The sequence below is a fragment of the Salinivibrio sp. ML290 genome, from assembly GCF_001995695.1.
Taxonomy (GTDB): Bacteria; Pseudomonadota; Gammaproteobacteria; order Enterobacterales; family Vibrionaceae; genus Salinivibrio; species Salinivibrio siamensis.
In genome coordinates, this window is record NZ_MUEY01000007.1 from 1 (window position 1) to 115343 (window position 115343).

100 protein-coding genes (1 of these 100 running past the window's edge) are annotated in these 115343 nt (G+C 49.7%); 63 read left to right on the forward strand and 37 right to left on the reverse strand.

The genetic code is table 11. From position 1 onward, the window contains the following. Window positions 1-203: 203 nt before the first annotated feature. The 7 genes from BZG23_RS07610 to BZG23_RS07640 all read right to left on the reverse strand — a co-directional run bounded on the left by BZG23_RS07610 (window position 204) and on the right by BZG23_RS07640 (window position 10509). Complete coding sequence (locus BZG23_RS07610) at window positions 204-1559, reverse strand: diguanylate cyclase domain-containing protein (protein WP_077606561.1); 1356 nt, start codon at window positions 1557-1559, stop codon at window positions 204-206. Window positions 1560-1632: 73 nt separating this feature from the next. Continuing rightward, on the reverse strand, window positions 1633-2364 hold the full coding sequence (locus BZG23_RS07615) for a substrate-binding periplasmic protein (protein WP_077606562.1): 732 nt from the start codon (window positions 2362-2364) through the stop codon (window positions 1633-1635). Between the two features lie 27 nt (window positions 2365-2391). Next, complete coding sequence (locus BZG23_RS07620) at window positions 2392-3942, reverse strand: methyl-accepting chemotaxis protein (protein ID WP_046075781.1); 1551 nt, start codon at window positions 3940-3942, stop codon at window positions 2392-2394. 65 nt (window positions 3943-4007) lie between these two features. Then, window positions 4008-4742, reverse strand: coding sequence for a substrate-binding periplasmic protein (locus BZG23_RS07625; RefSeq protein WP_046075782.1), 735 nt, complete (start codon window positions 4740-4742; stop codon window positions 4008-4010). Window positions 4743-5012: 270 nt separating this feature from the next. Continuing rightward, window positions 5013-6842: a M4 family metallopeptidase gene (locus BZG23_RS07630; protein WP_077606563.1), complete on the reverse strand. Its 1830-nt coding sequence runs from the start codon at window positions 6840-6842 to the stop codon at window positions 5013-5015. A gap of 382 nt (window positions 6843-7224) precedes the next feature. Next, window positions 7225-8334, reverse strand: coding sequence for a M23 family metallopeptidase (locus BZG23_RS16855; RefSeq protein ID WP_077606564.1), 1110 nt, complete (start codon window positions 8332-8334; stop codon window positions 7225-7227). Between the two features lie 171 nt (window positions 8335-8505). Next, window positions 8506-10509, reverse strand: a complete 2004-nt coding sequence (locus BZG23_RS07640) for a hypothetical protein (RefSeq protein ID WP_077606565.1) — start codon at window positions 10507-10509, stop codon at window positions 8506-8508. A gap of 258 nt (window positions 10510-10767) precedes the next feature. Between BZG23_RS07640 and BZG23_RS07645 the strand changes: the two genes are divergently transcribed. The 12 genes from BZG23_RS07645 to BZG23_RS07700 all read left to right on the forward strand — a co-directional run bounded on the left by BZG23_RS07645 (window position 10768) and on the right by BZG23_RS07700 (window position 31899). Then, window positions 10768-11247: a GNAT family N-acetyltransferase gene (locus tag BZG23_RS07645; RefSeq protein ID WP_077579087.1), complete on the forward strand. Its 480-nt coding sequence runs from the start codon at window positions 10768-10770 to the stop codon at window positions 11245-11247. Continuing rightward, window positions 11238-11573: a hypothetical protein gene (locus BZG23_RS07650; protein WP_046075785.1), complete on the forward strand. Its 336-nt coding sequence runs from the start codon at window positions 11238-11240 to the stop codon at window positions 11571-11573. Before BZG23_RS07645 ends, BZG23_RS07650 begins: the two co-directional genes overlap by 10 nt. Before the next feature lie 136 nt (window positions 11574-11709). After that, on the forward strand, window positions 11710-12459 hold the full coding sequence (locus tag BZG23_RS07655; RefSeq protein ID WP_077606566.1) for a 4'-phosphopantetheinyl transferase family protein: 750 nt from the start codon (window positions 11710-11712) through the stop codon (window positions 12457-12459). A 70-nt stretch (window positions 12460-12529) separates the two neighbouring features. Next, a complete protein-coding gene (locus BZG23_RS07660) occupies window positions 12530-13759 on the forward strand; it encodes an MFS transporter (RefSeq protein WP_158011364.1) in 1230 nt (409 codons plus the stop codon). A 235-nt stretch (window positions 13760-13994) separates the two neighbouring features. Beyond that, entirely contained in the window at window positions 13995-15929 is a 1935-nt protein-coding gene (locus tag BZG23_RS07665) for a TonB-dependent receptor domain-containing protein (protein ID WP_241829531.1), read from the forward strand. A gap of 179 nt (window positions 15930-16108) precedes the next feature. After that, on the forward strand, window positions 16109-17326 hold the full coding sequence (locus BZG23_RS07670) for an isochorismate synthase (RefSeq protein ID WP_077606567.1): 1218 nt from the start codon (window positions 16109-16111) through the stop codon (window positions 17324-17326). Beyond that, window positions 17323-19008: a (2,3-dihydroxybenzoyl)adenylate synthase gene (locus BZG23_RS07675; protein WP_077606568.1), complete on the forward strand. Its 1686-nt coding sequence runs from the start codon at window positions 17323-17325 to the stop codon at window positions 19006-19008. Before BZG23_RS07670 ends, BZG23_RS07675 begins: the two co-directional genes overlap by 4 nt. After that, window positions 19005-19916 (forward strand): isochorismatase family protein, encoded by a 912-nt coding sequence (locus BZG23_RS07680; RefSeq protein ID WP_077606569.1) that lies wholly within the window; start codon window positions 19005-19007, stop codon window positions 19914-19916. Before BZG23_RS07675 ends, BZG23_RS07680 begins: the two co-directional genes overlap by 4 nt. Next, window positions 19913-23041, forward strand: coding sequence for a non-ribosomal peptide synthetase (locus tag BZG23_RS07685; protein ID WP_077606570.1), 3129 nt, complete (start codon window positions 19913-19915; stop codon window positions 23039-23041). Before BZG23_RS07680 ends, BZG23_RS07685 begins: the two co-directional genes overlap by 4 nt. 5 nt (window positions 23042-23046) lie before the next feature. Beyond that, complete coding sequence (gene dhbA, locus BZG23_RS07690) at window positions 23047-23838, forward strand: 2,3-dihydro-2,3-dihydroxybenzoate dehydrogenase (protein WP_241828613.1); 792 nt, start codon at window positions 23047-23049, stop codon at window positions 23836-23838. Between the two features lie 29 nt (window positions 23839-23867). After that, window positions 23868-30386 carry a non-ribosomal peptide synthetase gene (locus BZG23_RS07695; protein ID WP_077606571.1) on the forward strand — a complete coding sequence of 2173 codons (6519 nt, stop codon included), beginning with the start codon at window positions 23868-23870 and terminating at the stop codon, window positions 30384-30386. After that, window positions 30373-31899 (forward strand): amino acid adenylation domain-containing protein, encoded by a 1527-nt coding sequence (locus BZG23_RS07700; protein ID WP_108743718.1) that lies wholly within the window; start codon window positions 30373-30375, stop codon window positions 31897-31899. Before BZG23_RS07695 ends, BZG23_RS07700 begins: the two co-directional genes overlap by 14 nt. Window positions 31900-31957: 58 nt before the next feature. On the opposite strand, the gene BZG23_RS07705 is transcribed toward BZG23_RS07700, so the two are convergent. After that, window positions 31958-32890, reverse strand: a complete 933-nt coding sequence (locus tag BZG23_RS07705; RefSeq protein ID WP_241837192.1) for an ABC transporter substrate-binding protein — start codon at window positions 32888-32890, stop codon at window positions 31958-31960. A 154-nt stretch (window positions 32891-33044) separates the two neighbouring features. Between BZG23_RS07705 and BZG23_RS07710 the strand changes: the two genes are divergently transcribed. The 3 genes from BZG23_RS07710 (at window position 33045) to BZG23_RS07720 (ending at window position 35979) form a co-directional block, all read left to right on the forward strand. Beyond that, window positions 33045-34073 (forward strand): FecCD family ABC transporter permease, encoded by a 1029-nt coding sequence (locus tag BZG23_RS07710; RefSeq protein WP_274532369.1) that lies wholly within the window; start codon window positions 33045-33047, stop codon window positions 34071-34073. 161 nt (window positions 34074-34234) lie between these two features. Beyond that, window positions 34235-35185, forward strand: a complete 951-nt coding sequence (locus tag BZG23_RS07715) for a FecCD family ABC transporter permease (RefSeq protein WP_274532370.1) — start codon at window positions 34235-34237, stop codon at window positions 35183-35185. Further along, complete coding sequence (locus tag BZG23_RS07720) at window positions 35185-35979, forward strand: ABC transporter ATP-binding protein (protein ID WP_077579094.1); 795 nt, start codon at window positions 35185-35187, stop codon at window positions 35977-35979. The genes BZG23_RS07715 and BZG23_RS07720 overlap by 1 nt, the downstream gene beginning before the upstream one ends. 98 nt (window positions 35980-36077) lie before the next feature. On the opposite strand, the gene BZG23_RS07725 is transcribed toward BZG23_RS07720, so the two are convergent. Further along, complete coding sequence (locus BZG23_RS07725; RefSeq protein WP_077606572.1) at window positions 36078-37157, reverse strand: 3-deoxy-7-phosphoheptulonate synthase; 1080 nt, start codon at window positions 37155-37157, stop codon at window positions 36078-36080. 711 nt (window positions 37158-37868) lie between these two features. Here BZG23_RS07725 and BZG23_RS07730 point away from each other — a divergent pair. The 3 genes from BZG23_RS07730 to BZG23_RS07740 all read left to right on the forward strand — a co-directional run bounded on the left by BZG23_RS07730 (window position 37869) and on the right by BZG23_RS07740 (window position 39351). Further along, window positions 37869-38228, forward strand: a complete 360-nt coding sequence (locus tag BZG23_RS07730) for a hypothetical protein (RefSeq protein ID WP_077606573.1) — start codon at window positions 37869-37871, stop codon at window positions 38226-38228. Window positions 38229-38348: 120 nt separating this feature from the next. Continuing rightward, complete coding sequence (locus BZG23_RS07735; protein WP_077606574.1) at window positions 38349-38768, forward strand: hypothetical protein; 420 nt, start codon at window positions 38349-38351, stop codon at window positions 38766-38768. A gap of 61 nt (window positions 38769-38829) precedes the next feature. Beyond that, window positions 38830-39351, forward strand: a complete 522-nt coding sequence (locus BZG23_RS07740) for a GNAT family N-acetyltransferase (protein ID WP_077606575.1) — start codon at window positions 38830-38832, stop codon at window positions 39349-39351. 38 nt (window positions 39352-39389) lie between these two features. Here BZG23_RS07740 and BZG23_RS07745 read toward each other — a convergent pair whose 3' ends face one another. Further along, a complete protein-coding gene (locus tag BZG23_RS07745) occupies window positions 39390-40814 on the reverse strand; it encodes a sensor domain-containing diguanylate cyclase (protein ID WP_158011365.1) in 1425 nt (474 codons plus the stop codon). Between the two features lie 220 nt (window positions 40815-41034). Continuing rightward, window positions 41035-42666: a glycoside hydrolase family 13 protein gene (locus BZG23_RS07750; protein WP_077606577.1), complete on the reverse strand. Its 1632-nt coding sequence runs from the start codon at window positions 42664-42666 to the stop codon at window positions 41035-41037. Window positions 42667-42889: 223 nt separating this feature from the next. Between BZG23_RS07750 and BZG23_RS07755 the strand changes: the two genes are divergently transcribed. The 7 genes from BZG23_RS07755 (at window position 42890) to BZG23_RS07785 (ending at window position 49389) form a co-directional block, all read left to right on the forward strand. Beyond that, on the forward strand, window positions 42890-43813 hold the full coding sequence (locus BZG23_RS07755) for a LysR family transcriptional regulator (RefSeq protein WP_077606578.1): 924 nt from the start codon (window positions 42890-42892) through the stop codon (window positions 43811-43813). A 221-nt stretch (window positions 43814-44034) separates the two neighbouring features. Next, window positions 44035-45537 carry a glucose-6-phosphate dehydrogenase gene (gene zwf / locus BZG23_RS07760; protein WP_046075800.1) on the forward strand — a complete coding sequence of 501 codons (1503 nt, stop codon included), beginning with the start codon at window positions 44035-44037 and terminating at the stop codon, window positions 45535-45537. Continuing rightward, window positions 45534-46259: a 6-phosphogluconolactonase gene (pgl, locus tag BZG23_RS07765; protein ID WP_077606579.1), complete on the forward strand. Its 726-nt coding sequence runs from the start codon at window positions 45534-45536 to the stop codon at window positions 46257-46259. The genes zwf and pgl overlap by 4 nt, the downstream gene beginning before the upstream one ends. An 11-nt stretch (window positions 46260-46270) precedes the next feature. After that, entirely contained in the window at window positions 46271-47719 is a 1449-nt protein-coding gene (gene gnd / locus BZG23_RS07770) for a decarboxylating NADP(+)-dependent phosphogluconate dehydrogenase (protein ID WP_077606580.1), read from the forward strand. Window positions 47720-47846: 127 nt separating this feature from the next. Beyond that, a complete protein-coding gene (locus BZG23_RS07775) occupies window positions 47847-48134 on the forward strand; it encodes a DUF134 domain-containing protein (protein ID WP_074214694.1) in 288 nt (95 codons plus the stop codon). Between the two features lie 333 nt (window positions 48135-48467). Beyond that, window positions 48468-48977 carry a NifB/NifX family molybdenum-iron cluster-binding protein gene (locus BZG23_RS07780; RefSeq protein ID WP_077606581.1) on the forward strand — a complete coding sequence of 170 codons (510 nt, stop codon included), beginning with the start codon at window positions 48468-48470 and terminating at the stop codon, window positions 48975-48977. Then, a complete protein-coding gene (locus BZG23_RS07785; RefSeq protein WP_077579107.1) occupies window positions 48970-49389 on the forward strand; it encodes a PaaI family thioesterase in 420 nt (139 codons plus the stop codon). Before BZG23_RS07780 ends, BZG23_RS07785 begins: the two co-directional genes overlap by 8 nt. On the opposite strand, the gene BZG23_RS07790 is transcribed toward BZG23_RS07785, so the two are convergent. The 3 genes from BZG23_RS07790 to BZG23_RS07800 are packed head-to-tail and all read right to left on the reverse strand — an operon-like array spanning window position 49382 to window position 54176. Continuing rightward, the gene (locus tag BZG23_RS07790; RefSeq protein ID WP_077606582.1) at window positions 49382-50353 is read right to left on the reverse strand and encodes an L-threonylcarbamoyladenylate synthase; all 972 of its coding nucleotides are present in this window, start codon (window positions 50351-50353) and stop codon (window positions 49382-49384) included. The two genes, BZG23_RS07785 and BZG23_RS07790, sit on opposite strands and share 8 nt — an antisense overlap. Window positions 50354-50361: 8 nt before the next feature. Next, window positions 50362-52809 (reverse strand): DUF2309 domain-containing protein, encoded by a 2448-nt coding sequence (locus BZG23_RS07795; RefSeq protein WP_077606583.1) that lies wholly within the window; start codon window positions 52807-52809, stop codon window positions 50362-50364. Then, entirely contained in the window at window positions 52809-54176 is a 1368-nt protein-coding gene (locus BZG23_RS07800) for an NADH-quinone oxidoreductase subunit L (RefSeq protein ID WP_077606584.1), read from the reverse strand. The genes BZG23_RS07795 and BZG23_RS07800 overlap by 1 nt, the downstream gene beginning before the upstream one ends. A 99-nt stretch (window positions 54177-54275) precedes the next feature. Here BZG23_RS07800 and BZG23_RS07805 point away from each other — a divergent pair, with 99 nt between their 5' ends. Next, a complete protein-coding gene (locus tag BZG23_RS07805; protein WP_046075806.1) occupies window positions 54276-55208 on the forward strand; it encodes a LysR family transcriptional regulator in 933 nt (310 codons plus the stop codon). On the opposite strand, the gene BZG23_RS07810 is transcribed toward BZG23_RS07805, so the two are convergent. Both BZG23_RS07810 and BZG23_RS07815 read right to left on the reverse strand, forming a co-directional pair. Next, on the reverse strand, window positions 55144-55305 hold the full coding sequence (locus tag BZG23_RS07810; protein ID WP_077606585.1) for a DUF2256 domain-containing protein: 162 nt from the start codon (window positions 55303-55305) through the stop codon (window positions 55144-55146). The genes BZG23_RS07805 and BZG23_RS07810 overlap by 65 nt on opposite strands. Continuing rightward, window positions 55295-56851 (reverse strand): FAD-binding domain-containing protein, encoded by a 1557-nt coding sequence (locus tag BZG23_RS07815; RefSeq protein WP_077606586.1) that lies wholly within the window; start codon window positions 56849-56851, stop codon window positions 55295-55297. The genes BZG23_RS07810 and BZG23_RS07815 overlap by 11 nt, the downstream gene beginning before the upstream one ends. A 239-nt stretch (window positions 56852-57090) precedes the next feature. Here BZG23_RS07815 and BZG23_RS07820 point away from each other — a divergent pair, with 239 nt between their 5' ends. The 4 genes from BZG23_RS07820 (at window position 57091) to BZG23_RS07835 (ending at window position 61516) form a co-directional block, all read left to right on the forward strand. Further along, window positions 57091-57870 (forward strand): ABC transporter ATP-binding protein, encoded by a 780-nt coding sequence (locus tag BZG23_RS07820; RefSeq protein ID WP_021023558.1) that lies wholly within the window; start codon window positions 57091-57093, stop codon window positions 57868-57870. Further along, window positions 57867-58730: an iron-siderophore ABC transporter substrate-binding protein gene (locus BZG23_RS07825; protein WP_077606587.1), complete on the forward strand. Its 864-nt coding sequence runs from the start codon at window positions 57867-57869 to the stop codon at window positions 58728-58730. The genes BZG23_RS07820 and BZG23_RS07825 overlap by 4 nt, the downstream gene beginning before the upstream one ends. Then, window positions 58727-60694, forward strand: coding sequence for a Fe(3+)-hydroxamate ABC transporter permease FhuB (fhuB, locus tag BZG23_RS07830; protein WP_077606588.1), 1968 nt, complete (start codon window positions 58727-58729; stop codon window positions 60692-60694). The genes BZG23_RS07825 and fhuB overlap by 4 nt, the downstream gene beginning before the upstream one ends. 87 nt (window positions 60695-60781) lie before the next feature. Further along, window positions 60782-61516 (forward strand): SDR family NAD(P)-dependent oxidoreductase, encoded by a 735-nt coding sequence (locus tag BZG23_RS07835; protein WP_077606589.1) that lies wholly within the window; start codon window positions 60782-60784, stop codon window positions 61514-61516. Window positions 61517-61534: 18 nt separating this feature from the next. Here BZG23_RS07835 and BZG23_RS07840 read toward each other — a convergent pair whose 3' ends face one another. Beyond that, complete coding sequence (locus BZG23_RS07840) at window positions 61535-61840, reverse strand: DUF6482 family protein (protein WP_069586487.1); 306 nt, start codon at window positions 61838-61840, stop codon at window positions 61535-61537. 221 nt (window positions 61841-62061) lie between these two features. Between BZG23_RS07840 and phhA the strand changes: the two genes are divergently transcribed. Together phhA and BZG23_RS07850 are read left to right on the forward strand one after the other, a co-directional pair. Next, a complete protein-coding gene (gene phhA / locus BZG23_RS07845; protein WP_077606590.1) occupies window positions 62062-62934 on the forward strand; it encodes a phenylalanine 4-monooxygenase in 873 nt (290 codons plus the stop codon). Then, window positions 62927-63268, forward strand: a complete 342-nt coding sequence (locus BZG23_RS07850; RefSeq protein WP_069586485.1) for a 4a-hydroxytetrahydrobiopterin dehydratase — start codon at window positions 62927-62929, stop codon at window positions 63266-63268. The genes phhA and BZG23_RS07850 overlap by 8 nt, the downstream gene beginning before the upstream one ends. Before the next feature lie 170 nt (window positions 63269-63438). Here BZG23_RS07850 and BZG23_RS07855 read toward each other — a convergent pair whose 3' ends face one another. After that, window positions 63439-63627 carry a hypothetical protein gene (locus BZG23_RS07855; RefSeq protein ID WP_077606591.1) on the reverse strand — a complete coding sequence of 63 codons (189 nt, stop codon included), beginning with the start codon at window positions 63625-63627 and terminating at the stop codon, window positions 63439-63441. A gap of 182 nt (window positions 63628-63809) precedes the next feature. Here BZG23_RS07855 and BZG23_RS07860 point away from each other — a divergent pair, with 182 nt between their 5' ends. The 5 genes from BZG23_RS07860 (at window position 63810) to BZG23_RS07880 (ending at window position 73694) form a co-directional block, all read left to right on the forward strand. Further along, window positions 63810-65018, forward strand: a complete 1209-nt coding sequence (locus BZG23_RS07860; RefSeq protein WP_046075813.1) for an EAL and HDOD domain-containing protein — start codon at window positions 63810-63812, stop codon at window positions 65016-65018. Between the two features lie 2 nt (window positions 65019-65020). Beyond that, a complete protein-coding gene (locus tag BZG23_RS07865) occupies window positions 65021-68380 on the forward strand; it encodes an ATP-binding protein (RefSeq protein WP_241837194.1) in 3360 nt (1119 codons plus the stop codon). A gap of 123 nt (window positions 68381-68503) precedes the next feature. Continuing rightward, window positions 68504-69541, forward strand: coding sequence for an efflux RND transporter periplasmic adaptor subunit (locus BZG23_RS07870; protein WP_046075814.1), 1038 nt, complete (start codon window positions 68504-68506; stop codon window positions 69539-69541). Further along, window positions 69538-70632, forward strand: coding sequence for an efflux RND transporter periplasmic adaptor subunit (locus BZG23_RS07875; RefSeq protein ID WP_158011366.1), 1095 nt, complete (start codon window positions 69538-69540; stop codon window positions 70630-70632). Before BZG23_RS07870 ends, BZG23_RS07875 begins: the two co-directional genes overlap by 4 nt. Further along, on the forward strand, window positions 70629-73694 hold the full coding sequence (locus BZG23_RS07880) for an efflux RND transporter permease subunit (protein ID WP_077606593.1): 3066 nt from the start codon (window positions 70629-70631) through the stop codon (window positions 73692-73694). Before BZG23_RS07875 ends, BZG23_RS07880 begins: the two co-directional genes overlap by 4 nt. Window positions 73695-74004: 310 nt before the next feature. Here the strand turns inward: BZG23_RS07880 and BZG23_RS07885 are convergent, their stop codons facing one another. Both BZG23_RS07885 and BZG23_RS07890 read right to left on the reverse strand, forming a co-directional pair. Next, window positions 74005-74487 (reverse strand): PaaI family thioesterase, encoded by a 483-nt coding sequence (locus tag BZG23_RS07885; RefSeq protein WP_046075817.1) that lies wholly within the window; start codon window positions 74485-74487, stop codon window positions 74005-74007. A 106-nt stretch (window positions 74488-74593) separates the two neighbouring features. Further along, a complete protein-coding gene (locus BZG23_RS07890) occupies window positions 74594-75124 on the reverse strand; it encodes an NUDIX hydrolase (RefSeq protein ID WP_158011367.1) in 531 nt (176 codons plus the stop codon). 133 nt (window positions 75125-75257) lie between these two features. Between BZG23_RS07890 and BZG23_RS07895 the strand changes: the two genes are divergently transcribed. Then, on the forward strand, window positions 75258-76577 hold the full coding sequence (locus tag BZG23_RS07895; RefSeq protein ID WP_046076061.1) for a DEAD/DEAH box helicase: 1320 nt from the start codon (window positions 75258-75260) through the stop codon (window positions 76575-76577). A 662-nt stretch (window positions 76578-77239) separates the two neighbouring features. On the opposite strand, the gene BZG23_RS07900 is transcribed toward BZG23_RS07895, so the two are convergent. Together BZG23_RS07900 and BZG23_RS07905 are read right to left on the reverse strand one after the other, a co-directional pair. Beyond that, complete coding sequence (locus BZG23_RS07900) at window positions 77240-77437, reverse strand: hypothetical protein (protein WP_131825352.1); 198 nt, start codon at window positions 77435-77437, stop codon at window positions 77240-77242. 200 nt (window positions 77438-77637) lie between these two features. Continuing rightward, window positions 77638-78177, reverse strand: coding sequence for a hypothetical protein (locus BZG23_RS07905; RefSeq protein WP_241837195.1), 540 nt, complete (start codon window positions 78175-78177; stop codon window positions 77638-77640). Between the two features lie 276 nt (window positions 78178-78453). On the opposite strand from BZG23_RS07905, the gene aroG reads away from it, so the two are divergent. Further along, window positions 78454-79536, forward strand: coding sequence for a 3-deoxy-7-phosphoheptulonate synthase AroG (aroG, locus tag BZG23_RS07910; RefSeq protein WP_077579119.1), 1083 nt, complete (start codon window positions 78454-78456; stop codon window positions 79534-79536). 77 nt (window positions 79537-79613) lie between these two features. Here aroG and BZG23_RS07915 read toward each other — a convergent pair whose 3' ends face one another. Next, complete coding sequence (locus tag BZG23_RS07915) at window positions 79614-80039, reverse strand: DUF3069 domain-containing protein (RefSeq protein WP_046075822.1); 426 nt, start codon at window positions 80037-80039, stop codon at window positions 79614-79616. Between the two features lie 12 nt (window positions 80040-80051). Next, the gene (locus BZG23_RS07920; protein WP_046075823.1) at window positions 80052-80492 is read right to left on the reverse strand and encodes a bactofilin family protein; all 441 of its coding nucleotides are present in this window, start codon (window positions 80490-80492) and stop codon (window positions 80052-80054) included. A 219-nt stretch (window positions 80493-80711) separates the two neighbouring features. Between BZG23_RS07920 and BZG23_RS07925 the strand changes: the two genes are divergently transcribed. Beyond that, complete coding sequence (locus tag BZG23_RS07925) at window positions 80712-81350, forward strand: YceH family protein (RefSeq protein WP_077606596.1); 639 nt, start codon at window positions 80712-80714, stop codon at window positions 81348-81350. Window positions 81351-81355: 5 nt separating this feature from the next. Continuing rightward, on the forward strand, window positions 81356-81634 hold the full coding sequence (locus tag BZG23_RS07930) for a GIY-YIG nuclease family protein (RefSeq protein ID WP_077579121.1): 279 nt from the start codon (window positions 81356-81358) through the stop codon (window positions 81632-81634). On the opposite strand, the gene BZG23_RS07935 is transcribed toward BZG23_RS07930, so the two are convergent. Next, on the reverse strand, window positions 81631-83874 hold the full coding sequence (locus BZG23_RS07935) for a putative bifunctional diguanylate cyclase/phosphodiesterase (protein WP_077606597.1): 2244 nt from the start codon (window positions 83872-83874) through the stop codon (window positions 81631-81633). The genes BZG23_RS07930 and BZG23_RS07935 overlap by 4 nt on opposite strands. Before the next feature lie 278 nt (window positions 83875-84152). On the opposite strand from BZG23_RS07935, the gene BZG23_RS07940 reads away from it, so the two are divergent. Genes BZG23_RS07940 through BZG23_RS07990 form a run of 11 tightly spaced genes read left to right on the forward strand, consistent with a single transcriptional unit; the run spans window position 84153 to window position 93365 of the window. Next, a complete protein-coding gene (locus tag BZG23_RS07940; protein ID WP_077579123.1) occupies window positions 84153-85106 on the forward strand; it encodes a YbgA family protein in 954 nt (317 codons plus the stop codon). Then, window positions 85096-85926, forward strand: coding sequence for a MerR family transcriptional regulator (locus BZG23_RS07945; protein WP_077606598.1), 831 nt, complete (start codon window positions 85096-85098; stop codon window positions 85924-85926). The genes BZG23_RS07940 and BZG23_RS07945 overlap by 11 nt, the downstream gene beginning before the upstream one ends. Beyond that, the gene (gene phrB, locus BZG23_RS07950) at window positions 85917-87359 is read left to right on the forward strand and encodes a deoxyribodipyrimidine photo-lyase (RefSeq protein WP_077606599.1); all 1443 of its coding nucleotides are present in this window, start codon (window positions 85917-85919) and stop codon (window positions 87357-87359) included. The genes BZG23_RS07945 and phrB overlap by 10 nt, the downstream gene beginning before the upstream one ends. After that, window positions 87356-87796 (forward strand): nuclear transport factor 2 family protein, encoded by a 441-nt coding sequence (locus tag BZG23_RS07955; RefSeq protein WP_074214723.1) that lies wholly within the window; start codon window positions 87356-87358, stop codon window positions 87794-87796. The genes phrB and BZG23_RS07955 overlap by 4 nt, the downstream gene beginning before the upstream one ends. Next, the gene (locus BZG23_RS07960) at window positions 87793-88518 is read left to right on the forward strand and encodes an SDR family NAD(P)-dependent oxidoreductase (protein WP_077579126.1); all 726 of its coding nucleotides are present in this window, start codon (window positions 87793-87795) and stop codon (window positions 88516-88518) included. Before BZG23_RS07955 ends, BZG23_RS07960 begins: the two co-directional genes overlap by 4 nt. 3 nt (window positions 88519-88521) lie before the next feature. Then, window positions 88522-89781 carry an NAD(P)/FAD-dependent oxidoreductase gene (locus BZG23_RS07965; protein ID WP_046075830.1) on the forward strand — a complete coding sequence of 420 codons (1260 nt, stop codon included), beginning with the start codon at window positions 88522-88524 and terminating at the stop codon, window positions 89779-89781. After that, the gene (locus tag BZG23_RS07970; RefSeq protein WP_046075831.1) at window positions 89778-90524 is read left to right on the forward strand and encodes a DUF1365 domain-containing protein; all 747 of its coding nucleotides are present in this window, start codon (window positions 89778-89780) and stop codon (window positions 90522-90524) included. Before BZG23_RS07965 ends, BZG23_RS07970 begins: the two co-directional genes overlap by 4 nt. 2 nt (window positions 90525-90526) lie before the next feature. Beyond that, window positions 90527-91768, forward strand: coding sequence for an SAM-dependent methyltransferase (locus tag BZG23_RS07975; RefSeq protein WP_077606600.1), 1242 nt, complete (start codon window positions 90527-90529; stop codon window positions 91766-91768). 3 nt (window positions 91769-91771) lie between these two features. Then, window positions 91772-92290, forward strand: a complete 519-nt coding sequence (locus BZG23_RS07980; RefSeq protein WP_077606601.1) for a DUF2878 family protein — start codon at window positions 91772-91774, stop codon at window positions 92288-92290. Then, window positions 92287-92820 carry a hypothetical protein gene (locus tag BZG23_RS07985; RefSeq protein WP_077579131.1) on the forward strand — a complete coding sequence of 178 codons (534 nt, stop codon included), beginning with the start codon at window positions 92287-92289 and terminating at the stop codon, window positions 92818-92820. Before BZG23_RS07980 ends, BZG23_RS07985 begins: the two co-directional genes overlap by 4 nt. Next, window positions 92817-93365: a DUF3833 domain-containing protein gene (locus tag BZG23_RS07990; protein WP_108743720.1), complete on the forward strand. Its 549-nt coding sequence runs from the start codon at window positions 92817-92819 to the stop codon at window positions 93363-93365. The genes BZG23_RS07985 and BZG23_RS07990 overlap by 4 nt, the downstream gene beginning before the upstream one ends. 26 nt (window positions 93366-93391) lie before the next feature. Here BZG23_RS07990 and BZG23_RS07995 read toward each other — a convergent pair whose 3' ends face one another. Beyond that, entirely contained in the window at window positions 93392-95023 is a 1632-nt protein-coding gene (locus BZG23_RS07995; RefSeq protein ID WP_077606602.1) for a DUF2813 domain-containing protein, read from the reverse strand. A 200-nt stretch (window positions 95024-95223) separates the two neighbouring features. On the opposite strand from BZG23_RS07995, the gene BZG23_RS08000 reads away from it, so the two are divergent. Further along, on the forward strand, window positions 95224-96144 hold the full coding sequence (locus BZG23_RS08000) for a LysR family transcriptional regulator (RefSeq protein ID WP_046075835.1): 921 nt from the start codon (window positions 95224-95226) through the stop codon (window positions 96142-96144). An 84-nt stretch (window positions 96145-96228) separates the two neighbouring features. Here the strand turns inward: BZG23_RS08000 and BZG23_RS08005 are convergent, their stop codons facing one another. Then, window positions 96229-98934, reverse strand: a complete 2706-nt coding sequence (locus tag BZG23_RS08005; protein WP_077606603.1) for a bifunctional acetate--CoA ligase family protein/GNAT family N-acetyltransferase — start codon at window positions 98932-98934, stop codon at window positions 96229-96231. A gap of 283 nt (window positions 98935-99217) precedes the next feature. On the opposite strand from BZG23_RS08005, the gene BZG23_RS08010 reads away from it, so the two are divergent. After that, a complete protein-coding gene (locus BZG23_RS08010; protein ID WP_198532123.1) occupies window positions 99218-99703 on the forward strand; it encodes an SPOR domain-containing protein in 486 nt (161 codons plus the stop codon). A gap of 229 nt (window positions 99704-99932) precedes the next feature. Next, complete coding sequence (locus BZG23_RS08015; protein ID WP_077606604.1) at window positions 99933-100937, forward strand: D-alanine--D-alanine ligase; 1005 nt, start codon at window positions 99933-99935, stop codon at window positions 100935-100937. Here BZG23_RS08015 and BZG23_RS08020 read toward each other — a convergent pair whose 3' ends face one another. After that, a complete protein-coding gene (locus tag BZG23_RS08020) occupies window positions 100938-101891 on the reverse strand; it encodes a tyrosine-type recombinase/integrase (protein ID WP_077606605.1) in 954 nt (317 codons plus the stop codon). Between the two features lie 214 nt (window positions 101892-102105). Between BZG23_RS08020 and BZG23_RS08025 the strand changes: the two genes are divergently transcribed. Together BZG23_RS08025 and yciH are read left to right on the forward strand one after the other, a co-directional pair. Beyond that, window positions 102106-102474 (forward strand): DUF3319 domain-containing protein, encoded by a 369-nt coding sequence (locus BZG23_RS08025; RefSeq protein ID WP_077606606.1) that lies wholly within the window; start codon window positions 102106-102108, stop codon window positions 102472-102474. Between the two features lie 94 nt (window positions 102475-102568). Beyond that, on the forward strand, window positions 102569-102892 hold the full coding sequence (yciH, locus tag BZG23_RS08030; RefSeq protein ID WP_046075840.1) for a stress response translation initiation inhibitor YciH: 324 nt from the start codon (window positions 102569-102571) through the stop codon (window positions 102890-102892). Between the two features lie 69 nt (window positions 102893-102961). Here yciH and BZG23_RS08035 read toward each other — a convergent pair whose 3' ends face one another. After that, the gene (locus tag BZG23_RS08035) at window positions 102962-103852 is read right to left on the reverse strand and encodes a TPR end-of-group domain-containing protein (protein WP_077579138.1); all 891 of its coding nucleotides are present in this window, start codon (window positions 103850-103852) and stop codon (window positions 102962-102964) included. 232 nt (window positions 103853-104084) lie between these two features. Here BZG23_RS08035 and BZG23_RS08040 point away from each other — a divergent pair, with 232 nt between their 5' ends. Both BZG23_RS08040 and BZG23_RS08045 read left to right on the forward strand, forming a co-directional pair. After that, window positions 104085-104447 carry a hypothetical protein gene (locus BZG23_RS08040; RefSeq protein ID WP_046075841.1) on the forward strand — a complete coding sequence of 121 codons (363 nt, stop codon included), beginning with the start codon at window positions 104085-104087 and terminating at the stop codon, window positions 104445-104447. Then, window positions 104440-104991: an RES family NAD+ phosphorylase gene (locus tag BZG23_RS08045; RefSeq protein WP_077606607.1), complete on the forward strand. Its 552-nt coding sequence runs from the start codon at window positions 104440-104442 to the stop codon at window positions 104989-104991. The genes BZG23_RS08040 and BZG23_RS08045 overlap by 8 nt, the downstream gene beginning before the upstream one ends. A 304-nt stretch (window positions 104992-105295) precedes the next feature. Here BZG23_RS08045 and BZG23_RS08050 read toward each other — a convergent pair whose 3' ends face one another. Continuing rightward, complete coding sequence (locus BZG23_RS08050; protein ID WP_241837196.1) at window positions 105296-106018, reverse strand: RES family NAD+ phosphorylase; 723 nt, start codon at window positions 106016-106018, stop codon at window positions 105296-105298. After that, window positions 105984-106388 (reverse strand): antitoxin Xre-like helix-turn-helix domain-containing protein, encoded by a 405-nt coding sequence (locus tag BZG23_RS08055; RefSeq protein ID WP_046076072.1) that lies wholly within the window; start codon window positions 106386-106388, stop codon window positions 105984-105986. The genes BZG23_RS08050 and BZG23_RS08055 overlap by 35 nt, the downstream gene beginning before the upstream one ends. Before the next feature lie 284 nt (window positions 106389-106672). On the opposite strand from BZG23_RS08055, the gene BZG23_RS08065 reads away from it, so the two are divergent. Continuing rightward, a complete protein-coding gene (locus BZG23_RS08065) occupies window positions 106673-107707 on the forward strand; it encodes a Gfo/Idh/MocA family oxidoreductase (protein WP_077606610.1) in 1035 nt (344 codons plus the stop codon). Window positions 107708-107846: 139 nt separating this feature from the next. Here the strand turns inward: BZG23_RS08065 and chrA are convergent, their stop codons facing one another. Further along, a complete protein-coding gene (gene chrA / locus BZG23_RS08070; protein ID WP_077606611.1) occupies window positions 107847-108992 on the reverse strand; it encodes a chromate efflux transporter in 1146 nt (381 codons plus the stop codon). Between the two features lie 461 nt (window positions 108993-109453). On the opposite strand from chrA, the gene BZG23_RS08075 reads away from it, so the two are divergent. Further along, window positions 109454-110368 carry a LysR family transcriptional regulator gene (locus tag BZG23_RS08075; protein ID WP_046075863.1) on the forward strand — a complete coding sequence of 305 codons (915 nt, stop codon included), beginning with the start codon at window positions 109454-109456 and terminating at the stop codon, window positions 110366-110368. Window positions 110369-110383: 15 nt separating this feature from the next. On the opposite strand, the gene BZG23_RS08080 is transcribed toward BZG23_RS08075, so the two are convergent. After that, window positions 110384-111544, reverse strand: coding sequence for a lysophospholipid acyltransferase family protein (locus tag BZG23_RS08080; protein WP_077606612.1), 1161 nt, complete (start codon window positions 111542-111544; stop codon window positions 110384-110386). Window positions 111545-111738: 194 nt separating this feature from the next. Between BZG23_RS08080 and BZG23_RS08085 the strand changes: the two genes are divergently transcribed. Beyond that, window positions 111739-112410, forward strand: coding sequence for a hypothetical protein (locus tag BZG23_RS08085; RefSeq protein WP_077606613.1), 672 nt, complete (start codon window positions 111739-111741; stop codon window positions 112408-112410). 34 nt (window positions 112411-112444) lie between these two features. On the opposite strand, the gene BZG23_RS08090 is transcribed toward BZG23_RS08085, so the two are convergent. Next, a complete protein-coding gene (locus BZG23_RS08090) occupies window positions 112445-112963 on the reverse strand; it encodes a nicotinate-nicotinamide nucleotide adenylyltransferase (RefSeq protein ID WP_046075865.1) in 519 nt (172 codons plus the stop codon). 198 nt (window positions 112964-113161) lie between these two features. On the opposite strand from BZG23_RS08090, the gene nadE reads away from it, so the two are divergent. Continuing rightward, window positions 113162-114001, forward strand: a complete 840-nt coding sequence (gene nadE / locus BZG23_RS08095; protein ID WP_077606614.1) for an ammonia-dependent NAD(+) synthetase — start codon at window positions 113162-113164, stop codon at window positions 113999-114001. A gap of 49 nt (window positions 114002-114050) precedes the next feature. Here nadE and BZG23_RS08100 read toward each other — a convergent pair whose 3' ends face one another. The 3 genes from BZG23_RS08100 to traF all read right to left on the reverse strand — a co-directional run. Further along, entirely contained in the window at window positions 114051-114605 is a 555-nt protein-coding gene (locus BZG23_RS08100; protein ID WP_046075867.1) for an HD domain-containing protein, read from the reverse strand. An 85-nt stretch (window positions 114606-114690) separates the two neighbouring features. After that, on the reverse strand, window positions 114691-114849 hold the full coding sequence (locus tag BZG23_RS08105; RefSeq protein WP_077579155.1) for a YoaH family protein: 159 nt from the start codon (window positions 114847-114849) through the stop codon (window positions 114691-114693). An 86-nt stretch (window positions 114850-114935) separates the two neighbouring features. After that, window positions 114936-115343, reverse strand: the end of a protein-coding gene (traF, locus tag BZG23_RS08110) for a conjugal transfer protein TraF (RefSeq protein WP_077606615.1). Its footprint extends 723 nt past the window's final position; 408 of the gene's 1131 nt are visible here — the last part of the coding sequence; its start codon lies beyond the right edge, outside the window — the gene reads right to left on this strand; its stop codon occupies window positions 114936-114938.

A 115343-nucleotide genomic window follows, 5' to 3' on the forward strand; every position in this document is an offset into this window, starting at 1 on the left:
GTCTATTCTCGATACTTATATGTCTATTCTCGATACTTATATTAAATAAATGGTTATTTAAAAATAAAAAAAAAAGAGGTGATGCGTCACCTCTTTTTTATTGTTGATAAATATTGTAGTAGAAAGACCAACAGACAGTCGTTTTAATAGTTGGGTGTAAACCCAGTCTATAGCATGAAAAAATGGTTTGCGCTCTCTTTCGATCAACCGATGGCGTTAATGGATAGTCCGGATGTGTTTTTCTCTGATTTTGCTTTGTACATATCTTGATCTGCCGAGGCCATCAGTTCATCTAAATCACGAGGGGACCGATGGTTAAAGAGGGCACAGCCAATACTGAGCGATGGGTAGATATGATAGCGCTGCCATCGACATGCGGAGGCCTCGACCGTTTCTTTTAGGCTTTTTAGCACTTTGTTGACATCGCTAGGGTGTACATCTCGCAATACAACAATAAACTCGTCACCGCCCATTCTTGCGACCAAGTCTGATGAGCGGGTGCTTTGGTTTAGTGCTGAGGCGACATGGCTAAGCAATGCATCGCCAGCTTCATGACCGTATGCGTCGTTAACCTTCTTAAAATCATTTAAGTCGATATTGAGCAGCGCAAAGGACTCTTTTTTCTCTTGTGTGAGTGAATCAAGTTTTTCGATCGCGAACCGCCGGTTAGGAAGTTGGGTTAACTCGTCGACGAGTGCTTGTTTTTTCGCGATAAGAAAACTGCGATAGAAAAGTAATATCAGGCCATAAATAACGATAAATATGCCCGCGCTGATCACGTAAATCATGATACCTAGGCGCACGATTTCGGGCGAGCGTTTAAGTGTGTATTCGACGGCGAGAGACCATTCGCCGCTAGGTAAAGAAATCGGGACTGTAAAGTCGGCATTGACAACTGTCGATTGGGAGCCATAAAAGTAAGCCAGTGTGTCACTGTTTTTGATGGCTACATTGGCGCCACTGAGATCGTATAATCCGACTTCACCGAGCATCTTGATATGGTCAATGACAACACTGACTCCTCCCCAATAGTCCGATGTATCTGTCGGGGAGGAGAAGATAGGAAACCGTGCAATGATCGCTTGACCACCTTGAACGAGGTTAACGGGTCCGGCGATGTAAACGTCACCAAGATTTCGTGCTTTTAATACCGCACGGTACTGGTCTGGCCGGGTGCGAAAGTCTAATCCGATGGCAGCTTGGTTCCCTTCGAGAGGATACACATGACTGATAATATTATCGGGCGCTAAACCCACATTGCGGACATAATCTGCCTTGTCTAGGAGTTTTTGCGCCACACTGTCCCAATTGGCCATGGCGAATTCCGGATCAATGGTGACCACGGTCGCCAAGCTATCAGCGACATAGGTATCATGATATATCGCCGCCTCAATCCGGGACCGTATCAAGGAGGCTTTACGATTAATGTCCTCTTGCTCTTCTTGGATGACTCGGTTGACGATAGTGTCGCCAATGAGAGCCGTCACGCCTACTGCAGCACCTAGGTACGCGAGCGTGAAAAGGATAAACCAAGTTTTAAGGCGGCGAGGTAAAACCATATTGCTCCAAGCTAAAAAAGGGGAAAAGAGCCATTCTCTTCCCCTTAAGCATACTCAATATTTCTGTATGCGATCAGTTTATGCCATATTTTTTCAGGATTTTTTCAAATGTACCATCTGCTTTTATCGTATTAAGCCCTTTATTGTAGGCATTGATAAACATCTGGCTATCGGGGTTGGCTTTGCCACTCGTGACATGTAAAGGGTTGGTTGAGAGCGCCTGGTCAGTAAAGGCAAACTGGTTACTATCAAGCCCTTCTTCTTGCATCACTGATTGGGCGACGATCTTGTCTTCCAAGGTCAGGTCAATACGGTCGGCGAGCAGCTTTTTCAAATTGGTTGCTAAGTTATTGGCAGCGGGTTTATCAAAATGCGTCGCCTCCAAAAACGCATCACCATAGCCGTAATCGCGCACAATACCAACCACTTTTCCCTGTAAGTCATTCAAACTCGAGAACTGAAAAACGTCATCTGCACGTTTAATAAACGTTAGCTGATTGCTCATATAAGGGTTGCTGTAACGCAGGAACTCAGTGCGTGCTTCAGTGTGCCAAGTGGCGGGAAGCAAGTCGATATTCCCTTTGCTGACAGCATCGAGGGCGCGAGCCCATGGCATGTTTTTAAACTCGACTTCATAGCCTTGGGTGGCCATCGCAGCTTTAACAAGCTCGACAGAAATCCCCGGCCGATCGGGATCTGTAGTCACAAAGGGTGGCCACGGATCCTGAGCCGCTGTCAGCGTTCTTGCCATCGCACTAGGTACCAGTAATAGTATTGCCAAGCTAACGGTAAACAGCTTTTTCATGTTCTCTCCTTGTTATTATTCCTTTGATTACGTTTTAAATTTCCCCATTTGTGCTTTGATGTCTTCACTTAGAGTGAGCACTTTGTCGGTGCGTGCTGCGTTTTCTTGTGCACCTTCAGTCACGTAATTGGTTGCTTCTGAGGCTTCATTGATTGCTTGACTCACTTCATCAATGGCTTGACGTTGCTCGTCAGTGGCTTGCGAGATTTGTCCACTACGCTCGGAAATATCCGTGATGGTCTCGCGTACCTGACTGACAGACTCTTGCGACTCAGAGACACGACCGGCGGTGTTTTCTAAGATACTACCAATGCGTTTTATCTCTTTTTCTACCGACTCAGTCGCTTCACTCAACGACTTGATGTTGGATTGAATTTGCTCGGTGGACTCACTGGTTTTGACTGAAAGACTACGTACTTCGTCAGCCACCACCGCAAAGCCTCGGCCTTGTTCACCCGCACGCGCCGCCTCAATCGCAGCGTTCAGCGCCAAGAGGTTGGTTTGTTCAGAGATATCATTGATGACGTTCACGACATCTGAAATTTTCTCGCCTTCCTCAAGCAGTTTATGCATTTCAGCATTCACGTTCTCCATCTCTGAACGCATATTGATGATTTCAGAGGCTGAACTCTCAATGGTGCCGTACACTTGGTTAACCAGATCAGTGGCCCCCGCTGCACGTGTGGCGGCATCGTTCGCCGTATCCGCAACGGTGGCAATGGATTGATTCATCTGCGTRGCGGCGGCAGCAACGGTAGAGAGGCTTTGTTTCTGYTGCTCCAAGCGTTCCGCRTTSGTGCGMGCCATTTGCCCACTCTCTGCCGAAACTTCAGCGAGATTGATAGATGCTTGAGTCACTTCATTGACGATTTCACGTAACGAAGCGGTGAAGTGGTTAATATGCTCGGTGATCTGGGCGAATTCTTTGTATTTCGGTGCTGGTATAACGGTAGAGAGATCGCCATCACCACTGGCGAGTTCTCGGACGCGCCCAGTTAAATCGTTGAGCGGTTTAACGACGGTGGCAGTTAAGGCCAAAATTAAGAATACGATGATCACAAGATCGAGCACTAGCAGCTCAATGAGGCTTCGAGTGAGGGTCTCGGATAACTCCGCCTCTAGCCTGTCGGTATTGTAGAATACCTGAAGTGTCCCCACTTTGTTGGTTTCACCATACTCGGTAAATGAAAGCTCACTTTCTTCGTTGGGCATGGACTCGTACATCGATTTTTCGCCGTCGCCAATGTCTTTCGGCTGGCGTTGCCCTTCGTCATTGGGTGGCCCGAGGCGCAGAAAGACGATGGCAGACCCTTGATTATCCAGTATTCGCACCGCTTTGATATCGGGTGCTTTTAATTCGGCAGAAATCGAGAGTTTGGCCGCTTCCAGGTCGAAGTCCCAAATGGCTTTGGGCAAACTGAGATTCATACGATTGGTGGCATTTTCCACTGTGGTCTCAAGCGCGCTATTCAGTTCCTGTTTGGTATTTTGATAATCAATATAACTTGATATCCCTAATACCACAGAAACAGCAATAACCACTTGAGTGACAAATATTGCTTTTAGACTCTTAAACATAGCGCTACTCTTCCATTTACATTGTCATGCGACCTGACTGCGGCCACTTTCCCCTCGAGTGTTCATTATTCACCCAGGTGTTCTTTCATTATCTGTTCAATATTGATTTTCTTTAGTCCTTGGTTGACGATGTCACGCCATTTTTGCCCTTCGGCATTGTCGGCAAACGCAATGTAGAGTTTTTTATCAACCAAGAGTTTTTTGTTCATTTGTAGATTGGCTTTAACGGCACTGAGAGCAGGGTCATTCTCTTTGAGATAGTCCAGCACATTGGCATCCACGACGGCTAGCGGGATACGTTCACGTCCTACTTTTTGTAAATTTTGTGTGTCACTGGTGACCGCAGACGACTTGAGTGTGCCATTCGCAATGCGCTCATCTAGTTCTGGTGTGTTGACATAGCCACGCACCACACCAATGGTATGTTGAGTAAGATCATCAAGGGTTGACCACTCGATAGGCTTATTGACGTTTTCAACGAACCCGAGCGGGCCTGTGCCTATGGGGTCAGAGAAGATCAGTTCGTCTGTTTCGTAGTGATATTCTGGGAAATAGCCAGCGTACTGCGCATCATTCTTTACCAAATACACAGTGCGCGACCACGGGTAAAATTCGACGTTAAGTTCGTGCCCCATGGCTTGTACGGCTGCACGCACAACCGCAACGGATGCGCCCTGATCAGGCAAATTTTTGCCAGAATAAGGCGGCCATTCGAGCGATGGCATGGTGAGAACATCGGCTCGAGCTGGTGTTGCTAGAAGAAGGGCCGAGAAAACGATGGCGAACAGATGCTTGAGCATAATGCCTCCAATTTATCCATAATTCTCTTAAGCGTAGACGAGATAAAAATAGGTGGGTGCAGTGATCGTTTATTTGTCGAAAGATATGCGTTTTTTATTGTCATAATGTGATGAAAATAAACAATTTTCTGGTCGGGCCAACAGAAGAGAAGACGATGACTAGCCGGAAATACAGGGGGGATTTCTGGCTTTGTCTATAAACCTGGCCGTTTTTGTCTTTGAGTTAGACAAAAAAGCCGCTGCTTTAAACAGCGGCTTGTTAGTGAGCGATTAATCACGCTCAAGGCTGACGTTAGAGTAGCTACGGTAGCCACGTACCATTACATGGTACTCGGTACCTTCTTTTGCACTGATACGACAGGTCTCATCGTTGCCATAGTCATAAGGACGACAGTCCCAGTTGTTAGTAGTGGGTTTGCTGCCCGCTTTTACATAAAGGTCGGCATCACCCGTGCCACCGCTCATTGCCACATTCACGTTACGGCTGCTATCAACTGTGAACGTAAAAAAGGTTTCACTGCCGCTGCCACCACTTAAACCGGTAACCGGCTGGTTGGGCTGAAGCACGTTTCCACCGTTGTCACCACAACTTGCATCGACGCCTACGGTATTAAATGCATCGATAACGTCTTGCGCATTGTAAGCCAAGTCTTGCGTGGCTTTCACTACGCCGCACGCACCTTGGTCAAATGTGCTGCTGGCGGTCCAGTACAGTTGGTTCGCGGTGGTGAATACTTCGAAGCCTTTGCGAACATCCCAGTTTGCTTTGTTAGCGAGGAGGTAGAAAGCACGGTTATATACGCCGCTTGAATAGTGCACATTCATGCCATCACGGTACTGGCTGGCGTCATCAATTGATTTGCCATCGCGTGAAGGTTGGTCAAAATAGCGCAGACCACCAGTGCCTTTAAAGATGTCGGCACCGACCACCCAATCGACTTCATCATGCATGTAGTATTCTGCAGCTTCACCGGCAATATCAGAAAACGCCTCATTGATCCCGCCCGACATGTCTGCATAGATGAGACCAGAGTTTTGCTCAGTAAAGCCGTGGCTGACCTCGTGGGCACTCACGTTGATATCGACCAGTGGGTAGAACGTTGATTTGCCATCCCCGAATGTCATTGAGCTACCATTCCAGAATGCATTCTCATAGTCGTTGCCGTAGTGGACGCGCATAGTGAGCTGGAAAGTCAGAGGTGCGGTGTTCATCCAATCTTGGTACATGTCAAAAACAACGTTACCGAAATAGTGCGCATCGTTCAGTGCAGAGTAAGCGCCGTTAACATATCTTTCGTCGTTGTAGTTACTGCTATCTGTACACGGGTAGGTGAAGGCAGTGCTGCCTGTGGTACCGTTCTCTAGATCGACCGTTTTCACTTTGTCGTTTTCTAACGTACACGTGGTGCCGGTTTTGTCGATAGGGAAGCCATCATAGTCCGTGCCATAAATATATTGGCCCGTTTTTTCGTTCCCACCAGGGCCTGTTCCAACGGCAGTCGCATGATTAATACCATCCCAGTGCTTCAAGATCTCACCAGTGTCGGCATCAATCATATAAAAAGGACGGCTTGGGTCGTCACCAGCGATAAAGAAATCAACGATGTAGACGAGCTGCGCCTTCTGCTCATCATCCAGCTTGACCACCAAGCGAGTGTTCTCGTTTTCAAATGGGGCAGAGGTAATGGTTTGTTGGTTCTGCGTGAAAGCAGCCTTCGCGGCTTCCAAGGCCGCTTGGCTATTGAGCGCGGGTGAGATAGAGGTGATATCGTTCGCGACACCTTGTGCCATGGTACCGTAGACGTCGCTACGTTGACCTTGTTTTTCTGTCGCGACGACAGCCGTGTCAATAACGGGCACACCTTGATAGGTTTGCTGGTAACGCACTTTGACTTTGCCGTTTGGCAAGGTGACACGCTTCACTTCTTTAAACCCTAGTGGGTTGGCTTGTGAACCTGATGGCGCATAAACACCTGCAGGTTGGTCTAAGACCTGACTTAGCATTGCATCATCAGTGACGTTAATCAGTTCTGCACTCAGTGCCGGTGTGCTAGCGACAACGCTAGAGGCGATAAGCCATGTCAATTTAGAGAGTTTCATTTTATTGCCCTAATTGTTGTTGAAAGATTCCTTTCTTCCCAACTGCACAATAGGAAGACGAACATGTCGGTTCGCATCTTTAACGTGGCCTATCAATACAATCATTTACAAGCTCGTTACAATTAACAGTGTAAACAATAAATTACGCTATCGGCGTGTTTCAAACGTCAATGAGGTAGAAAACGCATGGTGACTAGTTTATATGACAGTTGTGCTGGTTAATCATTAATTAATGACCATAATTCTTTACAGAATAAATGACTGTTCATTTATGAGATATTTACCGCAATATTGATGAATGAGCTTGCCGCCCAAAAAAGAGGTGAAGGCCACAAATTAAGTGACCTTATTGTTATTTGTGGGGAGTGAAGCGGTCAGCTTGTTAAGGATTACTGATACGTCGCCACATACAGGTTTTGTCGCCTGTCTGGGTGTCAGTCAGCCAAGTATACTGGCAATTATCATCGTAGCTATAGCGCCCTGTCTGTACTTGAAAGCGACCTAGCTCCGTGTCTTGCAGAGACGTGAAACGACCATCTTTAAGGATTGAGAAGTGCAGGTGCGGACCTGTTGATGAACCGCCTTGGCACAAGGCGACTGTGCGTTGGCTAGCATAGGTACCGATTTTTGTGTTCTTACTGACCCACTGATTGTTGTTCACTTGAATCCCATCCATGTGGTAATAATTGGTTGCCCAACCATTATCGTGCGTGACCCGTAATTGGCAGCGAGATAGCACAGTGACATAGCCGTCATGTGCGGCTGTGACACTGTAGGTTGTCCCGCCCCAGCGAGGCCAATCGTATGAGACGTCGATGGATGAAAGTGGATAGCCTGAACCCGAGTGGGCATGTGGACCATTTGGAACCCAAGCATATCCTTGACGCCACGGCCACTGCATGAACCCAGTGGGTGGTGCAACCTGTGTTTGTAATGAATGTCGTTGTTGACCCAGTGGCTTTTGATCACTAAACCAAGCTTGATAGTGCGCTTTCCATGCTTGCCAATCACTGGGCGTATTAAGTGCGCTGACTAGCACTTGTGTCGCATGATGCGCCATTTGAGTGGTAGGTTTTTGGGACTGGTATAACAGAGAAGATAGAGTTGCCGCCGTTTGTTTAATGTCTTCGAGCAGCTTGAGTTTGCTGATCCGATCGAGGGCGATGTTTTGCGCTAAAGCAGGCTCATTTGTAATCAGCGTTGTAATCACAATACGCGGGTCGATACCAGATGCGCCGCTCCAGTGCATAACAGCTTCACTCACCGGTTGCCAGTGTGGGAGGTGTGATCCGAGAAACGCATTGATATCGAGCGGATACTGCCGTGGTCGAAAAGTCAGGTCTTCTTCCGTGACTAACTGACTATTAATGCCGACATTTTCAAGGCTTGTCACTGGGCGTGTTTGTACGTGATTTGCCATCAATGTATGTGCTTGCGATGAGATTGAAAATGCAATAGCGCAGGCTGTAGCAAGGTGGGATAAACGAATCATGCTATGCTCTCCTTTCATGGTATGAAAAGTAAGCGTGGCACGAAATGCCTTGCTTTCTAGTCATTATTGTCAGTCTGCGATTGCCTAAAAAGATTGAATGTAATGAAGAAGACACAATGATAGAAAGTGTGATACCGGCCATCCGCTGGCCGGTGATAAACGCGTTGGGTTTTATGGTGTACGGCGTTGACTTGCACTTTGCGATTTCACTGCAGGAACCGGATCTTTCGGCCAGAATAGACTAGAGGGGTGTTGTTTGATTTGTGTCAGTACCGCGGTTCTCACCGACTTAATGTCTAATTCACAGTTACGAGAGCGTAGAGCGACGAATAACGCCAAACCAAAGCTGACCCAAAGGTTAATAAAGCCGATCATTAACACAAAGAATAGGCTGGATAATACTGTCCCCCATGACTGGAAATCACTAATATGTGCGTATGCCGCGTGCGCAGATGAGAACGCCACGTGGCGTATATCTAGGGGGATCTCAATCAGGTAGCCCAAATAACTCGTCATGCCCAATAAGACACCAAAAATAAAGTTACCACCCAGTGCGCCATAATTTTCGTGAATGTAAAAAGCCGCTTTCTCACGGTGTTTAGTGGGGATGACCCGAAACAACCGATGGGCGACTAATCGATCTTTTAGCTCAATATAATCCGCTCGGTTATCTAAAATGCCGGTGATGATGCCAGATAAAAACAGCCACACACCGGCGATGCCAGCATAGAGCCAAGCCAAACCACTAAGTGGATGAATGGCTGCTTTTTGATAAGCCGCTTGTTCGCTACTCAGTAATGGGCTGTGACAAAAGTGGCTAAAAAGCAGGCTTACTAAGATGCTCACAGTGATGGCTGCAGTAATGTTTCCCCACACTGCAAACCATTGAGAGCGGTTTACATTTATTAACAGGCGCGCGAGTTTTTTACTGCGTGTCCGTCCTTGTTTGTTTTTCTCTACGTGCGCAGCAAAGTTTGCTGCAGTCATCGCGGGCTGCTTGGTGGCAATGGTAAAGTGCAAAATGTGTACGAGCATAAAGCCAACGCCGTAGTTTAGGCTGACCAATAGCGCATTATTAAGTGGCGCAAGCTGCAGGCTTTCGATATACATCTTTACCCACGCTAGTAGCGAAATAATCACCCCAGCACCACAGGCCCCGCGCAGGATTTTAAAATAATCCTTTTTGGTCTTGGCAATGTAGTGCTCGCCGTGGTTACTTTTGTTTTGGGTGACACTTTGCGCAAAGGTGCGAGTGCTTTTGCGGTAAATCGCGCGCACGCTGTTGCGCTCGGTCACCGAGGTAAGTAGTTGTCGCCAAAGGTTAAGCACGCAACGCGCTTTTTGGTGAGGATGGCGAAAATCTAAGATTTGAATCAGCAGTACCATGCGGTTCAACGTTTGATCAAGGCGCTCGAGCATATGCGAAGCGTGTGCGGAGAAACCCATTTGGCTGATGCCGCGTGCGCGGATCCGTTTTACCTGTTGTTGGCATTGTTCAATCATTACCCAAAAATGGGCTGTGTCTTGGCCAGATATGTCGTTGGCCTTGATAGCCGCGACCAAGTGGCTGGTTTCACGTTGAAGCGCAATGAACGGTGAGTCGATTTCACTCAAACGGCGGTCTATACGAAGTAGCTCAGGGTCTAGCTCTTCTGCCGCAATCCAGATAGATAGCATTTCTAGCGAATAACAAAGCTCGCTTTTGATATAAGCGCCTGTTGTGCGAATAGCCTCTGTAGGGGCGTTTTTCACCAACAGACAATAAAGCTTAAACCAACATTTATGGGAAATGGTTTTAACCCACGCTTTGTCTTCACCACCGACAAAGTAACTGAGCAAGTCATTGATATCGTTGCAGCGTTTTGGCGGCGGATTGACTTTATTGTAAAGGCGGCGAAAAATTTCGGTGACGAGCCCGTTTTTAGAAAAGATCCCCAATTGCACAAATGCGGGTGACAGTTTTATTTTCTTTGCCTCATTGCACACGCTGTTGGCGAATAATGCTGCTTGAGAAGGGGAGTTGGCTAAGGCTAAGACAAGTTGTTCAAGACGCAGCTCTGCCAGCTCGGGTTCACCTTCACGAAGATAGGTAAAAAATATATCAAGGCGCTCTGTGTCGCTGGCACAGAGTGAGAAACCGTCTATCACTTTAAAGGCCGGTGTAATTGCAGGCATATATCAATTTTCTTATCAGTAGATAGTCAACGCGCGCGTAGTCTACAAGAGGGAGTGAATAGGGGGAAGTAAAAGTGTGTTTAGATCACATCTGCAATGTTCTGACTTGGAGGCGACAAGCATGAATTTTATCTCTATCCTTGTTCGTTTAATAAAAAAAAGCTTTTTTATTAATATCTTGGATAAGATGGTATAAATGCACCATCATGAGTCGATGCTATCGGCTGAGCCAACTGAAGAGGCCTTTAAGGGGGAGCCATGATCAGAGAAATTACCCGACCTGACTTTGCGTCGTTTTGGCCAACATTCTCAGCCATTATTAAGGCAGAAGAAACCTATGCGTTGGATCCTGACATGACGCAGCAAGAGGCTTTTTCGCTTTGGTGTGAATCAACACTGGAAGCCTATGCATTGGTAGAAAATGATGTAGTTTTGGGTATTTACTACCTCAAATCTAATGGAATGGGCCCAAGTCGCCATATCTGTAATTGTGGTTATATGGTGGCCAACGAGGCGAGAGGAAGAGGCATCGCACGCCTTTTATGTGAGCATTCACAGGAGAGGGCGATCGCGTTTGGGTTTCAAGCCATGCAGTTTAATAGTGTGGTCTCGACCAACGAGGTGGCGGTAACGCTTTGGCAGAAACTCGGCTTTTCGATTGTTGGTACCATCCCTCGAGCGTACAAGCATTCGCAATTGGGGTTGGTTGACAGTTATGTGATGTACAAATGGTTATAGCATCGCTCAGTATCAGAAAGGTGAAAGCGCTCTCAGTCATTTTACTGGTCACCCAACTCGTGCTGATTGGCTTTTCTTACTACTACCGGGGCATGGCGAGTGGTGAGCTACAAAATATATCGACAGCGGCAGGTAATCATCTTGATGAGTACCTGTTTCGCTTGCAGCACTATGATCGCTTGGAGGCCCTTCTTGGTTACGCTGCGGCGGGTGTTTGGTTATTAACAGTTACTATCTTGAATGTCGGAAAAGCGACAAAGCTCGTGTGGGCACAAGTATCGATTGTTGTCCCTATGGTGATCAGCTTTTTACTGAGTTTTTTCTAGCGCCACTGAGCCGGATAGGAATAGTCTCTCCCTTCGGTTGTGGCAAGCATAGTCGCGTTAATTAGGTACGCTCCGATCAGCCTACAATAACCACTATGGACTGGAATCAGCAGACTTGTATGATGAACCCTCATCAATGACAATGATAGCCATTCTCATTAATTCTCGTTTATTAGATATGACGCAATTCGCTTTCATACAGTCACTGTGCCCTGTAGCTTTGCCTGATCCTGACACGTCAGTATTAATGGTTCAGTTTGATGTACAGCATTATTCCCCAATGCTATTTGCCAAGCTTGGTATTGAGATGCCCGAGGCGATTCGTCGGGCTGTGTGTAAGCGGCAAGCGGAGTTTTTGGCGGGTCGTTATCTGGCAAAAAAAGTACAAATGAGTCTGGGAGTGATGCCGATTGAGATAGCTATCGGTGACAGCCGCGCACCGGTTTGGCCATCAGCATGGACGGGAAGCATCAGTCACAATGATTCGTTAGCCATATGTGCGATGACGCCTCAGAGCAATGAGCATCAAGGCGTCGGTATCGATATTGAGTCATTGATTGATGTGGATAGGCTATCGGAGATGAAGGGTGTGGTCGTTACCGAAAAGGAGCTGGCGGCGCTACCCAGCAATGTACAAAATTTAAGTGGGTTGATGACTCTGTTGTTTTCGGCCAAAGAGAGCATTTTTAAAGCCTTGTACCCTCAAGTTAAACGCTATTTTGACTTTTTAGATGTCGCCTTTTTGCGGATGGACGACCAATGGTTGTACTTTGAGCTGAATACAAAGCTTTCTGACACCTTATTGCCCGGTCTGCAGGGAAAGGTGTATTACTCTAGGATGGATGAACGAGTGCTTACCTTTACGCGTTCTGAATATTTCATATGATAATAATTATCATTTATTGAGTTTGTGTTATCGGGCGGTTACAATCGATTTTTTTAGATAGGTTGTGTCCATGGATAGTAACACGCTGAATGCGAAGCCAGTTTTAAGGCTTGCGCTGCTTATTAACATGCTCTCTGTTGGAACCTTGATGATGGTGATGCCGTTGGGTCCCGATTTAGTCCGAGATATTGGCTTAAAAGGTGAGCACATCGGATACATCAGTGGCGGTGCGACGTTTGGCTCCGCAATCATTGGTTTTTTTCTCGCACCGGTATTAGACCGTTATGATCGACGAGCCGCTTTGACATTGTTTCTCCTACTTCGTTCYGCCCTGATTGCCTTGTGTGGATTAGCGACAGAGCCGAAACAGTTGTTACTTATTTTTATTGCCGCAGGCTGTTTCTCCGGCCCTCTTAGCGGCTTAATCATGGCGTCTGTCCTTGATGTAACTAACGTGGCGGAGCGAGGTAGGGCGATGGCCTTCGTTGCCAGTGGATTTTCTCTGGCGGCGATCATCATTGTGCCAGCTTCTTTGATGTTGGCGCAGTGGATGGGTTGGCAGATGACGTTCTTTTTCTTTGGTGGCATGGGAGTAATATTGGCGGTCGCCGTCAGGATCTATATGCCATCGCTGGTCCCACAGGCAAGCGCGATGACAAGTCCAACAATGCGTTCGGCAGGACTATCTAAAATGATCGGCTCCACGCCGTTTGTACTCGCGATGGCGATGATGGGGTTGACACTCTTTGGACATTTTCTATTGGTGCCAAACTTGTCGGCGTATTTCCAGTTTAACCTTGATTTCCCGCGGAACGAGATCAGTTACCTTTACCTCTTGGGTGGGGTGATGAGCATTTTAGCGATGCGTTACAGCGGCAGAATGATGGACAAAGGCTCAGGGCAACCGGTGTTATTTGGCTTAAGCGTGATTGTCGCTATGGTGGTTTATTATGGGTTTATCAGCGATAGCACGGATAAGTGGGTCTATCTGATTTTTATGATTTTGATGGCATCGAGTTCGGCGCGTAGTGCGGTCCTGGCAGCGTTTACATCAAGGGTACCACCACCACAATACCGTGCCGCCTTCATGACGTATCAATCAACAGTGTCTAATTTGGCCGCTGGTAGTGCAGGGATTGTCAGTTCCATCTATCTTGTTTCAGGGTCTGCGAATCAATTAGTAGGGCTCGATAAACTTGCCACAATGACTATCATTAGTGCGCTCGCGGTTCCTCTGCTTGTTTGCTGGTTTATCCCATCACTTAAACAGTCTCAAGCTTCACAACAAGTTCCGGGTTAATTCCCGGAGCCATCCCACTCCGTTTTCACCCTTTACCTGTACGTTTTTCGCTCGTCTTACCGGCTTGGTCGTTTTGCATTGTGAATATCTACGCAAATTTTCATGATCAAACGCAAATAATAATAAAAAAGATTATCAATTGTCTGCGGTTGGGATTGAGCGTAAAATAGAAATCATTATCATTTGCACCACCATTTATATGGAGTGGTTAATTTTTGATGGACAAGGAGATAGCGTGTTTAAGTTGACTCGCCTGAATCAGGCTTTATGTGTAGTAGGTATGGTTTCTTCATTTACGGTAATGGCAGACACGGCCAATAACGACGTTAATGAAGTGATGGTGGTGACGGCGAGTCAGACAGAGCATCCGGAGCTCACAGCGCCGGCTTCTGTCTCGTATATTACTCGCGAAGACTTGGATAACCTTGTAGTCAATGATGTTGCTGAAGCGATTGAAAAACTGCCGGGTATTCACATCAACGCGGGCACAACATACGGGCGGAATGAGATCAAAATCCGTGGATTGGATTCAGATTATACCCTGCTGCTAATCAACGGTCGTCGGATTAACTCTCGAGATGGACTCCTTAGCTCTTACGGTAACGATTTTGATCTGTCCAGCATTCCGATGTCAGCGGTCGAGCGTATCGAGGTAACCCGTGGCCCTATGTCATCTTTGTATGGTGCCGATGCGTTAGGGGGCGTAGTGAATGTGATTCTTCGCAAACCCACAGAAGAAACGCAGGGCTCTTTGGGTTACCAGTTTGATGGCATTACTGAGGGCTCTGGTGGTAATACTCATAAAATGAATGGCTACGTCAGTGGCGCCCTAGTTCCTGACACCTTATTGGGGAACCTGATCATTGAAAAAAGTGATCGTGATGCGTGGCGGTCAAACCAATCCGTTAACCCAGATACGGATGTGCTGGAGGAACGTGATGAGTTGAGCTTGTACTCCAACCTGACATGGCTGGTGAATGATCAGCAGGATATCGAGCTTGATCTTAACTACAACACAGATGACCGTGATGCGGATTGGAACAACTGGGGTAACGCCGTAAACAATGTGCAGGAAATGGAGCGTTACAACCTGGCATTGACCCATTACGGTTACTGGGAGGCGATGAACTCTCGAGTGCGTTATAACCTCGACCATTCTGAATTGCGAGATGACTCAGAGCTGAATAGTGCAGTCGGTGATATCGAGCAAACCAATAACACTATTGATGCCCAGCTTTCTGGTTATTTAGGCGATCACCTTCTCACGGGCGGCGGCGAATTTCGTGATACTAAACTGGAAAATAACCTGACGCTGACGACCGATTCAGTGCACTACAGTCAGGCGGCGATTTACCTGCAAGATGAAATTTCGCTAGGCGACTTGGCACTGACTCTGAGTGCGCGTTATGACGATCACGAGGTGTACGGCGGTGAGTTTAGCCCGCGTGCTTATGCGGTTTATACGATCACTGACAACTGGGTAATTAAAGGTGGTGTCGGGGAAGCCTTTAAAGCGCCCGGCCTGAATCAGTACAGTGATTCTTACTCGGTGCTAGCGTGTCGGGGTAAATGCCATGTGGTTGGTAACCCGGATCTAGAGGCAGAGACCTCACGGAGCTATGAGCTGGGAACCAGCTATGAAACTGCTCACTGGGGCGCCGGGTTAACCGTGTTCGAAAATGACATTGATGACATGATTGAGGCGGAAACGTGGGATCGCGTCAAAACTGAGTTGAGCTACTTCAACGTCGACGAGGCCGAGATCAAAGGGGTAGAAACATCGCTATGGGCCGACATTACCGACACGGTCAGTGTATCGGTGAATTATACCTACAGCGATGCAGAAGATAAAAGCACGCAGACCGATCTGCTCAATACGCCCGCCCATGTGGCTAATGTTCAACTCGACTGGCAGGCGAGAGACAACCTTTATGCTTACACGTCATACCAATACACAGGCTCTCAATACGCAAAAAATGGGTCGGATGTGGTGAAGCTAGATGCTTATGGCACGCTGGATCTAGGGGCTCGCTATCAACCTGTAGATGACCTGAACTTGAAGCTGGGGGTCACCAACCTTACTAACGAAGAGCGAGATGAGACCGCGATAGACCTGGATTACATCATGAAAGCACGCAGCGTCTATGCTGGCGTTTCATACGACTTCTGATAACAACATTCATCAGGACCACCTGATGCCAAAGGAGCCAACACAGGTTGGCTCCTTTTCGTACACAAAAGCAATGTGATGTCACCTTATAACAACTAAACCTACCGAGTTAATACTAAACCTGTCAGTTTGCAATTAAATGCAACAAAAACAGGCTATTGTGTAAATGGAGTTGTGACATGCAACATACCCAACGTGAGAGGCTAGGATCGACCCCCGTATTCTCACCCGACAGAGATCTTTTTTTCTCATCGGAATACAAAACGGTCAGTGGAAAGGGAATTAGCCAAACGATTACTACACCCGCTATCTATGGTGAGCAACGCCAGAGCGCGTTCCAGCAAAAAATACAACAAGCATTCGCGGACGAAAAATCTAAAGGCGTCGAAAATCCGATTTTAATGGGGTCGATTCCGTTTGATGTATCTGAACCGTCTTGTCTCTATATTCCTGAATCTGTTGAGGTGACGGAGCACAACGCGGCAATGCCCGAACCCAATGGAATACTCGCACGTGAGCCTTTACAGATATTGGCTAAACGTAGTGAACCCGATGAATCGTTGTTTAAACATGCGGTTGCAGAGGCCGTAAAAAAGTTTCAGCGCACTGAATTAGAAAAAGCCGTGTTATCTCGGGTACTGAACCTAGAGTTAAGTGATGCCATCTCCGCTGATGATGTGCTTTCACGTTTGATAAAACAAAATCCTACTGGCTTCCATTTTGCCATTCCACAGCAAGACCAATCGGTTTTACTCGGCGCTAGTCCTGAGCTTCTGATTCGGCAGCAAGGGACGTCTATTTTATCGAACCCATTAGCTGGTTCAGCGAAGCGTCAGGGTAATACGGATGCCGATCGACAGGTGAGTGATGCTCTGCTGAAATCGGTAAAAGACAGATATGAACACCGTCTGGTCATTGAAGAAATCGCTCAACAGCTGACACCGTATTGTCGCGAGCTAGACGTACCTACTGGTCCATCGCTGATTTCTACCCCGACTATGTGGCATTTGTCGACACGCATCGAAGGGCAACTTAATGGTTTGGGTGATGAACAGGGTAAGCCGTCGAACTATAACGTCCTGCAGTTAGCGTGCCTACTACACCCAACTCCGGCTGTTTGTGGTTTCCCCTTCACGTTATCACGCGATGCGATCAAAGAGCTGGAAGGCTACGAACGTGGCATGTTCACCGGCATGGTGGGTTGGTGTGATTCTCAAGGGAATGGCGAGTGGGCGGTCACGATCCGTTGTGGAAAGGTACGTGAGAACTCTGTTCGCTTATTTGCAGGAGCGGGGATTGTAGATGCCTCTTGTCCGCAGGCGGAATGGGCGGAAACCGAAGCCAAGTTAGGTACGATGCTCAATGCGTTCGGATTAGGTGAGAAGGGGGCTGCATGAGTATCGCCTTCACCTCATGGCCGCCTGAGCTTGCTGAGCATTATCGCCAGAAAGGCTATTGGACAGATGTGCCGATGACAGACATCTTAACGCGTCACCAACAGAACCCTACTGACCACCTAGCGTTGATTTGTGGCGAACGAAGCTGGACGTACCGTCAGCTTGAGCACGATGCTGAGAGGCTGGCTGCCTCCCTGTTGCAGCTTGGTGTACAACCTGGCGACACGGCGTTGGTGCACCTACCTAATGTCGCTGAGTTTTATATTACCTTTTTTGCCCTCATGAAATTGGGCGTGGTGCCAGTGAATGCGCTATTCAGTCACAACCAGCATGAACTCACTGTCTATGCTGAGCAAATCAGACCGACGCTGGCGATCGTTTCTTCAGGCCACCACTTATTCAGGCAAAGTACGTTTGCTCAAACCTTGAGTGAGCAGGTGACATCACTCAAGTTCTGCTTGGTTGATGGTGATGCGGACTTTGGCTATTCGCTCGCCGCAGCCATTGCGGGTACCTTGATGCCTTGTCATGCGTTCAGTAGTCAGGCGAAAAAAGCCGTCTCTTGGCCAGAGCTGAATGCCTCTGACGTTGCCTTTTTCCAGTTGTCTGGCGGCAGTACCGGTACCCCAAAACTGATCCCCCGAACGCATAATGACTACTACTACAGTGTCCGCGCCAGTGCAGAAATTTGTCGCTTAGACAGCGATACGGTTTATTTGTGTGCATTGCCTGCACCACACAATTACACCTTAAGCTCTCCTGGCGCGCTGGGTGTGTTTTATGCAGGGGGAACCGTGGTTTTGGCGGCAGAGCCCAGTCCAATGACCAGTTTTCCATTGATTCAATCTCATCAGATTACCATGGCTGCGTTGGTGCCCTCTGCTGTTACCTTGTGGTTGCAAGCCGCGGCAGATGATCGCTCGGCGCTTAGTAGTCTGCAATGGCTGCAGGTTGGTGGTGCGCATCTTGGTGAGAGCCTTGCCCGTCGCATTTATCCTGAGTTGGGATGTCATCTACAGCAGGTGTTCGGTATGGCCGAAGGCCTAGTGAATTATACGCGGTTTGAAGACAGTGAGTGGCACGTTCTTCATACCCAAGGGCGTCCCATCAGCGACGATGATGAAATACGGATCGTTGATGAAAACGGCGACGATGTGCCGAGAGGAACTCCGGGTGCCTTGCTCACTCGTGGGCCATATACCTTCCGGGGCTATTACAACAGCCCAGAACATAATCGCGTTGCATTTGATAAGGATGGGTTTTACCGCTCTGGTGATGTCGTCGTGATGACCGAAGACGGTTACTTGATGGTGGTGGGCCGCGACAAAGACCAGATTAATCGTGGTGGCGAAAAGGTGGCGGCCGAAGAGGTCGAAAACCAGCTGCTGGCGGTGCCGGAGATCACGCAGGCTGCGTTGGTTGCCATGCCTGATAGCGTCATGGGAGAGAAAAGTTGTGCATTTATCGTGACGACTAACCCGAAGCTAAAACCTCTTACGATCCGAAAACACCTGCGCATGCGTGGTATCGCTGACTATAAACTCCCTGATCGGATCGAAAAAGTCGATGCCTTACCTATGACCCCTGTCGGAAAAATTGACAAAAAAGCGCTGCGTCAGCGGATTGCCAACCTACTAAAAAAACAGTCACAGCCTCAGCCCGAAAAGGACGTTTTATCATGACTATTCCTGCATTACCGACTTATACCATGCCTGCCGTCGAGGCCTTTCCAACCAACAAGGTGTCCTGGACGTTTGAGCCAGCGAAAGCGGCGTTTTTGATCCACGATATGCAAACTTATTTTGTGAGCTTTTATGAGCGCGATAGCGCGCTGATGCAAACGCTGCTCGATAATTTGGTGGCCTTAAAATACTTCTGCAAATCTCACGGTATTCCAGTGATCTACACGGCTCAACCCAAAGAGCAGAACCTGGCAGATAGAGCGCTACTCAATGATATGTGGGGGCCAGGTCTTAACAAATCGCCAGAACTGCAACAAGTCGTTGAGGCGTTAGCACCAGAAGAGGGAGATATTGTTCTCGACAAATGGCGTTACTCGGCGTTTCAGCGTTCACCTTTGGAGCATACGCTCAACGAACTAGGACGTGACCAGTTATTGATTGGGGGGATTTATGGCCATATTGGTTGCCTGATGACGGCAGTGGACGCTTTTATGCGCGATATTAAACCCTTCATGATCGGTGATGCCATTGCTGACTTTTCACTCGAAGAGCATCAAATGACACTCAAGTACGTGGCAGGACGAGCAGGTATGGTGATGTCAACGGCTTCGGTGATAGGTCAGGTGGCGAAAGCCGAGCCGCACGCGTTGCCTGATGTGCTCACTCACGGTGGTTTACTCGCCCGCATCGCGAAACTGGTCGACGAAGAGGAAGACGCGTTTGACCCGGATGAGAACCTGATCGATTACGGCTTAGACTCTGTGCAAATCATGGCGTTGATCACCGAATGGCGCAAGCACGGAGTTGAGATCAATTTTGTCCAACTGGCGGAGACGCCAACCTTCAATCACTGGTGGATGTTACTGGAGCAAGCACGAAATCAAGTGAATATGGAGGGACAAGTATGACACCGCTAAATACAGCTCAACATGGGTTATGGCTTGGGCACACTCTTAATGAAGATAAAGCGCTGTTTAACACAGCCGAATGTATCGTTTTTGACGGAAAAGTCGATGCAGACCTATTAGCGAGTGCCGCACGACAAGCAGTGGCGGAGAGTGAATGCCTCTCTTGCTACTACCGTAGTGAGAATCAACAACCCTATCGGGTTTCTACATCTGAATCAGTGGTATTTGAACGCGTCCACCTTGCAGCCTCCTGCGAACAAGATACTGAAATGGCAACAGTGCGCCGTTGGGCAACCCAAGATATGAAGCAGGCGTTTGATTTGGCGCACCAGTTGCCGTGCCGCTTTACGTTACTTCATGGGGAACACCAAGACTATCTGTATCACTGTGTTCATCACATTGCGCTAGATGGTTTCGGCACGACGCTTATCTTTCAACGTATCGCCGAGATTTACTCTCAGTTAATGGAGGAGAGAGCACCCACACCATCGCCTTTCGGTTCGTTTCAGGCTGTGCTGGATGAAGACCAGCAACGCCGAGACTCCGGCGCTTATGACAAAGCCCGTCAGTTTTGGCTCGACACCCTTGCTAAAAATGTGGCGCCGTCTTCTTACCGCCATGATATCGCGCCGATTTCTGCTCAATTTCATCGAGAGAGTTGTACGTTCAATGACACGCTATGGCAACAATGCCAGAGCCTCGCTGAGCATCATCAATTAACTTGGGTGGATTTATTTCTCGCTGCACTTTGTACGCACCTGCGTCATTACAGCGACAACGAACAAGTTGTACTGGGGATGATGGTGATGAACCGTTTAGGTTCAAAATCGTTGACGGTTCCTTGTATGCAAATGAACATCGTACCGCTGGTGGTCGATGTCGTCGCTGACGATGATTTGCTAGACGTTGCCAGAAAGGTTGCGGCGCACAAAAAGAAGATGCGTCGCTTTCAGCACTATCGCTACGAAGACCTTCGTCGGGACCTGAACCGGGTCGGTGGCGGCCAGCGATTGTTTGGTGCCTTGGTGAATATCATGCCGTTCGATCATCCTTTGCATTATGGCAACGTAGCGGCTAGCACGCTAAATCTAAGTGCTGGGCCAGTAGAAGATCTGACTATTGAATTGCACAGTAAGTCAGAAGGCGTGCCAGAAGTAGACATTGATGCCAACCCTGCAGTGTATGACAAAGGTGACCTCGCTGAGTTGCAACAAGAACTGATGAGCTTACTGACACACTGGCTTGCATCGCCGACACAAACGACGAGCTGCGTACTGGCAAGCTTACATGCGCAGGCGCGGCAAGATGCTGTTATATCAGGAGAAAATGACGCACGAACTCACACCCCTGCGGAGTCTGTACTGAATCAGATTCGCCGTCATGCAGCGCAGCAACCAGATGCCATCGCCGTGGAACAGGATGGAGTAGTGTTGACCTATGAGAGTCTGGTCAATAAGGCAGACACGATCGCTAGCGCTTTACGGGCACAAGGTGTGCAATCAGGAGAGCGAGTTGGAGTGGCACTAAGCCGATCGCTGTCTTGTATCACCACAGTGTTAGGAGTCATGTTCAGTGGTGCTGTATACGTGCCGCTCGATCCAGAGCAGCCGATTGAGCGTCAGCACCTGATTGTCGATCAGGCGGCGATCCGTATGCTGATTACCGAAGCGCAGTATCAACACTCCTTATCGGCCTTGCCTGTTACTGTTCAACTGGCGGGGCGTCTGCATAGCGAACCTGTCGCACTACCGGTTGTCGAGGCTGCTGACCCAGCTTATATCATGTTCACGTCTGGTTCGACCGGACAGCCGAAAGGCGTGGTGGTTAGTCATTCGGCGATGAATCATTTCGTCGCAGCGGCAGCTAAGCGTTATGACATCGCGGCGATCGATCGCGTCCTGCAGTTTGCGCCTTTCCATTTTGATGCCAGCATCGAAGAAATCTTCGTGACGCTGGGACAAGGTGCCACACTTGTGCTCCGCACTGATGCCATGCTTGAGTCAATGGCGAGTTTTTCTGATGCGATCACCGCTGAGCGGGTCACTGTGCTGGATTTGCCGACAGCGTTCTGGAATGAGTGGGTGGTGAGTCTACGAGCTAGCACTGCGACATTACCGAATACGCTGAAAGGCGTGATCATCGGTGGTGAAGCGGTTTATCCCGAGCCGTTAGTCCAGTGGAAGACAGCCGTCGAAGAGGCAGGGTTGACCAACCGCATCCGTCTATTCAATACCTACGGCCCGACAGAAACGACCGTGGTTGCAACGTGTAGTGAGTTGCAAGACGTTGATGGTCGTCATGGTCAATTACCTATCGGTCTGCCTTTGTCCGGCATCGACGTATTGGTGCTTGATGATCAGTTGCGCCCGACAACCACAGGCGAGCTGGTGATCCTAGGCGATACACTTGCGGATGGCTACCTCGGCCAAGCGCACCCTGCTTTTATCCGCATACTCGTGGGCGGGGTTGAGCGCCGTGCATACCGTACCGGTGATCGAGTGACACTCATTGATGGCCAGCTGATTTACCTAGGTCGCATTGATAACGAGTTCAAAATCAGTGGTTATCGCATTCAGCCGGGCGAAGTTGAATCCCACCTCCTTGCGCTTGATGGCGTGGAAGAAGCCTGTGTACAGGGGATGGTATTTGATAATGGCCTCCGTCGTTTGGTGGCATTTGTCGCTGGGAAGGGTTGTCAGAATGAAGATGCACTGGCGATTAAAACCGCGCTGCAGTCGAGTCTTCCACCGGCGATGATACCGACCGATTTTCGTTTCTTTGCCAACTTGCCGAAAACCCTCAATAACAAAATTGATCGCAATGCCTTGCTGGCCAGTTATGAGGGGGACAGTGTTGAATCGGTGTTAGCGAGTGAGACTGAAAGCCGAGTCGGTGCAATCTGGCAGCAGATCCTCGGGGTCAGCCTGATTCAGTCGCAGGATAACTTTTTTGAATTAGGCGGGCAGTCACTGCAGACCATTCAAATTGTTAACCGTCTAGGCGCCGAATTTGGTGTCAGTATCAAGGTGTCCGATGTATTTGATCGCCCCGTTTTGAATGAATTTTGTCGCTATCTCGATGAGATGCAGCAGCAGAGTGAAGACGAAGTGGAGATGGTGTGGTGAAGGCCGTGAAGCAGCAAACAGCAGTGACCTCCAGTGGTCAATTTGACAGCAAAGTGGTTTGGGTTACGGGGGCGGCTCGTGGCATTGGCTACGCGGTAGCTATACATTTCCATCAACTGGGTGCTCAGGTGATTGGCTTGGATAAAGACTTTGGGGCTGGGGGCGACACGGGCGCAACGTACCCGTTTGCAACTTATCATGTGGATATTGCTCATCCAGACCAGGTTAAAGCGGTTGCTCAGCGCATCTTATCAGATGTACCGGTGATCGATGTGCTCGCCAATGTGGCGGGTACCCTACGCATGGGAAAAACCGAGGAACTGACCGAAGACGATTGGCATACCTGCCTTAATGTAAATGCCTCCGGTGCTTTTTACTTATTCCAACAGCTGATCCCTGTATTTAAGCAGCAACGTCATGGTGCCGTGGTGACGGTCAGCTCGAATGCCGCCCATGTTCCCCGTCAGCATATGACAGCCTACTGTGCCTCTAAAGCCGCACTGAGCAGTCTAGCCAATTGTGTTGCGCTAGAGCTTGCCCCCTATGGGATACGCTGCAATCTGGTATCGCCGGGATCAACCGATACGCAGATGCAGCGCTCGTTGTGGCACAGCAAAGATGCCGAGCAGCGTACTATTGCGGGATTTCCTTCGCAATTCAAACTGGGTATCCCGCTAGGAAAGATAGCCCAACCTGAGGAAGTCGCGAACGTCGTCGTGTTCCTAGCATCAGATTTAGCCAGCCACGTGACAATGCAAGACATAGTGGTGGATGGCGGCGCAATTCTCAACGCGTGAAGACGACCCGTAGTGATATAGGAAAAACCATGACAGATATGATTTCATTTTTGGCGGATCTTGAGCGCAAAGGTATTCGGTTAGCACTGAATGAAAAAGGTCAGCTGGTTTCTCAGTGCAGCAAACAAGCGATGACGCCAGAAATCGGCCAGCAGATCCGTACTCATAAAGAAGCGATTATTCGGTGCTTACGCGCCCGTCAAGCGTATGAGCAGCCTATTCCGGTGCAAGACGATAAAACAGGACCGCTTTCATTTTCGCAGAGTGGTTTGTGGTTTATCGAGCAATATGAGGACAACTCGCACTTATATAATATGCCAGTGCATTTTCGCCTCACCGGTAAACTTGATGTTAATGCACTAGAATACGCGTTTGCTGCTTTGGTGGATAAACATGCCAGCTTGCGAACTCGATTTGTGCGTAATCGCCATGGAAAAGGCGAACAACATATAGATAACCAGACCGCGCTTACTGTGACGCATCATGATTTGTCCCACCTAGACAAAAAGTCGCGTGAAGAAGCCTTACTGACAAGGATCGAGGAAGACATATACCAGTCGTTTGATCTAGAGAAAGGCGCTTTGACTCGGGTCGAATTGATTCGACTGGATGAGGAAGAGCATTTGTTGATGCTCACCCAACATCACATCATTTCAGATGGCTGGTCAGTAAAAAACATGTTTGCCGATTTTAAGCAGGCTTTTTTGGCATACCAGAATAACCAGTTAGCACCGTTGAAACCGACTGCTGTCAACTACATCGATTACGCGCACTGGCTCAACTCTCCAGCCTTTCGCGATTATCACCAAGAATTTCGCCCGTTTTGGGTAGAGCGATTGAAAGGTATTCCTGAGGTTCATGCCTTGCCACTGGATAAACCGCGGCCTGCAAATCACAACAATGATGGCGCACTGGTATTTTCGACCATTTCTTTAGCTAAGTGGCAGCAATTTCAGCGGCTATGCCAACAAAATAGTTGTTCGTATTTTATCGGCCTACATGCGGTTTTCTCGCTATTAATGGCGCGCCTAGGTGGAGAAAAGGATGTCGTCATTGGAACACCTTTGGCGTACCGAGAACGCGCGGATATTGAAGATGTCGTGGGATTCTTTGTCAATACCATTGTGTTGAGGACACAGCTTGATGAAGATGCAACCTTTATCGATTACTTGCAATATTGCCGTGAGCAGGATTTGTCAGCGTTTGACCATCAGCTGTTTCGCTTTGAATCACTGAGTGAGGCCATTGGGGCTGATCGAACCACGGCACACAACCCTATTTTCCAGATTATGCTGGTTTATCAGGCAAAGGTCGACTTTAACGATTTGATCCCAGGGTGCGATGCGGTGGAAGAGCCGTCGCCAGTATTACCGGCTAAAACTGACCTGTCACTAAAAGTGACCGAGTTGGTAGATGGTGTCCGTCTCGAGTGGCTATACAGCAAAGGGATATTCGAACATCAGACGATTACCCGCTTCGCAGATATGTTTCTGCAGCTGTTAGACGGTATTCTCGCTGCTCCCGAAACAACAGTAACGGCCTTCCCGCTTGTGGAACAGGCGCACCAAGCCCAAATGGCAAGCGCCTTGGCTCGCTTACCAGCCCACATAGAGATGCCCACGTTGACGCATGAGCAAATCAGTCGCCATGCGTCAACGTGCCCGACTCGACTCGCGGTCACTGGGGTGGACGGTCACTTAAGTTATCAAGCGTTGGAAGAGGCAGCAAATCGTTTAGCCCACTACTTATTGGCACAATCCGCCCACCGCCAAGCGTCGGATGCTGAGACTAAAATAGGTGTTGTCGCCAGTCGAACAACCCAGTATGCGGTGTCGGTACTCGCTGTTTGGAAAGCGGGTATGAGCTATGTGCCGCTCGACCCAGCGTATCCAACCGCGCGACTACAGCACTTAGTTGATGATGCGCAGCTGTCGTTGATGATTGCGCCAGATGCGGATTTTTCGCAATCTCATCCGGCACTGACTGGTTGTGAAGTCATTGATCTCTCCGAACCATCCACTACAGAGAAACTCTCACTGGCCGTACCGACGTCGCCCTCACGCGCGGTCACGGAAAAGGACTTGGCCTATGTGATTTACACCTCGGGTTCAACAGGCCTGCCGAAAGGGGTAGAAGTCGAGCATGGCGCGTTTACGAACCTGCTAACCGACCATACCGCGCGATTAGCGCTGAATCACGATAGTGTGATGCTCAACCCAATGTCTTTGGCGTTTGATGCTGGAAACATGACTGCCATTCTCCCCCTGTTTGCGGGGGCCCATCTGGTGTTTGGTACGCCAGATGACACCTTGCTTGACCAGGCGGACTCATGTCGTGCAACACATATGATCAGCGCAACGGCACTGTTTGCCGCCATGGTTCCTCGGCCACTGCGTACACTTCATACCGTCGCGTTTGGCGGTGAAGCTTGTCCGGCCACATTGGTGAGTAGTTGGCAGGGCAACCTCCGCCTGCTCAATATGTATGGCCCGACAGAGTTCACTGTAACGGCATTGGTCAAAGAGCTTGAGCCTGGTGAGCCAGTGACCATCGGTCAACCTATCGATAATACACAAGCGCTGATCATAGACGAGCGAGGACAGCTTTGCCCCGTGGGGGTGGCAGGAGAGCTTTGTCTTGCTGGTCTGGGGTTGGCTCGGGGCTATCTGAACCAACCAGATTTAACCGCAAGTGCCTTTGTAACCCTAACCGTCGCGGGACAGCGTGTACGTTGCTACCGAACGGGTGATAAGGCGCGATGGCTTAACAACGGCGACGTCGAATATCTGGGTCGGTTAGATCAACAGATCAAACTGCGTGGTTATCGAATAGAGTTGGCTGAAATTGAGAGTCAACTGGCCAAAGTCGCACCGCAACTTAATCAGGTCAGGGTCATTCTTGCCGGAGAGGGTGCGCAGTGCCAATTGGTTGCTTACGCGACACCACAACATGTGTCATGCCCCGAGCATTCGGTTGATCAAACGGGTGTGGATGTTGGTCAAATTCTGTCTGAGGCGACCCGAATCTTGCCTGAATATATGGTACCAGCAGAGCTTATTATGCTGGATGAACTGCCGCTGACGGTGAACGGTAAGTTGGACGTCAGTCGATTGCCAGCACGCCAACGGATAACACAAGCATATGCGCAGCCAGAAACAGAGATGGAAGCCGACGTACTTACTGTGTGGCGAGATGTGCTGAATACGGATCTGGGTGTGGAAGATGATTTCTTCCGTTTGGGAGGCGATTCAATTTTGAGTATACAGCTCAATACTCGTCTTCGTGATGCAGGCTTTCCTTGCACCGTAAAAGATGTTTTTGAAGCGAAAACAGTTCGTAAACTGTGCCGTACTCTTACCGCACGCGCGGTGACCGAGCAGGCCGTTGATGCCGAACAGGGGCAACTATCTGGCGAGTTTGATTTGCACCCTATTCAGCACTGGTTTGATGCTCAGCCTTTTACTCGGCCAGCGCATTGGAACCAAGCGGTAGTTTTGGCTATTCCCAACATCGATACGGGTCGTCTCAACGAGATGATGTCAATGCTATTGGCACATCATGACGCACTGCGCCTACGGGTGACTGAAGAGGGAAAGACGCGTCGCCAGCGCTACCAAGCCTCTGTCACTGTGCCCGAGCTGAAAGAGCTGGATGCGTCCACCATGACTCAAGAGTCACTTTATGATGCGCTCACCACATTGCAGTCGCAGTTTGATCTGGTTAACGGCCCCATCATGGCTTGGGCTCGGATCCGTCACTTACCTGCCCAAGGAGAGCAGGAGCCGCAAACTGGTCTGTTTTTGGCATTCCATCATTGGGTCATTGATGCCGTCTCTTGGCGGATCATCGCTGATGATCTGAGGCGCTTATCACAAGGGTTGCCGTTGGCGGATAAAACCTCCAGCTATCGACAATGGGGAGAGGCGCTTCGAGACTATGCGAACCGTCACTCGGCACAGTTTGATTTTTGGTATCGTCAGCTGGATAACATCAGAAACGGTGAAGGCAGCACCTTGCCAGCGGTTCTTAACCAAGACCCAGATGGTCGTGTCGTTCCTAGCCAGGCGATGTTACAACTCGATCAAGCCAACACAGCGCGTTTGGTTGGTCCTGCAAATACTGCCTTTAATACCGAGGTGCGTGACTTGCTGTTATCGGCTTTGAGTATCACGCTTAATGAACTGGGCTGGGGAGAGCAAGCCACCGTGATGTTAGAGGGGCATGGCCGGGAAGAGATTGACGCGCAATTGGATGTCAGTCGCACCGTGGGGTGGTTCACTAGCACCTATCCATGCCGAGTTGCGGTGAGACCAACCTTGGCAGAAACCATCAAGCACGTTAAAGAAGCACTGCGTGAGGTGCCTGATAATGGGGTGGGGTTCAACGCCTTACGTTGCTTCCACCCTCAAGGTGAGCAGCTAACTTTCTCACCGATTGTCTTGAACTACTTGGGCCGTCAGACACAAAAGCACGATCAACCGGCTGAGCAATGGCGTCCTTTACCTATTGTGCCTGGACAGACCGCCTCACCGCTTAATCCTGGCGAAGAACTGCTCAGTTTGCATGGGGGGATCGATGATGGCCAGTTAACACTACGGCAGGTTGGCGTTTTAGATCAGACGCTTAGCGAGCAATTCATGGCAGCATTTAAAGCCAACCTGGTCAAGATCGTCCATGATTGTGAGCAGCACGCGACAATATATGGGCGTAGGTTTACCCCCTCGGATTACCCGCTTGTGAGCCTTGCTCAAGGCGAGCTAGATAGACTGAGCGAGCGCTTTGATATTGAAGCGTTGCTGCCCGCATCATCACTACAGCAAAGCATGTTTGTTCACCAGCGTCGTTGCCCAGACGATGAGGCATACCTGTTGCAGACGCCGATTCGGTATCGTCAACCGGTGGATAGGGTGCGGTATCAGCAGGCTTGGCAGGCCGTTGTCTCGGCGTTTCCAGCCCTACGGACCGTGATGAGTGGCCCTTACGGCGCTGATAATCAGTTGGTACAAGTGGTTCAGCGTCAGATAGCTATGCCATTCGAATGGGTCGAACTGGCTGATGAGGAAGATCCTGCCACTCAGATTGCGTCCTATTGCCAGCAAGACCGTCAACGTGGTATCGCGCTTGATGGCGATGCTTTAATGCGTGTGCGTTGCTTCCGGCTTGCCGATGATGATATTCAAGTTATCTTCAGTTGCCACCATGCTGTCATTGATGGTTGGAGCGGTCCGCGTTTGTTTTCAGCGTTGCATCAGGCCTACGAGGCACTGAGTGAGCCCAATAATGGCCTGCCATCGGCATTGTTGCCGGCAGATGAGGCCTATATAGCGCATGCAGAGTACGCTGCGAGTGCTCGTCCTGATGCGGCGGCGTTCTGGGCGAATAAAGCATTGACGACGGCCAAAGCCGACGATTTAACCCCGCTATTCGGTCCGGACTTTGCCTCTTTACCCATGCAGCGACAACCAGAAGTGGTTAGAACAGCACTCAATGAGCAAGAGCAGGCGGCATTGCAGCATTTTGCTCGTGAGGTCGGGGTAACCCACAGTACCGTGGCGCAATTTGCGTGGCACCGTCTCGTCGCACGTGAATGCGGGCTGCCAAGCGACAAGACAACGACGATTGTTGGCAATGTTGTACCGGGTCGCGATGCGCCTGTGACGGGAATTGCTAACAGTGTTGGATTATATATCAACACGTTACCCTTGATCGTCGATTGGCAGAGTCACCTAACATTGGCTGATCAATTGCGTGCGCTGCAAGATGAAGCGATGGCACTGAATCAGCATGCGACACAGTCGCTGATCGAGTTACACGCTGGACGTCGTCGTTTGTTTGACAGTGTCTTTGTTTATGAGAATTACCCACGAGCAGAGGTGGATGATCACCAAGCGCACATGGTTCCCGGAGCTAACCTGTATCCTGAGTTTGGCGTTGCGTTTGAAAAAGTCGAGGTACCGCTCAGTTTGGTCGTCAATGAAGTAGGAGGTCAGCTGTCGCTGCGTTTCGAGTTTGATGGCGCGCAGGTCGAGCCATCCCGTGCTCGTGATGTGTTGGACCAATGGCGGGCGTCACTATTAGAAGTGTTTACCGCCGATCCGCAATACACCTTGGAACTTGACCCCGCAGAAGCTTTGCCTGAGGTATCGGTCGATATAGCGTCTCAGACAAAGCGCGATCAGCAGCCCAAAGAAGGTGTGAAGTCTGATTGTGCACAAGGCAGTCAGTATTCATCGGAAGTGGCGCGTTTGGTCAGCGAGGTGTGGCAACAAAGTACTCACCTTTGTGTCACCCCTGAGAGCCCGCATTGGTATCAGCCTTTATGCGTGTTAGGGATAAGCTCACTGGCGGCGATTGGGTTGGTGCAACGGCTCAATTATGCGCTGAACATGCACGATGTATCAGCGATGGGTGTCGCACAGCCGATAACGTTAGCGTTTTTGTATCAGCATGCGACACCAGATGCAATTTGCCGAGCACTCAGTGTGGGTCGCGCACAACCGCCAAAGAGTGAGCAACCTGTGATGGAGGCGACCGATGCAGGTGAATAATCAATTCAGTGAAGAGGCAACCTGTTTAGCACCGATGTTAGAGGCCGCCCTCATGGAGGCGGCTACCTCAGGCCTCATTGCCATTGACTTTGGCGACCAATCGATCCGCTATGATCAACTATTGGTGGCGGTCAGTCAGGTGCAGCAGCGGTTAAACCAGGCTGGATTGCAGCCTGGTGATCGCGTTGGCATACATTTAATGCGCTCGCCAACCCTGATAGCGACCTTATTTGCGTGTGTGTTTTCAGGTGTGGCCTTTGTACCGCTCGACCCGCTGTTTCCTGCTGGGCGATTAAGAGAGATCGCCGATGAGGCGAAGTTAAGCGCGGTGATAGAGGCAAACAGCGATGGGGCAGCGCCAATTGCGTTTGACTGTCCTGTTATCACCTTGAGTCTTGTTGAGGAGTGTGTAGCAAACGAAAGTGGCCTGACGCCATTGTATTTACCTTTACTGAGTCCGCAAACCACCGCCTATATTATGTTTACCTCTGGTTCAACCGGTAAGCCGAAAGGAGTGGTGATCAGCCACCAGGCAATGGCGACTTTTTTGTCTGCCGCTGTGACGCGACTCAACCTTGATGACAAGTGCCACTGGCTACTGATCACGACCATTGCGTTTGATATCTCGATATTGGAGATTTTTGCGCCTTTGTTGGTTGGTGGTCGCCTATGCCTCGCGAATAGTGAGGAGCACAAAGATCCCCATCTTGTCGCGGCGATGTTAACACGTCATCCATCGTTAAATACGCTTCAAGCAACACCGACGTTTTGGCGAATGATGATCAATACTGGTTGGAGCGGAAAGACTGGCCTAAGAGCATTGATAGGAGGGGAAGCATTAGATGCTGGATTGGCGGAACAGCTAATGGCGCGTTCGAGGATACTTTGGAACTGCTACGGTCCGACAGAAGCCACCGTGTGGTCAATGATGTCAGAAGTAAAAACCGCGCACCAGATCACCATCGGGTCTAGCCTAGTGGGATATGCCCATTGCGTGCTGGATGACGAGGGGCAGCCTGTCGATTTAGGGCATGAAGGGGAGCTATGTATCTCAGGTAATGCACTCAGCGATGGTTACTGGCAAAGGGATGACCTGACGGCGCGTCAGTTTATTATGCGCAATGATGGTCGGCGTTATTACCGTACCGGCGATATCGTTCGGCGGCTGGCGGATGACTGTTATCAATATATTGGCCGTCAGGATAGTCAGATTAAACTGCGTGGCTACCGGATTGAATTAGGAGAAATCGAAGCGCGCCTCCGCGAGTTAGATACGGTGCTTGATGCAGCGGTGAAACTAGAGGGAGAAGGTGAGAATCGTATTCTCGTTGGTTATATAGAGCAAGGAGAATGCGGCAGCGCCTACACGCCGGAGATGACGCGTCTGCAATTGCGAAAAGCACTGTCCCCTCATTTACCCGGTTATATGATCCCCACTCGTTTTGTCTGGCTGGCGAGCTTGCCGAAAACAGCAAGTGGAAAGGTTGACCGCAAACAATTAACGGCGAGCTAACTCGGCTCACGACGGAAAAAACCGCCGAAAGGCGGTTTTTCAAACGGTAACACGACGTTTATTCGCTCAGTGGCTCAGCGTTGGACTTATTGACCAATTCAGCAATATCATCCATGACTTTAAGTGCAGCGAGTGGACCACCGACTGAAGTCCACAACGAACCATCAACCGGTGCAAAGCGACCTGCTTCAATGGCGCTAAGTTGGCGGAATGCTGGGGTGCTTTCTGCTTGTTTCATCGCGTCAACCGCGTCACCAGACGCGCTGAGTGTGCCAATTACCATCCAATCACCATCTAATACATCAAGCGCTTCCAAGCTCAGTGACATGGAATGGGTATGGCCTGGATCCTGCTGGTCGCTCGGGCGCTTCATGCCAACATCGGCGATCACCTGACTGGCAAAAGAATCCCGGAACATGTACGCCGGCCCTTTCGGATTCCAGCGCACGACACTGATGGTTTGCCCCAGTTTGTCGCCAATCGCCTGTTTTGTTTTTTTCACATGGGCGTGGTAGCGCGTCATAAAGGCTTCGGCTTCGGTTTGACGGTTTAGAATAGTCGCAGTGCGCTTAAATACCTTTTTCCAATTTTCACCGTAGTCAAATGTGACCACTGTTGGTGCAATTTCGCTTAGCAGCGCAATCACTTCAGGTCGATTGGGCGCGGTTAAGATTAAATCTGGCGCGAGCTCTAGAATGCTTTCTAAGTTTGGCCGAGATAGCCCACCCACGACCTGGATTTCATCGTCAATGACAGGTTTTAAATATCGAGGTAAAGACGACTGGCCGCGGCCATTGACCGTACCAACTGGGGTGAGGCCTAACGCGAGGGTGGTATCTAAGTCGATTTCGCTTAGCGTAATGATGCGTTTAGGCTGTGCAGGGATCGCAACGCGCTCTCCATACGCATTCTCGACTGTACGGGTTTCGGCGGCACTGGCTTGGTTCACCATGCAGAACAGAGCGAGGGCCGTAAAAAGGCTTCTCAGCAAAATAATGCTCCTTATTATATGTCCAATGAAATGAATAAATTCTGGTGAATCTTACCTAATAAGGCGACTGATAACTATTTTTATTTAATTCTGTTATCAGAAAACGGGTGTTGATATCATGCCCGACATCGTTGTGATACAAGGAGTTGCAAGCGTGTCGAAATCTCACCTCGCCTGGTTAGGGGGCGGTGTTCTCAGTGTTTGTCTTTTTTCGATGATATCAATGTCGGTTGGAGCAGGGGAGTATGGTGCAGCAGACGCTTTTGCGTACTATTTGTCTGCAATCATCCCATCCTCTTCAATGCATCCGTCAGAACATATGACAATGGTGATGGACACCCTACGCTTGCCACGCACACTGTGCGCATTGTTGGTCGGTGTTAGCTTATCATTGGCGGCGTCATTACTCCAAAGCGCGACCCGTAACCCACTGGCAGAGCCAGGCTTGCTGGGTGTGAATGCCGGCGCAGTGCTAGGGTTGGTCACCGGCTTGACTTATTTTGGCGTCGAATCTGCATTGGGATATCTCGTCTGGTCTGGATTAGGCGCGTTGGCGGGCAATGTGTTGGTCTTACTTGTTAGCCAAGTGGTGGGGAAGTCCAGTCCACTCAAGCTGATTTTGGTCGGGGTCGCGATGAATGCCACCTTTGGAGGGGTATCCAATTACCTTTTACTGTCAAACCAAGTGGTCTTAGATCAGTTTCGGTTTTGGAACCTCGGCTCGCTGGCGGCTGCGGACATGACGGCGATGATGCTGATCTCTCCCTTTATGCTCGCTGCCATCGCGTTGACATTCTTACTGGCGCGTCAGCTCACCATGATGCAGCTTGGCGAGCAGCAGGCACAATCGCTTGGCATTAATACCTATTGGGTGCGAGTGGGGGTGTTACTGGCGTCTACTCTGTTTACCGCTTGCGCTATTTCTGTGGCTGGGCCGATCAGCTTTGTTGGTTTTCTAGCCGCTTATTGTGCCCGCATGGTCGAGCCCGTTCGCTTGTCTCTCCAGGTTATCTTCTCGGCGCTATTCGGTATTTGTTTTATCTTGATTGCCGATATCTTGGCGCGTTGGATCATTCAGCCTTATGAAATGCCAAGTGGCGTGTTGTTGGCAATGATAGGCGCGCCGGTGTTGATTGGTGTGGTTCGACGTGGCGGGTTTCGCGCATTGCTGGCCGTTAAGTAGGAGCAAGTAGTATGGAAAAAATGGTTACTCAGGCTCGGCAAATAGCGGACGATTCATCAAGCAATCAAACGCCGCGCCACATACCAAACGGAAAATGGCTATGGCAGTTTGGTCATTACACAATGCTTATCGAACGCCGAGCGTTGTGCATAAGCATACTAATGATGCTGATCCTTGTAGCGATGAGTTTGCTGGCTGTAAGTATTGGCTCGGCCAAGCTGACGCCCTGGCTGGCGTTTAAATCCTTATTCGGCGAGTCGAGTCGCATGGCAGAAATCATGGTGTTTAACATTCGCCTGCCGCGTGTGGTTGCGGTGTTAGTTGCTGGCGCGGCGATGGGTTTGTCGGGGTGTATGATCCAAACCTTAGTGCGCAACCGGCTTGCAACCCCTGATATGGTCGGTGTCAATGAGGGGGCGACATTAGCCATCACGTTTTTTACCCTTTATATCACATTGGGAGCTTGGCCATGGTGGGCGGCTCCCTTGGGGGCAATGTTTGCTGCATTCATGTTGTATACATTGTGCCGACACCCTGGAGAGCAAGGATACCTGTTTGTGGTGATTGGTATTGGTGTATCTGAGCTCATGCGGGCTGTGGGTGAGTTTCTGATGTCGACGGAGTCCATTGTGCATGTCAGCAGTGTATATTTTTGGACCATGGGAAACTTTGTGGGTCAGGGGTACAGTGTTAGCGTGCCGGTGGCGTGCCTATTACTATTATTGACCCCGGCCGTGATTTACTTTTCCCGACAGTTGGATGTGCTGCGGCTGGGTCTTCCTACTGCCCAGAGCCTGGGGGTAAACATCAGCCGTGTGCAGATAGCCATTCTACTGTTAGCGATTGTGACTGCCGCGTTGGGAACCGCAATTGGTGGTCCCGTGGTGTTTATCGCCATGGCAGCGCCTATTATTGCGACTTACCTACTTAAGGGGCGTGTCGTCCCACTTTGGACAGCAGCAATACTTGGCGCGCTGCTACTTTTGGTGAGCGATACATTGGTCAGGGTCTTAGCCGATCCCCACGAAGTCGCGACAGGGATCATGACCCGTATTCTAGGTGGCATCATGCTATTTGTGTTTTTACTGCGAGATAAAGGGCAGGCAGATTAATGACAGCATTATCGATGACAGGTGTCGGGTTTTCTTATGAGAAAAAAACGATCCTCAAAGATGTTTCATTCAACTTGAGTAAAGGCAAGTTGGTGGGAATTGTTGGCCCGAATGGGGGTGGCAAATCTACCTTGCTCAAGATGATGGCTAAGCACCTCGTGCCGCAGCAAGGCGTGATTACTCTGAACGGACAACCCTTGTCGGATTATTCGATGAAAGCGCTGGCCAAAGCGCTGGCATTTCTACCCCAGCAGCCGATCAGTCCGGCTGGGATCACGGTTGAACAGCTCGTGCAGTACGGGCGACATCCTCACCAAGGTTGGTTCAATCAATGGAGTGATGAAGACGCGACTCAAGTCAGCAACGCCATCGGTAAAATGAAATTGAATGGTTTGCTCACGCAACCCATGACAAGTTTATCGGGGGGGCAACGTCAACGGGCTTGGCTAGCAATGATTTTGGCGCAAAACACAGAGGTTATTCTGCTTGATGAGCCGACCAGCGCATTAGATATTGGCCATCAAATCGAAGTGATGGAGAGCATTCACCAAATGGTGGCGATGGGTAAAACCGTGGTGCTAGTTATCCATGACCTTGCGGCGGCGGCGCGTTACTGTGATGAACTGATCGCCATAGGTGATCAAGGTATTGTGGCGACAGGGCCAGTGACGGATGTGATCACTGAGCCGATGATCAACAAGCTCTACAATACCCAGGTGGATATTCTCAATGCGCCTTTCGATGATGCCCCGGTCATCGTCCCACGGCGTCAAGCCGCGTATAGCACTGATTAATTTATGTTTTCACGAGTAGATTGGCGAACAATGAAAGCCAGCTGTTGAAGCTGGCAGTGGTCAATCAAACGCGCGTTTGCGGTCGTACGGCTACGCCTCTAGCATGCGTTGGCGACTAAAGGATCCGAGTGTCTTTGACGGCGAACATTAACGGCAGTGGCGAGCATGTCTAGCATGGTCTCAGTATCTTCCCAGCCGAGACAAGCATCTGTGATTGATTGCCCAAAGGTCATTTCTTTCGATATCTCTTGCCGACCTTCAACCAGGAAACTTTCTGCCATAATAGCGTTAATGCCATGATTCCCGTTGCTAATCTGACGACATAGCTCTTCGGCGACAAGCGGCTGGCGTTGGAATTGCTTCAGACTGTTGCCGTGACTACAGTCGATCATTAAGCCTGTATTTATTCCTTTGTCTTGCAGTTGTAGCAAGGCATTGCTGATATCTGCTTCGCTGTAATTGGGGGCTTTACCACCTCGTAAAATTAAATGACAGTCGGGGTTACCGGTGCTGTTCACCGCATAAAGCTGTCCATCTTGACCTGTCGCGGTGTAACGATGGGAGTGGTTGCTGGCAATAATGGCATCCATCGCCACACCAATATTTCCGTCAGTGCCATTTTTAAACCCGATTGGACAAGGGAGTCCAGAGCTTTGCTGACGATGGGGTTGAGATTCCGTCGTTCTTGCGCCAATGGCGCCCCAGCTCACTAAATCAGCGAGGTAAGTAAAGCTGGTGGTATCGAGAAACTCCGTCGCAGTTGGTAGCCCCAGCGCATTGATATCAACCAGCAACGCTCTAGCTTGTTGAAGCCCCTTACCGATTTGATCGCTGCCATCCAAATCGGGATCAAACAGTAATCCTTTCCAACCAACAGAGGTCCGTGGCTTTTCAAAGTAGGTTCGCATCACTACAACCAATTGATCCTGGTAGCGCTCGGCATAACGAGCCAGTAGCTTGGCGTACTCTAGCGCTGCCGCTGGATCATGAATTGAGCAAGGGCCGATAACGACCAACAAACGATCATCGCGACCATGTAAAACCTCTCTTATTGTACGTCGAGAGTGATCAATGTGTTCGCTTAGTGTGTCTGGGCAGGGGATGTCGGTTGCAAGTGCAGCCGGTTTAGGCAGTGCCTGCCACGAATGGGCGCGGATCACTGAAGGGTCAATAGCCATTATTTGTTCCTTGTTTGTCATCATAAGATGACACCACTCTTGTGCTTCAAAGCGCCATTACAGACTAATGGGTAAATAATCTATATTGTTATAATTATCATCAAGATATGCTCACCGCGTTCGCGGTCTCAAACAAGTGTTACTGATGAAATGATATCTATTCGCGTTTGATTATACACAAACTCATCAGCGATAAAAGAGCAAATATTTGCCTCAGCGATGTTGCTTTCCTACATTATCCTACAGCGCTGAAGTGCCCCTTTCTTGGCAACTCTTCGCTCTAAAGCGAAAAATGCAATTCATAACAGTCAGTCGGGGATTCAACCGCGAAGTGCAACACTCTCGTTTGCAGCTAATGATAATTTTGACATTTATTGTGAGGAGTGTGTTCCGTTTTGATGATTTTTCTAGCAATGAATAGGCTGTGGTATTAGCCTTTTTATTTCTCTAGCGAAAGCAGGTGCGTGATAATTTTGATTCTAAGCCTCACTAGTATCAAGGCCTTCAGGGTATTTCACTAACTAGCGCACCTTTCATTTCTTTATATTTTAAGCTGTCTTTTATTGGTGTTGGCTCAGGTTCTCACGTTGACAGTATTTTTACTTGGAGGTATATTTCTATGCGCATAAATTCAGTGATTTATGCTTATAAATGAACGCTTCAGCCCAATGTCGTTTAATTTTTATAATACGTCTTTAGGATCTAAATAGAATGAACAAAAAAAGTCTGTATGAAAAAGGGTGTTTTTTGTTGGTGGTGAGCCTGTTTGCTAACGCTTCATATGCGCAAGAATGGTTAGAGGGTGTTTATATCAATCAAGAAAAAGACTCTCTTATGGAAGAGGTGGTCTTCTGCAAAGATGGTAAAGCATATGCAGGTATGTCACCTCGAAACTATGAAATGACGACTAAGAACGATGAAAGATTCGTTGTTCTGAAGTCAAATGGTGTGTTCACTTTTAAAGTATCTGATGACAATAAAGAGTTGTTCCCTGTCGATAGTTTCACCAAAAACTGGTTTACAGAAAAAACACTTCTTCTAGATAGTGATCGAAAAGACACTTGTAGATAGGAAAGGTTATCTTCCACGAGCCATACCAAAATATACAACCTGATCAAACACTTTGATTAGACTGTTTTTACTTCTGATAACCTTTTCGACTAAATACTTTGCTTTATTATAGGAAATATAATGACTAATGAAATTACTGAGAGTCCGATTAAAGTGGTTCAGTTCTCGCGTAAGAATTTTATCGCGCAGGTAGTGATAGGTGGACTGATGATTGCTGCAGGTATAGCCTTAAATGTCTTTGTCGCAGCTTTGGGCGGCTTGTCATTTATCTTAATGTCAGTTGCCAATAACAGCATCGATCATTTAAGGTTTTATCAAGATCGTATGGAAATAAAGCTATTAGCTCTTCGCTCTAGAGATACAATTTTTAACAAAGATATATCGGATGTGCAAGTAGAGTCCAATGTTGTGATCTTGACCGTTAAAGAGAGCGAGAAGAAAAAGACAAAGAAAATCCCCTTAGGTTATTTTTCCGAAGAGGATAAAAAAGAAATAGTCGCTTACTGCGAAGGTATAAAAAATGATGCTTTACGGGGTTAATGCCTCTCGTGCACTTTGCTCGTCAACGACAGATATTATGCATTATTAATAATGGTGAAACATGAAAATCTACCCAGAAATCGAAGTGTCGAAAGCGCAGCATGAGGCTATTGAAGCGCTTAGAAACAAGGTATTTCCTGACCATCAAGTTTCCCGTTCTTACCATAAGCAGCTTCTCCACATGCGGGCTTTGCAGTACCACGACAATCAACTGATTGGTTATATGGGGCTGGATTATAGGGTAGTGAATGTCGGTGGTGAGGTATACAAAGTGTTAGGCGTGAGTGATTTTTGCATCGACAGCGTTTGGCAAAGAAAAGGGATAGGCTCGGGTATGCTGGCGCAACTGACTGACTATGCGCGAGATAAAGATGTTGATTTCATTATTCTTATTTCTGATCTGCACGATTTTTATGTGGCCAATGGCTTTCAGCTCGTCGAGTCACATGCCTCTTGGCTACGCATCCATGAACATACAAATTATGGCGTTGCGGTTGAGTATGTTGATGAATTGTACGTTAAACCGATGAAAGATAAATCATGGCCTGCAAGGCATATGGATTGGCTTGGGTATAGGTATTAATGCCATAGGTATAAGTAGATTATGGCGAGTAAGAGGAGTTAGTCGTCTTTCGTGTTGTGTGCTGGGCGTGGCTCAAATCCCACCTGATCACGTCCATTGTTCTTGGCCCAATATAGGCGTTGATCCGCCAAGTGGACAAGATAGTCAGGCGAGATGTCTGGCGTACACTCAATGGTCGCAACCCCCAAACTAGCGGTAACATGACGAGCGGCGTTGGATCTGCCGTGGGGAATACCGAGTGCTGCGATCGACGCTTTAATCGTCATCGCAATCGATACGGCGTCTGCATGCTGGGTTTCCGGTAAAATACAACTAAATTCCTCGCCACCATATCTCGCGGCCAAATCTTGTGGACGCTTGAGGCTTTGTTGAATCACCTCGCCAACTGCCTTTAGGCATCTATCGCCTGCCAAGTGACCATAGGTGTCATTGAAGTGCTTAAAGTAATCTAAATCGATCATGATCAGCGACATAGAGGCGTTTATCCGCTTGAGCCTTTGATATTCGCCGTCGAGCACGTTATCAAAGCGGCGGCGGTTCGCTAAGCCAGTGAGGGCATCGGTAATACTCAGCGTTTCAAGCTTGTCACGAGCTATTTTGAGCTCGGAAAGGTAGTTTAATTGATCCCAATAGGTGCGAAGTGTAAATAAGGCGAGTAACCACAACACAATCAGCGCTCCCACAGCGACTCTCACCTGATGACGCCAATCCGCTTGCCAATGCTGGTCTGCTTCCCCGACTACGGCATAAAAGGGGAGCCCCTCGACTTTACGAATACTGAATAAACGTGGCACGCCATCTATTGGCGAGGTGGCGCGAAAGCTCTTGTCGGTTTGCCCGGATGTGATAAAAGCCTCAACGATAGGATCATCAATGAGTTTACCCAAGGTTTCCGGCTTAGCGGGCTTTCTTGCCAATAATCGAAGGTTTTTGTCAGTGATAGCGACCACGTCCAGGGGATCTATGGAAATATGCTCGACCCATTTAGAGAAAAAGGTGAGATCAACGCCCACCGCGGCAAACCCTTTGAAGCCTGGCTGCTCGGGCAAAAGCTCACGCGTCTGTGTGATGTTTAGTGGGCCGGTCGTACTTTTAAACGCGTTGGAGACAAATGTATCTCGATCAGGGAAGTCGCGTAGTGCTCGGCAATAGTCTCGGTGACTTCCATCCCACCCTAGTTCGTCACTATTCGCATGGGTAATGATACAGTTTTGATCAAAAAGGCCGGCGAGAATGACATTAGGGACGGTGTTCATTTTGGAGACCACAAGCGCCGTTAGTTGCTGATGTGCCTGCAAATCTTTGGGCGGATAGACGAGATCCTCAGGCTCAACATGCCCTAGTATATCTCTTAATAAATAGTCGGTGATTTGAAATGAGCCTTCGATCCATTCGGCGATCAAAAAACTCACGCCTTCGACGCGCCCACGGGCTTTATCTTCTTCTTGTTGTAACGAGCGCATTAAGCCCATTGTTGCGACTGCACCGAGAAGCAAGCAAAAAACCACACAAAAAATCAGACTGCTCTTTCGGTTGGACACTAATCACACTGCTCCTTTGTTCACAAATTTAACTATAGGAGCCGCTACTTCGGTTGTCGACAAGGCTGAATAGACGCGCGCCTGCAGCTGTCGGCAGGCGCGATCGTAGCGTCTTGATGTGATTGGTAGACTGGGCGCTCTTTTATTGCATCACCGCAAACGACTCATAAGGGGCCAGTTTGTAGATGGTGCTTAGGTGTTTAACCGGATCCATGTTGTAGCTGAGGCAAGTTAGGGGCTTATCGTGCCAGTGTTCGGGGAGGGTGATGGTTTGTTTTTGCTCGCTAAAGTTACTGACCACCAAAATACGGTGGGTATCGTCGAAGCGCTCGTAGGCGATCACGTTAGGGTGTGATTCTTCCACAGGCGCAAACTGGCCATGTACGATCACTGGGTATTGCTTGCGCAGCTTAATCAGTTCACGGTAGTGATAAAGCACTGAGCCGCTATTTTCAGTCGCCCGTGCCACATTGATGGTGGTGAAGTTAGGATTAATCGGTAACCATGGTGTTCCTTGGGTAAAGCCTGCCTGCGGTGCGTTCTCCCATTGCATCGGGGTGCGGGCGTTATCGCGACTGTTTTGGTATACCGCCTCCATCATGGTGTCTGAATCCACGCCTTCTGCAACACGCAAGTCGTAAAAATTGCGGGTTTCGATGTCTTGATAATCGTCGATAGACGGGAAGGCGACATTGGTCATCGCAATCTCTTCCCCTTGGTAGATGTAGGGCGTGCCTTTCATCAAGTGCAAGGTGGTGGCGAGCATTTTTGCCGAGCGGGTCCGATATTGGCCGTCGTGACCGAACTTGGACACCGCGCGAGGCAAATCGTGATTGTTCCAAAATAGTGAGTTCCAACCGCTATCGGCCAGCGCTTGTTGCCATTTGAACAGTACCTGTTTGAGGGCGGCGACATCCAGCGGCACGGGCTGCCATTTATCGCCGTCTTTCCAGGTAGCGGTAATGTGTTCAAATTGGAACACCATGGAGAGTTCATTGCGTTCCGGTGCGCTGTAAAGCTTGGCAATCTCGGGCGTTGCGCCCCATGTTTCGCCGACGGTAAGCAAGTCTTTGCCGCCAAATGTGGCCCGATTCATGGCCTGTAGCAGTGGGTGAAGGCGCGGCCCGTTGCCAGTGATGCCTTTATCGATTTCTTTACCAATTAAATCAATCACATCAAGGCGGAATCCGCCAATGCCTTTGTCAATCCACCAGTTCATTATTTTATACACGGCGTCATGGACGGCGGGATTTTCCCAGTTCAGATCGGGCTGGCGTTTGGAGAACAAGTGAAAGTAATACTGCTCGGTGTTTGGCTCCCATTGCCATGCGCTGCCACCAAAAATTGAGCCTTGATCATCGGGTGCACTGCCATCGGGTTTGGCATCGCGCCAAATGTAAAAGTCGCGATAAGGACTGTTTTTGTCGTGAAGCGCGGCTTGGAACCAAGGGTGTTCGTCGGAGGTATGGTTCACCACCAAATCCATCACGATTTTGATGCCAAGCGCGCCGGCTTTATCAATTAAGCGCGTCATGTCTTCCATGGTGCCAAATTCAGGCGCGATCGCGCAGTAATCGGAAATGTCATAGCCATTGTCATCCATCGGCGATTGGTACACCGGCGATAGCCATAACACATTGACGCCGAGCCAATGTAAGTAATCGAGCTTCTCGATAATTCCGTTAAGATCGCCAATGCCATCACCATTGGTGTCGTAAAAACTGCGAGGGTAGATTTGATAAACAACGGCATCATGCCACCAAGCGTTCTGCATACCGATTACCTCTTATCGACAATAAAAATCCTCAAAGCCTCAGCTTGAGATGTGGCCAACAGCCTAGCGCGCGAGCAGTGCTAAGAAAAATAGGCGTGACGCTTGTTGATATAACCAATCGGCTATAGGTAAGATGATAATAGATGAAAAATATGCGTTATCATTGAATCACGTATCTTGATTAGGCTATAAATTAAGCCATTAAACTGTGAGTGGGGGCGGTATGGATGTAGAAAAAGTCGCCGGCTACTTTATTGCGGTGGTTGAGGCGGGTGGTATTAAAGCGGCTGCGTTGCAGTTAGGGATCAGCCAACCTTCATTGACGGCACAGATCCAAAAGCTGGAGCAACGTCTCGCGTGTCCGCTGTTGGTTCGCCACCCTCGCGGCGTCAGTATGACTGCAGCAGGAGAACTTTATTATCAGCATGCCACGGCACTGCACGCCGAGCGGCAAAGGCTTCATGCCCAGATTCATGCTTTGCAAGCGCGTGAAGCAGGACAAATAAAGCTTGGCACTGGGGAGGCGTGGTGGCCCTTGTTTGTCAAACCGGCAGTGCTTGAGTATCAAGCGGATCGTCAGTGTGCCGTCCATATTGAATTCGGTAACCGTTTGGCATTAATGGCGTCGCTACTCAGTGGCGATGTGGATGTATTTATCGGTCATGAAATTGACGATTTGGTTGCGAGCCAGCAAGTGCGCTTTATGCCGTTGTTTCAGGATACGGAAAGCTATTATGTGGCTGATAACCATCCGCTACTCACAGACACATCCGCCAGCATCGACTCTCAGCGCCTGAGTGATTGGCCTTTGATGCGTGTCACGCCTGATCATGCCCGGCATGCGCATTTGCTGGCGAACCCCATCAGCCCAACGACGCACGTCAACCAAGTGGTGTTTGATGTTGATGCCCTCAGTCCCGGTATTGACTTATTACATGACACTCAGTCGGTGATGCCCTATACCACTCGAGCCCAGATGTATCTGGCGAGTCAGGGGGTAAAAGTGTTGGGTGTTCACCCGAGTAAGAGAGGTAACGTCGGTTTATATACCTTGCGCAATGAGCGGCATGAGAAAGTCGACGCGCTGATCCAGCAGCTGTGTGAGGCGGCCCATCAGATGGACACTTCGCCATGTCATACCAGTTAGGGTAAAGCTTATTGGTTAAGAAAGTGCTAGACTAAGTCGCCTTTGTCGCACACTGTCTGTGTCGTGCTGGCTGCGAATGTAGGGATTAGCTAGCCGATTCAGGGTGTTCCAGTGGTGACATCGATGAAATCAATAGGTAGCGCCAATTACCAATTTGGCCTTAGCGCTGCTAATTTGTGGCGCAAATCACATGCAGTACCTTTATTATCAAAGGAAAGATGATGGTAATTCCAGAAAACAGCAGTATTGTTATTTTTGGTGCATCTGGCGATCTGACCTTCCGTAAGCTGATCCCAGCCCTGTACCACTTATATGCGAACAAACAGCTGCCTGCGTCTTTCGCGATTCTAGGCGCAAGCCGCACCTTCTACAGTGACGAGTCATTTCGCGATAAACTACGTCACTCCATGCAAGAGCTTGAAGAGACCGATCCTGCCACGCTCGACGCCTTTATGGCGCATGTTCACTATCAATCATTTAATATCTCTGACACCAACGAATATGGTGCGTTGACAAGCCGCTTGGATGCGCTTTCTGACCAATATGGCTTTACTCAGCGCAATACGCTTTTCTACCTCGCGACTCCACCGAAGCTGTATAACTTTATTCCTGCCTGCCTGGCAGCGCATGGCCTCAATGATGAGAGCAACGGTTGGAAACGCTTGGTGGTTGAAAAGCCGTTTGGCTATGATCTTGCCTCCGCGCGTCAGTTAGACAAAGACATTCATGCTTATTTTGCCGAGCATCAGATCTATCGCATTGATCATTACTTAGGTAAAGAAACGGTGCAAAACCTACTGGTTTTCCGTTTTTCTAATGCGATGTTTGAACCGCTTTGGAACCGTAACTTCATTGACTATGTAGAAATTACGGGGGCTGAAAACCTTGGGGTAGAAGGCCGCGGTGGTTACTACGATCAGTCTGGTGCGGTGCGCGACATGTTCCAAAATCACTTGTTGCAAGTGTTATCGCTCGTGGCGATGGAGCCTCCGGCGCAAATCAATGCTGACGCCATGCGTGATGAAGTATTCAAAGCGTTGCAGTCACTCGAGCCGCTCTCTGAAGACGACTTACACAATAACCTAGTGCTAGGTCAGTACACCGAATCTCACGTGGGTGGTAAGCCACTGCCTAGTTATCGTGATGAGCCAGGTGTGGCGGAAGACTCGCGTACTGAGACCTATGTTGGCCTGAAGATGTTTATCAACAACTGGCGTTGGAATGGGGTGCCGTTTTATGTGCGCACCGGTAAACGCTTGCCAACACGTGTGACCGAAGTGGTGATCCACTTTAAACAAACTCCGCATCCTGTATTTGGTAAGAATGCCCCTGAGAACCGTTTGGTGATCCGCATTCAGCCCGACGAAGGCATCCAAATGAGCTTTGGTCTTAAAGAGCCAGGTGCCGGCTTTAACGCGAAAGCGGTCAATATGGATTTCCATTATACGTCGCTGGAAGAAACCCAGATGCTGACCGCCTATGAACGTTTGTTGCTAGATGCCCTCAAAGGCGATGCGACCTTGTTTGCTCGCAGTGATGCGGTCGAAGCTTGCTGGCAGTTTGTTGAGCCTATTCTGCAGTACAAAGAAAATGACAAAGCCTTGTTTGGCTATGCCTGCGGAACATGGGGACCGAAAGAAGCGGATCAGTTGCTGGAGCGTGATGGCCATGCTTGGCGCTTTCCCTGCAAAAACCTGACTGACACGGAATACTGCGAATTATGATAAATGCCCAAATTTTTGATGATGCCGACGCGGTGGTCAATCACTTAGCCGACGCGATGCAAGCGCTCAGCGCGCAAGATCGTGCCGTGCACATTTCGCTTTCTGGCGGCAGCACGCCCAAAATGCTGTTTAAGCGTTTAGCCAGTGATGATTATGCCAATGCGATTCAGTGGCAAAACCTGCATTTTTGGTGGGGCGATGAGCGCTGTGTGGCACCGGATGATGCCGAGAGTAACTTCGGCGAAGCCAATAAGCTGCTATTTAGCTACATTCGCATCCCGGAAGAGAACATTCACCGCATCCGTGGTGAAGACGATCCGGACGTGGAAGCGGCTCGCTTTAGTGCCGAAATGCAAGCCTTGATCCCAAGCGAAAACGGCACGCCTGTGTTTGATTGGATTTYGCTGGGCGTTGGTGGCGATGGCCATACGGCCTCACTGTTCCCGCACGATCCTCAGTATGACAATACCGCGCTCGCGCTGGTGGCTTCGCATCCTGAATCGGGGCAAAAGCGTGTATCAAAAACCGCCCGTGTTTTGCGTGCGGCGAAGAAAATCAGTTATCTGGTGTTGGGTGAAGGTAAGCAAGCGATCGTGCATGAGATCGCCACACACGAGCCTACCCAACTGCCATATCCTGCCGCCAATATCCGCAGTGCCAAAGGCACCACGGAATGGGTACTCGATGCCGCGGCAGCAAAAAAATTACCAGAACAGAATTAATGGAGAGCACGATGAAAGGTGATATCGGCGTAATTGGTTTGGCGGTCATGGGCCAAAACCTGATCCTCAACATGAACGACAACGGCTTTAAAGTGGTGGCGCATAACCGTACCGCGGCCAAAGTCGATGAATTTCTGGAAGGCCCAGCGAAGGGCACCAACATTGTTGGCGCTTACTCGTTAGAAGAGCTGGTTGAGAAGCTCGAAAAACCCCGCAAAGTGATGCTGATGGTTCGTGCAGGCACCGTTGTAGATACCTTTATCGACAAACTGACGCCATTGCTGGACGAAGGTGACATCATTATCGATGGCGGTAACACCAACTACCCAGATACCAACCGTCGCGTGGCAGCACTGCGTGAAAAAGGCATTCACTTTATTGGTGCTGGTGTCTCTGGCGGTGAAGAGGGTGCCCGTTTTGGGCCGTCTATTATGCCAGGCGGCTCAGAAGAGGCGTGGCCTGCGGTCAAGCCTATCTTCCAAGGTATTGCGGCGAAAACCGATAGCGGCGAGCCATGTTGTGACTGGGTCGGTCGTGACGGCGCGGGCCACTTTGTGAAAATGGTGCACAACGGTATCGAGTATGGCGACATGCAGCTGATCACCGAAGCGTATCAGTTCATGAAAGACGGCCTTGGCATGAGCCATGACGAGATGCAGCAAGTCTTTACCGACTGGAACAAAACCGAGCTGGATAGCTATCTGGTCGAGATCACTTCAGACATCTTGGGGTATAAAGACCAAGACGGTGAGCCACTGGTTGAGAAAATTCTCGATACTGCAGGTCAAAAAGGCACCGGTAAATGGACCGGCATCAACGCGCTGGATCTTGGCATTCCGCTCACTTTGATTTCTGAATCCGTGTTCTCACGTTGCCTGTCGGCACTTAAAGATCAGCGGGTCGCGGCAGAGAAGCTGTTTGAAAAACATATTCAACCGGTTGATGGTGATAAAGCCGAATGGGTTGATGCGCTGCGTCAAGCGCTGCTGGCGTCAAAAATTATCTCTTACGCGCAAGGCTTTATGCTGATGCGTGAAGCGTCTAATGAGAATGGCTGGGACCTCAACTACGGTAATGTTGCACTGATGTGGCGCGGTGGCTGTATTATCCGCTCAGCCTTCTTGGGTAATATCCGTGATGCGTTTGATAAGGATCCTAACTTGGCCTTCTTGGGCTCAGATGCGTACTTTAAAGGGATCTTGGATAACTGCTTGGCAGCATGGCGTAAAGTGGCGGCAAAATCGATGGAAACCGGTATCCCAATGCCATGTACCACATCGGCGCTGACCTTCTTGGATGGCTACACCACGGCACGCTTGCCCGCGAACTTGCTGCAAGCACAGCGTGACTACTTTGGCGCGCACACCTATGAGCGTCTTGATCAGCCGCGCGGTGAGTTCTTCCACACCAACTGGACAGGCACCGGCGGTAACACCGCCTCGACCACGTACGACGTGTAACGTACGGCGTGTAACGTGACAGACTAAGTCACTGTCCATAGCAATAAATAGAAAAGGGATGCCTCGGCATCCCTTTTTGTTGGCATAAGCAATAAACTCACTTAGCATAAGCGAAAAAGGAGATCCTATGCCGCGTCCTAAAATGCCCCGCCGTATCTGCGGGAAACCCCATACCAACTGTTTTAAACCCAACGCCATTCCACTCAGTGAGCTAGAGACGGTGACCATTGGTTTGGATGAGTTCGAAGCCATGCGTCTTGTTGATCATCAGGGTATGCAGCAACTGCAAGCGGCGGAAGTCATGGGCGTATCTCGTCAAACGTTAGCCAACCTGGTTAAACGCGCCCGCGCCAAAACCACCGCCTGCCTTGTAGAAGGCAAAGCCTTGGTGTTTGAGTCAGAAGAGTCGTGTTAGGTTAGCCATCTACAAAAACAAGATCTGTGCTGCGTGTGACTCACCAAGGTGCTTTTATGGTTTACTAAACTGTAATTTCACGTCAATGATTGCCGTGAAAATAGGTATTTTTAAACCAATACTTCCATTTAGTTATTGTCATTCATCATGCGGCTTAGCAAGGATGCGCGCGTGTTCGAAAAAGCATTCTGTCGCGCGACGTTGCAGCTTGACGCGAATACTCTCGATGTCTTGACGCAACTTTCCTCATTTTTCTCTCACAGAATAGTTTGCATATGCCACAAATGAGGCGTATTGTTAGTATATGCTATTTATATAAAGAGAGAACGGAAGATGACAATTGCTATTGCGATGAACCAAGACCGCCCTGCGGGACACTTTATGAAGGCCGAGCACTTTGCGCTGTTTGACGACGATGGCCAAGCACTCGTTCAGTTCGCCAACCCACGTGTAACAGAAGGTTGCGGTGCCAAAAACGCCTTGATAGCGATGCTGAAAGCTAACCAAGTAACACGTGTGGTGACTCGTCATATTGGCGAGCATGCGTTAGCGGGATTACTTGATGCTGGCTTACATGTTTATCAGTTAACCAATGGTCGCCTAAATCCTACCCAGTGGCTGTCGCCTGCGTATTGGCAACCGCTTACGGATGCGAGTCAAGGACGGCCGGCGTTGCAGCAAATGAAGCAGCAATCCCAACTACGGAAAGGAGCGTGTCGTGCTGATCGGATGTGCGGGTGTGGTTCTAAACGAAGTGGGTTAGGTTCTGAGCATCGCGGATGTGGCAAGCGGCAAGGTAAAGGCGGTCACGCCAGTGGACAGGGTTGCGGTTGCCATGACTGAATTACGTGTGATGCCGCCACGGTCGCATCATCAGTGTGTAGCTTGCAGTGACAACGGGCTATTCAACCTTAAATTTTATCAAGACGATAATAACGCCGTGACCGCAAGCGTATGGTTAGAAAGCGCTTGGCAAGGGTATCAAGATCAGCTGCACGGTGGGGTAATCGCTACGCTTATTGATGCGGCGTTGACCCATTGTACCTTCCTGTTTGCCCCGCAAAGTGTGACAGCGTCACTTAATATTCGCTATCACCATCCAGTGCCCATTGCGGTTGAGGCGGAGGTACGAGCATGGTGTGTAAAAGCGAAACATGGAATGAGTCAGTTGGAGGCAACGCTTACCGTTGCGGGCACTGTGTGTGCCAGTGCAACGGCAAGCTTCATGCGAATGCGTGCGTCAAAAACTAGCTAACGGCGCGGCGTAGGCGATCATGCACGGCAAGCCATGCTTCGCCATGAGGAGGCTGGGCGAGCCAGATCTCATCGACGCCCAGTTGGTCGGCTTGGGCAAGTTGGTGATATAACGCTTGCCCGTAGCGTGCAGCGTCATCTGGCATGGCAATACAGACCAGATCATCCCGTGCTGGGGCGTCGCCAAAGTGAAGCAAGGCTGCGCGTTTTTCCGGATGGGGCGCAGGGAGATCAGACAAGTCTGCCGCCACCATCTGCAACCGCGTATTGGGCTGGTAATGGCTTCCCACATTGCCGGGCACCACGGTGTCGTGCTGCTCGGGAGCGTCGACCGTTTCACCCAGCACGGCGCTCAACTCGCTGGCGGTGATTGGACCGGCGCGAAGTACGCGGAATGGACGCTTGGTAAGATCGACAATGGTCGACTCCAGCCCATGTTGGCAAGGGCCGCCATCAATCACCGCAGCGATCTTTCCGCCTAAACCATGCATCACTTGCTCCGCCGTGGTGGGACTGAGCTTTTTATACGGGTTCGCAGACGGGGCGGCAACGGCAAGCTGATGGGTGGCGAGCAGGTCTAACAACACAGGTTGCGCGGGTACGCGAAGCCCAATGGTATCTAATCCACCCGTGACTACCGGTGAAACATGCTCGGCACGTGGCAGCAGCAGCGTCATCGGCCCTGGCCAGAAGGCATTCGCCAGCTTATATGCTTCATCCGGGATTTGCGTTGCCCACTCGGTGATCGATGCGACGTCACCGAGATGAACAATCAAAGGATGATTGGCGGGTCGCCCTTTAGCGGTAAAAATACCCGCGACGGCGTCTGGATTGCTGGCATCCGCTGCCAAGCCGTACACGGTTTCTGTGGGCACCGCGACTTGTTCGCCGGCTTTTAGCAGCTCGGCGGCTTGTGTTAGATCCGTTGAACACTGCGCTGAGAGAAGTTGCGTTTTCAACGACATGCTCCGTTTTATTTTGCTACGTTCAGGTGATACCACTGACCCGAGCGATCGCGTTGCCATACTGCACCTTGCGCATCAATTTGCATCAAGTACAGCCAGCCGTGATTCGCCAGCGCGGCTATATCGTCATGGCGTGCAAGTATACTATCAATTGCCTCCCGAGGGGCAGCGATAAATACGCTTAATCGCACTGGCTGGTGGCGATATCGACGACCATCGTGCACGGATTGATGCGATAAGCCAATTCGTAAGTCGCCACCATTCCCTTCAAATACCCCAATGTGGCCACCCACGATGTTGTGTAGCAATTTGTTTCCACTGCCGAATTTTTCCGGTGCGGTGACAGAAGCAAAGTACTGCAGGTTGATCCAGTTGGTCACCACCATGGGCGCGGTGAGTATGGTTTCAAGCTGGCTAAAGTCACGGTCTTTATGCATGTCGTAGTCGTGTAAAAAGCTGCGACCTTGCAAATTAATCTGTCGAGACAGGGAGCGCGGGCCCACGATTAACGCCGCGTTGTCACACAGTCCCCACTCAGGGCGCATTTGTGCCCAGTCTTTGGCCCGTGTACCAAAGAAGCGTTTGAGTTTGGATGGCTGGGTAGGCGCCTGATCAAACTGGTTGGCGCGGGTTGCACGTGCTTGTTCGCTTGCAGCGGCCAGCCAAGTTTGCCACTCGGTATGCTCGGGGGCRTGAAAGACATCCAGTGCGTCGGTGGTGGTGTTGTGCATGGCGGCATAAAAACGGGTACTGACGGGAATCGTCACGCCTTGCTGTGCCATGGCATCACGTACGTCGGCATCGTTAAGAAGCTGTGCAAGTACGCGGACATTTACCTCGCCGGTTTGTCCGCCGCAGGCACCACAGTCAAGCCCTGCAGCATGAGGGTTGTTACAGGTTTCACTGCCATGACCCACCAACAGGACCGCATCGGCCAGTTGATCAGCAATGCCCATTGCGCGCAAGATACCAGCGCCTAGCTCGGCCTTTTCTGCTGCGGTTAACGGTGTATTGTCACGGGTGAGCGCCCAATCACTGTCAGTATGGCTGAGTCGATTTAACGGGTTCTCGGTGCCAGAAATGCGCAATGCGCGTTTTAGCAAGCTCACTAGCTTTAACATGCCACCGGCTTCGACCATGCCTAAATTGGCAGCGGGCGCATCAAGGCTGCGCTGCCAGCCGAGCTTGGTCATCCGCAACCAGCGTTCGGGGGTAGCATGAGTTTGTGAGGCGGTGACCGCTGGCGCCAGTAAGCCGGGCAGTTGTGGGCGATGAATATGGCTATCGGTGGGCTGATAGGCAATCGGCAAGCCAAAAAAGCCAGCAAAGCCAAGGGTTTGAATTCGTTCGGATTGCGCTTCTAATGCGCGACGCATTGGCTCAGAGCGCACATCGATACAAAATACAGCCTGAAGCGTGGGGGAGGTGTCGAGCGTGTCGACACTGGCCTGCGCAGATAGGGCGTGTGCCCAAGGGCGCTGCTGACTGATTTCCAGCGCTTGTTGCCAAATCCACAGGGGCGCGAGCTGTTGTTGTGCTTGGTGATACCAATGGCGGACATTCACCGCTTGATGGTGCATGGACTGACGAATGCTTGCCCACGCTGCGTCACGATGTTTAGCAAGCCAGCGTGCCAGCACTGTATCCCACGCGAGTAAAATCGCGAATAGGCCCATGCCATGATCTTGTTGTTCACTGTCACTGAGCTGTTGCTGCCAATCTAACCAAGCTTGCCAGCTTGCCCAACCTGACAAGCCGTGCATAAGCGCGTGGCAATAGGCCAAGTTACCGTCTTGGTCGTGAAGAGTCGGTTGCCAAAAGTCGGACGCTTCAGCGATCAATGCATCGATTTGGGTGGGTAGTGCGGCGAAATCGGCAAGCAAATCCACTCCTGTGAGGGTTTTAATGCCTTTATCTTGGCTCACTACATCCAACCAGCATCGATAAAGGTGCTCACCGCCTTGGCCTTGGGCATCAAAGCGCTGTGGGTATTGGTGATAGAGCGCGAGAAACTGGCTCACTTGCTGCTGGATTTCTTGCTGCCACGATAAGCCTTCTTGTGCTTCTCGAGTGCGGTCACACAACTCAGCTAATGGCTTCCAACGCGGGAGGTCACTGCTATGACTACGCAGCGCACGCAGACAATCACTTACCGTCAATGCGCTGCCAGAGGTTGAAATGGCCTCGGCAAGGTGTGCCTCACTAATCGGCGATTGCCAATGCGACAGATAGTACGTCGACGACATTAGCGGACAGTGGCCACTTAACACCGCTTGTTCGGCAAAAACTTGCTCAATGGGGGTAAAGCGTTGCTGCCACCATGGGTTCACCGCAATCATTTGATCCAACGGCCAGCTTGGCGCAATCGCGGCGACCGCTTGCTGTGTGGCATCGCGAAAATCGCTCACATCGAGGGACTCAGGGTATGCAGATACATTGGGCGTTTTCGCAATCATTAACGCGTCTCCTTATGCGGTTGCCATTGGGTCGTTTGTAGTTGGATTAAAGAAGCACTTGGCCACCATTTGAGTGTTAGGCGCGTCGCCCATTCATCAAGGTAAGCGCCGGCGTTCAGCCAAATAAATAGGCGATTCACCCACGCTTTGTGAGGCCAGTATTGGACCGCCAGTGACAGAGCAAACAGCGCGATAAACAGCACCAGCGCAAAGGCATCGGCAAATAAGTAGGTGGCATTACCGCCCGCGACAAACACAATCAAGCTATGTTTAATGGCGGCGTAGAGTCCGAGCAGGCCAAGCGCAAACACGCTACTGAGCAGCACGCGTGTCGGGCGGGCAGCGCCTGGGCGCGTAAAGGCTGGTAATAGCAGCATGGTCATCGCCATCCACAGCAACCAGCCGGCGGCCAAGCTATTTAAAATACCGACACTCAGATGCACGGCGACAATCAAACCGCCTGCGGTGGCCATCGCGGCAAGCCAATGGCAGCGACGCGGGATTGAGGCATCAGCCAGTTGGGTGGCGAGCCAATGATTCACGCCATTGCCGCTGTTGAGGAAAGAGAATGCCTTGTAGAAAGAGTGCGCCAGTAGGTGCAGCAGTGCCAACTCGTAAAGACCTAGGGCGATTTCGACTAACATCAGCCCCATTTGTGCGACGGTCGACCACGCCAGTTTTACCTTGATGCTCACGCGTGTCAGGCTCACCAGCCCAGCAACCAGTGTACTGACGCCCGCGATAACCAGCAGTGCCAAGCTGGCACTGGGGCTCGCCGCGAGCACTGGCGCGAACAGCATCAATAAGATCCCGCCAAGGTTCACAATGCCAGCATGCAACAAGGCAGAGACAGGTGTTGGCGCTTCCACCACTTGAATGAGCCAGCCGTGCAAGGGTAATTGAGCGCACTTGATAATCGCCACGCCCACCAACATAAAGGCGGCAATGCTTACAGTCAGCGTATGAGGTTGCTGGCTGACTTGAAACATCAATTGGTCAATCTGCGCGGTTTGGTAGTGGAAAAACAACAGTAAAAATGCGCCACCGAGTAGCAATTCGCTAAAGCGGGCGAGCAGCATTTTTTTGTGAGCCGCGAGTTGGGCGCGAGGCCGATGCGGATAGAAAAGAATTAAGCGACCCAATGAGAGGCTAACCGCCACCCAGGCGAGCCAAAACAGCAACAGATGATTGCTGACTAAAACCAACAAGACTGCCGACAAGGTGAGCAGTAAAGAGGAAAGAAAACGGTGTTTGTCGGCTTCACCTGCAAACGCAGTGGCACTGTATCGCCAGATGACACCGCCAAGAAGAGCAACCAGTGCAATCAGCACTAGTTTGAGCGGGGTGACGAGAAATAGGGATAACATGACTTACCTCACAGCAATAGTTATGAGATACATTGTGAAAACTTACTACAGTTAAGTAAAATACATAATAAATCATTTTTTATTCTGTTTTAGAGAACGATGAGCCGACTTAACTACCATCATTTGTATTATTTCTGGCAGGTGGCGCGCCACGGCAACCTGACTCAGACCGCCCGTCAGCTGCATATTTCGCAGTCGGCGCTGTCGTCGCAAATCAAGCAGCTTGAACAGGCGATGCAGGTGCAATTGTTTGAGCGCCAAGGTCGTACGTTGACGTTGACCGAAAGTGGCTATCAAGCGATGAACTATGCCGAAGAGATATTCCGCCAAGGGGAAGAGCTTGAGCAGTTGCTATCCAGCGGCGGGGCCCTGTCCAGTGCCACGATTCGCATTGGCACCTTATCCACCATGTCGCGGAATTTTATCGAGCAGTTTATTCAGCCATTGGTGAATCAACGAGAGTGCCGCTATGTGTTGCAGTCGATGGATCAAACCGGCTTACTCCATGCGCTGTCTGATCACCAGTTAGATTTGGCGCTAACCAATATTGCGGTGCGGGGCACCAATAAACAGATTTGGCAGTATCAGCAATTGGCACGCCAGCCGGTAGCCGTGATTGGTTGGCCGGGTAAAGCCTTGTCGCCCACCTTAGACGCCAGCTACCAGCACCAAGCGTGGGTGTTACCTTATGGCGATAACCCGATTCGCTCGGGGTTTGATGCCATCTCTGCGCAGTATCAACTCAAGCCTTACATCATGGCAGAAGCCAATGATATGGCGATGCTACGCCTGTTAACCCGCGACAATGACGCGTTGGCGGTAATGCCCGAAGTGGTGGTTCGCGATGAGCTAGATAGCGGCATGCTTACCCGCTATGCTTTACTGCCGAGTGTGTATGAGCCGTTTTATGCGGTATCGATTAAACGTCAGTGGGTGCATCCGCAACTTAGCTCGCTGCTAGAAGCGTTTAGATCTTCGCCGCTCGCGCATGGCGACGACCTTCGCGACGGCAACGGTCAGAGCAATACCTAACCTCGTTCCAACAGCGCGCCCACTTTTTACGCCACGTAAACGGGCGTTCGCACGTCAAACATACCTTGCTGGGAAGATGTGGCTTTTTATGCGCCATCTTGGTTGTCTCCGATAGATTGAGCAGCAGGTGAACGTGATTTTTGAGCGCGCTTGTCCGCGTGCTCAGGGCTATTTGTTGGCTCAGGGCTGCTTGGGCGCACGTGGGTGGCGAGGACCCGTGCTTTCTCGATACGAACGGCGTCTTGTTGACGAAACGACCATAAAATATCTCGCGCACGTTTGCCTGTTTGTTCGATATCGACAATGGGTTTTGGGTAGTCTTCGCCAAGCTCCACACCGTACATCATCGCTTCCATATCGGTCATTTGCCATGGGGTGTGGATCAAACTGTCGGGCAAGGGAGAAAGCTCGGGTAACCATTCACGAGTAAATGCCCCTTCCGGATCTTGCTCCTGCGATTGTTTCACTGGGTTATAAATACGTAAGGTATTGGCGCCTGTCACGCCAGCTTGCATTTGAAATTGGGGGTAATGAATACCGGGCTCAAAATCGAGAAATAACTGCGCGAGGTGATGCACACCGCGGCGCCAATCAATCAATAAATGGTGGGTTAAAAAGCTGACCAGCATCGCCCGCATACGAAAGTTGATATAGCCAGTGACGTGTAGGCAACGCATACAAGCATCGACGAGCGGATAACCGGTATTACCTTGTTGCCATGCGAGCAGATGCGCATCGCTCTGCGGACCGTTTGCGTACTCAAAATGTAAGTAGCCTCGATTGACGGGCCGATGCTCCATGTGGTGCTCGCTTTCAAATTTCTGCATAAAATGACAGTGCCAATGCAAACGCGACACCATAGCTACCAGCGCTCGCCGCCAGCCCTTTTTCTGCCAATGGAGGAGGGTGATTTGATACATCTCGCGCAAGCTGATGTTACCCCATGCAAGATAGGGCGACAGCCGCGTACAGCTTTTGCGGCTGGCGAGCGGTTTAGAGATGTGACGTTGATAGCGTTGTCCGCGCTCGCGGAAAAAAGACTGCAAGGTTTTATACGCCCAACTCGGCCCGCCGGGTTGAAAGCGTGGCGCGGGAGAGTCCCAGTTATGGTGATCGAGCGCGGGTAGCGTGAGTGATGCGTTTAGCCAGCGCGCTTGTTGCCAATCAGGATCGGCAAGGGGAGCGCGCATCACTTTTTGCCATTCAGCGTCCCAATCAACTCGATTTTTAGCGCCGCGGATCACCGCCCCAGTGGGGGATTCATGCCACGGGATCTGATGGCTCTCCAGCCATTTTGCCACCGCTTTATCACGAGAAAATGTCGCGTCGACGCCAATTTCTTGATGGCTGTACACCGCGCCAATGGCCTGTTGCCGGTGGATGGCGTCGAATACTGAGAGCGCCTCTCCTTGGCAAATGGTGACGTGACCGCCCAGTGGTGCGAGCTGTTGATTGAGATCGCACAGCGATTGCCAGACAAATCGCCAATGGCGTTCACTATGGTGCGGATCGTTAAGCAGCAGTGGTTCAAACAGGTACAGGATCACCAAGGGGCGCCCCGCGGCAATGGCGGCTTGTAATGGGGCATGATCCCGCAGGCGTAAATCGCGTTTTAGCCACACAAGGCTGATGGGCGCGGACATAGGGTTCTCGACAGTCGTAACAACAATTTATATTTATCCATGGGCGATACGAGGCTGAATGACGCTTGGATCCCTGAGAGGGACTTGGTTGAGGTCTAATTTCTCTCATTAACAAGCGCTAAGCACACAAAGCGAAATCAAAATGGTTTGCATTTGCCTTTTAAGCATCGGAAAATTACCGCTCTTAGAGATAACGGGCAAGTGCTACGCGCTTGTGTTTGCAATAGTAGGATCGAGATATGTTAGAGGCAAAGGACGTTGCGTTTGCCGTCAACGGAAAAGTGTTACTCGATAAGGTGAGCTTGTCGTTTACGCCCGGAAAAATCTGTGCGTTGGTCGGGCATAATGGCTCGGGTAAGTCGACGTTGATAAAGCTGTTAGCGCAGCAACAGGCAACCAGCAGCGGGCAGATCGCATTAGACCAAAAGCCCTTATCAAAATGGTCGGAAAAAGCCTTTGCGCGCGAGGTGGCGTATTTGCCACAGCATTTACCGGCAACCGATAACTTAACTGGGTATGAGTTGGTCAGTTTTGGTCGCTATCCTTGGCATGGCTTGCTGGGGCGGTTGACCAAAGCCGATCACCAAGCGATTAACGAGGCAATGGCGCTCACTGGTACCCAAGATTATGCCGAGCGCTTGGTCGATACCTTATCGGGGGGCGAGCGCCAACGGTTGTGGATTGCGATGCTGCTGGCACAGCAAACGCGTTACTTACTGCTCGATGAGCCGCTATCTGCACTGGATGTCGCCCACCAAGTCGAAGTGATGACCTTGGTGCGCAAACTCAGTCGAGAGTTGGATAAGTCCATCATTATCGTGGTGCACGACATTAATATGGCGGCACGTTTTTGTGATGAAATTGTCGCGCTGCACAGCGGACAAGTCCTGACTCAAGGCGCGGTCAGCGATGTGTTTCAAGAGTCGGCCCTTAAATCGATTTATGGCATTGAGATGCCGATTGCCGATCATGCCGCCGGCTATGCGGTTGCCATGCCGGGGGAGTTATCGCCGGTATGATCAAGTCCTCTTTTCTGACGCTTGTGGTCTGGCTGACTGCGGCCATGATGTCAGCGAGCGTCAGCGCGTCGCCTCGTATTCTCTCGCTGGATTGGACCCAAACTGAAACCTTGTTGGCCTTGGGAGTGACTCCGGTCGCGGTTGCGCAAAAGGCGGATTACAATTCGTGGGTGAAAGCCCCGCCCATTCCAGAAAACACCGTCGATATTGGGCTTCGCACCCAGCCGAACATGGAGCGTTTGGCCGAGCTTCACCCCGATAAAATTCTAATTTCACCCATTTTTAAGGCGATGAAGCCCAAGCTAAGCACCATTGCGCCGGTGAGTTCAATTCCTCTGTATGAAAGTGGCCTAAGCTGGGCGTCGCTCAAAACCGTGACGCGGCAGATTGCACGTGAGGCCAACCGTCCTGAGGCCGGTGAAACCTTGATTGCCAATGCGAAACAGCAATTAGCGAGCCTGCGCGACACTATTCCCGGCGAACAGCCACCGCTTCTGATGATTCAATTCCTTGACGCCAACCATGTGCGGGTGTTTGGGACGAACAGTTTGTATCATGCCGCTATCAGTGAATTGGGGCTCAGCAACGCGTGGCAAAATACCACCAACAGTTGGGGGTTTAGCATGGTCTCCACCCGCGAGCTGCTAGACCTTGATGCGCAACTAGTGATTGTGCGCCCACTCCCTGAGGGCGTCGAGCAAACTCTTCAGACCAATATGTTTTGGCAATATTTGGTTAAACGCACGGGGCATACGCCATTGATAATTGATCCGGTATGGAGCTTTGGGGCGATTCCATCAGCGTTACGTTTTGCCCGCCTTGTGACCGCGGCATTGACCGAGCAAGGAGGGCAGGCATGAAACTGAACCTGTTATGGGTGCCCTTGGCGTTACTGGCGGCACTGTTAAGCCTCGCCTCCACTCAGTTGGGGCAGTGGAACGTAAGTTCGTCGATGCTCTGGCAGTCGCTGTGGTCGCTGGATGAAAGTGCGTCGATTGGGGTAGTGATGCATTTAACCTGGTGGCCGCGCTTGGTCACCGCATTGTTGGCAGGGGCGTGTTTGGGGCTGGCCGGTACCTTGATGCAACAGGTATTGCGTAACCCCTTGGCCTCGCCCTCGACGCTGGGGGTGGCGAATGGTGCCAGCTTGGCGCTGATGCTAGCTACGCTTTATGCCCCTTGGCTACTGACTTGGTCGAGCGCGATGGTGGCGATGTCTGGCGGAGTGCTGACCATGCTGGTGGTGTTTGCGCTGGCATGGCGACGCGGTCTATCGCCCACCGTGGTGGTGATCGCGGGTTTGATTTTAAACCTCTACTGCGGCGCGCTCAGCACCGTGCTGCTGTTGATGAATCAAGAAGCGCTACACGGCATGATGGTGTGGGGCGCGGGCTCGATGGTGCAAACCGACTGGCACAGTGTGCAAGCCTTATTGCCACGTGTTGGATTGGCGGTCGTGTTGATCCTTGCCTTGTTAAAGCCGCTCAACGTCCTAAGCCTTTCAGATGAAGGAGCAAAAAGCTTAGGCGTATCACTGGCGAAAATCCGTGTGATTGCACTGGGGCTATCGGTGCTGCTGACCGCGTGGGTGGTCAGCTTGATTGGCGTGATTGGCTTCATCGGTCTTGCCGCGCCCGCGATTGCGCGCTTATGTGGCGCTCGCAAGCTCATCACTCGATTGAGCCTGGCGATGATTTTAGGCGCTTTGATGTTGGCAGCCACCGATTTGGCTGTCCAGCTGTTACCGGGCCGCCGGGCAATGATGGTGCCTACGGGGGCGGCGACGGCAGCCTTGGGAGCGCCTCTTCTTTTGTGGTTGTTACCACGGGTGTCACTGGGGAATCGTCAACGCCAACAAATGCATGCCGGTACGTCCGCACCACGTCAGGATTGGCCACTAGGCCGAACGCTGATGTTATTGGTGTTGGGTGTGGGGATTTTTGCCACCGTATCGCGTCAAAGTGAGGGCTGGCAGTGGCTGGTGCTCAGCGGCGATTGGTCCTTGTTGGAATGGCGCTTGCCACGCTTGCTGGCCGCGGCATTGGCGGGTGGTGTGCTTGCTGTTGCGGGTGCCGTGCTTCAGCGTTTGAGTGCTAACCCGATGGCGAGCCCTGAAGTGATGGGGATCAGTGCCGGTACGGCGCTGGGACTAATTGTCACCATTTTTGCTGGCATGGGCGCATCTATGCTGAGCTTATATGTCGGCGGTTTAATCGGTGCGGGGGCAACCTTGGCGTTGATTGTGCTGCTTAATCGCAAAACCGGCTTCCAGCCAGAAAAGGTGTTGCTCACAGGGGTGGCCATAGCCGCTCTGATGCAAGCGGTACAAAGCTTTTTGATGGCGGGTGGCGACCCTCGCGCGTATCAAGTGCTCGCGTGGATTTCAGGCTCAACCTACTATGTGACTGACAGTACGGTGACCACACTGGCCTTGGTTGCCGCGCTACCGGTGGCGCTGGGATTAATGTGCCAGCGGTGGCTCGATATTTTGCCGCTCGGTGGCGAAACGGCTCAATCACTGGGGGTTAAGGTAGGGCGTGCCCGCATGCTGTTGCTGGCCCTCGTCGCGGTCATGACCGTCAGTGCTACCTTGGTGGTGGGGCCGCTCAGCTTTGTCGGCTTGATGGCGCCACATATTGCGCGCAGTTGGGGAGCGAAAAATGCTCGGGCGCATATGATCACCGCCGGATTGATTGGCATGGGATTGATGCTGTTTGCCGATTGGCTCGGACGACAATGGTTATATCCGCAAGAAATGCCAGCAGGGATCATTGCCTCCTTGATTGGCGGGCTCTACCTAATGGTTGTGCTACGTAAGCTATAGTTTTAACACACGGTGATCGACAGGATCGCCTCCCCCCTAACTAAAGAGATGCAGTTTGCATCTCTTTTTGTTTGAGGAGCCAAGAGAATGAACAGTGATTCCATGCAGCGTGTGGCGGTTGTCGGCGCAGGTGGCGCGATTGGTGAAGCCTTTTGCCGCGCGTTGCTCGACAAGCCATCCATTCAGCAAGTCTTCGCCCTAGGGCGTCACCCCGAGCCACTTGCCGAAATAAGTGAAAAGGTGGTGCCTGTGGCGGTAAACATTCGCGATGAAGCATCAATCCAAGCGGTGGCCGAGCACATCGACGACAACAGCTTAGATGCGGTGATCATTGCCTCGGGAATGTTGCATGACGATGCGGTCAGCCCAGAAAAGCGGCTCGCGGCGTGCAGTAGTGAGGCCATGCATCAGCTCTTTGACGTCAACGCCGTCGCGCCGCTGCTATTGAGCAAGCACCTCGCGCCCAAATTGAAACGCAACGCCGAGGCGAAGCTTGCCATTTTGTCGGCGCGCGTGGGCAGTATCAGTGATAACCGTGCGGGCGGTTGGTACGCCTATCGTGCAAGTAAAGCGGCGGTGAACATGCTGATCAAATGCATGAGCATTGAGCTTGGCCGTCAAGACAAGTCATTAACCGTGGTCGGTCTGCATCCGGGGACGGTCGATAGCCATTTATCCGCCCCATTCCAAGCCAATGTTAAGCCCGGTAAGTTATTCAGCCCAGCCCAATCGGCTGGCTATTTGTTGTCGGTGTTGGATGGCCTCGACAGTCGTCATACGGGTCGATTGTTTGCGTGGGACGGGGAAGAAATTGCCCCGTAGGTTGGGGGCATTGTTGGGTTATTTCCAATGCAATGGCTGCTCCAAAGTCGACAAAGGCTTTTCCGTGCCAAGCCCTATCATTTCATCATATGCCGTGTCCGTGACTAACACGTATTGCGCGGCATTAACCCATTCAAAATCATCTTTTACCGCCAGCAAGCTGCGAGATAAATAGGGTTTATCGCCTTGATAAATTAGCTTCTGCTCCACCGTATCGCCGTGACGTAAAAAGGCGATGGCTTGATATAACATGCCATCAATGCCACGGATCTGAATCTTGTCAATGTTGTCGTAATTTATCAGTTCGCTCAGTTGTAAATTCATCACTCGTCCTTGCAGTTAGGCCTTTCTTAAATACTACGAGCCATGCAAGCACGCGGATCCCYCGAGAGTGAGGCATTACCCGTAGCGATAGCCTTTTGGATGCGCAATGTAAAATAAATGTTACGCAAAGGTAAAATYAAAACCAGAGTGAGGAGATGATTTTCTCAGCAAAGTCGACGTAATCTGTGAGTAACGGAGACATTGCGTAAGGCTAAGGGCCGCTGTTTACGCGCGATTTTTACGCCAGACAACGACACAAGGCGGTGAACGTGAAACAGAGTAAATACGAATCCAAACCAGTTGATGAGCGGGGTCGTGTAGCCTGGTCGGCACAAGAAAACGAAGTATGGCGCCAGTTAGTCACACGGCAGCTTGCGTGTATCAAAGACAAAGCGTGTCAGGAATATCTCGATGGGTTACGAATGCTCGACTTGCCGCATGACACGGTGCCACAGATCCCTGATGTGAATGCCGTGTTAATGCGAGAGACGGGCTGGCAAGTGGCTCCTGTGCCTGCATTGATCGATTTCGACCATTTTTTCGCCTTGCTGGCGGATAAGAAATTCCCTGCGGCGACGTTTTTGCGCACCAAAGACGATTTCGATTATTTGCAAGAGCCGGATTACTTTCACGAGATTTTTGGTCACTGTGCGATGCTGACTCACCCAGCATTCGCTGAGTTTACTCATATGTACGGCCAGCTCGGTAAGCAAGCCACGCCCAAAGAGCGCGTCTATCTTGCACGCTTATATTGGTTTACGGTCGAATTTGGTTTACTCAGTGACTCGCAAGGCAATCGCAGTATTTATGGCGGCGGGATCTTGTCTTCACCGGCGGAGACCGAGTACGCCTTTAATAGCGACAAAGCGGTGCGTAAGCCTTTAGAAGTGATAGATGTCATGCGCACGCCATATCGGATTGACATTATGCAACCCATTTACTTTACCATTGAGTCGATTGACGATTTATTTGCCATCAGCCAACGAGATTTGATTGCTGATGTGCATCAAGCCATGGAACTGGGCCTTCATGCGCCTTTGTTCCCGCCCAAACCGAAAAAGACAGAACAGCAAAAGGAAACGCAACATGTCTGAACTAACTGAGTTGAAATGTGAAGCCTGTAATATTGATGCCCCTTTGGTCAGCGCTGAGGAAATGCCGGCGCTGCTCAAAGACATTCCGCAATGGCGCAAAGTAACACGAGATGGGATTGATCAGCTCGAACGTGAGTTCACCTTCCGCAACTTCAAGTTGGCGTGGGCGTTTGCCAACCAAGTGGCTGAGCTGGCTGAGCAAGAAGGCCACCATCCCGCCATCTTGCTGGAGTGGGGTAAAGTGACCGTGACTTGGTGGTCGCATAAGATTAAAGGCTTGCACAAAAATGATTTTATTTGTGCGGCGAAAACTGACGGCATCGCCCCTGAGTAAACCAAAAAAAGCCCCGAGAGTGATCTCGGGGCGTATCTTTTTCGCTCACTTGCTATCTATCCCTGTCACGCAAGTATCAATCCTGCGCCGCCAATGCTTTTCATTGGCATATCTCCTAAATAGAACACGATAAATTTCAAAAGTGACGCGGTCACTTTATCGTGTTGTTCTTACTCTTCTTCGTCGCTTGCGTCTTTTTGCTTAACGGCAAAATACTGCGCCAAGATTTCATCGGTGAGCTCACCTTTCTCTTCAAGGGCTTTGAGCTTTGCCACAATCGCTTTTTGTTCGTCGAGTGATGGCAAAGTCTCTGGCTCATGCTCGGGCGCGTCATCGGCAAGTTGATTCAAAACATCCATAAATATACCTCGTGATATGCTTAGCGCAGAGCCTAGCAAAAATCGTGATTTTGCCCAAGCAAAAGACGAGCACGTCCCAAGTGGTTGGACTTAACACACTCAGTTATATCAAAAAAAAGGCGCCATAAGTCATACCTTTGGTCTACGTTTGTAGTAAGGGATTGTTTTAAGGAGAGTGAGTTGTGAGTGAAATTTTTTTTTCGTGCCAGCCCATCTTTGACGAAGCGCAGAACCAATGGGGCAATGAGCTTCTGTTTAGGGAAGGTCAAGAAAACAAGTTTCCTTCAATTGATGAAGATACGGCGACATCGCGCATTCTCAGCGCCAATTTTCTATCAGGGAAAGAACTCGATGATAGCTTGCGATACGTGGTGAGCTTTTCTGAGGCGGCACTGCTTGATGAGATCCCTTTTTCTATTCCAGTAAAATCTTTGGTGATCTGTGTCACTGCAAAGTGCAATGCGACGCCAATGCTAGTGAAGCAACTGGAGTCTTACCGGAAAGCAGGCTTTACCATTTTAGGAGAGAGTGATGTCTTCTCGAGCCGCTGGCAAAGGCATCTGGACTTATTCGATGTGGTGCGGGTCAGTATGGCAACAGAAAGCTTGAACGAGTGGACCGCAGCGATTTCGGACTATGCCCAGACGCGTTTTATGGCAAGTAAAGTGGAGAGCAACGAAGAGTTTGTTTTGGCTAAACAGCTTGGGTTTAGCTTGTTTCAAGGATACTTTTTCGAACAACCTCAAATTAAAAGTCATAGCGATGTGGCACCCTCAGTAATCAGTTTACTGGATGCGTGTATCGTGATTAATCGCAGCCCTCATGATATAGATGAAATCACAGAGGTTATCTCTCGCGATGTCTCGTTGCTCTACAAAGTCGTCACAAGTGCCAATATCTTAGCGAAGTCAAAAAAGAAAGCGATCACTAATCCCAAACAAGCGGTGGTGTACTTGGGGTTAGAGTCATTGCGGCGACTGATTTCTCTGCTGATTATGTCTAACATGAATCATCAAGAATGCTCACACTTGCAGAATGCGGCCATTCTTCGGGCCATTTTTATGCAGCAAGCAGGCCCATTGATGAACGACTTGGACCCCGATGAAGCTTTCTTGGTGGGCGCTTTTTCACTCCTGGACGCGATGTTAGGTGTCCCAATGGAGGATGTCGTAGAGCAACTTGCCCTAAACCAACAGGCAAAACAAGCATTACTATCACGTGCAGGTCCTTATGGTGACCTTTTGGAACTATGTAAACATATTGAGCATGCGAATTGGGATTGGGTTGGGTCACTGTGTGAAAAAATGTCGCTAAGAGAGCGCGCGGTTTTAAAAGCGTTTGATAAAGCCCGATACCAAACCCAAACCCTGGCGGCGACAATGCAGGTGTGATCATGATGAATAAAGTAGGTATGCGGCTCGCTGTCATTTTAATTGTACTAGCGACCTTACTGTTGGGTGTGTTTGGTTATTACAATTATCATGTTGCTAAAGGTCGGCTTGAGTCTGATATGAACCAAGACATTAATTCTATCACTCAACGCCTAAAGCAACGACTTCCTACTTTGATGTGGAATTATGATTTTAATAATGTTCAAAATGACTTAGACAGTGAAATGGGCTCTCGTTATGTCCACCGCCTTGAGCTGACGGATACCAATGAGCAATTTCGTTATGTGACTGACTCTAAAGGCATGCGGTCAAGTGATGAGCTAAAAGAAATCAACGTTCCCTTGGTCTATGAACAGGGAGAACAATCTGTGGATGTGGGTCGACTGATCATTTATCAAGACAGTCGCTATATCGATAAAGAGCTTAACACAGAAATACTTCGCACTGCGACGCAAATCATTCTACTGAACTTGTTGGTTGGTTTTTTTATTTGGAAATACGCCAAGCAAATTAATCGAGCGGAACAAAGTCGTGCGTATTTAAATACGGTAATTCATAGTTATACTGACGCGTTATTAGTGCTCGGTGATAAACACAGTATTATTACCATTAATGATTCGGCTAAGAAACTATTCGAATTAGAATCTGTGCCCGATGAAGCGATCAGCCTATCGACGATTATCTCTCGCGTAAGCCCTAATTCGCGCGGCTATTTTTCACAAGCGCTTTATGGCCTCGGTGGGCAGTTACAGCGGTCGTACGAGATAGATACGGATCAAGGTGTCCGTATTGTGCAGGTCAAATCAACCCCCATCAAAGATGAAGATCCTAGAGCGCTGAACGTAGCGATTATTCGCGATATCACAGAACAACACCTGGATAAACAGAAAGTATCTAAAGGGGCCGAGCTTTTTTCTGCAATGAAAAGCTTACAAGATAAGTTTCTTATCAGGGAAGACTTTGGTAAGAGCTTTCAGGATGTCTTGCAGATACTGCTAAGGATAGGCGAAAGTAATCATGGCATTATTGTTGAGGTAGGCCATAACGACGAAGAAGCAATAAAGAACAACTTGCCTTATAAAGTGCTGGCACAAACGCGATTGGTGAAAAATGAGTTTATTGGTGAAGAGTTTGTGCGAGGGCTCATTGAGGAAATTATCGAGACCAAGCAAAGCAAACGTAGTCTGCAAATGGCGAGTGTGGCGGGGAATAATCAGAAAATGATTATTAACGTCTACGGTACGCCTCTATATATGTCTAGCCAGATGGTAGGGGTGGTGTGCTTGTTTGACGAGTCGACCACTTATAATGAAGAGCTTCAGGGGTGGATTGAGCCGATACTATCAAGTTTGAGCGCTATGGTGCACTTTGTGCAGCAGAAGGCGCTTAATGACATGATTTCACGGGAAATGGCACGGGCTAAAGAACAAGCCGAGCGAGCAAATGAATCGAAGACCAATTTCCTGGCGATGATGAGCCATGAGATCCGTACACCGATGAATGGCATTGTTGGCATGTCTAATCTTTTGATGGAGACCTCGCTCAATCAGCAGCAACGCTATTTTGTTGATACCTTACAGCACTCTTCGACTGCACTGTTGAATATCATTAACGATGTACTCGACTTAACCAAGATTGAAGCCGGTAAGATGACGCTCACCAAACAGTCATTAGATCTGGCGGAGCTTGTTCACGAATCCTTAAGTATTTTTACCGCAAAAGCGGCGGAAAAACAGTTGCGCTTACATTGTTATATCGATCCTGATATGCCCTGTGACATTGAATTAGATGCCATGCGCTATAAGCAGGTGATCATAAACTTGGTCGGCAACGCCGTTAAGTTTACAAAGCAGGGGCACATTGCCGTGCGCTTATTCCAACGGCAAGCAGGCGATGGTTCGGTCACATTGGTCATGGAAGTAGAAGATACAGGGATTGGGATCCCGGAAGACCGCCACGAAGCTATTTTTGAGAACTTTACGCAAGTCGATAATTCGTATTCACGTTCTTATCAAGGCACAGGACTAGGCTTGCCTGTCTGTCGTAAGCTTTTACGCCTAATGGATGGTGATATCTCTATCCGCAGTCGAGAAAACCAAGGCACGACTTTCACTGCAGAAGTACCCGTGACGGTGGCGAATACTGACTCGACATTGATGTCAAGCTACGAGCCTGACGAGAGCATGACAGATAGCAAGGTTTACCTCGTGTCTGAAGACGCCATTTTGATAGAAATACTATCGACCTATTTAGAGCGTCTAAAGTTGGATTTAATCAACTATTCGGATGGCAGTGAGATAGCTTTTGAYAACTCGAGCCAATCAGTGTTGATGATCGATCAGGACAAAATGCAAAGCTGTCAGCGTTTGATCGGTCAAGCACATAAATCGATTGCTATCAGCCATGATGGCCATCATGACACTGGCATGGCGACGCTGACCTGTCCGATTTATCACGTTGAATTGTATCGTGTATTGAACGAGGATGAGAATGCATTGACAGAGCCTGGACCCGTGGCTGGGCAGTATGATGATATTCAATTCAATCTCAACGTTCTAGTGGCCGAAGATCACTTGGTTAACCAAGAATTGATTGACATTATTTTGTCCAAACTGGGCTGTCAGCGTGCGCTTGCCGTCAATGGTAAAGAAGCGTTAGAACTTCACAAGTCTTCGCCATTCGACATCATTTTAATGGATTGTCAGATGCCAGAAATGGATGGTTTTGAGGCGACACGAGAGATCCGAAAATTCGACAAAACCACGCCCATTTTGGCTGTGACAGCTAACGCGCTCTCAGGCGATGCAGAGCGTTGTGTGGAGGCGGGAATGAACGGGCATCTCGCTAAGCCATTCAGTAAAGATCAACTGATTGAATTGTTGCTCCTATATGCGAATCCAGATGCGGTCAGTTATGGTGATAAGAATACTGACAAAGAGGAAACAAGGTTGGATGATTTGGCCAGTGAGCACTTTACAGATGCATCCATAGATACAAACTCCTTACCAGAACCAGAACCAGAACCAGAACCAGAACCAGAACCAGAACCAGAACCAGAACCAGAACCAGAACCAGAACCAGAACCAGAACCAGAACCAAAGTATGTAAAAAACCAAACTAATGATTTAGAGGCGTTGAAGGCCGCGTTTGCAGAGCAAGATATCGGCAAGATCAAAAAGCTTGCCCACAAAATGAAGGGGGCAGCGGCAATGATTGGAGCCAAAGAGCTATCAAAAACATGTCTTGAGTTGGAGAAATCACCGCATGATGAGTTGGAGGCGCTACACCCCTACCTCCAGCCGATAGAGGATCAGACAACACGCGTGATTCAACAGGCAGAGCATCTATCTGAAACATCTTGATACATTATTCGGCACTGGTTAGCATAGCGGTTAGCGCGGAATAAGATAAAAACAATGACCCATCAAAGACCTAGGGCCTGGCAAACGCTGTCGGATCCTGGGTTTTATTGTAAGGAAAAGCTGATGATAAAGCGTTTTGTATTGAGCGGTTGCCTCGCTCTCGCCCTCGCTGGCTGTGGTGAACCCCAGGTGTCAGCACCGTCTGAAACACCGCCTCGACCCGCCAAGTTACTGACCGTAGTCACCAATGAAGATGGGCTTGCCCGCCAATTTCCAGCTCAAGTTGAAGCGGATGATAAAGCTTTGCTCTCATTCCGAGTGTCAGGGGTGATTGAGTCAATGCCGATCAAAGCAGGTATGGATGTCGCGAAAGGGCAAGTGCTGGCGGCGTTAGACAGCCAGCAGTATCAGCTGCAATTAGATAAGGCGCGTGCGCAATATCAGCTTGCTCAGGTACAATTTAATCGTGCCGAACGCCTGCATAACGATAAAGTGATTTCCGAACAAAGGTTTGATGAAGCCCGCTCGGCACTCAGTGAAGCGGCGGCTGGCCTAGAGCAAGCGCAGACTAATGTGAATTATACGCAACTAAAAGCGCCGTATGCGGGAACTGTCTCACTCCGAATGAAAGAGCGTAATGAATTCGCTCAAGCGCAAGCGCCAGTGTTACACATTCAATCTAAAGATATTATTAATGTCAGTTTCCAATTACCAGAGCGCTACTTTCACTATTTTGCTCAGCATGTTGACACACTCGTGCCGAAGGTGTCATTTGATACCCATCCATCGCGACAGTTTCCTGCACAGTTTAAAGAAATCGACACAGAAGCGGATCCCAAAACCGCCTCTTACCATGTCACGGTGAGTTTAAATCGGCCTGATGCCATCAATGTATTGCCAGGCATGGCAGCAAAAGTGCATGCCACCATTCCTACCGAGTCACAAACGCAAATACCGGACTCTGCTTTGCTCGACGCAAATGGTGAGAAAGCCGTGTGGCGTGTCAGTCGACAAGGAACCGTTAAGTTGACCCCAGTAACCTTGCGTGAAGGAAAGGTTGTTTCAGGCCTTGAAAATGGCGATGTCATTGTCGCAACTGGCGTCAGTGCGCTTAAAGAAGGTGACCGTGTGAAAGCATGGGTGAAGGAGAGAGGACTATGAGAGCGATAAAAGCCATGTTCGGTCTGCTCGCAGTTAATGCGCTGTTTGGATGCGAGCCCGCAACCGATGCTCAATCGGCGCCTTTGCCTGTGGTAACCACATTTACGGTGAGCCAACAGCAACTGAATGAACGAATCTCTTTTCCCGCGGTGGCAGCAGCGGCTGACAAAGCGACACTTGCTTTTCGCGTGCCAGGTGAGATCCAAGCCATTAATGTCAAAGCGGGTGATCGCGTGACGCAGGGACAGGTATTGGCACGTTTGGAGCCTACGGATTACCGCTTAGCGGTAGAGAATGCCAGTGCTCGTTTTGACGTGGCCGATGCGCAGTATCGGCGCTCAGCCCCCTTGGTAGAGAAAGGCATGCTTGCCCAGTCGCAATTTGATGAGTTAAAAGCGCAGCGCGAAATAGCGCAAGCGGAATTGGCACTGGCCAAGCTTCGTTTATCTTATGTTGCGCTCAGAGCGCCAGCTGACGGGGTGATATCTAAGCTGAATGTTGAGCCATTTGAAACCATAGCGCCAGGACAAGGGATCATGAACATTCATGACGCCTCGCGTGCTGATATTCGTGTGCAAGTGCCGGATGTGTTATTCACCCAAAATACGGGCGCGAGTGCAGAAGAAGTGCAAGATCGGCTACAACCGAAAGTCTTAACTCAGCAAGGGCAGTCTTACCCAGCCACGATTGATGAATACACGGCAGAGCCGGATCCGAGCAGTGGTGCTTTTGTGGTGACGCTAACGATGCCCATGCCAAAGGAGCAGTTTATTTTAGATGGCATGCCCGTACAGGTCAGTATTGCGAGGGAAGGGTTACAACTGACACGCACCGGACTTTCCGTGCCCATCGAAGCGGTGTTTAACCAAGACGGGGATCCACTGGATCGAGACCACAGTTATGTATGGATTTACGACAGCACCACACAAACCGTGGCGAAACAGCGGGTAACGATGGGGCGCATTCATGGTCAGCGGCTAGAAATAACCCAGGGTGTGTCTAAAGGAGATCGTATCGTGGTGGGAGGAACCAATCACCTGTCTGAGGGGCAAAAAGTGACGCTGGCATCGAAAGAGGAAAATGCATCATGAAGCAGGGTGTAGCGGGATATTTTATTCAAAATAAAGTGATTAGCTGGATGATCACGTTGATTTTCCTGATTGGTGGCACCCTTGCATTTTTGGGGTTAGGGCGGTTGGAAGACCCTGCTTTCACCATCAAAGATGCGATGGTGGTGACCAGTTATCCAGGTGCCACCCCCCAACAGGTGGAAGAAGAAGTCACTTATCCGCTGGAGAAAGCGGTTCAGCAGCTGACCTATGTGGATGAAGTGCGTTCGATCTCCAGTCGTGGCCTGTCCCAAATCACGGTCAAAATGAAACCCAAATACCGCGCCGATGATTTGCCACAAATTTGGGATGAGTTGCGACGAAAAGTCCATGATGCGCGTGGGTCGCTTCCTCCCGGTGTCAATCCGCCACAGGTGAAAGATGATTTTGGTGATGTGTTTGGGATCATGCTAGCCGTCACTGGCGAAGGGTACGGCTACAGCGAACTAAAAGACTATGTTGACTTTTTGCGCCGCGAGCTTGAGCTTGTTGATGGCGTAGGCAAGGTACAAGTCAGTGGCACGCAGCAAGAGCAAGTCTTCATTGAGGTCTCGATTCAACGGTTAAGTAGCTTAGGGATCTCACCGGACACCTTGTTTAATTTATTGGCGACGCAAAACCTCGTGAGCAACGCAGGGGCATTGCGTGTGGGTGATGAATATATTCGCATTCACCCAACCGGGGAGTTTTCCTCCGTGGATGAGTTGGGCAACTTGATCCTGACCGAAGCTGGGTCACAGGGGCTGATTTACTTACGTGACGTTGCCGAGGTCAAACGTGGATATCAAGAGGTACCGCGGCAGATCATTTCGTACAACGGCAAACAAGCGCTACAGGTAGGAATATCGTTTGCTGATGGTGTGAATGTGGTAGAGGTCGGCGACAGTGTGGATAAGCGTCTCGCGGCGTTGAACAGTGATCAGCCCGTGGGAATCAATGTCCATCATGTCTATAACCAACCCAATGAGGTCGATAGCTCAGTCAGCGGATTTGTCTCCAGTTTAGGCCAAGCGGTGGCGATTGTGATTATCGTGCTGCTCTTCTTTATGGGCCTGCGCTCAGGACTACTCATTGGTTTGGTGTTATTGCTGACGGTACTGGGTACGTTTGTATTCATGTACTACTTCGAGATTAACCTGCAACGCGTCTCTCTCGGGGCGTTGGTCATTGCCCTAGGGATGTTGGTGGATAATGCCATCGTGGTCGTCGAAGGGATACTAGTGGGCTTAAAGCGAGGACGAACCCGTCTACAGGCGGCTCACGACATAGTGACGCAAACCAAGTGGCCTTTGCTTGGGGCGACGGTGATCGCGGTAACGGCTTTTGCCCCGATTGGCTTGTCAGAGGATGCAACGGGCGAATACTGCGGCACCTTATTTACAGTGTTATTAATCTCCTTACTGTTAAGTTGGTTTACCGCTATCACGTTAACGCCTTTCTTTGCCAGCGTGTTCTTCAAAGAAACACCGCTTGAAGAAGGGGATGAGGGCAGTGATCCCTACAACGGGATTCTGTTTGTAGTGTATAAACGTTTTCTTACCGCCTGCATGCATCACGCCTATATCACCTTGTTGGTGATGGTAGTGGCACTGGGGGCCAGTATTTATGGCTTTGGTCACCTCAAGCAGTCGTTTTTCCCAGACTCCACCACGCCCATGTTTATGGTCGACGTTTGGTTGCCAGAGGGCACCGATATTCGTGCCACACAAAGTACACTGGATGAGGTGTCGAGCTGGCTGAGTAAACAACAAGGCGTCAACTATGTCTCTACCAGTGCCGGACAAGGTTCGCAACGTTTTATGTTGACCTATTCACCGGAGAAAACATACGCCGCTTATGGCGAGCTGATCGTCCGCGTTGATCAATACGATCATGTTAAACCCACTATGGGCATGGTGCGAGAGCATGTTCGTAGCCAGTACCCAGATGCGCAGCTTAAACTGAAGCCTATTTCCTTAGGCCCTGCTACCGGCTCGAAAATTGAGGCGCGTATTTTTGGTTCAGATCCCACCAAGTTACGCGCGATTGCTAAACAAGTAGAAGCGCGATTGCATCAGGATCCTGATGCGGTAAATATCCGCCATGATTGGCGTAATCGCACCAAAGTCCTTGAACCGGCGTTTAATGAAAGTCAGGCGCGGCGCTATGGCATCACCAAAAAAGATGTCGACGAGTTACTGACAATGACATTCAGCGGCAAACGGATTGGTGTTTATCGGGATGGGACCAACCTTATGCCGATTGTTGCTCGATTGCCCGATGAGGAGCGCGTGAATATCAATACCTTAGAAGGGATGAAAATATGGAGCCCGGTATTGAAAGACTACATTCCTTTACAGCAAGTCATTCTCGATTACGACATGCGTTGGGAAGATCCGATTATCATGCGCAAAAACCGCAAAAGAATGCTCACCGTGTTGGCCGACCCCGATCCGTTACGGGAAACCACCGCGGCGACCTTACTAAGCCGCGTGCGCACTGATATTGAGTCAATTCCTCTGCCTGAAGGTTACAGCATTGAATGGGGCGGGGAGTACGAGTCTTCCAAAGAGGCGAAAGAGGGCTTATTTAGCATTATGCCGCTTGGTTATTTGTTTATGTTCTTGGTCACGATATTGCTGTTTAATTCCGTGAAAGAGTCATTGATCATTTGGCTGACGGTTCCCTTGGCGGTGGTTGGGGTCACCACAGGATTGCTGTTGTTGGATACCCCGTTTGGTTTTATGGCGCTCTTGGGCTTTTTAAGCTTGAGTGGGATGCTGCTCAAAAACGGTATTGTATTGATCGATCAGATCAATATCGAAGTGGCCAGTGGTAAGCAGCGCTATCAAGCCGTCGTCGATGCGGCGGTGAGCCGGGTACGCCCAGTGTGCATGACGGCCATTACCACTATTTTAGGGATGCTTCCTTTATTGCCGGATGTTTTCTTCCGGCCGATGGCGGTGACGATTATGTTTGGGCTCGGGTTTGCCACCGTGCTGACGTTGATTGTGGTGCCTGTGCTATATCGTATCTTCTACCAAATTCGCTATCACCCTGAATAATCCCACCTTAAGCACCGTTTTGACGGTGCTTTTTTGTTTCAATCTTAAGACAAAAGCGCCTGTGTATAACTTGAATTTCATCCACAAAAACGGTTGATAACTCGGTGAATTTCACCGCAATCTCGCGATTTTATCGGCGTTGTGTAAAGTCAATAATATAACGGAGAATTCAGAACCAAAGTCACAATGATGCTAGGTATTATGTAACTGGTTGATTATAGTGTAGGGATAACCAAGCCAGTCTATTGACGAGACAGACTGGCTGAAGGCGTGACAAACAATAAAAAGAGACAAGTGCGGTGATGGGGGATTATTCGCCGATTTTTTTGACCGATAGCGTCAATTCAAAGGTCGCCATAGGCTCATCCCCGTGTAAGCTTGGGCATGTGGCCACAATGGTGACAGGCTGATTAACGCGATGACCCGTTTCGATTGATTCACTGATCATCTGGTTAATCTTGTCTCCATCAAGACACGTAAACACCACGTCATCCTCTGGTCGTTTATGAAAATCAGCGTTGACGGATTTAAACGCTAAGCTAATTTTAACCCCGCGTTGCTCGGCCATGGCCATGGCAAGAAAGCCACCTGCGACATCAGCGCCAACTGCCAACGCGCCGAAATACATACTGTTGAGGTGGTTTTTGGTACGTCGCCCCAGCGGGATTCGCATCGTGACATGCTTATCGTCGATGGAGAGGATCTTGGGCCGACACCAACCGATCATGGGTACTTTTAAAAAGCCAAACAACGACAAATGTTGATTAGCGCGTGCTAACGGAGACGAGAACATAGACACTCCTTGTTATCTGGTCGTACCTGTTACGCTACCTTGGTGTTCAATTTGCCGTCAACATCTTGTTAACAAAGTTGTGGCCTAGTACTTTATTTTTCAGAGGTTAGACGCCCATTGTCGGGATCAACCCATTAAATAGGGCACGGAGAATAATGGCGCAGGTTTTGGTGTCTGTGATTTGTCCATTTGCAACGAGCGCCTGTAACTGGGAAGGGCTCACCCAATAAGGCGCAATAAACTCATCGTCATCTAATTGCGTTTGGGTGGGAGTGAGCGCTTGGGCAATATAAAAATACTGCACTTCATCGCAAAACCCGGGCACAGGGTGAGCGATGCCGAGAAAATGCCAGCGAGTCGCCACATAACCGGCCTCTTCTCCTAACTCTCTTTTGGCGGCTTCTAGCGGTGGCTCCTTCGCTTCCAGTGTGCCCGCAGGCGCTTCGATAATCCATTGATTGATGGCAGGACGAAATTGTTTGAGCAGCAGTATATTGCCATCTTCTGACAGAGGTAATATCACGGCGGCACCAGGGTGGCGTATGACGTGGTGTACGTGGTGCAGACCATCAGGTGTCTGTGTATGGGTTTCCACCAAGCTGAGCTTTTTCCACTGGTAGCGTAGTGTGTCATTCATGTTAGCGTGGCTCTCCATTCGTGGCGTAATCAATATTTTTGGTGCGGTGTTTTTTGCTAAAGTATGATAGCATTCGCCGCCTTAATTGGCGTGTGCACGCCTTTTGCTTTTGATTGACCTTTGGAGTGATACCTTGCAATTTGACGATCTGGGACTCGATAGACGCTTACTATCGCTTATTGCCCACCGTGGATTTGAACAGCCAACAGACATTCAACGTCAAGCCATCCCCGTTGTAATGGCAGGCAAAGACTTACTGGCCTCTTCAAAAACAGGATCGGGGAAAACGCTGGCGTTTTTGTTGCCAGCTATGCAGCGTGTGTTGCGTTCTAAGCCCCTCAGTCGTCGCGATCCGCGTGTCTTGATCTTGGCGCCGACCCGTGAGCTAGCAAAACAGGTGTATGGTCAGCTGCGTATGTTGACCAGCGGCACCAGCCACAAACCGGCCTTGGTACTCGGTGGCGAGAATTTTAACGAGCAAGCGAAGGTGTTTCGCCAGTCGCCAACCTTTGTGGTCGCGACGCCAGGTCGATTAGCTGATCATCTTGAACAACGCCACTTGTCTTTGTCGGGGTTGGAAATGCTGATTTTGGACGAAGCGGATCGTATGCTTGACCTGGGCTTTAAAGCGCAGCTCGACGCAGTTAACCAACATGCGGATCACCGTTTAAGGCAGACACTGATGTTTTCTGCCACTTTGGATCATCAGCAAGTGACAGACATCGCCGCGGGGATGCTCAAGTCTCCTAAACGTATTGCCGTAGGGGAAATTGAAGCGCTACATAGCGATATTGAGCAACATTTTGTGCTGAGTGATCACCTCGACCATAAACATGCGCTGCTTGAGGAATTGGTAAAAGCTAATGCGCATAAGCAAGTCATGATTTTTACCGCGACACGCGCTGACACAGAGCGTTTAGCTGAACGTTTTTCTCAGGCTGGCTACCAAGCGATTGCACTCAGTGGTGAATTGAACCAAGCCACACGCAGCCGGATCATGAACGAGTTTGAGCGTGGATTTCATGAGGTTTTGGTGACCACGGACGTGGCATCGCGAGGTTTGGATTTAATGAATGTGTCTTTGGTGATCAACTTTGATATGCCAAAGCATGCGGAAGAATACATTCATCGAGTAGGGCGTACCGGTCGTGCTGGGCAGCAAGGATTGGCTTACTCACTGGTAGGGCCTAAAGATTGGCGTAGTTTTAAAAATATCGAAGGTTTTTTACAGCAAAAACTCGACTTTACTAAGATTGAAGGCTTTGAAGGAAAGTTCAAAGGCTTTAAAGAGAAAAAAGCTGAAAAAGCAAAACCTTCAAGATCAGCTAAACCCAAAAAAGCACCCGTTAAGAACAAGAAAAAGGCGCCAAAAAAGCGAGATAGAAGCTTTTATACCAATGTGCCGGTTGGTGATGCGCCTTTGGTAAAAAAGAAGTCCAAACCTGAGTCTTAATCGAGCTGTAATGGCTGAGCGTGTTGGCGCTGACCATTAAACACTGACGCTTCCGCTATGCCAAATGGTGTAGCGGAACCTCTCGACTACGCAATATAACGATTGCTCTGCCACTTTACTGTTACTTTTAAGACATAGGCCGAGTATCAAACCTCTCTCCACGATTTATCTCTGTCTTTGCCTCAATATCGTGGCAACTTCCCTAGCTAAAGGCGTCATTGGTTAAATGTGATGTATCGCTAACAGTGAAAGCTGCGCTTTGTCGCACCACAAGGTGTTAAGTGATGAAACTTTATGCGTTCAACTGTCTAGTTGGCCAAAAAACTCACTTTTCTTTGCGTGAGATCGATTCTACGGCTGATTTTACAGTGATTTATCCGTAAACTACGTCCATCTGTTGGAAAGCGCTCATCCTTTGAACAACTTGAGCTGCTGGAAACGCGTATCACTCTGTCTATCATTTTTAAACTGGGAAAATTGCTGTGGAAACTGCACTGGTCGTTGCTTTTATCACTGCTGCGGCGTGGATTGTTCGCCGTGAACGTGCTGCACAATAATCTGCTGATTGAGCCCTTTTATACACACTCGTTTTATTCAGCAAAAATGAAAAGCCTTCTCCATGGAGAAGGCTTTTTTATGCTTACGTGTTTCGATGCTCGGCGTCAGTTGTCGTAATAGTCGCCGTCTGACACTTCATGAAAGTCTTCTACTTGGCTGGCGGCTTGGAAGTCAGCAGCAGGCTTGAGTTGACGTCGCCGTAACATCGTTACTTGCTCTTCCAAGCGATGAGCGGTTTCAATGTTGCCTTCTTGATAGGCTTCTTGGATTTTTCTTTCAAATTCATCAATACGTTGAGTCATCACCATCGTTATACCCTCCGACAGTTCCCACGCACAATCACAACGAGCATCGCTGTGGGAGTTGCACCACGCACTAAGACGCCCGCCTTGTAACAGCGATTACGTCCATACCTTAAACTTAGTTTAGATTGACAATATAACCAGTGAGAGAGGTCACACTGGACGGCAACACAAGGGAGTGAGATGGTTACCGTTTGCTATTAATACAGGTATCTGACAGAAAAAATCAAGCGATTTTGTTCCAAGCCATTGGCACGCCACGTTGCGCCTAACGACAAGGTTTCAGTGGAGTGAAAGCGCCCGCCAATTTCCACTAAGCTGGTGGTGTCGTCTTGATCAAAAATGATAGAACCGACATAGAGATTCGCCTCAAAAGGTGGCGCGATCCACGCTCGCATGCCACCGCCAGCTACCGTGGCAAACTGACCTGTATCATGCACTCTATCTCCGGGACGTTTTAACCACGCCCCTTCCAACTCGCCATACACATCGACAAACTGGTTAATTGGGGCATGAAAGCCAACACCGCCCGAGGTATACCAGTCACCTTCGAATTGCGTATCCCCTTTAGCGACGAAGTGTGCGCCTTCCGTAAATGCAAAACGTCCCAACCCGCCAATCCCACTAGGATTTGCAAGGACGTTGACCTGAATATGGTTGTAATCAAAATTGGTCGCATGTGCAGCGGGTACGGACAGGGTCATGGCCAATAGTGCCGCTTTACTGAGGCGTGTGATCACAGCATTTACTCCATTTGCATTTAACATCAGTGTAATAGCTTCAACGCAGTCAGTGCAATAACTTAGCCGATCTTGCGCCCATATTTAAACCACAGCGCACATTGAGTCGCGAATTCACGAGGATTGATGTGTCAATGTTTTGTTTGATTTAAGCTTTTACTATTGCGTAAAAAAATATTTGCACAAAAGAATGTGGCAGGTTAGCGTAGGAGTCGAATAACGAAAACGTGGCAATCAGCTACGTGAGTCAGCGACACGCAAACACAGGATTAGCCCATGAGTGTACACCCAACCGATGACGTTAGAATTGACCAAATAAAAGAACTCCTTCCACCTATCGCTGTACTGGAAAAGTTTCCAGCGACCGACGCGGCGGAACACACCGTATTTAATGCACGTCAGGCGATCCATAAGATCTTAAACGACCAAGACGACCGTTTGGTTGTCGTTGTAGGGCCGTGTTCTATTCACGACCCTAATGCTGCGCGCGACTACGCCAAAAAACTTAAACAGCTGCGTGAGACATTAAGTGCCGATTTGGAAGTGGTGATGCGGGTTTATTTTGAAAAGCCGCGCACGACGGTTGGTTGGAAAGGCCTAATTAATGACCCGTATTTAGACAACAGTTTCAAAATTAATGATGGGCTGCGACTAGGGCGTAACTTACTGCTAGATATTGCGGATTCTGGTTTGCCTGCGGCGGGTGAATTTCTTGACATGATCACGCCACAGTATATGGCCGATTTAATTAGTTGGGGCGCGATTGGGGCACGGACTACAGAGTCTCAGGTGCATCGCGAACTTGCCTCTGGGCTATCGTGTCCTGTTGGATTTAAAAATGGCACAGATGGGAATATCAAAATTGCCACGGATGCCATTCGTTCAGCGAGTTCACCGCACCAGTTTTTATCAGTGACCAAGTATGGACACTCTGCGATCGTCGCAACCGCAGGTAATGAGGATTGTCATCTGATTCTACGTGGAGGCAAAACGCCTAATTATTACGCGGGTGATGTCGATCAGATCTGTGGGGCGCTGGCTGATGCTGGGTTACGGCAAAAATTGATGATTGATTTGAGCCATGCCAATAGCAGCAAACAATATCAAAAGCAGAAAGACGTCAGCGAAGATGTGGCGGGGCAAATTGCAGCAGGCAACAAAGCCATCTTTGGTGTGATGATCGAGAGTCATCTCGTCGAAGGTCGCCAAGATTTAACGGACGGTCAGTCGCTTACCTATGGTCAAAGCATTACGGACGGTTGTATTGGTTGGGAAGATACGGAGAGAGTACTCCATCAATTGGCGGCCTCTGTGCGTGCACGTCGTGAAAAGACGACGCCGCTCAGTGAATCCGCTTAATTGCGTCTGTTTAGTCACAAGAAGCCCCCAACCGGTGGGGGCGAATCATAGGGGTCAGTGCATGGCACTGGCCTTTCTTATTTTTGGAAAATAGCTTGAAACTCGCGTTTTAATCCAGGCTTTAAACGTGCTTGTTTCAGTTGCTTCGATAAATCTTTGACACAAGAGCTGAGCACATCATCAAGAATTTGCGCTTTGTAGTTGTCGCGCCCTTCATCAGACATATCACTTAAGTCAACCTTTTCGAGCTCGCTCAGCGCATCGATACCCGCATAGCTTTGACTTATGGCGACGAGTGCGTGAAATTGATCATAGTTGTCGAGAATGTTTTGCGCACTGGCAGGCAGTTTCTCCCACGCTTCTTTGACACTGGCACTGGACGCATCATGTACCGAGGCGATCATCGTGTACATGGCTTCAGGGGCTTGTTCATAACGAATCACGCATTGTAGCTCAGGAGAAAAGCTATCAAAGCTGACGGGGGATTGATTAGAGTCGGACATTCACAGGCTTCCTTACGACTGTTTCGAGGAGGGTGGATGAGCTTTTTTGTCTTTGCTTGCTTTATCGTCTGATCTTGCTTGTTCCGCTAAGGGTACCACTGTGTCTGTTGATAGAGTGGCACGGTTCTCACCAGCAAGAAGCCCACCTTTTTCAATGGTCAGTTGCTCGGTATTTAGCACGCCTTTCATCTTTCCCTGCGAGAGAATATCGATAGCGTCTGCATCACATTGCCCCTCTACCAAGCCATTGATGGTGATATGCTTAGCGTTGATGGTACCGCGAAAGTGGCCAGATGCTGAGATAACAACGGCGTTAGCCTGGGTTATATTGCCTTCCCCAAATCCATCAATTTGAATATCACCCTCAAGATCAATATCACCGACCACTTTACAGTTTCTGGCGACGATCGATAAGCCATGATTCGGGGTAGACTTTGAACTAAACAGACCCATGTCGTGCACTCCACATACATCATTTTGGTCAAGTATATCATTAGCTGTGCACAGATGGTGGCGCTCTGGTGTACAACCCGATGCGTAAGATGTGATCCTGCTACCAGTATTGGTGATCGTCGCCTCGGGTGGATTATTGCGCGGTTATCGGCGCAGTGATTGCTTGCGTGACATTCAGTTGATATAACCCGATGAAATCGACTAAATGGGATCATCGCTATGTCAAGGACACTCTCACCGTATCAGCAACGTGTCATCGGTTGTTTACTTGAGAAAGAAGTCACCACCCCGGATCATTACCCGCTCACACTCAATGCGCTGACCACCGCCGTGAATCAAAAAAGCAACCGTGATCCTGTCTATGAGATGGCCGATTCAGAGGTATTAGATATCGTAGAGACCTTGATTGAGGTGCGTCTGGTTAGCCCGCAAGAGGGAAGCGGTGGGCGTGTTACCAAGTATCAACATCGTTTCTGTAATACACAATTTGGCGACCTAACCCTCAGTGAGCCACAGAAAGCGATCCTTTGTGTCATGTTATTGCGAGGCGCTCAGACGCCCGGGGAGTTGAGAACCCGTACACAGCGCCTCTATGCCTTTAATCGTGTCGAAGATGTCGAGCGCACATTGGCTGACATGATTACGTCAAACTGGGTAAAAAAATTGCCGCGTGAGGCTGGGAAGCGCGAGTCGCGCTATCAACACCTATTTACTGACGGCGTTAATATGCCGGCGAACTCAGCACCGCAAGCGGAACCAGAACCGACCACCGATGCCTCTTTGGTGACGCGAGTGGGTGCGTTGGAGCAAGAAGTGGCGGAACTACGTCAGATGTTAGAGGCTGTTTTGGAGCGATAACACCTATGGATACGCCTTGGTTTGTTTATTTGATTCGAACGCGCCAAGGGCAGCTTTACTGTGGCGTAACAACGGATGTTAGCCGCCGGTTGATACAACATCGCCAAGGTAAAGGTGCACGTGCGCTACGAGGGAAAGGACCGCTGTCACTGGCGTGGCAATCGCAACCGATGGAAAAGCGAACGGCGATGCAGCGCGAATGGCAAATAAAGCAATGGCCGAAGCAGCGTAAGGAAGCGCTATGTGCACGCTTTTGTTGTGTGCGTGACAATGGTGTTGATTAATTAAATAAACGAGTGATGGGTTGTGACTGCGTGAGGAGCGCAGTCAACTGATGGATATTCATTGAGGGGTAATAAAGGTGCCCCTGCGCATAGCGGCACCCCAGGTCAAACAAAAAGTCACGCTGATCTTCACGTTCCACACCTTCTGCGACCACTTTTAATTTCAGCAATTGCGCCATGTTAATGACGGCTTGGCAAATCACGATATCGTCTTTGCAGTGAGGCAGATCGGCGACAAAACTGCGATCGATTTTGACGGTGTCCACCGGGAAATGCTTAAGATAGGCCAGAGATGAGTATCCGGTGCCAAAATCGTCAATCGCCAAAGAAACACCTGCTGCCGCGAGCGTGTGTAAGGTATGTTGGTTTTGGCTAAGGTTCTCAATGAAAACTTGTTCTGTCAGTTCAATTTGCACACGTTCGGGCGGGACTTGATGGCGTTCAATGGCGCGCAGAATGGTATCAGCAAGGAAGCTGTCTTGGAATTCATGCCCAGAGATATTTATCGCGATAAATGGGGGGGCACAGTGCTGCGCCAGCAAGGTTGCATAGGTCTCTAATGCCTCATTGACCACCCAAGTGCCTAACTGCCGCATAAGCCCTGTGTCTTCTGCGGTGCGGACGATGGTATCAGGCGAAATCACCGCGCCCTCTGTATCTTGCCAGCGTACCAGGGCTTCAATCCCCGCAATGCTGTGATCTTTTAGATCGATTTGCGGCTGAAAATGTAAGCTCAACTCGTTACCTTGAATCGCTTTGCGGATGGCGTACTCGGTATCCTTTTTCTGATGCAGGTGGTCTCGCATTGCCATTTGAAACACCACGACTCTGTGATGAGAGAGTTGACGAGCGCGATGCGCCGCGGTGTCTGCGTGACGCAACAGTTCCTGAGCGGGCATGGAGGCATCGTAGCGATAACTAATGCCGACGGCACAGGTCACAATAATCTCCTCTGCGTCGTGGAAGAAGGGCTGCTCAATGGCTTTTCGGATCTGTTTCGCGTAAATCTCCGCTTTTAGCGGTGAAAGCTCGCTGCCGACAATCGCGAATTGGTCGTCGCTGATTTTGGCAATATAGTCATCGGTTTGCCTCACGCGTTGTAGACGTTGTGCCAATTCAACTAAAAGCTGGTCATGCACCGCTTGCCCGTACAAATCATTGATCTCTTTCAAATTATCAATGTCCACACAGATTAACGCCAGATCGTGGGGGTGCACGTTAGATTCATGTACACGCTGCTGAATATAGCGAGTGAGGGCATGACGGTTGGGCAGGTACGTCAAGGCGTCGTGATTCGCGATAAAATGTAGCTGCTGCTCGACGTCTTTGCGTTGCTCAATTTCATTTTTTAAATAGTCAATCGTGGTCTGCGCCGACCGGCGAGACATCAAATTCACCTCAGCCAAATACAACGCGACGCCCAATAAAAGAGCCACAAGCATGCCGGCGATATAAATCAGAATGGGTAATGAGATAAATTGACTGGCGCCTGGCTCTTGCCAAAGCGCGAGCTGCATAGCGGGTTGCGTGCCTGCTAAGGTTAAAGGTGCCGACCCAACCGCGGCAAACGGCGAGATGGTGTCACCAAGCAACACGGTGTCGTTTGCCCAGCGGGTCATGGTGAGGTGTTGATGTTTATTGAGATAGTCGGACGCAACCTCGCCAACAAGCGCGTCAAGATTAACGACTGCGCCAAGATAGTAACTTGGCGCGGCGCGGCTATGACTGTATATCGGGTAAGCAATTCGCCAACGGGTGAGGTCGGGCTGATCCGTTTCAAGCTGGCCCTCTGGCTCGCCCACTACGTCAAATGAAAAACGCGGTTTATTATGGCTGGTATCTGCGTGTGTTTGCCAACTTATTTCCTTTCGACTGTCCGCCCAAAACAATGATGAAATATAGGCACTGTCTTGTTGGGTTTGTTGCACCAAAGCTTGCCATGTCGAGAAGGTCGAGGGCACATCCAACTCGATGTTACTGGCTAATGAACTAAGCCGTGTGAGTTGGGTATTAATGCTGCGCTCGACGGCGCTGGACAAGGCTTGAACTTCCACATTGAGAAGCTTTTCAGTGCGTTGCGCTTGTTGTGATTGGGCAGCTTGATACAACAAAAACGTCGCGACGAGCACACCAAAACAGATGAGTGCGATGAAAATAATCGCACCGCCACGGGGCTGTGCCGACCGTCTGGCAAGTGTGAGTGGATCCTCGTTGTGATCATTGAATGTTGATAAAGGCATAGGGCCTGCGCGTAAGGCTTATGGTGACAACCAGATAGTTCCAGTGTAGTGCTAAGATTGGGTGATTGCGCGTATCAATACTGAGACAGTGATCGGCCGCTTGCTGCCAACAAAATCTCGGCGTTAACTCAGTAACTGACGTGGATGCGACAGGGCACTTACTTGTACAAATAATTTTTTTTGTACAATTTTGATCTATCTTCTACTCTTAGTTGTACAAAATATTATAAATGTACAACTCCGTAGCCAATGCTGCGCGGTCAGTGTAGAGGTGAGACATGTCATTCCCTGTAGGTGTTAGCGCCTGTGTTATTGGCGAAAAAGTACGATTTGACAGTGGTCATAAGCGTAGCCCATTTGTCACCAAAGAGTTGGCACCGTATGTAGACTTCGTGCCAGTGTGCCCTGAAGTCGGGATTGGACTCCCCGTGCCGCGCCCCGCTATTCGGTTAGTCGACAAAGGCGACCTATCAGTGAGGTTGGTGGAAACCAAAGATCAGCAAAAAGACTACACCGAGAAAATGACAGCGTTCAGTGAACAGAAAGCGGAAGAGCTCGCTCACAAAGCACTGCGTGGCTACATTGTCTGTGCCAAGTCACCGACCTGTGGCATGGAGCGGGTGAAAGTCTACCGCGAGAATGGTTACGCCTCAGATATTTCCGGGGTAGGACTTTACACGCAGGCACTGATGGCGCGCATGCCTTGGTTGCCTGTTGAAGAAGACGGCCGGCTTAACGATCCTATTCTCAAAGAGAACTTTGTTTTTCGCCTTTTTGCGCTTGATGATCTTTACAAGAGTGTCGAGCAAGGGGTGACCAAGAAAGCCCTCGTTGATTTCCACTCGCGCTATAAGTTGGTACTGATGGCGCATTCGCCCGAAAAATACCGTGAACTGGGGCGATTTATGGCCAACATCGGCCATTATGACCTTGATCGTTTTTTCGAACAGTACCGCACCGCGTTTATGCAAGCCATTGCCATTCGTGCGACGCGTAAAAAACACACCAACGTGTTAATGCACCTGCAAGGCTATTTTAAAAACAACCTCGATAAACGCCAGAAAGCTGAGTTAGCGAATCTTATCCATGCGTATCGTCAGGGCACGATGCCCTTATTGGCACCGCTGACGTTGATTTCGCATCATCTTCATAATCACCCTGATGCGTACTTAGCTAACCAAGCTTATCTCAAGCCTTATCCTGATGCGCTGAGGCTTCGCTATGGCCTATAAGACGCCTCACACTCTAACTATCAGTCAGGTAGCGGATCAAACAGGGGTTAACCCCGTGACATTGCGTGCTTGGCAGCGACGTTATGGATTGCTTGCGCCTGAGCGAACGGCTAAGGGGCATCGGCTTTATCGCCAAGAAGATGTAGAGACTATCGCTCATATTCTTCAATGGTTAGATAAAGGCGTACCGATCAGCAAGGTCAAACCTCTGCTGGCTCACAGTCCCACGTCGGCCGACGCCGAAGACGACAGCGTGGCACAAGAGCTGATTGACTGTATTCATACATTCTCAGTCAAACGGCTTGGGAAAGCCCTGGATATGATTTTAAAAGAGTACCCCTTTTATTGGTTAGTTGAACATGCCTTTACACCGGTCGACCAATGGTTAGGTGACGAGGATGAAGCGGTTCGTGTATTGCAGCGCGATCTGTGGCAAAGCGCCGTGATTGACCGATGCAGAACGGCGCTGGCGGCGAATGCCAAACGACATGCCCAGTCTCGATGCTGGCTTGTCTCATTAACGGTAACCAGCGAATACCAACGCGTGCTTATGGCGATGGCACTCAACGAGAAGGGTTACAGCGTCACAATATTATCCACTCCGCATCAACAATTGAATTTGGTCGTTGAGGTGATGCGCGAGCAGGGGGTGACAACATTGGCCTTAATGGCTAATCGTCGTCTCGATCGCGCCCAAATCAATCAAGTACGCCTTTGTCTTGCTCAAAATGACATTGACGTTGTGAGCCAAGCTTTTATCTGCTCCGTACACGGTGACGAGCTCGAAGAACTTAAGGAGAACAAAACGTTATGCATCTAGTCTGGTTTCGGCGCGATTTACGTGGGCTGGATAACCGTGCGTTGAGCGCAGCCAGCGAAGCGTCCGTTCCCGTGGTCGGGATATTTATTGAGACACCGGAACAGTGGGCATCGCACCATCATGCCCCCAAACAAGCGGGCCTTATCAAAGCACGGCTAGAGGCGTTACGTGAAGAGCTTCGCGCGCAAAACATTCCGTTGGTGGTTGAACGTGCGGCTGATTTTTCTCAATCGGCGGAAAAAGTGGCTGACTATGCCCACCGCATTGGTGCAGCAGCGGTATTTGCCAACAAGGAGTACGAGCTCAATGAAAGCAAGCGTGATGAACAGGCGCGCGTGGCGTTAGCGGACAAAGGCATCGCATGGTATGCCTATGATGACCGCAATTTGTTTGCACCGGACACCATAAAATCGGGAAAAGGTGAACCGTATAAGGTGTTTACTCCCTTTAAAAAGGCTTGCTTACGTGCCTTAGACGGCATGGATGCCTCACCGCGCCAAAAGCCACCTAAACGCGAGATAAATTCGGCCGTCGACGCGATCTTTTCACAGCTTAAACCGATTCACTTTGATTATCCGACAGAGGATGTCTCCGACTGGGCGTCTGATGAAAAAGGGATCCTCGCGCACATGCGTCGTTACTGCCGCGAGCAAGTGGCTGATTATAAAAGACAGCGTGACTTTCCCGCTGTTGATGCCACCAGTCAACTTTCTCCTTATTTAGCCATTGGCGCGTTATCCCCACGTCAATGCTTGGCACGTTTACAAGAAGAGCATGCCGATTGGCGCGAGCCCGATACAGGGGCAGCCACCTGGCTTTCGGAACTTATTTGGCGTGATTTCTATCAGGAAGTGAGTGCGCAAAATCCGGCAATCAGCAAAAAGTATAGCTTTTTAGCTTGGGGCGAGTCAGTGGTATGGGATAACGACCTTACCTTGTTTGAGGCGTGGAAGGCGGGCAAAACGGGCTTTCCCATTGTTGATGCGGCCATGCACCAGCTTAATCAAACGGGCTGGATGCACAACCGATTGAGAATGATTGTGGCCAGCTTTTTGACCAAAGATCTGCTTATCGATTGGCGCTGGGGAGAAGACTACTTCATGTCCAAGCTGATTGATGGCGATTTTGCCTCCAACAACGGGGGCTGGCAATGGTCTGCGTCGGTAGGGACCGATGCTCAACCTTACTTTCGGATCTTTAATCCAACCACACAGGGAGAGCGCTTTGATAGCGATGGGCGCTTTATTCGTCGCTGGCTACCGGCGCTTAAACAGGTGCCGGGCAAGCATATTCACCAGCCTTGGCAATGGGCAGATCACTACGCCCAGACGCTAGATTATCCGCGTCCGGTGGTGGATCACGCCACTCAGCGCAAAAAGGCGCTGGCTATTTTTGAAGCGGCGAAGAATCAGCCTCAGGAGCAAACACCATGACTCGCTCCCCAACCCATGTCGGTGTGTCGCAATTTGTGACGACCTATCAAGCGCTTAATAAAGATAACTTGTCATCACTGGCGACGATTTATCACCCCAAGATTGTGTTTGTCGACCCAGCGCATGAGATAACCGGCTTAGAAGCGTTTATCCAGTATTTTTCGCTGCTGTACGAAAACGTGACCGATTGTCAATTTCATATACACACGACCGCGGTAGACGGAGACGATGCCTTTGTGACCTGGACCATGATGTTATCGCATCCCAAGTTGGATGGGGGGAAAACGCGACAAGTTCAGGGCTGCTCTCACTTACGTTTTTATGACGGCAAAATCATTCGCCATCGTGATTACTTCGACTTAGGTGAAATGCTGTACGAGGCGCTGCCTGTGATAGGTCGCCTGCTCAAACATATCAAAACGAGGCTAGGACAATGAAACACGTATTGATCACCGGCGCCACGTCGGGAATTGGTGAGCAATTGGCAAGAGACTATGCACGTCAAGGTTGGCAGGTAACGGCCTGTGGGCGAAACCAAGACAAGCTCAACACCATGGCTCGCGATCACGCATCATTAGACGCATTGGCGTTTGATGCCACGGATGGCGAACAAACGCATCAAGCGCTGAGTAACCTAAGCGTCTTTCCCGATTTAATTATTCTAAATGCTGGGACGTGTGAATATATCGACCATGGCAAAGTCGATGTGGCGCTGTTTAAACGCGTTTTTGAGATCAATGTCTTCGGCGTCCTCCACTGTATTGAAGCGCTACAGAGTCGGTTCACCCACAGTACGCATCTTGCCATTGTCGGCTCGTCGGCCAGTTACATGCCGCTGCCACGTGCGGAGGCATACGGCGGATCGAAGGCGGCGATTAGCTACATAGCCAACACCTTATCGGCAGATCTGGCGCAACAAGGAGTGACGGTGTCACTTATTTCGCCAGGGTTTGTAAAGACACCACTGACAGACCAAAACGACTTTGCGATGCCAATGCGCATCACGGTGGAGCAAGCATCGGCGGCGATTCAACAAGGATTAGCAAAAGGAAAAACGGAAATACATTTTCCGCGAAAATTTACCTTTATTCTCAAGTTTCTCGCGCTATTGCCTATGGCCTGGCAGCGAGCTCTCGCACGACGTATGACAAGGAACTAAATCATGAAAATTGCCATCATCGGCTCAGGCATTGCCGGTCTGACGTGTGCTCATTATCTCAATAAACAGCATGACATCACCTTGTTTGAAGCGAATGATTATTTGGGGGGCCACACGGCCACGGTCGATGTCGACGTCGCCAGTGGACAGTACGCGATTGATACCGGGTTTATCGTTTTTAACGATCGCACATACCCGAATTATGAACGTTTGCTCAATGAAATTGGTGTGGGTCGCCAACCTTCCCAGATGAGCTTTAGTGTTCGCAATGATGCGAATGGACTGGAGTATAACGGGCATAGCCTGTCCTCGTTATTTGCGCAGAAGCGTAATGTCATCAATGTACGCTTCTACCGGTTTTTGGCGGAGATCATGCGATTCAACCGCCTCGCGCGCGACGCACACGAAACGGGTGAGGCCGAGCGGCAAGGCGCACTTAATACACTGGGCGACTTTCTCAATCAACATGGGTTCAGCGATTATTTTTGCCAAAACTATATTCTCCCCATGGGCGCGGCGATTTGGTCATCCACCTTGTCCGATATGCGTGGCTTCCCCTTGGCGTTCTTTTTACGTTTTTTCCAAAATCACGGCCTGTTGGATATCACGAATCGGCCGCAATGGTATGTGATCCCCGGAGGCTCACGTGAGTACGTTAAAAAGCTCACGCCTGCCTTTGAGGATAAGATCCATCTGAATTCACCCGTGACAAAGGTCCGCCGGACCCCTGATGCGGTGTGGGTGACGACAGAAGCCGGTGATCAGGCGTTTGAGCAGGTGATTTTTGCGTGTCACAGTGATCAAGCCTTGGCCATGCTGGCTGATCCCAGTGAAGCGGAACAACAGGTGCTTGGGGCGATTCCCTATCAAGACAATGAGGTTGTGCTTCACACTGATACGTCGCTGTTGCCTAAGCGTCAAGGCGCGTGGGCGAGTTGGAATTATCATTTACCTTTGTCAGACAAAATAGACACAGAACCAGCGGCTTTGACCTACAATATGAATATATTGCAGTCAATTCAGGCGCCTGAGACATTTTGCGTGACGCTAAATCAAACCGACAGGATCGAGCCGAGTAAAATTCTTAAGCAATTTGTCTATGCTCACCCCGTGTTTAATACCGACAGTGTTGCCGCACAGCAGCAGCGCCATCGGGTTAATGGCCAGCAACGCAGCTGGTTCTGTGGCGCCTATTGGTATAACGGCTTTCACGAGGATGGTGTGCGGAGTGCGCTTGATGTCGTGGAGGGGATTAATTCGTGAGTGAGTCGGTTTCAGCACTAAATAGCGGTTTGTATGTCGGGCAAGTGCGGCATCGGCGTTTTAGCCCGATAAAACACACGTTCAATTACTCGGTGTTTATGCCTGTGATTGATCTTGATGAGCTCAGTTTGCTGGCATCACAGGTCAAAGGGTTTCGCTTGGGTAAGTGGGGGTTAGCTGCCTTTGATCACCGCGATTATTTGAATGGACAAGCCGACACCAAAGCGGCATGCATCGATAAGGTTCAGGAACTGACGGGCGAGCGCATTGAGGGGAAAGTGTATGCGTTGTGCCAGCTACGTTATTTGGGCGTGTATTTCAGTCCGGCCAACTTTTATTACCTCTATGACCAAGCCCATAACTGGCGTTATTTATTAGCCGAAGTGAGTAATACCCCGTGGGGAGAGCGGCATTATTATGCCGTGCCTGCGGGTCAGCGGTATGAGCATGACAAAGCGTTTCATGTCTCTCCGTTTAATCCCATTAAGCAACGTTATCACTGGCGTCTTCGCCCTTTAGGTACGCGGGTTCACTTGCACCTCGAGGCTCACCGACAACAGAAAGAATTCGACGCCACACTTGGACTGCAGCGACGTCCATTTACATCAAAAACACTGAGTAAGTTATTGATCCGGACGCCGATGGAAACAGTAAAAGTTGTCATTGGTATTTATTGGCAAGCGCTCAAACTTTGGATAAAGGGCGCACCGTTTTATCCGCACCCGAGTGCGAAGAAGGAGTAATTATGTCTGCAACGGACGTACCTCAGAGTCAACGCACACTGACACGTAAAGAGCACTACGCTAAACAGTTGGTTTATACCCTGCTAGCACATGTTGATGAAGCGTGTATTTCGCTGGTTGATGAGCAGGGCCAAACCTTACAGTGTGGTGATCCTCAGGCACAATTACATGCATCCGTGCTGGTACACGACCCACGTTTTTACACCCGGATTTTAACCGGCGGTAGCATTGCGGCGGCCGAGGCTTACATCGATGGTTGGTGGGAATCACCGAACTTGACCGACGTTATTCGCGTATTTGCTCGCAACCTTCCTGCTATCGACAGAATTGAAAAGCACACTGGCTGGCTGGTGGGACTAGGGAACAAGCTGGCTCACTGGCGCAATCGCAATGAAAAAGAGACCGCGCGCCGCAATATCGCAGCACATTATGACCTCGGCAACGACTTGTACCGTCATTTTCTTGATGAGCAAATGCTGTATTCCAGTGCTATTTACACTGACAAAGAAATGACCCTAGAGCAGGCCCAAGTGGAAAAGATGGACCGGCTCTGCCGACAGCTGGCGCTGACCTCTAACGATCATTTGCTCGAGATTGGCACTGGCTGGGGAGGAATGGCGGTCTACGCGGCTAAGCATTACGGCTGCCGCGTGACCACCACCACGATTTCACAAGAGCAATATGCTTGGGCAAAAGCCTGTGTCGAGCGAGAAGGGCTGGAAGATAAGATCACGCTGCTACAAAAAGACTACCGCGATCTGACCGGTGAATACGATAAACTGGTTTCGATTGAAATGATTGAAGCGGTGGGGAAAGAGTATCTAGATACCTTTGTCCGTCAATGTCAGTCATTGCTTAAGCCCAGTGGTTTAATGGCCATCCAAGCGATCACCATTGCTGATCAGCGCTACGAGCATTACAGCCGTAACGTCGACTTTATTCAAAAGCATATTTTCCCCGGAGGGTTTTTACCCTCAGTGAGCGTATTGTTGTCTCACCTCACCGCTCAAACTGATTTTGTGATCAGAGACCTAAAAGACATCGGCTTGGATTACGCACAAACCTTGGCTGATTGGCACACACGCTTCAATCAGCAGACGGAGGTACTGCGCGATTACGGCTATGACGATCGTTTTGCACGTTTGTGGCGCTATTACTTTTGTTATTGTGAGGGCGGCTTTAAGGAACGTACGATCAGTGCGGTCCAGCTACTCCTAAGCCGTCCTGCTTGGCGAGAGGCATAATCTGTGCGCTTTGTCGTTATCTCTTTATTGTTCAATGTTTACTGGTTTTCGGCGGCGCTTGGCCCGCCGAGCTTTCAGTGGTTAATGGTCGCGATGCTACTAGGCGCGATCCTTTATGACCGCAGCGTGATGTGGGCCATTGCCGTGCTTACGCCTGTTGGGTTGATTGGAGATAGCTTATTACTCCACACACAGTGGTTAGCGGTTGATACCGAGTACGTTGTGATGCCGTTGTGGCTACTATTACTCTGGCTAGGATTTTGCAGCTTTGCGTGGTTAATGCGTGAGCTTATCCTCGCACGCGCATTTTGGTTTATGGCGGCGCTGGGCAGTTTGGGTGGCGCAAGCAGTTACTGGGCAGGAGAGCGTTTAGGGGTTTTAAGCTTCCCAGAGTCCATATGGGTCACTGGCGCGGTGCTGATTGGCACTTGGTTAGTCTACAGCATCATCCTGATTAATCTGATGCAATGGCTGCAACACCAGTTAGATGTCCGTTCTGCCGCGACAAGGAGAGAGCCATGAATAAGTGGGTGAAACACCTTGTATTAATGCTCGCGCTCGCAACGCCTTACGCCACCATGGGGGCGACCTCGTCTTCAATGACATGGCAAAGCTGGCCACAAGTTGGCGAAGCGACGCTAACTTGGGGCTGGTGGACGATATATCAGTCATCACTGCGCTCACCGACCGGGCGTTATCAAGCGCAAACGCCTCATGCTTTAGTGATTACCTACGCGCGCGATATCAGTGACCAACGACTGATGAAAGCAACAAACGATCAATGGGAGCACTTGGGCTTTTCGGAAGCACAACGAACGCGTTGGCAACAAGCGCTGGACAACGCATGGGGAGAGATAACAGAGGGCGATCGTCTTGCGTTTGTTCGCCACGCGCAAAAGGGCGTTTTTTACGCTCAGCCAAAAGGGAAAGACTGGGAAGAGACCTTGACGGTCAAGGACATCGAGTTGGCAGATGCCTTTCTCGCAATCTGGTTATCAGAAGACACTGACTATCCAGATCATCGTCGAGCATTATTAGGAGAAACGCCATGAGACAAGTGACGCAGACGATAGGCAAAATTCTGACGGTATTGGTGAGTGCTGTGCTATTGGCGGCGTGCTCTGCCGACATTGAAGACTACCAAGGGCGCAAGCCAGACTTTAACTTGTTTGAGTACTTTGAGGGACAAACAAAAGCGTGGGGCATGGTACAAGATTTTACCGGCGAGCAAACCCGACGCTTCGTTGTCTATATCGACGGTGTGGTAGAAGGCGACACACTGACACTGGATGAATCCTTTGTGTATGCTGATGGCGAAACGCAAACCCGGGTTTGGACGATTAAACGTCACTCTGATGGGACTTACACGGGGACGGCGGGCGATATCGTCGGGACAGCAACAGGTGTTGTGGCGGGCAATGTGCTTAATTGGCGTTATGATTTAGTGGTTCCCGTCGGCGATAGCGAATATCAGCTTCACTTTGATGACTGGATGTTTCGGCAAGACCAAAATCGCCTTTTTAACGTTACCTCAATGCGCAAGTGGGGGATTGAAGTAGGCAAAGTCACGCTGTTTTTTGAGCGGGTGGAGCAATAGTTCGCGCATAGGACGAGTCAGAGGCGTTAACCAACACCTCTGGCCAAACCGATTGCGCGTTGAATAATCCAGCGCAGCAGCTTGGGAATGGGTGCTTTTAACTCATTCTCGGTATAGGCGATGATCGCCAACGCGGCGTCAGGCTTGGCATAGCGTTTTAAGGCTTTGGCGATAATACGTTTGTCATTCATGTGGGGCTGTTGACTGGTGACGCCGGCCATGTCGCGAAACAAAGGCTCATAACCGTTGTTGTACAAGTAGTGCTCAATATCTCTATCAGGCAGCACGGTTAAACGCGCGCCCTCTGGTTGATGCTCTATTTGCCCGCGCGCCGTCGCAGCGTACTTCTTACCAGCCATATCACCATCCGCCACCAAATGCCATTCAATACCTAATGCTTTTGCAGCCTTGATAAGCGGGCGTAATCCACTTTGGGCAAACTCGATAAGGTGTACACCCTCTGCAGCTAAGTCATAACCTTGCAATCGCGCTAGCTCGTTAAACAGCCATATCTCCGTTTCTCCTTCCACCAGCAACCAGCAGCGTGCAAATAGCGCACTGGGTCGGTGAAAACGGACATGGAAGGTCACGCGGCGGCGTTCGTCTTTGCTAAGAAGGTGAGGCGGTACTTGGTGGCTATGCGTTTCAGTGGGGTGTCGCACCAGTCGGCGAATATGATCCAGTTGTACGCCTGCGAGCAAGTCACCGCTGTTTGTGGTGAGCAACTTTTGCATCGGCATCAACTGAATCAAGCGCCACGCTTGATTCAGCAAGGTTGGATGAAGTCGCCCTTCTGGATCTTCAAATAACATCACTGGCCGCGCATTACGTTTGAGCTGTTTTGGCCCGCGCGCCCGGACAAATGCACTCAATAAGCCCATGAGCACGAGCCGACTTTGATTAGAGGTATTGGCGGCCACCGCTTCGAGCGGGTGCATTTGGTTATGAGTGATGGCTAATGCACCCGGGGCATGAATGGGATAAGGATCGCGGTCATGCTCGTAGGCGGCAAAATAGTGATCGAGCAATTGACGCATGGCATGCAGGCCACTTTTTATCTCGCCTTTATTCACATGGCCGGGCATCATCAACAGGCGGCGATAGGTGTTGTCTAACCGCTGCTCAAGGCGGGTGTTATCTTTTGTCACTGCTTGCCCTGGCACGCGCATGCGTCTGGCATCACGCACACGAACAACTGGGTGAATTTGCATTAGGTGGCTGGCGAGCGCGTCGCTGTCTGCTTGCTCAATAATATCGCCTTGTGAGGATAAAAACTCTCTCCGTACCGCGACTTTACTTTCTTGGATGGTGGCGCTTAAGCAATAATCAAGGGTTCGACACCCCGCGTTGCTCCCATTCCAAACGGGTTTAAAACGACGATAGCGGCGCGCTTTATGCTCACCGGGAAAGCTCTCTTGCCAGCGAAGGATGATTTGAAACTGTTGTTCAGGCAAGACACCTAAGACATGGTCAACGTGAAAGTCCGACCGTTTAAACTGGGGTTTATCGCCACTTGGGTGCAATGCAATTTCTAGCGCATCAAGCAGAGACGATTTTCCCCATGCGTTTTCACCGATTAAAACGGTCAGTTCATCTACTTGCAGTGACAGGCGATTTATACCACGAAAGCCTGCTATTTCAATTCGGTCTAGTCTCATCGTCACCTCTGTTTTACAGTATGACACCTTCACTAAAAAGGAAACCAAACCCGTGATGGTTTTGTGCTATATGCCTGATTTATTGCATTTAAGCGAGCGCATGTTAGCGCCAGATTTGCGATATGGCGGTGAGCCAAACCCTGATATAGTGTTTAACATGAGTTATCTCGCCCCTAATGGGCAACGACTAAGAGACCGTCATGCTATCATTTGAAGCTTTGCAAGTGCTTGATGCCATTGAGAGAAAAGGTAGTTTTGCCGCGGCAGCTGAATCATTGAATCGTGCGCCATCATCGCTGAGCTATCAGGTTCAGAAGTTGGAAGACGAGCTCGGTTTAGTCATCTTTGACCGTTCAGGGCATCGTGCAACCTTCACCGATGCCGGGTATTTATTAGTTGAACGTGGGCGCATGCTGTTGAACGCAGCAGATGAAATGGTGGCCGACGCCGCTTCTCTGGCGCATGGTTGGGAATTAGAAATTTGCTTAGCGTATGACGGGTTATTTAAAAGCCATTTCTTCTTTCCCTTGATTGAGCGCTTGGCGAAAAAAAGTAATACACGCCTTAAGCTGTCGGAACAAATATTAGCAGGATGTTGGGAAGCGCTGGCTCAAGACCGCACCGATGTGTTGGTGGCACCCATTCCCGACACAGTGCCGCAGGGCATCAAAGTTCAGCCTTTGGGCGATATGAGTGCCTACTGGGTGGCAGCGCCCGACCATCCTATTCACAAAGAAGCGCGTCCCGTAGAGCCTGATGTGCGTGCCAAGTATCGCGGGGTGGCGGTGGCGGATACCGCGCGAGGTATGCAACCTAAAACCTTCAATGTGTTAGAAGACCAACCACGGCTTACTGTCAGCTCAATGCACGATAAGTACGCAGCCATCTTAAACGGACAAGGGATCGGTACTTTACCTTGGTTCTGGATACAAGATGACCTTAATACGGGTCGTTTGAAACGTTTAAAAGGCGGAGAGCCATTCGAGTTAACGCTCGGGCTGGCATGGAAACGCAACCGAATGGGTAATGCTAAGTCATGGTTAGTACGCCAGCTTCCCAAGCTACTCGAACCCTACTTACAAGCTGGGGATATGCCTATTGCTGACAAGTCGATGAAATAGGGGGGACGCTCGCTCGTCTTTAGCCGCGATCAGTGAGTCCGATCGCACGGCGTACGAACACAGTCGAAGACCGCCGAGACGCTCTTAATCGTTAATCGGCGGGTTTGGGTGCAAAGACAGTTGCATATCGACAATGCCATCTTCCATTTGCACATCAATACTAAAACCACATTTTTGTGCCAATGCGATCATCCCACGGTTATTGGGCATGGTCATCCCGGTGATCCGCGACAACCCCGCTTGACGACCATAATCGATGATCGCTTGCATGAGCACGCGACCTAACCCCACTCCTTTTAGGTCGGAGCGCACGAGCACGGCAAACTCAGCGTCGGTGTTTTGTGGGTCAGCCAGCAAGCGTGCTACCCCCCAAATCTCTTCTTCGCCAGACGCAAGATGACAAGTAGCCACGAGTGCCATTTCACGGTCATAATCAATTTGGGTTAAATTAGCGAGCGCTTCATGGTTGAGCTCGCCGACGTCAGAAAAAAATCGACGATACAAATCTTCTTCGGACACTTTTTCTACGAAGGCTTTGTGCGTCGGCTCGTCTTCGGGGAGGATGGGGCGCAGCAGAATGGTCTGCCTGTTTTTGAGCTGGATAGACTGCTCAAGCTCTTTCGGGTAGGGGCGTATCGCTAACCGCTTTTGTTGACTACCTGCGTAATCGCGCAATCGTAGGGATGCATCCAAAATAGTCAGCTCATTGCCAGACACCAATAAAGGATGAATATCGAGTTCATCAATTTCGGGGCAATCAATGATCATCTGTGACAGGGTCACTAAAAAGCGACACAAACTTGCAATATCAATGGAGATCGGAAAACCACGTTGTTTGATTTTGCCGCTCTTTATCGCGCCAATGACCAGATAACGTGCCAATGCCATGTTTAATGGCGGGATCGCAACGGCGGCATCTTTGGTCACATCCCAATCCGAGCCTCCCTCACCCAGCAGAATAATGGTACCAAATACGGGATCGTTGCTGATGGTGACCCGCAATTCTTGCGCGCCAGCGCGGGAAGCCATGGATTGAACAAGTAAGCCTTGAATTCGAGCCTCTGGGAACGTGACCGCGACGCGATCAACAATTGCTTGGGCGGCATTGGCGACTTCGGCGCCGGTGCGTAGATTGAGCATCACGCCTTGTACATCGGATTTATGGCGAATATCTGGGGAGCGGAGTTTTACCGCCACAGGATAGCCGACTTGCTCGGCAATTTGTGCCGCCTCGACGGAATCGGTGGCGAGCCATGTCGATATTACTTGCATGCCATAGGCTTCGAGCAAGGGACGGACTTCATGGGTGGTTAAGGTCAAATGCTCGATATCTTCTGCTTGATCGATAAAGGCGCGAGCGGCGGGCAAGTCGTAGTCCATACTCCCGGTTGAGGTGGGCGTTTCCATTAATTGCTTTTGATTGCGTCTGTATTCTACAAGGTGCATGTAGGCGGTGACGGCGCTTTCGGGTGTGCGATAGGTCGGGAACCCGGCGTGGGTAAAAGCGAGACGCGCGACCGTGGCATCATCGCCTTCGCCTTGCCAGTTGGTCAGAATATTGAATCGACGCGCGCGCGGGTTTTCTTTGAGTGAATGGATTATGGCCTTAGCGGTCGCCAGTCCTGGTGCCGTGACAGAAGGAGAGTGCATGATGAGCACAGCATCGGCATCGTCACTGTTTAGTACGATATCAATCACCGCTTGATATCTTTGCATGTCGGCGTCACCAACAATGTCAATGGGGTTAGTTTGCGACCAACTTTTGGGAAGGACCTGGTGCAATGCGTCGAGCGTCTGCTCGCTGAGCGTGGCCAGTTTGCCACCGGTATCCATGAGCGTATCGACGGCCATCACCGCCGGCCCACCCCCATTGGTAATAATCGCAAGGCGTTCTCCGCGAAGGGGTACCGAGTGAGAAAGCGTTTCAACAGCGGCAAAAAGCTCGTGGGTATTGTTGACACGTAGCATCCCAGAGCGGCGAATAGCCGCATCATAAGCGGCATCTAAGCCAATGTTGGTATGACTGAGCTGCTCGAGTGCAACAGAGCCACCTCGTGTGCGGCCACTTTTAAGCACGAGAATTCGTCGATTACGGGCAGCGGCACGAGCAGCTGATATAAATCGGCGCGCGTCGCGTATAGAGTCGACATACAGCAAAATAGCGTCGGTTTTACTGTCGCGACAAAGAAAATCGAGTAACTCTGGGAAGTCGATATCGCTCGCTTCACCGAGCGAGATAAAGGTGGAAAAACCGATGCGTTTGTTCCGCGCCCAATCTAAGATGGTGGTACAAACGGCGGCTGATTGAGACACAAAGGCAATATTGCCTTTATTGGCGGGTACTGGCGCAAACGACGCATTGAGATTGAGCCAAGGTAAGATCATGCCAAGGCTATTGGGACCGAGCACCCGCATGGTATATTTCGCCGCAATCTGTTGCATAGCGTCATACTGACTTACCCCCTCAGCATTTAATTGCCCCCGCATTCCCGCTGCTAGCACAATCACGAGCTTTACTCCGCGCTCGCCAAGCTGCTCAATAAGAGGAGGCGTGATCTCGCCACGCGTACAGAGGATGGCCAAATCAGGCACCAAGGGGAGATCAGCCACTGTTTTGTAGGCCAAGATACCGGCGACCGCTTGGTATTTGGGTGTCACGGGCATGATAGGGCCTTGGAAGCCGCCGGATTGCAAATTGCGTGTAACAACGTAGCCTGCACGACCACTGTGATCAGAGGCGCCCACCACCGCGATGGACTTTGGCTTGAGGAGTTGATCGATACCGGCCATGATGCCCTCCGTTGGTTTGACGAGTGCTTGCTTGTGGTGCGCAATGGCGCAAGCGTGTTCACAAGCCAGTTTATCGGTTCGCGCTTGAATTCAACGGTTTTTTTTAACGCAATGTGATCTCGGCATGGCAGAAAGTGAACCGTGAGATAGACTAAAAAACGACGTTTAACATGACTATCTGTGAGCTGTAGCCGGAAACCTCGTGCAAGAGGATAACTTTTGGTTGAATGGCTACTGGGTCGGGGGCACAATGAAACAAACTTGGATAACTGACAGAATCACAATGAAAAAATTGGGCTTACTGGCCATCGCGATACTGCTAACTGGATGCAGTAGCGGTGGCGTTACCACTGAAATCTACAGTCAGACAATTGAATCAACTGACAAGCGCGATACCGCGCAAACGGCAGACGCCGAGCCAATGATGAACACGGCCAAGCCTGAGCCGAAGCCGGCACCGAAAAAGCAAACGGTGAAATCAGCGACGCAAGGCGCTGGGTATACCATCCAAGTCGTTGCCCTTAGCCATGATAGAGGGTTCAGTGATTATGCCAAACGGCTTCCGAGCGACCAGCCATTGTGGAGCAACAAAAAAATGGTAGATGGTTTGCCTTGGTACACCTTGTTGTATGGTGAGTACCCAAGCCGTGATGCGGCCAAGCGTGCGATTAAAGCGCTGCCACAAACGATTCAGCAATATGGTCCTTTTGTACGCGATATTGGTAAAATAAAACGGTCTTCAACACCTGAGATGATCCGTATAAATTAATTCGCAAATTGGTGTGGTTGAAAAGAGCTGGCGAATGCCAGCTTTTTTGTTGCGTGGCGTTTATCCCTGTATTGTGGAGACGCATTGGCAGCACAGATTGAACAAACCTGCAGCAAATGGGCTCTAATCAACCAATAAAACGTCTCTGATAGATGAAAGCGAAACGGCATTTGTCTACTATGGCGTTAATGTCCGAATAGCGCGTTTCGACGCGTGATGAGAGAAGAAAATGACCAAACTCAACCTGCTTTTGTTATGCGGCGGCGGCGGGGCAGAACATGATATTTCCCTCGTGTCTGCTCAGTATATTGAATCACAATTGGCTAAATTACCGCGCATTAAGGTGCACAAAGTTGAAATGACCCAAGACGGGTGGCGCCTTGATGATGGCATGCGCTGTCACCTCGATACAGATGGCAACCTGTGCAGTAAAGTAGAACACACGCAAATTCACTATGTCGTGCCTTGCCTTCATGGCTTCCCGGGCGAAACAGGCGATATTCAGTCATTACTGACGATCACTGGCCTTCCTTATTTAGGGTGTGACGCGGAAGGCAGCCAGATCTGTTTTAATAAAATAACGTCAAAGCTATGGTTTGATGCACTGGGCATCCCCAATACTCCCTATGTGTTTATCACCGACCAAGGCGAGCAGAGTCAAGCACGTGCCTCCGCGTTTTTAGCCGACCATCAGGCGGTGTTTGTGAAAGCGGCGAGCCAAGGCTCCAGTGTGGGTTGTTACCACGTAACGGATGCAGCGCAGCTACAAGCGCGGATTGCCGATGCATTCACCTTCTCGGACCAAGTATTGATCGAAAAAGCCATCAAGCCGCGTGAATTAGAAGTGGCGGCGTTTCAAGTCGGCGATGAGATCATAGTGACGCGCCCTGGGGAAATCCGTTGCCCTGAAGGGAGCTTTTACACTTACGAAGAAAAGTATAGCGAGGGTAGCCACAGTAATACCTACATTGAGGCAGAAGATCTGACCGAAGACCAGGTCGAGGCAATTCGTTCATACGCACATCAAGCATTCAAGCAACTACGTTTAAAAGATATGTCGCGTATCGATTTCTTCTTAACGGAAGACAACGAAATCTTAGTTAATGAAATCAATACGTTTCCTGGCATGACACCTATTTCTATGTTCCCCAAACTGGTGGAGCACCATGGCTTGGCATTCCATGAATATTTGGCATCCTGTATTAGCACGGCCACGGGCCGGCGGGTTAATTGATTAATCGGTGAGCTTTTTGCGTCGGTAACGCGACTTGGCTTGCTCACTAGCTACCGTGTTACCGACATATTGCGCTGGCATGGCTGGGCTTTTCCAACGTCCCATATACTGAATTTGTTTAATGGACATTCCCTGTTTCGCCAGCGATTGGCTCGCTCCCACACGCGGTGACTGGCCAGAGAAAGTGACCGACTCGTCTAAAAGTGTACTGGCTCGGCGGAACACGCGATAGATAGAGGAAGGGTCGAGAGGCGCTTCTCCTAAGTGACCATGTTTGTTGATTCGACGGAGTAGGGGACCTTGGCTGATCCCTGTTTTTTCGAGCCAGTCCATGAGCAGCGTTGCGACTGATTCAGACAGCGGCACGCGTTGCTCTTTCACCAAAATGAATGCTTGGCCTTCAGCGGTGACAAGGTCCTCCACCGACAGGGCGGCTAATTCACTTCGCTTTAATAATCCTTCATAACAAAGCGACCAAACCAAGCGGTCTCGAATATCCTTTAGGCGCTTAGAGTTTGCAAGCTGCTGATTTAAGCTAGCTAAGTGATAGGCTTGAAAAGGTGTGGCTTCGCGGCTTTCCGGTAATTTCTCTTGCAGAAGGCGAGCCATTGCGTACTTCACTTCTCGATGCTTGCTCGGGTCTTTGAATTGGTGAAGCTTGTGCACCAAACCGACGGTGATAACCATTCGACGCACTGCAGAAATCTTGCGCTGGTTCGCCGTTATTTCAGCAAAACGGCGCAGTGTGGTGACGGCACAAGGAAGGGGCGTCACGTTTTGTTCTTGACAGAAAGCAACGAAAACGCGCCAGTCGTTGCGATAACTCAATAGCGAGTTTTTGCTGTAGGCGTTTTGTGTGATGGACGACCATTCTTCAATGCTTAATGCACCAGTGTTAAAGCGAGTTTGACTTGCTTCAATGTCACTTGGGTCTAATGGTAATAATTTCTTCATAATGCACTATAACTTTTTATTGCTAGCACTAATGTATCAGACATCAGTGCAAATTGTTTGAAACATATCTCAATTTGCCTATTACTCGGTCTATCAGCGGCTTAGGCTTGATGAAATTGCTCGAACAACACGTGATAATAGTCTAAAAATGAAGAATGTTCGTAATCCATTGCATACATAGGTATCGGATTATTGTTCGCGAAAGGAGAGAGCCATGACTCGACGCCTTTTTCATCGCGGTTATACGATTGAAAAGACAGAAGGTGGTCAAGATACCACGGAGGTTTACCGGGCTAGAGTCGCAGGTAAATCTATCTCTRGCAGTTTGCAGAATATAAAAAAGTCAATCGAGTGGTGGGCTGACACAAACACATTCGTGGAGCCCGCTGATTTTGATGATGAAGAGGATCACGTATCGTCCAAAAAGCAGGTAGAAGAATATAAAGGTTTTCGTATCATGAACGACGACCCAGAAAAAGACGAAAAGGGCTGGTACATGATTGTGCGCGGTAACTTGATGAAAGGCTCGCTGCCCGCACTCAAACACTTTATTGATAAAAATGCAGAGCAACTCCGTGCTTAACACGGATAGTCACCGAGTTGCTCATTCTGTCACTGGCTGCTAAGTTGATTCAGCTTTGATATAGTGAGGTCAAACGCTTCAACGAGACAGAGTTATGTCTGACAATAATCATTTAGTTTACTCGACCGAAACGGGCAGAATTAAAGCCGAGCCAGAAAAGCCAAGCCGACCTAAAGGTGATGGCATCGTTCGTATTCAGCGACAAACAAAAGGGCGCAAAGGCAAAGGCGTCAGCCTGGTAACCGGGTTGGATCTCGATGATGGCGCGCTGAAACTGCTGGCCGCCGAGCTTAAAAAAGTGTGCGGGTGTGGTGGCGCAGTCAAAGAGGGCGTCATTGAAATCCAAGGGGACAAGCGTGATACCCTCAAGGCGCACCTAGAAAAGAAAGGCCATACGGTGAAACTGGCAGGTGGCTAGGTGTTAAAAACAACATCCTAATAGAAGTAAAAAAGGCAGCCCACGCTGCCTTTTTGTATTCCGCCTTATTTAAACTTGGCCTTCAGCATCAATCAAGGCATCAAAGCGCTCATTACCATGCAATGATTCAAAGTCCGCTTCTTCACGGGCGGCTTCGCGCAGCGACGCACTTTCTGCAACCGCCAGTTCTAAGTCAGACACTGCCTGATCTTCAGCCCCCAATCGCGCATAGGCGCACGCACGCTGGAAGAGGGCGTTGGCATTACGTTCATCCACTTCCAGTACGCGGTTACTGATGCTAAGCGCCCAATGGTATTCGCCCATTTCCATTGCCGCATCCGCCTTATGGGTGAGCGCCTCGAGGTCACCTGGGCGGATTTTCAGGATTTCATTGTAAATTTCCATCCGCTGCTCAGGCGTCTGCGAGTGTTGAGCGCGTAGCCATAAGTTATGGATCTCGTTGATACGCTCAATCTCTTTATTGTTTTCTGCAATAATGCGTGTTTTACGCTTCAAGTCCCGCTCCAAGGCTTGGAACTTGCGTTCATATTGCTCTGCAATCTCTGACAGTTGTTGATCGGCCAACTCTTTGGTATTGGTTTTTATATCGCGCAAAGACTGCCAACCAACCAATGCAATCAATGAGGCCGCACCGGCTATCAAATAAAAGAAGTAGGTCACCGTCACGTTGGCATAGTTCAATGACTTATCCGCTACGTCCAGCTCACGATCGGTAATTTCCGTCACCATTCGCTTTTCTAGCGCCTGGAAATCTGTTCTTAAGTTTCGGATTTCATCCAAAACGTATCTTTCCATCAACGGCTTATCGTAGATACTTTGCTCAGCATACGACGTCGGCTCTTTCGCCGCTTTGGTATGCTTGACATCGTTTTCATCTTCAGCAATAACACTGAAGCTTGCCAACGCCACGAGCAAACAAGCCCAAATGTGCGCTTTCATGGTTATCCTTATGTAACGAATCAGTTTAGAACTAGCGAGACTTTAGCAAACCTTCTGCAGACTAAAAAGGTTAACAGGTGGAATTCGCCGATAAGATGACTTTTCACAATCCGTCGCCCTACACGTGCCATGATTGATACGCTAAGCACAGCACATACTCGCCTTGACAATAACCATACTGACAATCATATTGGATGTATATAAGTCAAATATTGCTGACATGGTGAGCGAAATGAACCAATCCATTTTAGATGCAGTCATGAACGCAGAGGGTATCGTCGAACCAAGCAAAATGGCCGCGTTCTTCCATACCAATTTGAAAGAAATCGCGTCTTTGTCTGGATTACCTTATTCCACGTTAAGCCGCACAGAGCGATACTCAACGATCAAGGCACAGCAACAACTGCGTAACTGCACAGAAGTGATCAACCGAATCCTTCCGTGGACGGGAAATGAATTTCATGCCTACGCATGGTATCGGAGCGAAGGGCTACCAGAGTTTGGCGGATTAACCGCAGAGCAACTGGTTAAACACGATCGAATGGACGCGCTGAGAGCCTACCTTAACCATACGAGCGAAGGCGGTTATGCGTAAAGAAAAGCTACAGGAATACCTATTTCGCTTTGAAGGTGCGGTATTTCGTGGCCATAACCCTCGCTGGTCATACGCGCCTAACAGTGGGCAAGGAGCAAGACGCAATGGTGGACGCTTTAACCCCAAAGGCGTTGCCGCTCTGTACACCTCATTGTCTCAATCGGGTGCATGGGTAGAGGCTCAGCAGGGGTTTCGTTTTAAAGCTCAGCCTTTGACAATATGTCAGTATGATATTGACTGTGACAATGTACTCGACCTGACCGATGGGACAGTACTGCTAAACTGTGGCATCAAGCCCTCGACGCTAAGCTGTGCTTGGTTAGATCAAGTGATCCAGAGCCAAACTCCCGATAGTTGGCACTTATCGAAACAGCTTATCAGTGCAAAGGTCAACGCCATTATTGTGCCCAGTTTTGCGCGTGGCGCCACTCGAGAGATGAAAAATATCGTATTTTGGCGATGGCGTGATACGCCACCCAACATGATTAAAGTGATCGATGACTTTGACGAGCTGACGCTTCAATGCGGTAAAAGTATAAGATAACGCAGATCTTTTTGGCTCATCACCGCGCGCTTGAAGCATCTCAGATCAAGCGGAGCATTTGAACTGAGTGGGTTAAAGAAAGTGGTGATTAGCTATTTTATGGTAAATATCGTTTATGGTGAATGATGGGCAAGCATGAATACACGTCGCTAAGTAGGGCGACAGTTGTCGTAATGGCGCATCAGCAGCGCTCTCTATATGATAAACAACAAACCTCGTTTTACTTCTGCACTCCCAAACTATATTTAACATAACATACATAATGCGCACTGAGGGTTTGTTTGTTAACATGCAATCGCGTCGATTACGCCATTGAGTAAATCTTCTCGACCTGACTGATTTCTTTTCCGTTCCAAATCATTTCTGCATGGAAGCATTGTATGACGTCGCTAACAACTTGTGGCGTAGACATCGCCCAACAGCTCCCTTTTTCATTTCGTACTGAGTTGTAGCGGATCCCTGTTAATGTATCATCTTGCCGAACCTGACGACCAAGCGCCTGTGCCGCGGAGTAATCAATAAGGTCATAGATTGGATCGGTCATTGGCTTATCGCGCACATCAATCACTTTATCGTCATCAAATGTGAAACGAAGCGCCCTAAACACCAAGCGATCATAATGAAGCCCATTAACATCAGTCCAATACTTGCGCTGGTGATACATGACTTCCTTTAAAGCGGTTTGTTCGGTGTCGCCGATATACAGCATTCCAAAGCTGCCATCAGCGAAACGTGAACCATCACGATTAATGTGAGTAAAGGCAGCGACAGCATAGCTACGCCCACGCTCACAGTGGTACGGGATTTCTTCCGGCTTAATCAGGGATACATCGCCCACTTCATCGCGAATACGTGGATTCGTCAATGCTTGCAGTTGATACATCACCTCAAAGTCCTCAGGGTTGACGACATCATCAAACAAGTCAATCGTCGGGTACTTAGACGGAATGAGCCTATATCCTACCGCTTGATTTTCTCGAGCATTCAGCATTTTATCCCCACTGACCGGAACGTAAAGCGTCGACACGACAGAACACTTCGTAGAGGTCAGCAAACTTGCCGCTACTAATAATAGATAAAGGAGTCCGCCCTTCAAAGTAAGCGTTTTTGTTCTCCATAGACATGAACCCCTGAACGTTCTCTTGGTTATCGAAGATGATTCGAAGACTACCGTGGATGTTTGCGATGTAGCTCAAACGCTCAAGCTGATCATCATCCATAGATATCGTGTCTGGGTTAGCCTTATACTTTTGGAACGTAGACCTTGGTATGCGAAGAATTCGTTGCATGTCTGCTCCGGTACATCCCCATCCTTCCATTATGTTTACAGCAGCCTTGAAGCCGACCTGAGCCATTCTCTTCTTGTCTGCCGCTTTTAGTGCTTGTGCTGCTGTCATATCATTCACCATTTCATGTTTGCACACTCTCATTGTGGACCTAATGTTTAATTTTGTCCACAATGAGACCGATAACCTTACACAGCTCGCGACATTTTTTCGTCTTGGATTGACCAAACCTCGCAACCATATCAACGATCTAAAGCATTCTTCTGATTTCGCCCTTTTGTATGCCTTGGCGCATTTAACAGCGACGCGTTATCACTCCTCATCTCGCTTGGATTGATTGGCATGTCGATGTCCGATAAAGTGCTGATAATACGTCGTCAATGCGAGTGAGCTTTATGATAAAAACAGCTTTGGTGGGTTTTGGCTTTTCTGCCAATACATTTCATGTTCCTTTTCTGAGCGCAATCTCTGAGTTTGCTATCTCAGCTGTCGTGTCCAGTAAACCCGATCAGGTTGCACAACGGTTACCTAAAGCGGCCTGCTTTGATGATCTCAGCACCTTATTAGCACAACAAGCCCCGGATTTGGTGGTGATCACCACGCCCAACCATCTCCACTACCAACATGTTAAACAAGCATTAGAAGCCGGTTGTCATGTCTTAGTGGAAAAGCCTTTTGTCACCAATAGTCGTGATGGCCTTGAGCTGGCCGCGCTGGCTAAACAGAAAGGCTTAGTATTGTGCCCCTACCATAACCGCCGCTGGGATGGTGATTTTCTCACTCTGAAAGGCTTACATCTTGCAGGCGAGCTCGGTGACATCAAAGTCATGCACTCTAGCTTTAATCGCTACCGCCCAGAGGTGCGTCAACGGTGGCGTGAGCTACCAGGTGAAGGCGCCGGTATCTTGTATGATTTGGGCTCACATTTAATTGACCAAGCACTGCACTTATTAGGGGATCCGAATGCGGTTTCGGCCAGTTGCCGCGCACTCCGCCCAGGCAGTGAGACGACAGATTACTTTCAAGTCACCCTGCATTACCCAGACAAAGAGGTGGTTCTCTCCTCTAGCCCCTATCGATCTGGGACCACAGAGCGTTTTGTTGTTCATGGTGAAAAAGCGACCTTTAGTACGTTTGGTTTAGATATCCAAGAGGATCAACTACGCGCCGGTTTAATGGTCACCGTCTCCGGTTTCGGAGAACAAGCGTATCAGGGAATGCTTGAGATTGGTGACAGCGTCACACCTGATCCCTTGACCTTAGAAGATGGCCAATACCATCGACTATTCGACGGGTTAGCTCAGGCAATTACAAATGACCAACCCTCGCCTGTTTGCCCTATCTCCGCCAGCAAAGTTATCTATGCCATTGAGCTGGCACAAACAGCCTCTGATACGGGCAGTCGCCAACCCTGGCAGTTCCAAGCCTGATCCTCACCAATTGATGAATAAAGCTTAGCTACATTGACAGATGTGACTGAGCTTTTTTCGAACAACCACTAAAGTTATAGTGCATTATAATGCCAAAATGTAGCCCAGAACATGGCAGGGCTACAAAATTCGGCGCGTATTACGCGAGAGTAAACTGATACACCATCATCAATAGGAGCAACCAAAACACTGAAACACGCCACTTGATAAGTGCCATTAAACCTAGCGCTATCGGCAATAAATCAAGGGGYTGCGTATAGGCAGACACCCATACAGGTTGGTAAAGCGCGGCAGCGAGTAACCCCACGACACTGGCATTAATGAGGCTGATCGCACCGGCCAAACGAGGCTGCGTTTTCACCGCCTCCCAGATAGGTAAAACACCAAACATCAGCAACGCGCCAGGCAAGAAAATCGCGATAGTGGCAATAATACTGCCCCAAAGCGGTGACAAGCCATCAATACTGGCACCAAGGTAGCTCGCCATCGTGAACATAGGGCCAGGCACAAGCTGTGCCGCCGCATACCCTTCAATCAACGCAGAATCTGTGACAACGTCACCAACTATGGGCTCAAGTAAAGGTAGCACGACATGGCCACCACCAAACACAAAGCTCCCTGCCTGATAGAAAAGATTAAACACTTGTACCCAAAGTGTCTGGTTAAACAACCAAGGCACCGTTAGCAATAATAAAAACAGGCCAATAATAATGGCACTACGACGCCACGCAATAGACACGACAGTGTGGCTCTGCTGCGCTTTTGCAAACCCTATTGCGCCAATCATGCCGGCGACCAAAATGGGCAGAATTTGGTACAACACGCCTGAAGGCGTCAGTAACAACCACAATGCCGTTATAACTGCGACAGCGGCAGTCACCCACGAGCTGACAAACTTTTTACCCATCGACACCGTCGCATCAATGACGACCACCACCGCCAATAACTTCGCCGCACTGATGATCGTTGCCACCCAGTCTGCTGCCTGCGCGCCACTGTTTAGTACCGCCACTGCTGTCAATAAGGCAAAGGAAGGTAAGGTAAACGCCACAAATGCGCCGAACGCCCCCAGGTACCCTGCACGCTGATAGCCAATATACATGCCTAACTGGCTACTTCCCGGACCGGGTAAAAACTGACTGATTGCCAGACCCGAAGCAAATGTTTCTTCGCTTAACCATCGCTTATTTTTGACAAAAACCCGCTCAAAATAACCCACATGGGCGGCGGGCCCACCAAAGGACATACAGCCCAACAAAAAAAACTGTTTGATCAACTCAATCATTGCTCACCTCCTGCTAAGAGTGTATGCGAATAGAACAATGAACAAAAACAAGACATTTTGATTTAATGAATCGATTAAATTAATAGATAAACAAGGCATAGCACCGCATAATCGTGATGTGTAAGTTTACAACACAAACAAGAGTGAGTACTTACAACTCTAAAAGTTAAGTGTCTACTCAGAGAAACAATCATTACTTTTGCATATAAAACAATATTTTGTATGTTGTGATGATTATCGTGATAATGAAGGTAAGGTGATCATCTGTCGCTTACAAAGGCAAAAAGTCGTGCTCTCATAGAAGTGTCGATGTCACAACATATTCGCATTTAATAAAATAGATTCGAGGCAGCATAGATGACCACCCTAGACGAACATAATGCGTGACATTGTCACACACATTCCTGACAGCCGACGTTATGTGGTAGTCTCACCCTATTGATGAAACGGATGTGCGTAGAATGCTCGATTACCTTCAACAAATCGTTGTGCTAGCGGCTGTTGCGCAAGAGCAGCACTTTACTCGCGCAGCAGAAAAACTAGGAATTTCTAAGTCCCAGGTCAGTAAACAGGTTCGCTATTTAGAGGATCGGCTCGGTGTGCAGTTGGTGCAGCGCAACACGCGTTCCGTATCGCTTACCGAAGTAGGCAACAGATATGCAGAATACGGTAGCCAACTGATCGCCACGTTGGATGAAGCTGAGGCAATGGTGGCAGGCTATCGGAATGAAGTGACAGGAAAACTAAAAATTGGGGTCGCACAGTCGTTTGGCAATACATTAATGACGCGCCACTTCGCTAAATTCCGCCAAGCTTATCCCGCGCTTAATCTTAACATTAACCTTTTTGACCACCGCCCTAACCTCGTCGAGGAAGGCTATGATTGCTGGGTCGCGATCCATGAACATCCTCCTGAAGGCATGGTGGCGCGAAAGCTGGCTGATTGCCAATTTAAACTGGTCGCGGCACCCAGCTACCTAGAAGCGAGAGGCACACCACAACAACTGGGTGATTTGCGTCAGCACGATTGCATTACCTATCAAAGCCGTGAACGCCGCTATGATAAATGGCCGTTTGTAAAAGCGGGCATAGAGCAAGTGGTGCATGTTAGCGGACAGTACACAATAAATAACGCGCCCGCTGTGCTAGAGGCGGTAAAGGCGGGACTTGGCATTGCCTATTTAGCTACTTACCTTATCAACGAGGAAATAGAAAAAGGCGAGCTTATTGAGCTCATTCCTGAATGGAAGCCTTGTCTTGAGTTACCCATTTACATTGTTTACCCAAGACGCAAGCATCTCGCGCCCAAAGTGAGAGAGTTTGTCGACTTTATGCTGCAAGAAATTGGCGATCCCCCGACTTGGGATCGCCCTTAATTGTGACGCCGTCACTTATCGCTGCTCAGCAGTGAGACCGCTGGTCGGCGTATTGGAGGTTGGCACCGTCTTTGATTGGTTGAGTACCGGGTTTGCGTACATTTGGCGCAAGTAATCACGTGCCGCGTCGGGAGCCTGAGCAAGCTTTTGCTCATATAAGCGCAGCTCTGCTGGCGTGACACTGTCATGTTCTACCCCAGCGGCAATATAATTTGCGGGGTATAAACGGTATAACTGGTGGATTTGCGCATCAATTTTCGCGGCCATTGACTCGGGCGTGTCTTGTGACAACGTCACAGGCTCACCAAACGCCACGTGCACATGCCGTTTATCTCCGACAATCCCTTTCACAATGGTTTGAATGTCTTCAAACTCGCTTTTTTCGTAGGCGCCAAGGCGATTGACCGCATCTAATTCAGTCGCTTTGTCCACATCACACGGGTCATTTTGATAAGAGATAGCCACAGGCACCACATTCAGTGCCTCCATATAGGCATCAAACGCTTGCTTACGTTTTCGTCCTTCCATAAAGAACATTTTTAAGATCGCCGGATCCGTGACATCTTGACCGGTCTTTGCCCGCCCCTCACGCTGAGCAATCCAGATAGATTGCCCCTCATCCAGCGATAAGCGTAAATAGGCAGAAAGCTGTGATAGCGACTTCATCATTTCACGTGGTGCTTTGGCAGAGCGTTTGACGATAAAGCTTTTATTGAGCTTCATCAGCTCGGTCGCACACGGCTTACGCAATAAGTTATCACCAATGGCAATCCTCACGGTATCAAGCCCTTGCTGGTGCAAGCACCAGTTTACTAACGCGGGATCCATGGCAATATCTCGGTGATTCGAGACAAAGAGGTACGCTTTATTCGGATCCAACTTTTCTATGCCTGAAACCGTGACTTTGTCGCACGTTGTTTTAATCATCTTGCGCATGTAACTGGCAACATGCAGTTGAACATCCTGCACTGTTTTGATGTTGTTCCACTTTTTGGTTAGATACAATTTAAGTGCTGGCTTTAAAAGCCAACCAAGTGGGCCAGACGCATGTGGATAGCGATAAGACAAGATCGCATTAATGAACTCATCATCTTGGATGAGGCGCTGAATCGCACTGGGAACTTCGTCGTCGTGATAAGGACGAATCTCTTGATAGGGATCGTTAACTGTCTGCACTTTCTTCCATTATATCGAGTAAAAACCGCGCCATTCTACGCAGTCAACAAAGGATTCAAAGTGAACCCACCGAAATTTTACACAGGTTGGAGGTCAGACCTTCAAGCGGGTTAAGAGTTCCACCTGCCGTCCTTGACTTGACCTCGACAACAAAAGTGATCACCATTGCCGCCTTATTACATCGAGACACGGTTATGAAGAACACGAGCGAATACACTCTTTATCACACACCCTCATTGATATTCACCCCTCGAAAGCGCCGCTACACAGCGAACCTGCTTTATGTTGAGGACGGTTTGGTGCTTGTTCGCTTAGGAAAAACAGATATCCCTGTCTATACCGGTCAGGGGTTCTGGCTACCTTTTGAGTGCCTTCACGCACTGACCATCACGCCCGATACCCGTTTACACCAATTGGCCGTGTCACCACGCACACAACACCCTCTCCCTGAGCGCGTGGGGCATGTTGTTTTGCCTCCATTACTGACCGCTGGCTTGATGGAACTTGGCACGCCGACAGCACCCGTATTAACGGCACAGCAATCGCATCACATTCAAGCCGTGCTGCTTGACCAAATCATGCATCTGGCTCCGACGCAACAACTCGATGCGCCCACACAAGCGCTGGCAGATTGTGCGGCGTGCGCCCAAACAGGTCAGCCACCGGTGAACGCAGCGCAACACTACCAATTACAAGCACTCACCCAGCTAACCATTGAACAACTGCAAGAGTATTTTACTGTTCGACAACTCAGAGCAGCGATAAAGTCTGGTAAAACACCGCAGCGCGCGGCTGAGTCGGCCGGACTCTCCACAGCCGACGCTGACACCCTGTATACCCGCTATGCCTGTGTGTTTGAACGCTAAACGCGCGTGTTCTTGAAACCGCACCGATAGGCCGTTAGCGACAAAAGACCGTCTCGCTCAGCTGTGCTGCGATACTGGGTGTAGTGAGATCATCAATCGGTAAGCCTTGCGCCAGTCTTTCGCGAATATGTGTACTACGCACTACCACCGTCTCAGGCATCCCTAAGACTGACCAGCGAGAGAGTATTTGCGCACTATGCGCAAATTGGCCAAATTTGAGCAAATTATCAGGGCCAACGACGAACGTGAGTGCTGCATCAGGGTAATCGCGCTGTAACGCGGAAAGCAGCATGTATGTCGTGACAGCGTCACCTTTTTGCCCTAACGACGCCTCTCGCTGACACACGTGTAGATTCGGTAAGCGCAAATCATTAATCAATGCCTGTACCCACCCGCATCGTGTCTCGTAAGGTGCCATCATTTTGCCCCATGCGTGTTTATAACTTGGCACTAGCAGCACCTTGTCAAAATGACACAATTGCGCCAAAACAGACGCGTGACCTTGAGTAGGTGGATTAAATGCACTGCCAAATACGGCTATTTGCTCTGTCATTATACGCTCTTCGCCAAGTCATTCTCGCGTTTAGGGATTACGGGAGATGATGCCATGAATCTGACCAAAAGCCCAACCTGTCGCCATCAACGTGAGGAGATTCACTCGCGCTATACCCAAGCCAACAGAGATCATGCACAATAACCTCATAGCGTCTTCATTTACATCGTATGCCAGAGTGATTGAGAGGAACATAAGATGGAACACCAGATCCGCGAAGCCATGTGCGTTCAACCGAATATCGATCCTGAAACAGAGATCCGTCGTCGCATCGCTTTTATCAAAACCATGTTGCAACGTTCAGGGACACGTAGCCTCGTGTTAGGTATCAGTGGTGGTGTCGATTCGTCGACATGTGGACGACTGGCACAGTTAGCCGTTGAAGAGCTTAACCAAGAAGCAAGCAACGACCACTATCAATTCATTGCGGTTAGGTTGCCCTATGGCGAACAAAAAGACGAAGACGAAGCGCAACTCGCACTGTCTTTTATTAAGCCGAGTAAAACCGTCACAGTAAACGTTAAGCCGGGTGTCGATGGTAACCACCAATCGGTTTTAGACGCGGTATCTGCCGTTGGCCTACTGCCCGATAGTGATAGCCGTATTGATTTTGCTAAAGGCAATGTCAAAGCACGCGCAAGAATGGTGGCACAGTATGAAATAGCAGGATTAACCCAAGGGCTGGTCATTGGTACCGATCATTCAGCTGAGAACATCACGGGTTTTTATACCAAGTTCGGCGATGGTGCGTGTGATCTTGCGCCGCTCTTTGGTTTAAGCAAGCGCCAGGTTCGTCAACTCGCGGCCACATTGGGGGCGCCAGACATCTTGGTGCATAAAACGCCCACCGCTGATTTAGAGGACTTATCACCGCAAAAAGCGGATGAAGATGCGCTACAGCTGACCTATGAGCAAATAGATGATTTTCTTGAGGGCAAGCCTGTCGATAACGCGGTTAAGGAGAAAATCATACAGGTTTACCAAGCCACACAGCACAAACGTCAACCGATTCCGACAATTTATGATCTCGATAACTGATTGATGAACTAAAGCATTAAGGAGAAAAGCGTGTCTGGCTTAGTCTGAGTCAAGAGATGGATGCGTGCAGTTGATGATCTGGGTGCCGGTCTGCTTGTTGGCCGGCATCAATCAAGCCATCAAGCTCACGCCAGAGGTGATCACATAACCCTGGCCGATACACCGCGACCCGGAAGCCTCCATGCTCGCGTTGATATTGTAAAAAACGCGGCGGACTGTGCTCACTACTGGCAATCACATTGGCTAAACGGTCACAGGTTTTTACCACTAATGCTAGCCACGCAGCTTCATCGCTCGGATCGAGCGCGATCAAACGCTGGTTCAATGCGCGCTTTCTCTCTTCCCGGCTTGGCCGTCGGGGATCCGTCACGAGCATGACAGCCCTGGCAACCGTTGGGCCGAAAAGTGCTGAGATCTCGTCAACACGTGTGGCGGTATCTTCCAAAATGTCATGCAATTGCGCCACAATGCGTGCTTGCTCACCAAAGGGCGCGGCAATGCGCTCAACATGATCAAGGTGACAACGATAAGGCTGGGCACCATAACGTTGCAGTGCGTGCCGCACCCTCGCCCACTCGCGCGCCTTTTCAAGCCGATTGCTCATCCGACACTCCTTTTACTGATCTCCTTTAAATAAATCAGGGATTGGCGGAATTGTAAATAAAAAGGCGATTTGTTTGCAGCTTGTCTCACTCTTCAGACGAAGATGCCTGCGCCGCTTGCGCTCTGATTTCATTAGCAACGTGCATAATGGCCTCGCCACTGCTCATCCCTTCTGCCATCAGTGCATGAATGCGCTCTGCCGCTTCTTGCTGTTGTTCATGGTTTAACGTGACGCCATCAAACATAGGGAACTCTCTTGGTGGTAAATCGTGATCAAAAAAGGCAGGCCATTTTAGGGCCTGCCTCATCATTTGTCATCATCAATAAAGGGCTAGAATGTGAATGCCAGCTGAGCCGATCCGCCATAACTGTCGCTATCAATAATACTGGCAGCAATATCGAAGTTGGCCACACCAAAGGGAGACAACCCTAAACCGAGCGTAAACGCATTGTCGACGTTATCTTCAAGATCCGCGCGATAACCGGTACGTAACTGCGCATGACCAAAGGCATCAAACTCTGCCCCAACCCGGAAAAACTGGGTGTCATCGTCCACATCCAGGGTACCTTTAAAGCCCTTTTTCTTGTTCAAATCCAAATCCGCCGCGAGGGTGACAAAGTCAGATACAAAGGCTGAACCCAGCGTGACTTGCGGCTCAAGTTCATAGGTGAAACTGTGACCGGTTCTCGCGCTGGTCACAGTATCGACATCTTGGCTAACAAGGTTTTTGCCTGCAAG

Bases quoted from the DNA above. Each gene is read 5' to 3' on its own strand.
- BZG23_RS07730 (WP_077606573.1), top strand. From the start codon at position 37,869: ATGAACAAAAAAAGTCTGTATGAAAAAGGGTGTTTTTTGTTGGTGGTG.
- BZG23_RS07680 (WP_077606569.1), top strand. From the start codon at position 19,005: ATGACTATTCCTGCATTACCGACTTATACCATGCCTGCCGTCGAGGCC.
- zwf (WP_046075800.1), top strand. From the start codon at position 44,035: ATGGTAATTCCAGAAAACAGCAGTATTGTTATTTTTGGTGCATCTGGC.
- BZG23_RS07875 (WP_158011366.1), top strand. From the start codon at position 69,538: ATGAGAGCGATAAAAGCCATGTTCGGTCTGCTCGCAGTTAATGCGCTG.
- BZG23_RS08105 (WP_077579155.1), bottom strand. From the start codon at position 114,849: ATGTTTGATGGCGTCACGTTAAACCATGAACAACAGCAAGAAGCGGCA.
- BZG23_RS07940 (WP_077579123.1), top strand. From the start codon at position 84,153: ATGTCATTCCCTGTAGGTGTTAGCGCCTGTGTTATTGGCGAAAAAGTA.
- BZG23_RS07990 (WP_108743720.1), top strand. From the start codon at position 92,817: ATGAGACAAGTGACGCAGACGATAGGCAAAATTCTGACGGTATTGGTG.
- BZG23_RS07820 (WP_021023558.1), top strand. From the start codon at position 57,091: ATGTTAGAGGCAAAGGACGTTGCGTTTGCCGTCAACGGAAAAGTGTTA.
- BZG23_RS07960 (WP_077579126.1), top strand. From the start codon at position 87,793: ATGAAACACGTATTGATCACCGGCGCCACGTCGGGAATTGGTGAGCAA.
- BZG23_RS07945 (WP_077606598.1), top strand. From the start codon at position 85,096: ATGGCCTATAAGACGCCTCACACTCTAACTATCAGTCAGGTAGCGGAT.
- BZG23_RS07645 (WP_077579087.1), top strand. From the start codon at position 10,768: ATGATCAGAGAAATTACCCGACCTGACTTTGCGTCGTTTTGGCCAACA.
- fhuB (WP_077606588.1), top strand. From the start codon at position 58,727: ATGAAACTGAACCTGTTATGGGTGCCCTTGGCGTTACTGGCGGCACTG.
- BZG23_RS07955 (WP_074214723.1), top strand. From the start codon at position 87,356: ATGACTCGCTCCCCAACCCATGTCGGTGTGTCGCAATTTGTGACGACC.
- BZG23_RS07775 (WP_074214694.1), top strand. From the start codon at position 47,847: ATGCCGCGTCCTAAAATGCCCCGCCGTATCTGCGGGAAACCCCATACC.
- BZG23_RS07650 (WP_046075785.1), top strand. From the start codon at position 11,238: ATGGTTATAGCATCGCTCAGTATCAGAAAGGTGAAAGCGCTCTCAGTC.
- phrB (WP_077606599.1), top strand. From the start codon at position 85,917: ATGCATCTAGTCTGGTTTCGGCGCGATTTACGTGGGCTGGATAACCGT.
- BZG23_RS07965 (WP_046075830.1), top strand. From the start codon at position 88,522: ATGAAAATTGCCATCATCGGCTCAGGCATTGCCGGTCTGACGTGTGCT.
- BZG23_RS08065 (WP_077606610.1), top strand. From the start codon at position 106,673: ATGATAAAAACAGCTTTGGTGGGTTTTGGCTTTTCTGCCAATACATTT.
- BZG23_RS07700 (WP_108743718.1), top strand. From the start codon at position 30,373: ATGCAGGTGAATAATCAATTCAGTGAAGAGGCAACCTGTTTAGCACCG.
- BZG23_RS07670 (WP_077606567.1), top strand. From the start codon at position 16,109: ATGCAACATACCCAACGTGAGAGGCTAGGATCGACCCCCGTATTCTCA.
- BZG23_RS07870 (WP_046075814.1), top strand. From the start codon at position 68,504: ATGATAAAGCGTTTTGTATTGAGCGGTTGCCTCGCTCTCGCCCTCGCT.
- nadE (WP_077606614.1), top strand. From the start codon at position 113,162: ATGGAACACCAGATCCGCGAAGCCATGTGCGTTCAACCGAATATCGAT.
- BZG23_RS07720 (WP_077579094.1), top strand. From the start codon at position 35,185: ATGACAGCATTATCGATGACAGGTGTCGGGTTTTCTTATGAGAAAAAA.
- BZG23_RS07930 (WP_077579121.1), top strand. From the start codon at position 81,356: ATGGATACGCCTTGGTTTGTTTATTTGATTCGAACGCGCCAAGGGCAG.
- BZG23_RS07740 (WP_077606575.1), top strand. From the start codon at position 38,830: ATGAAAATCTACCCAGAAATCGAAGTGTCGAAAGCGCAGCATGAGGCT.
- BZG23_RS08045 (WP_077606607.1), top strand. From the start codon at position 104,440: ATGCGTAAAGAAAAGCTACAGGAATACCTATTTCGCTTTGAAGGTGCG.
- BZG23_RS07855 (WP_077606591.1), bottom strand. From the start codon at position 63,627: ATGGATGTTTTGAATCAACTTGCCGATGACGCGCCCGAGCATGAGCCA.
- BZG23_RS08055 (WP_046076072.1), bottom strand. From the start codon at position 106,388: ATGACAGCAGCACAAGCACTAAAAGCGGCAGACAAGAAGAGAATGGCT.
- gnd (WP_077606580.1), top strand. From the start codon at position 46,271: ATGAAAGGTGATATCGGCGTAATTGGTTTGGCGGTCATGGGCCAAAAC.
- BZG23_RS07885 (WP_046075817.1), bottom strand. From the start codon at position 74,487: ATGTTCTCGTCTCCGTTAGCACGCGCTAATCAACATTTGTCGTTGTTT.
- BZG23_RS07610 (WP_077606561.1), bottom strand. From the start codon at position 1,559: ATGGTTTTACCTCGCCGCCTTAAAACTTGGTTTATCCTTTTCACGCTC.
- BZG23_RS07995 (WP_077606602.1), bottom strand. From the start codon at position 95,023: ATGAGACTAGACCGAATTGAAATAGCAGGCTTTCGTGGTATAAATCGC.
- BZG23_RS07725 (WP_077606572.1), bottom strand. From the start codon at position 37,157: ATGGCTATTGACCCTTCAGTGATCCGCGCCCATTCGTGGCAGGCACTG.
- BZG23_RS07805 (WP_046075806.1), top strand. From the start codon at position 54,276: ATGAGCCGACTTAACTACCATCATTTGTATTATTTCTGGCAGGTGGCG.
- BZG23_RS07615 (WP_077606562.1), bottom strand. From the start codon at position 2,364: ATGAAAAAGCTGTTTACCGTTAGCTTGGCAATACTATTACTGGTACCT.
- BZG23_RS07685 (WP_077606570.1), top strand. From the start codon at position 19,913: ATGACACCGCTAAATACAGCTCAACATGGGTTATGGCTTGGGCACACT.
- BZG23_RS07695 (WP_077606571.1), top strand. From the start codon at position 23,868: ATGACAGATATGATTTCATTTTTGGCGGATCTTGAGCGCAAAGGTATT.
- BZG23_RS07935 (WP_077606597.1), bottom strand. From the start codon at position 83,874: ATGCCTTTATCAACATTCAATGATCACAACGAGGATCCACTCACACTT.
- BZG23_RS08010 (WP_198532123.1), top strand. From the start codon at position 99,218: ATGAAAAAATTGGGCTTACTGGCCATCGCGATACTGCTAACTGGATGC.
- BZG23_RS07780 (WP_077606581.1), top strand. From the start codon at position 48,468: ATGACAATTGCTATTGCGATGAACCAAGACCGCCCTGCGGGACACTTT.
- BZG23_RS08015 (WP_077606604.1), top strand. From the start codon at position 99,933: ATGACCAAACTCAACCTGCTTTTGTTATGCGGCGGCGGCGGGGCAGAA.
- BZG23_RS07815 (WP_077606586.1), bottom strand. From the start codon at position 56,851: ATGTCCGCGCCCATCAGCCTTGTGTGGCTAAAACGCGATTTACGCCTG.
- BZG23_RS07880 (WP_077606593.1), top strand. From the start codon at position 70,629: ATGAAGCAGGGTGTAGCGGGATATTTTATTCAAAATAAAGTGATTAGC.
- BZG23_RS08020 (WP_077606605.1), bottom strand. From the start codon at position 101,891: ATGAAGAAATTATTACCATTAGACCCAAGTGACATTGAAGCAAGTCAA.
- BZG23_RS07890 (WP_158011367.1), bottom strand. From the start codon at position 75,124: ATGAATGACACACTACGCTACCAGTGGAAAAAGCTCAGCTTGGTGGAA.
- BZG23_RS08085 (WP_077606613.1), top strand. From the start codon at position 111,739: ATGAAGAACACGAGCGAATACACTCTTTATCACACACCCTCATTGATA.
- aroG (WP_077579119.1), top strand. From the start codon at position 78,454: ATGAGTGTACACCCAACCGATGACGTTAGAATTGACCAAATAAAAGAA.
- BZG23_RS07900 (WP_131825352.1), bottom strand. From the start codon at position 77,437: ATGACTCAACGTATTGATGAATTTGAAAGAAAAATCCAAGAAGCCTAT.
- BZG23_RS07640 (WP_077606565.1), bottom strand. From the start codon at position 10,509: ATGCCTGCAATTACACCGGCCTTTAAAGTGATAGACGGTTTCTCACTC.
- BZG23_RS07625 (WP_046075782.1), bottom strand. From the start codon at position 4,742: ATGCTCAAGCATCTGTTCGCCATCGTTTTCTCGGCCCTTCTTCTAGCA.
- BZG23_RS07925 (WP_077606596.1), top strand. From the start codon at position 80,712: ATGTCAAGGACACTCTCACCGTATCAGCAACGTGTCATCGGTTGTTTA.
- BZG23_RS08035 (WP_077579138.1), bottom strand. From the start codon at position 103,852: ATGAAAGCGCACATTTGGGCTTGTTTGCTCGTGGCGTTGGCAAGCTTC.
- BZG23_RS07985 (WP_077579131.1), top strand. From the start codon at position 92,287: ATGAATAAGTGGGTGAAACACCTTGTATTAATGCTCGCGCTCGCAACG.
- BZG23_RS07755 (WP_077606578.1), top strand. From the start codon at position 42,890: ATGGATGTAGAAAAAGTCGCCGGCTACTTTATTGCGGTGGTTGAGGCG.
- BZG23_RS08090 (WP_046075865.1), bottom strand. From the start codon at position 112,963: ATGACAGAGCAAATAGCCGTATTTGGCAGTGCATTTAATCCACCTACT.
- BZG23_RS07825 (WP_077606587.1), top strand. From the start codon at position 57,867: ATGATCAAGTCCTCTTTTCTGACGCTTGTGGTCTGGCTGACTGCGGCC.
- BZG23_RS07835 (WP_077606589.1), top strand. From the start codon at position 60,782: ATGAACAGTGATTCCATGCAGCGTGTGGCGGTTGTCGGCGCAGGTGGC.
- BZG23_RS08000 (WP_046075835.1), top strand. From the start codon at position 95,224: ATGCTATCATTTGAAGCTTTGCAAGTGCTTGATGCCATTGAGAGAAAA.
- BZG23_RS16855 (WP_077606564.1), bottom strand. From the start codon at position 8,334: ATGATTCGTTTATCCCACCTTGCTACAGCCTGCGCTATTGCATTTTCA.
- BZG23_RS07735 (WP_077606574.1), top strand. From the start codon at position 38,349: ATGACTAATGAAATTACTGAGAGTCCGATTAAAGTGGTTCAGTTCTCG.
- BZG23_RS07715 (WP_274532370.1), top strand. From the start codon at position 34,235: ATGATGCTGATCCTTGTAGCGATGAGTTTGCTGGCTGTAAGTATTGGC.
- BZG23_RS07800 (WP_077606584.1), bottom strand. From the start codon at position 54,176: ATGTTATCCCTATTTCTCGTCACCCCGCTCAAACTAGTGCTGATTGCA.
- BZG23_RS07790 (WP_077606582.1), bottom strand. From the start codon at position 50,353: ATGTCGTTGAAAACGCAACTTCTCTCAGCGCAGTGTTCAACGGATCTA.
- yciH (WP_046075840.1), top strand. From the start codon at position 102,569: ATGTCTGACAATAATCATTTAGTTTACTCGACCGAAACGGGCAGAATT.
- BZG23_RS08100 (WP_046075867.1), bottom strand. From the start codon at position 114,605: ATGAGCAATCGGCTTGAAAAGGCGCGCGAGTGGGCGAGGGTGCGGCAC.
- BZG23_RS07745 (WP_158011365.1), bottom strand. From the start codon at position 40,814: ATGCGCTCGTTACAACAAGAAGAAGATAAAGCCCGTGGGCGCGTCGAA.
- BZG23_RS08005 (WP_077606603.1), bottom strand. From the start codon at position 98,934: ATGGCCGGTATCGATCAACTCCTCAAGCCAAAGTCCATCGCGGTGGTG.
- BZG23_RS07810 (WP_077606585.1), bottom strand. From the start codon at position 55,305: ATGGCGCATAAAAAGCCACATCTTCCCAGCAAGGTATGTTTGACGTGC.
- BZG23_RS07840 (WP_069586487.1), bottom strand. From the start codon at position 61,840: ATGAATTTACAACTGAGCGAACTGATAAATTACGACAACATTGACAAG.
- BZG23_RS08075 (WP_046075863.1), top strand. From the start codon at position 109,454: ATGCTCGATTACCTTCAACAAATCGTTGTGCTAGCGGCTGTTGCGCAA.
- BZG23_RS07750 (WP_077606577.1), bottom strand. From the start codon at position 42,666: ATGCAGAACGCTTGGTGGCATGATGCCGTTGTTTATCAAATCTACCCT.
- BZG23_RS07850 (WP_069586485.1), top strand. From the start codon at position 62,927: ATGTCTGAACTAACTGAGTTGAAATGTGAAGCCTGTAATATTGATGCC.
- BZG23_RS07655 (WP_077606566.1), top strand. From the start codon at position 11,710: ATGACAATGATAGCCATTCTCATTAATTCTCGTTTATTAGATATGACG.
- BZG23_RS07915 (WP_046075822.1), bottom strand. From the start codon at position 80,039: ATGTCCGACTCTAATCAATCCCCCGTCAGCTTTGATAGCTTTTCTCCT.
- BZG23_RS07975 (WP_077606600.1), top strand. From the start codon at position 90,527: ATGTCTGCAACGGACGTACCTCAGAGTCAACGCACACTGACACGTAAA.
- BZG23_RS07630 (WP_077606563.1), bottom strand. From the start codon at position 6,842: ATGAAACTCTCTAAATTGACATGGCTTATCGCCTCTAGCGTTGTCGCT.
- BZG23_RS07785 (WP_077579107.1), top strand. From the start codon at position 48,970: ATGACTGAATTACGTGTGATGCCGCCACGGTCGCATCATCAGTGTGTA.
- BZG23_RS08040 (WP_046075841.1), top strand. From the start codon at position 104,085: ATGAACCAATCCATTTTAGATGCAGTCATGAACGCAGAGGGTATCGTC.
- BZG23_RS07920 (WP_046075823.1), bottom strand. From the start codon at position 80,492: ATGGGTCTGTTTAGTTCAAAGTCTACCCCGAATCATGGCTTATCGATC.
- BZG23_RS07675 (WP_077606568.1), top strand. From the start codon at position 17,323: ATGAGTATCGCCTTCACCTCATGGCCGCCTGAGCTTGCTGAGCATTAT.